At 67.6% G+C, this 114,943-nt stretch carries 94 protein-coding genes and 5 tRNA genes (1 of these 99 cut by a window edge); 57 read left to right on the top strand and 42 right to left on the bottom strand.

Annotated features, from left to right (window positions below):
* Together ACWPKK_RS27845 and ACWPKK_RS27840 are read right to left on the bottom strand one after the other, a co-directional pair.
* Positions 1 to 175: the beginning of a metal-dependent hydrolase gene (locus ACWPKK_RS27845; RefSeq protein ID WP_452010985.1), read on the bottom strand. The gene continues 440 nt to the left of window position 1, outside the view; only the first 175 of its 615 coding nucleotides appear in the window; it begins with the start codon at positions 173 to 175; the stop codon falls past the left edge of the window.
* A gap of 196 nt (positions 176 to 371) precedes the next feature.
* On the bottom strand, positions 372 to 959 hold the full coding sequence (locus ACWPKK_RS27840) for a DUF1003 domain-containing protein (RefSeq protein WP_452010982.1): 588 nt from the start codon (positions 957 to 959) through the stop codon (positions 372 to 374).
* Positions 960 to 1,129: 170 nt separating this feature from the next.
* On the opposite strand from ACWPKK_RS27840, the gene ACWPKK_RS27835 reads away from it, so the two are divergent.
* The 7 genes from ACWPKK_RS27835 to ACWPKK_RS27805 all read left to right on the top strand — a co-directional run bounded on the left by ACWPKK_RS27835 (position 1,130) and on the right by ACWPKK_RS27805 (position 7,798).
* Positions 1,130 to 1,429, top strand: coding sequence for a hypothetical protein (locus ACWPKK_RS27835; RefSeq protein ID WP_452010979.1), 300 nt, complete (start codon positions 1,130 to 1,132; stop codon positions 1,427 to 1,429).
* Positions 1,430 to 1,864: 435 nt separating this feature from the next.
* A complete protein-coding gene (locus ACWPKK_RS27830; protein WP_324869869.1) occupies positions 1,865 to 3,205 on the top strand; it encodes a glycosyltransferase family 87 protein in 1,341 nt (446 codons plus the stop codon).
* Positions 3,206 to 3,308: 103 nt separating this feature from the next.
* Positions 3,309 to 3,926: a hemerythrin domain-containing protein gene (locus tag ACWPKK_RS27825; RefSeq protein WP_452010975.1), complete on the top strand. Its 618-nt coding sequence runs from the start codon at positions 3,309 to 3,311 to the stop codon at positions 3,924 to 3,926.
* A 109-nt stretch (positions 3,927 to 4,035) separates the two neighbouring features.
* Positions 4,036 to 5,208: a zinc-dependent alcohol dehydrogenase gene (locus tag ACWPKK_RS27820; RefSeq protein ID WP_452010972.1), complete on the top strand. Its 1,173-nt coding sequence runs from the start codon at positions 4,036 to 4,038 to the stop codon at positions 5,206 to 5,208.
* A 9-nt stretch (positions 5,209 to 5,217) separates the two neighbouring features.
* Complete coding sequence (locus ACWPKK_RS27815) at positions 5,218 to 5,772, top strand: cyclase dehydrase (RefSeq protein WP_452010970.1); 555 nt, start codon at positions 5,218 to 5,220, stop codon at positions 5,770 to 5,772.
* A 5-nt stretch (positions 5,773 to 5,777) separates the two neighbouring features.
* Positions 5,778 to 7,298: a nitrilase-related carbon-nitrogen hydrolase gene (locus ACWPKK_RS27810; RefSeq protein WP_452010968.1), complete on the top strand. Its 1,521-nt coding sequence runs from the start codon at positions 5,778 to 5,780 to the stop codon at positions 7,296 to 7,298.
* The gene (locus ACWPKK_RS27805; RefSeq protein WP_452010965.1) at positions 7,295 to 7,798 is read left to right on the top strand and encodes a DprA-like winged helix domain-containing protein; all 504 of its coding nucleotides are present in this window, start codon (positions 7,295 to 7,297) and stop codon (positions 7,796 to 7,798) included. The genes ACWPKK_RS27810 and ACWPKK_RS27805 overlap by 4 nt, the downstream gene beginning before the upstream one ends.
* 25 nt (positions 7,799 to 7,823) lie before the next feature.
* On the opposite strand, the gene ACWPKK_RS27800 is transcribed toward ACWPKK_RS27805, so the two are convergent.
* Positions 7,824 to 8,243: a hypothetical protein gene (locus tag ACWPKK_RS27800; protein ID WP_324869875.1), complete on the bottom strand. Its 420-nt coding sequence runs from the start codon at positions 8,241 to 8,243 to the stop codon at positions 7,824 to 7,826.
* A 245-nt stretch (positions 8,244 to 8,488) separates the two neighbouring features.
* On the opposite strand from ACWPKK_RS27800, the gene ACWPKK_RS27795 reads away from it, so the two are divergent.
* Positions 8,489 to 9,595 carry a mechanosensitive ion channel family protein gene (locus tag ACWPKK_RS27795; RefSeq protein ID WP_452010962.1) on the top strand — a complete coding sequence of 369 codons (1,107 nt, stop codon included), beginning with the start codon at positions 8,489 to 8,491 and terminating at the stop codon, positions 9,593 to 9,595.
* A 22-nt stretch (positions 9,596 to 9,617) separates the two neighbouring features.
* Here ACWPKK_RS27795 and ACWPKK_RS27790 read toward each other — a convergent pair whose 3' ends face one another.
* Complete coding sequence (locus tag ACWPKK_RS27790) at positions 9,618 to 10,928, bottom strand: MFS transporter (protein WP_452010959.1); 1,311 nt, start codon at positions 10,926 to 10,928, stop codon at positions 9,618 to 9,620.
* A gap of 181 nt (positions 10,929 to 11,109) precedes the next feature.
* Between ACWPKK_RS27790 and cyoA the strand changes: the two genes are divergently transcribed.
* From cyoA to ACWPKK_RS27765, 5 genes are read left to right on the top strand one after another with little or no spacing between them, the layout of a single operon-like run.
* Positions 11,110 to 12,219: a ubiquinol oxidase subunit II gene (cyoA, locus tag ACWPKK_RS27785; protein WP_452010957.1), complete on the top strand. Its 1,110-nt coding sequence runs from the start codon at positions 11,110 to 11,112 to the stop codon at positions 12,217 to 12,219.
* Positions 12,220 to 12,233: 14 nt separating this feature from the next.
* Entirely contained in the window at positions 12,234 to 14,231 is a 1,998-nt protein-coding gene (gene cyoB, locus ACWPKK_RS27780; protein WP_149222553.1) for a cytochrome o ubiquinol oxidase subunit I, read from the top strand.
* 24 nt (positions 14,232 to 14,255) lie between these two features.
* Positions 14,256 to 14,894 (top strand): cytochrome o ubiquinol oxidase subunit III, encoded by a 639-nt coding sequence (cyoC, locus tag ACWPKK_RS27775; RefSeq protein WP_452011558.1) that lies wholly within the window; start codon positions 14,256 to 14,258, stop codon positions 14,892 to 14,894.
* Positions 14,891 to 15,319 carry a cytochrome o ubiquinol oxidase subunit IV gene (cyoD, locus tag ACWPKK_RS27770; RefSeq protein ID WP_452010955.1) on the top strand — a complete coding sequence of 143 codons (429 nt, stop codon included), beginning with the start codon at positions 14,891 to 14,893 and terminating at the stop codon, positions 15,317 to 15,319. Before cyoC ends, cyoD begins: the two co-directional genes overlap by 4 nt.
* Positions 15,316 to 16,086: an SURF1 family protein gene (locus ACWPKK_RS27765; protein WP_452010952.1), complete on the top strand. Its 771-nt coding sequence runs from the start codon at positions 15,316 to 15,318 to the stop codon at positions 16,084 to 16,086. Before cyoD ends, ACWPKK_RS27765 begins: the two co-directional genes overlap by 4 nt.
* An 8-nt stretch (positions 16,087 to 16,094) precedes the next feature.
* Here the strand turns inward: ACWPKK_RS27765 and ACWPKK_RS27760 are convergent, their stop codons facing one another.
* The 3 genes from ACWPKK_RS27760 to ACWPKK_RS27750 are packed head-to-tail and all read right to left on the bottom strand — an operon-like array spanning position 16,095 to position 17,950.
* The gene (locus ACWPKK_RS27760) at positions 16,095 to 16,433 is read right to left on the bottom strand and encodes a winged helix-turn-helix domain-containing protein (RefSeq protein WP_452010950.1); all 339 of its coding nucleotides are present in this window, start codon (positions 16,431 to 16,433) and stop codon (positions 16,095 to 16,097) included.
* An 11-nt stretch (positions 16,434 to 16,444) separates the two neighbouring features.
* Complete coding sequence (locus ACWPKK_RS27755) at positions 16,445 to 16,852, bottom strand: hypothetical protein (protein ID WP_452010947.1); 408 nt, start codon at positions 16,850 to 16,852, stop codon at positions 16,445 to 16,447.
* A 48-nt stretch (positions 16,853 to 16,900) separates the two neighbouring features.
* Positions 16,901 to 17,950 (bottom strand): hypothetical protein, encoded by a 1,050-nt coding sequence (locus tag ACWPKK_RS27750; RefSeq protein WP_452010945.1) that lies wholly within the window; start codon positions 17,948 to 17,950, stop codon positions 16,901 to 16,903.
* Positions 17,951 to 18,133: 183 nt separating this feature from the next.
* Between ACWPKK_RS27750 and ACWPKK_RS27745 the strand changes: the two genes are divergently transcribed.
* A complete protein-coding gene (locus ACWPKK_RS27745) occupies positions 18,134 to 19,441 on the top strand; it encodes an ATP-binding protein (RefSeq protein WP_452010943.1) in 1,308 nt (435 codons plus the stop codon).
* The gene (locus tag ACWPKK_RS27740; RefSeq protein WP_324869886.1) at positions 19,428 to 19,994 is read left to right on the top strand and encodes a response regulator transcription factor; all 567 of its coding nucleotides are present in this window, start codon (positions 19,428 to 19,430) and stop codon (positions 19,992 to 19,994) included. Before ACWPKK_RS27745 ends, ACWPKK_RS27740 begins: the two co-directional genes overlap by 14 nt.
* A gap of 70 nt (positions 19,995 to 20,064) precedes the next feature.
* Here the strand turns inward: ACWPKK_RS27740 and ACWPKK_RS27735 are convergent, their stop codons facing one another.
* Genes ACWPKK_RS27735 through ACWPKK_RS27705 form a run of 7 tightly spaced genes read right to left on the bottom strand, consistent with a single transcriptional unit; the run spans position 20,065 to position 28,005 of the window.
* Entirely contained in the window at positions 20,065 to 21,174 is a 1,110-nt protein-coding gene (locus tag ACWPKK_RS27735) for a CgeB family protein (protein WP_452010940.1), read from the bottom strand.
* Entirely contained in the window at positions 21,171 to 22,265 is a 1,095-nt protein-coding gene (locus ACWPKK_RS27730; protein WP_452010937.1) for a CgeB family protein, read from the bottom strand. Before ACWPKK_RS27730 ends, ACWPKK_RS27735 begins: the two co-directional genes overlap by 4 nt.
* The gene (locus tag ACWPKK_RS27725) at positions 22,262 to 23,386 is read right to left on the bottom strand and encodes a CgeB family protein (protein ID WP_452010934.1); all 1,125 of its coding nucleotides are present in this window, start codon (positions 23,384 to 23,386) and stop codon (positions 22,262 to 22,264) included. The genes ACWPKK_RS27730 and ACWPKK_RS27725 overlap by 4 nt, the downstream gene beginning before the upstream one ends.
* Entirely contained in the window at positions 23,383 to 24,534 is a 1,152-nt protein-coding gene (locus tag ACWPKK_RS27720) for a glycosyltransferase family 4 protein (RefSeq protein ID WP_452010931.1), read from the bottom strand. Before ACWPKK_RS27720 ends, ACWPKK_RS27725 begins: the two co-directional genes overlap by 4 nt.
* Positions 24,519 to 25,811, bottom strand: coding sequence for a TIGR04295 family B12-binding domain-containing radical SAM protein (locus tag ACWPKK_RS27715; protein ID WP_452010929.1), 1,293 nt, complete (start codon positions 25,809 to 25,811; stop codon positions 24,519 to 24,521). Before ACWPKK_RS27715 ends, ACWPKK_RS27720 begins: the two co-directional genes overlap by 16 nt.
* The gene (locus tag ACWPKK_RS27710) at positions 25,811 to 26,896 is read right to left on the bottom strand and encodes an SDR family NAD(P)-dependent oxidoreductase (protein ID WP_452010927.1); all 1,086 of its coding nucleotides are present in this window, start codon (positions 26,894 to 26,896) and stop codon (positions 25,811 to 25,813) included. Before ACWPKK_RS27710 ends, ACWPKK_RS27715 begins: the two co-directional genes overlap by 1 nt.
* Positions 26,893 to 28,005: an NAD-dependent epimerase/dehydratase family protein gene (locus ACWPKK_RS27705; RefSeq protein WP_452010924.1), complete on the bottom strand. Its 1,113-nt coding sequence runs from the start codon at positions 28,003 to 28,005 to the stop codon at positions 26,893 to 26,895. The genes ACWPKK_RS27710 and ACWPKK_RS27705 overlap by 4 nt, the downstream gene beginning before the upstream one ends.
* Before the next feature lie 324 nt (positions 28,006 to 28,329).
* Here ACWPKK_RS27705 and ACWPKK_RS27700 point away from each other — a divergent pair, with 324 nt between their 5' ends.
* From ACWPKK_RS27700 to ACWPKK_RS27675, 6 genes are all read left to right on the top strand, one after another.
* Complete coding sequence (locus tag ACWPKK_RS27700) at positions 28,330 to 29,436, top strand: inositol-3-phosphate synthase (RefSeq protein ID WP_452010922.1); 1,107 nt, start codon at positions 28,330 to 28,332, stop codon at positions 29,434 to 29,436.
* A gap of 8 nt (positions 29,437 to 29,444) precedes the next feature.
* The gene (locus tag ACWPKK_RS27695) at positions 29,445 to 30,053 is read left to right on the top strand and encodes a histidine phosphatase family protein (RefSeq protein WP_452010920.1); all 609 of its coding nucleotides are present in this window, start codon (positions 29,445 to 29,447) and stop codon (positions 30,051 to 30,053) included.
* A complete protein-coding gene (locus ACWPKK_RS27690; protein WP_452010917.1) occupies positions 30,050 to 30,835 on the top strand; it encodes a TIGR04290 family methyltransferase in 786 nt (261 codons plus the stop codon). The genes ACWPKK_RS27695 and ACWPKK_RS27690 overlap by 4 nt, the downstream gene beginning before the upstream one ends.
* A complete protein-coding gene (locus ACWPKK_RS27685; protein ID WP_452010914.1) occupies positions 30,832 to 31,761 on the top strand; it encodes a beta-xylosidase in 930 nt (309 codons plus the stop codon). Before ACWPKK_RS27690 ends, ACWPKK_RS27685 begins: the two co-directional genes overlap by 4 nt.
* Before the next feature lie 111 nt (positions 31,762 to 31,872).
* Complete coding sequence (locus ACWPKK_RS27680; protein WP_452010911.1) at positions 31,873 to 33,267, top strand: alginate export family protein; 1,395 nt, start codon at positions 31,873 to 31,875, stop codon at positions 33,265 to 33,267.
* Between the two features lie 83 nt (positions 33,268 to 33,350).
* Complete coding sequence (locus ACWPKK_RS27675) at positions 33,351 to 34,433, top strand: potassium channel family protein (RefSeq protein ID WP_452010909.1); 1,083 nt, start codon at positions 33,351 to 33,353, stop codon at positions 34,431 to 34,433.
* Between the two features lie 53 nt (positions 34,434 to 34,486).
* On the opposite strand, the gene ACWPKK_RS27670 is transcribed toward ACWPKK_RS27675, so the two are convergent.
* Both ACWPKK_RS27670 and ACWPKK_RS27665 read right to left on the bottom strand, forming a co-directional pair.
* Positions 34,487 to 36,964 (bottom strand): hybrid sensor histidine kinase/response regulator, encoded by a 2,478-nt coding sequence (locus ACWPKK_RS27670; protein ID WP_452010906.1) that lies wholly within the window; start codon positions 36,962 to 36,964, stop codon positions 34,487 to 34,489.
* A 327-nt stretch (positions 36,965 to 37,291) separates the two neighbouring features.
* Positions 37,292 to 38,371: a saccharopine dehydrogenase family protein gene (locus ACWPKK_RS27665; protein WP_452010904.1), complete on the bottom strand. Its 1,080-nt coding sequence runs from the start codon at positions 38,369 to 38,371 to the stop codon at positions 37,292 to 37,294.
* Positions 38,372 to 38,596: 225 nt separating this feature from the next.
* Between ACWPKK_RS27665 and ACWPKK_RS27660 the strand changes: the two genes are divergently transcribed.
* Positions 38,597 to 39,379, top strand: a complete 783-nt coding sequence (locus ACWPKK_RS27660) for a C40 family peptidase (protein WP_452010902.1) — start codon at positions 38,597 to 38,599, stop codon at positions 39,377 to 39,379.
* On the opposite strand, the gene cobA is transcribed toward ACWPKK_RS27660, so the two are convergent.
* The 4 genes from cobA to nirB form a co-directional block, all read right to left on the bottom strand.
* Positions 39,281 to 40,156, bottom strand: a complete 876-nt coding sequence (gene cobA, locus ACWPKK_RS27655) for a uroporphyrinogen-III C-methyltransferase (protein WP_452010901.1) — start codon at positions 40,154 to 40,156, stop codon at positions 39,281 to 39,283. The two genes, ACWPKK_RS27660 and cobA, sit on opposite strands and share 99 nt — an antisense overlap.
* Positions 40,157 to 40,250: 94 nt before the next feature.
* Positions 40,251 to 42,932 carry a molybdopterin-dependent oxidoreductase gene (locus ACWPKK_RS27650; protein ID WP_452010899.1) on the bottom strand — a complete coding sequence of 894 codons (2,682 nt, stop codon included), beginning with the start codon at positions 42,930 to 42,932 and terminating at the stop codon, positions 40,251 to 40,253.
* On the bottom strand, positions 42,925 to 43,317 hold the full coding sequence (nirD, locus tag ACWPKK_RS27645) for a nitrite reductase small subunit NirD (protein WP_452010896.1): 393 nt from the start codon (positions 43,315 to 43,317) through the stop codon (positions 42,925 to 42,927). Before nirD ends, ACWPKK_RS27650 begins: the two co-directional genes overlap by 8 nt.
* A gap of 6 nt (positions 43,318 to 43,323) precedes the next feature.
* Positions 43,324 to 45,831 carry a nitrite reductase large subunit NirB gene (gene nirB, locus ACWPKK_RS27640; RefSeq protein WP_452011555.1) on the bottom strand — a complete coding sequence of 836 codons (2,508 nt, stop codon included), beginning with the start codon at positions 45,829 to 45,831 and terminating at the stop codon, positions 43,324 to 43,326.
* A gap of 873 nt (positions 45,832 to 46,704) precedes the next feature.
* Between nirB and ACWPKK_RS27635 the strand changes: the two genes are divergently transcribed.
* The 5 genes from ACWPKK_RS27635 (at position 46,705) to ACWPKK_RS27615 (ending at position 53,281) form a co-directional block, all read left to right on the top strand.
* Positions 46,705 to 48,045 carry a CmpA/NrtA family ABC transporter substrate-binding protein gene (locus tag ACWPKK_RS27635; protein WP_452011552.1) on the top strand — a complete coding sequence of 447 codons (1,341 nt, stop codon included), beginning with the start codon at positions 46,705 to 46,707 and terminating at the stop codon, positions 48,043 to 48,045.
* Between the two features lie 161 nt (positions 48,046 to 48,206).
* On the top strand, positions 48,207 to 49,286 hold the full coding sequence (locus ACWPKK_RS27630; RefSeq protein ID WP_324869906.1) for an ABC transporter permease: 1,080 nt from the start codon (positions 48,207 to 48,209) through the stop codon (positions 49,284 to 49,286).
* A 27-nt stretch (positions 49,287 to 49,313) separates the two neighbouring features.
* A complete protein-coding gene (locus tag ACWPKK_RS27625; RefSeq protein WP_452010893.1) occupies positions 49,314 to 50,978 on the top strand; it encodes an ABC transporter ATP-binding protein in 1,665 nt (554 codons plus the stop codon).
* 101 nt (positions 50,979 to 51,079) lie between these two features.
* The gene (locus tag ACWPKK_RS27620) at positions 51,080 to 51,916 is read left to right on the top strand and encodes an aldo/keto reductase (RefSeq protein WP_452010891.1); all 837 of its coding nucleotides are present in this window, start codon (positions 51,080 to 51,082) and stop codon (positions 51,914 to 51,916) included.
* A gap of 246 nt (positions 51,917 to 52,162) precedes the next feature.
* Positions 52,163 to 53,281 (top strand): lysozyme inhibitor LprI family protein, encoded by a 1,119-nt coding sequence (locus ACWPKK_RS27615; RefSeq protein WP_452010888.1) that lies wholly within the window; start codon positions 52,163 to 52,165, stop codon positions 53,279 to 53,281.
* Positions 53,282 to 53,488: 207 nt separating this feature from the next.
* Here ACWPKK_RS27615 and ACWPKK_RS27610 read toward each other — a convergent pair.
* The 14 genes from ACWPKK_RS27610 to ACWPKK_RS27545 all read right to left on the bottom strand — a co-directional run bounded on the left by ACWPKK_RS27610 (position 53,489) and on the right by ACWPKK_RS27545 (position 65,496).
* Positions 53,489 to 53,563: transfer RNA gene (locus tag ACWPKK_RS27610), tRNA-Val, on the bottom strand.
* A 30-nt stretch (positions 53,564 to 53,593) separates the two neighbouring features.
* A tRNA-Gly gene (locus ACWPKK_RS27605) sits at positions 53,594 to 53,668 on the bottom strand.
* A 4-nt stretch (positions 53,669 to 53,672) separates the two neighbouring features.
* A tRNA-Asp gene (locus ACWPKK_RS27600) sits at positions 53,673 to 53,749 on the bottom strand.
* Between the two features lie 73 nt (positions 53,750 to 53,822).
* Positions 53,823 to 53,898, bottom strand: a tRNA-Ala gene (locus ACWPKK_RS27595).
* 38 nt (positions 53,899 to 53,936) lie between these two features.
* Positions 53,937 to 54,023, bottom strand: a tRNA-Leu gene (locus ACWPKK_RS27590).
* Between the two features lie 74 nt (positions 54,024 to 54,097).
* Positions 54,098 to 55,753, bottom strand: coding sequence for a phospholipase D-like domain-containing protein (locus tag ACWPKK_RS27585; RefSeq protein ID WP_452010886.1), 1,656 nt, complete (start codon positions 55,751 to 55,753; stop codon positions 54,098 to 54,100).
* A gap of 107 nt (positions 55,754 to 55,860) precedes the next feature.
* Positions 55,861 to 56,892 (bottom strand): aldose epimerase family protein, encoded by a 1,032-nt coding sequence (locus ACWPKK_RS27580; protein ID WP_452010883.1) that lies wholly within the window; start codon positions 56,890 to 56,892, stop codon positions 55,861 to 55,863.
* The gene (gene yjfF, locus ACWPKK_RS27575) at positions 56,892 to 57,866 is read right to left on the bottom strand and encodes a galactofuranose ABC transporter, permease protein YjfF (protein ID WP_452011550.1); all 975 of its coding nucleotides are present in this window, start codon (positions 57,864 to 57,866) and stop codon (positions 56,892 to 56,894) included. The genes ACWPKK_RS27580 and yjfF overlap by 1 nt, the downstream gene beginning before the upstream one ends.
* An 11-nt stretch (positions 57,867 to 57,877) precedes the next feature.
* Positions 57,878 to 58,921 carry an ABC transporter permease gene (locus ACWPKK_RS27570; protein WP_452010881.1) on the bottom strand — a complete coding sequence of 348 codons (1,044 nt, stop codon included), beginning with the start codon at positions 58,919 to 58,921 and terminating at the stop codon, positions 57,878 to 57,880.
* Positions 58,918 to 60,462, bottom strand: coding sequence for a galactofuranose ABC transporter, ATP-binding protein YtfR (ytfR, locus tag ACWPKK_RS27565; protein ID WP_452010878.1), 1,545 nt, complete (start codon positions 60,460 to 60,462; stop codon positions 58,918 to 58,920). The genes ACWPKK_RS27570 and ytfR overlap by 4 nt, the downstream gene beginning before the upstream one ends.
* A 182-nt stretch (positions 60,463 to 60,644) precedes the next feature.
* On the bottom strand, positions 60,645 to 61,613 hold the full coding sequence (gene ytfQ, locus ACWPKK_RS27560; RefSeq protein WP_149222518.1) for a galactofuranose ABC transporter, galactofuranose-binding protein YtfQ: 969 nt from the start codon (positions 61,611 to 61,613) through the stop codon (positions 60,645 to 60,647).
* Positions 61,614 to 61,928: 315 nt separating this feature from the next.
* Positions 61,929 to 63,509, bottom strand: a complete 1,581-nt coding sequence (locus tag ACWPKK_RS27555) for an aldehyde dehydrogenase (NADP(+)) (RefSeq protein ID WP_452010875.1) — start codon at positions 63,507 to 63,509, stop codon at positions 61,929 to 61,931.
* 143 nt (positions 63,510 to 63,652) lie between these two features.
* Entirely contained in the window at positions 63,653 to 64,579 is a 927-nt protein-coding gene (locus ACWPKK_RS27550; protein ID WP_452011548.1) for a dihydrodipicolinate synthase family protein, read from the bottom strand.
* A gap of 35 nt (positions 64,580 to 64,614) precedes the next feature.
* On the bottom strand, positions 64,615 to 65,496 hold the full coding sequence (locus ACWPKK_RS27545) for an SMP-30/gluconolactonase/LRE family protein (protein ID WP_452010872.1): 882 nt from the start codon (positions 65,494 to 65,496) through the stop codon (positions 64,615 to 64,617).
* A gap of 187 nt (positions 65,497 to 65,683) precedes the next feature.
* Here ACWPKK_RS27545 and ACWPKK_RS27540 point away from each other — a divergent pair, with 187 nt between their 5' ends.
* The 6 genes from ACWPKK_RS27540 to ACWPKK_RS27515 all read left to right on the top strand — a co-directional run bounded on the left by ACWPKK_RS27540 (position 65,684) and on the right by ACWPKK_RS27515 (position 73,643).
* Entirely contained in the window at positions 65,684 to 66,697 is a 1,014-nt protein-coding gene (locus ACWPKK_RS27540) for a LysR family transcriptional regulator (RefSeq protein ID WP_452010869.1), read from the top strand.
* 118 nt (positions 66,698 to 66,815) lie between these two features.
* Entirely contained in the window at positions 66,816 to 67,919 is a 1,104-nt protein-coding gene (gene chvE, locus ACWPKK_RS27535) for a multiple monosaccharide ABC transporter substrate-binding protein (protein ID WP_452010867.1), read from the top strand.
* Positions 67,920 to 68,003: 84 nt separating this feature from the next.
* Positions 68,004 to 69,578 carry a multiple monosaccharide ABC transporter ATP-binding protein gene (gene mmsA, locus ACWPKK_RS27530; protein ID WP_452010864.1) on the top strand — a complete coding sequence of 525 codons (1,575 nt, stop codon included), beginning with the start codon at positions 68,004 to 68,006 and terminating at the stop codon, positions 69,576 to 69,578.
* On the top strand, positions 69,575 to 70,774 hold the full coding sequence (gene mmsB / locus ACWPKK_RS27525) for a multiple monosaccharide ABC transporter permease (protein ID WP_310116379.1): 1,200 nt from the start codon (positions 69,575 to 69,577) through the stop codon (positions 70,772 to 70,774). The genes mmsA and mmsB overlap by 4 nt, the downstream gene beginning before the upstream one ends.
* Positions 70,775 to 70,802: 28 nt before the next feature.
* Positions 70,803 to 71,741, top strand: a complete 939-nt coding sequence (locus ACWPKK_RS27520; RefSeq protein WP_452010861.1) for a Gfo/Idh/MocA family protein — start codon at positions 70,803 to 70,805, stop codon at positions 71,739 to 71,741.
* 75 nt (positions 71,742 to 71,816) lie between these two features.
* Positions 71,817 to 73,643, top strand: coding sequence for an IlvD/Edd family dehydratase (locus ACWPKK_RS27515; protein WP_452010858.1), 1,827 nt, complete (start codon positions 71,817 to 71,819; stop codon positions 73,641 to 73,643).
* 57 nt (positions 73,644 to 73,700) lie between these two features.
* Here ACWPKK_RS27515 and ACWPKK_RS27510 read toward each other — a convergent pair whose 3' ends face one another.
* Positions 73,701 to 74,324 (bottom strand): TetR/AcrR family transcriptional regulator, encoded by a 624-nt coding sequence (locus ACWPKK_RS27510; protein WP_452010856.1) that lies wholly within the window; start codon positions 74,322 to 74,324, stop codon positions 73,701 to 73,703.
* Between the two features lie 142 nt (positions 74,325 to 74,466).
* On the opposite strand from ACWPKK_RS27510, the gene ACWPKK_RS27505 reads away from it, so the two are divergent.
* From ACWPKK_RS27505 to ACWPKK_RS27495, 3 genes are all read left to right on the top strand, one after another.
* A complete protein-coding gene (locus ACWPKK_RS27505; RefSeq protein ID WP_452010854.1) occupies positions 74,467 to 74,865 on the top strand; it encodes a RidA family protein in 399 nt (132 codons plus the stop codon).
* A 371-nt stretch (positions 74,866 to 75,236) separates the two neighbouring features.
* The gene (locus tag ACWPKK_RS27500) at positions 75,237 to 76,724 is read left to right on the top strand and encodes a ribonuclease J (protein WP_452010851.1); all 1,488 of its coding nucleotides are present in this window, start codon (positions 75,237 to 75,239) and stop codon (positions 76,722 to 76,724) included.
* A 137-nt stretch (positions 76,725 to 76,861) separates the two neighbouring features.
* On the top strand, positions 76,862 to 77,881 hold the full coding sequence (locus tag ACWPKK_RS27495; protein WP_452010849.1) for a purine-nucleoside phosphorylase: 1,020 nt from the start codon (positions 76,862 to 76,864) through the stop codon (positions 77,879 to 77,881).
* 217 nt (positions 77,882 to 78,098) lie between these two features.
* On the opposite strand, the gene ACWPKK_RS27490 is transcribed toward ACWPKK_RS27495, so the two are convergent.
* Entirely contained in the window at positions 78,099 to 81,242 is a 3,144-nt protein-coding gene (locus ACWPKK_RS27490) for an efflux RND transporter permease subunit (RefSeq protein WP_452010846.1), read from the bottom strand.
* 30 nt (positions 81,243 to 81,272) lie between these two features.
* Positions 81,273 to 82,469 carry an efflux RND transporter periplasmic adaptor subunit gene (locus ACWPKK_RS27485; RefSeq protein ID WP_452010844.1) on the bottom strand — a complete coding sequence of 399 codons (1,197 nt, stop codon included), beginning with the start codon at positions 82,467 to 82,469 and terminating at the stop codon, positions 81,273 to 81,275.
* A 184-nt stretch (positions 82,470 to 82,653) separates the two neighbouring features.
* On the opposite strand from ACWPKK_RS27485, the gene ACWPKK_RS27480 reads away from it, so the two are divergent.
* The 3 genes from ACWPKK_RS27480 to ACWPKK_RS27470 all read left to right on the top strand — a co-directional run bounded on the left by ACWPKK_RS27480 (position 82,654) and on the right by ACWPKK_RS27470 (position 85,118).
* Positions 82,654 to 83,352 (top strand): TetR/AcrR family transcriptional regulator, encoded by a 699-nt coding sequence (locus ACWPKK_RS27480; protein WP_452010842.1) that lies wholly within the window; start codon positions 82,654 to 82,656, stop codon positions 83,350 to 83,352.
* An 80-nt stretch (positions 83,353 to 83,432) separates the two neighbouring features.
* Positions 83,433 to 84,266 (top strand): universal stress protein, encoded by an 834-nt coding sequence (locus ACWPKK_RS27475; RefSeq protein ID WP_452010840.1) that lies wholly within the window; start codon positions 83,433 to 83,435, stop codon positions 84,264 to 84,266.
* A gap of 150 nt (positions 84,267 to 84,416) precedes the next feature.
* The gene (locus ACWPKK_RS27470) at positions 84,417 to 85,118 is read left to right on the top strand and encodes a TetR/AcrR family transcriptional regulator (protein WP_452010838.1); all 702 of its coding nucleotides are present in this window, start codon (positions 84,417 to 84,419) and stop codon (positions 85,116 to 85,118) included.
* A 13-nt stretch (positions 85,119 to 85,131) separates the two neighbouring features.
* On the opposite strand, the gene ACWPKK_RS27465 is transcribed toward ACWPKK_RS27470, so the two are convergent.
* Entirely contained in the window at positions 85,132 to 86,628 is a 1,497-nt protein-coding gene (locus ACWPKK_RS27465; RefSeq protein ID WP_452010835.1) for an MFS transporter, read from the bottom strand.
* A gap of 343 nt (positions 86,629 to 86,971) precedes the next feature.
* Here ACWPKK_RS27465 and ACWPKK_RS27460 point away from each other — a divergent pair, with 343 nt between their 5' ends.
* Genes ACWPKK_RS27460 through ACWPKK_RS27430 form a run of 7 tightly spaced genes read left to right on the top strand, consistent with a single transcriptional unit; the run spans position 86,972 to position 92,743 of the window.
* Positions 86,972 to 87,646, top strand: a complete 675-nt coding sequence (locus tag ACWPKK_RS27460) for an amino acid ABC transporter permease (protein WP_452010832.1) — start codon at positions 86,972 to 86,974, stop codon at positions 87,644 to 87,646.
* A 13-nt stretch (positions 87,647 to 87,659) separates the two neighbouring features.
* On the top strand, positions 87,660 to 88,313 hold the full coding sequence (locus ACWPKK_RS27455) for an amino acid ABC transporter permease (RefSeq protein WP_324864349.1): 654 nt from the start codon (positions 87,660 to 87,662) through the stop codon (positions 88,311 to 88,313).
* A 36-nt stretch (positions 88,314 to 88,349) separates the two neighbouring features.
* Positions 88,350 to 89,159 (top strand): transporter substrate-binding domain-containing protein, encoded by an 810-nt coding sequence (locus ACWPKK_RS27450; RefSeq protein WP_324864351.1) that lies wholly within the window; start codon positions 88,350 to 88,352, stop codon positions 89,157 to 89,159.
* 39 nt (positions 89,160 to 89,198) lie between these two features.
* Positions 89,199 to 89,963 (top strand): amino acid ABC transporter ATP-binding protein, encoded by a 765-nt coding sequence (locus ACWPKK_RS27445; protein ID WP_452010829.1) that lies wholly within the window; start codon positions 89,199 to 89,201, stop codon positions 89,961 to 89,963.
* A 30-nt stretch (positions 89,964 to 89,993) separates the two neighbouring features.
* Positions 89,994 to 90,932: a 2-hydroxyacid dehydrogenase gene (locus ACWPKK_RS27440; RefSeq protein ID WP_452010827.1), complete on the top strand. Its 939-nt coding sequence runs from the start codon at positions 89,994 to 89,996 to the stop codon at positions 90,930 to 90,932.
* Positions 90,933 to 90,944: 12 nt separating this feature from the next.
* Positions 90,945 to 92,009, top strand: a complete 1,065-nt coding sequence (locus ACWPKK_RS27435; protein WP_452010825.1) for a LacI family DNA-binding transcriptional regulator — start codon at positions 90,945 to 90,947, stop codon at positions 92,007 to 92,009.
* The gene (locus ACWPKK_RS27430) at positions 92,006 to 92,743 is read left to right on the top strand and encodes a 2-keto-4-pentenoate hydratase (protein ID WP_324864360.1); all 738 of its coding nucleotides are present in this window, start codon (positions 92,006 to 92,008) and stop codon (positions 92,741 to 92,743) included. Before ACWPKK_RS27435 ends, ACWPKK_RS27430 begins: the two co-directional genes overlap by 4 nt.
* Before the next feature lie 29 nt (positions 92,744 to 92,772).
* Here ACWPKK_RS27430 and soxR read toward each other — a convergent pair whose 3' ends face one another.
* Positions 92,773 to 93,228 (bottom strand): redox-sensitive transcriptional activator SoxR, encoded by a 456-nt coding sequence (gene soxR / locus ACWPKK_RS27425; protein ID WP_324864361.1) that lies wholly within the window; start codon positions 93,226 to 93,228, stop codon positions 92,773 to 92,775.
* A gap of 150 nt (positions 93,229 to 93,378) precedes the next feature.
* On the opposite strand from soxR, the gene ACWPKK_RS27420 reads away from it, so the two are divergent.
* Entirely contained in the window at positions 93,379 to 94,569 is a 1,191-nt protein-coding gene (locus ACWPKK_RS27420) for an HPP family protein (protein WP_452010822.1), read from the top strand.
* Positions 94,570 to 94,950: 381 nt separating this feature from the next.
* Here ACWPKK_RS27420 and ACWPKK_RS27415 read toward each other — a convergent pair whose 3' ends face one another.
* On the bottom strand, positions 94,951 to 95,880 hold the full coding sequence (locus ACWPKK_RS27415) for a replication protein RepA (RefSeq protein WP_063635994.1): 930 nt from the start codon (positions 95,878 to 95,880) through the stop codon (positions 94,951 to 94,953).
* A gap of 1,027 nt (positions 95,881 to 96,907) precedes the next feature.
* Here ACWPKK_RS27415 and ACWPKK_RS27410 point away from each other — a divergent pair.
* From ACWPKK_RS27410 to ACWPKK_RS27400, 3 genes are all read left to right on the top strand, one after another.
* Positions 96,908 to 97,846 carry a cation diffusion facilitator family transporter gene (locus ACWPKK_RS27410; protein WP_324864366.1) on the top strand — a complete coding sequence of 313 codons (939 nt, stop codon included), beginning with the start codon at positions 96,908 to 96,910 and terminating at the stop codon, positions 97,844 to 97,846.
* A gap of 114 nt (positions 97,847 to 97,960) precedes the next feature.
* Complete coding sequence (locus ACWPKK_RS27405) at positions 97,961 to 98,974, top strand: AAA family ATPase (protein WP_324864368.1); 1,014 nt, start codon at positions 97,961 to 97,963, stop codon at positions 98,972 to 98,974.
* A complete protein-coding gene (locus ACWPKK_RS27400) occupies positions 98,964 to 99,923 on the top strand; it encodes a ParB/RepB/Spo0J family partition protein (protein WP_452010818.1) in 960 nt (319 codons plus the stop codon). Before ACWPKK_RS27405 ends, ACWPKK_RS27400 begins: the two co-directional genes overlap by 11 nt.
* A gap of 4 nt (positions 99,924 to 99,927) precedes the next feature.
* Here the strand turns inward: ACWPKK_RS27400 and ACWPKK_RS27395 are convergent, their stop codons facing one another.
* Together ACWPKK_RS27395 and ACWPKK_RS27390 are read right to left on the bottom strand one after the other, a co-directional pair.
* Positions 99,928 to 101,037: an NAD(P)/FAD-dependent oxidoreductase gene (locus ACWPKK_RS27395; RefSeq protein ID WP_452010815.1), complete on the bottom strand. Its 1,110-nt coding sequence runs from the start codon at positions 101,035 to 101,037 to the stop codon at positions 99,928 to 99,930.
* Entirely contained in the window at positions 101,034 to 104,033 is a 3,000-nt protein-coding gene (locus tag ACWPKK_RS27390) for a LodA/GoxA family CTQ-dependent oxidase (RefSeq protein ID WP_452010813.1), read from the bottom strand. Before ACWPKK_RS27390 ends, ACWPKK_RS27395 begins: the two co-directional genes overlap by 4 nt.
* A gap of 373 nt (positions 104,034 to 104,406) precedes the next feature.
* Between ACWPKK_RS27390 and ACWPKK_RS27385 the strand changes: the two genes are divergently transcribed.
* The 7 genes from ACWPKK_RS27385 to ACWPKK_RS27355 all read left to right on the top strand — a co-directional run bounded on the left by ACWPKK_RS27385 (position 104,407) and on the right by ACWPKK_RS27355 (position 114,707).
* A complete protein-coding gene (locus ACWPKK_RS27385; RefSeq protein WP_452010811.1) occupies positions 104,407 to 105,927 on the top strand; it encodes a malonate--CoA ligase in 1,521 nt (506 codons plus the stop codon).
* Between the two features lie 133 nt (positions 105,928 to 106,060).
* Positions 106,061 to 106,870 (top strand): polysaccharide deacetylase family protein, encoded by an 810-nt coding sequence (locus tag ACWPKK_RS27380; protein ID WP_452010809.1) that lies wholly within the window; start codon positions 106,061 to 106,063, stop codon positions 106,868 to 106,870.
* A 128-nt stretch (positions 106,871 to 106,998) separates the two neighbouring features.
* On the top strand, positions 106,999 to 108,702 hold the full coding sequence (locus tag ACWPKK_RS27375; protein WP_310116349.1) for a sensor histidine kinase: 1,704 nt from the start codon (positions 106,999 to 107,001) through the stop codon (positions 108,700 to 108,702).
* A 40-nt stretch (positions 108,703 to 108,742) separates the two neighbouring features.
* Complete coding sequence (btsR, locus tag ACWPKK_RS27370) at positions 108,743 to 109,462, top strand: two-component system response regulator BtsR (RefSeq protein WP_452010807.1); 720 nt, start codon at positions 108,743 to 108,745, stop codon at positions 109,460 to 109,462.
* Positions 109,463 to 109,636: 174 nt separating this feature from the next.
* Positions 109,637 to 110,371 carry a TetR/AcrR family transcriptional regulator gene (locus ACWPKK_RS27365; RefSeq protein WP_324864384.1) on the top strand — a complete coding sequence of 245 codons (735 nt, stop codon included), beginning with the start codon at positions 109,637 to 109,639 and terminating at the stop codon, positions 110,369 to 110,371.
* A 6-nt stretch (positions 110,372 to 110,377) separates the two neighbouring features.
* The gene (locus tag ACWPKK_RS27360; RefSeq protein ID WP_452010804.1) at positions 110,378 to 111,619 is read left to right on the top strand and encodes an efflux RND transporter periplasmic adaptor subunit; all 1,242 of its coding nucleotides are present in this window, start codon (positions 110,378 to 110,380) and stop codon (positions 111,617 to 111,619) included.
* A gap of 10 nt (positions 111,620 to 111,629) precedes the next feature.
* Positions 111,630 to 114,707, top strand: coding sequence for a multidrug efflux RND transporter permease subunit (locus ACWPKK_RS27355; RefSeq protein WP_452010802.1), 3,078 nt, complete (start codon positions 111,630 to 111,632; stop codon positions 114,705 to 114,707).
* Positions 114,708 to 114,943: the final 236 nt, after the last annotated feature.

The raw sequence follows: 114,943 nt of genomic DNA, 5'->3' as shown, positions 1-114,943 counted from the left end.
TCGCCGTGGACAGCGGCTTCACCATCTGTCCCAGAGTCGATTTCGGATGATCGATGTCCGGCGCCAGCGCCCCCAGAATCGCCGCGCCGAAGGCGACCGGGTCGAAGGTCATCCCGTACCGGCTCGACAGGTAGAACCAGGTGGCGCCACCGACGATTATGTGAGAGGACGCCATCACCGTCGGTCACCGGGGGCCTTAAGCTGGTCTCTGTCGGGACGTGGTCTGCGCCAAGCCCGAAATGGGGGTAGCCTGACCTTAGGATATTCTTCGCCTCCAGAACAATATCGCATGCAGGACCGAGGGATTCCCTAAACGCATAACCTCCATGCGTTCGGCAACGGTGGGTTGCCGGATGGCGCCTCGCCGCCGTTCAACTCCGTTTGGCCTCCGCTTGGCTCGCCTCGATCTCGTCCAGCACGGCATCGGGGGCGACATCCTGCCGGATGACGTCCAGTTCCGCGTCGACCTCCGTCTTCACCCCCAGATGGTCGGCGATGGAGGAGACCAGAGTCACCAGCCGCGTCACCTCATGCTCGGCCAGCAGGCTGATCTGCAGGTCGAGGTCGGCACGCTTGTCCGACACCGAGGCCATGCGGTTCTGGCTGATGAGGACGAAGGTGGACAGGAAGATCGCCTCTACCGACGCGATCATCGCCAGCACGACGAAGGATGGGTCCCATGGCTTGACGATCGGGATCCAGCCCAGATTGATCAGAATCCAGCCGCCGAACAGCACCAGATGCAGGTAGACGAAGCGCATGCTGCCGGTGAAGCGGGTGATCCGGTCGGCGATGCGGTCCTGAAACGTGGCCTCCACCTCCTCCCGCTTGCGGCGGGCCTGAAGCGCCTGGATGTTGCGCTCCAGCACGGCACTGAGACCGGCAGTCTGCGGCGGCGGGTAAGTCGGTGGGCCGCCGCTGCGCCCGGCGCCGGCGGCGGTCTGCGAGAAATCTGCCATCGTTGGGTCTCCATACTCCGCGGCGGCCGTCCGGGCGCTGCCGCCCGTCGCCGCCAACCAACAACCGCGGCCCCTCGACGGCCGTTCCGACCCCTCCCCGTCCGACCGTGTCCGGAACTCCCGACCGGACGGCATGTTGGCCGAAGGGCGAACACCAATGGGAGGACAGCATGAACAAGGATCGGGATCAGGATCGCGACCGGCAGGTCTCCAATGCCGACAGCCCCAATCCGGGCGCACAGGGTGGCGGGCCGGTCACTCCCGGCCGGGCCGGCCAGGGCATGGGTGTCGGAACCGGCAGCGCGGACGACCTGCCGCACACTGTCGGCGGCGGACCGTCGACCACGGTCACCGTCGGCGAGGGCACCGGACAGCGCCGCGACCTGCCGGACCAGCACGCCGCCCCGCCGACCCCGAAGGACAACGCCGGCAAGCGTCCGCGCAACCGGGAGGAAGGCAAGCCGGGTTGACCGGCCTTCGATACCGGCGAGTGCTTCGGCGCACCCGTTCAGGCACTCGCCGGAACCGACCCTTGCCCGAGGTACCGGTCGAATGGCGGAACCGGAGATACCGCAGCAGACGAGTGGACGCTAAGTCGGATTTGGTCGAACCGTCACCGATGATGGCTCTGGCGCCCGGAAATGTTTCGTCCACACAATGGCATTAATCCTGCCTACAACCGGTGGGACATGTTCCAAAAGCCAGATTACTAACCTAGCCTTCCGCTCCGAACGTCGAGCGCTGCGAAGCGTCGACGAGCAGACGATCAAAGATCGGATGTGCCGGCCGTCTCGTCATCGGCCCCCGCCACCGTCGATCGTCAATAATAATCGGGATCGGGAGCGACGAGCATGGATGCTGGCGGGCAACAGGACTTTGGCAGGGCAAATGGCACGAATCGGCTGATGTCGGCAGTCGCAATCACGTCGGCATTCCTACTTCTCGTCATCGTACTGTTCGATATCGTTCTCAAGCCGTTTCTGGATTCCACCAGCCTGACCGAGTGTTCGATCTCCGATGTCCTCCAGTTGATTTTCGTCGGATCGCCAGCCCGGCTTCCCCTGGATTCCTGGGAACCGATGATGAAGGCCTTCGACTGGCTGCATCGGCATCTCGGCGAGAATGTCTATGAAGCGATCTTCTTCGTCGAACATGTGAAGTTCCAATATCCGCTGACCTCCCTTCTCCCGATGGAGGTGATGTCGTCGGTCGGCCTGCTGCACCTTCGGGTCTACATCTTGGTCAATCTCATCCTCACCTGCGCCACCGCGCTCGGCATGGGCGTTCTCATGCTGGAGCTGGCGGCTCGGCTGGGACTGTCCGGCCCGTCCGATACGCTGTCCGCGCGTCTGAAGCTGGCCAGCCTTGGCGTACTCGCGACGCTCGGCTTCTTCCCGGTGGCGAAGGCTTTCTCGGTCGGCCAAATCCAGGTCTGGCTGAACGCGGCGTTCGTCCTGTCGACGATCCTCTACTGCCGCAACCGCCGTTGGGCGGTCGGCATGCTGCTGGGCCTGTCGACGCTGATAAAGCCGCAGATGTCGCTGTTCCTGCTGTGGGCGCTGCTGCGCAAGGAGTGGCGGATCGCCGGGGGCTGGGCGGCCGTCGTGGCGGTCGGCACCGCGGTGACGGCAATGCTGTACGGGGTGAAGCCGATGCTGACCTATTTGGACGTCCTGTCCTTCATCGGCGCGCATGGCGAGGGATATTACTCCAACCAGACGCTGAACGGGCTTCTGAACCGGCTGCTCCACAACGGCAACAATGTGCAATGGCTGGGCGACGCCTTCGCCCCGCACCATCCGCTGGTCTATTGGGCAACCATGTCGTCCGGCCTGCTGTTCATCGGCTTCGGCCTGCTCTGGCGCCGGCACGACCACGGTGACGGCGGGATCCTGTCCTTCGCGATGGCCGGCATATGCTTCACGGTCGGATCGCCGGTCGCCTGGATCCATCATTTCGGCATTCTGCTGCCCGCCTTCGCCATCGCCTTCCTCGCCGTGGCCGGGACGGCGGCGGAAAGCCCACAGGCCGCGAACCGCAATTTCCAACTCCTTGGCGTCGCGTTCCTTCTCACCGCCGTCGACGCCTTCAAGCCCGCGAACGCCTTGGCGGACACGTCCTTCAACATCCTGCAATCCTACATGTTCTTCGGCACGCTGATCCTCATGACGGTGCTGTGGCGGGTGGCGGCACCGGTTCGCCAAAGCCGGCCGCTGTCCTTCCCTCAGGCGGCGTTGCCGGGCTGACGCGCGGCCCGCGCCGCCTGGCTCCCGGCCGCACACCGGAACGCCGGGGCTTCCACGCCTGTTGGTGGGCCAGATGACCCAACCGGCAGGAAGGAGCCCAGACATGCCACGCTACACGCCACGCTATCCGGAAGCAGGCCATTCCCATGAGGACGGCACGGGCTGGATGTCGGCCCGCGGGCTGGCGATGATGGCCGGCGGTGCGGCCCTGGCGCTGGTGGCGAGCCGGCTGCTGCCACCGGTGGTGGCGCAGCTCGCCGGATCGGCCCGCGCGTCTGCGGGCCGCGACGGTTTCGACGCGCTGATCGACGACCACCGCCACATTCAGGCGCTGCTGGTGGAGATGGTGCAGACGCCCATAGACGCGCCCGGCCGCCGCACCCAATTGCTGCTGCGCCTGAAGCGCCGGCTGGCCGCCCACGCCATGGCGGAGGAGGACGTCGTCTATCCCATGCTGCACGACCAGGCGCGGAAGGAGGAGGACGCCAAGCACCTCTACGGCGAGCATGCGGAGATGAAGATGCATCTCTTCACGCTGGAGCAGACGCCGAAGGACGATCCGCACTGGCTTGCCGTGGCGCTGGACCTGAAGCGCATCATCGACGGCCATATCCGGCAGGAGGAGGAGATCGACTTTCCCGCCCTGCGCAACAGCATGGACGAAAGCCAGACCGCCACCATGTCCGGCGGCGTCGCCCGCGAAAAGGCGCTGATCCTCTGATCCCGACGGGACTGCACGACTGCGGGCGGAACGCTCCGCCCGCCGGTCCTGTTGCTGAACCGACTTGATGAACGGCCCTGGATGAACGGCCAATATCGGGGAGAGATCGATGAGAGCACTGGTCTGGCACGGCGCCAACGACATCCGCTGCGACACGGTCCCGGATCCGGAGATCGAGCATCCGCGCGACGCCATCGTCAAGGTGACGACCTGCGCCATCTGCGGGTCCGACCTTCACCTGCATGACCACTTCATGCCGGGCATGGAAAAGGGCGACATCGTCGGCCATGAATTCATGGGCGAGGTGGTGGAGGTCGGGGCCGACGCCAAAAGCGCGCTGAAGGTCGGCGAGCGGGTGGTGGTGCCCTTCACCATCTGGTGCGGCGAGTGCGACCAGTGCAAACGCGGCAACTATTCGGTCTGCGAGCGCTCCAACCGCAACAAGGCGCTGGCCGACAAGCTGTTCGGCCACACCACCGCCGGCCTGTTCGGCTACACCCACCTGACCGGCGGCTATGCCGGCGGACAGGCCGAGTATGTGCGGGTGCCGATGGCCGACCGCACTCACATCAAGATCCCCAGCGGACTGACCGACGAGCAGGTTCTGTTCCTGGGCGACATCTTCCCCACCGGCTGGCAGGCCGCCGCCCAGTGCGACATCCAGCCGGACGACACGGTGGCGATCTGGGGCTGCGGCCCGGTCGGGCAGATGACGATCCGCAGCGCCATCCTGCTAGGCGCCAAGCAGGTGGTCGCCATCGACCGCGTGCCGGAACGGCTGGCGATGGCCAAGGCCGGCGGCGCCATCACCATCAATTTCGAGGAGGAGAGCGTCGTCGAGCGGCTGAACGAGCTGACCGGCGGCAAGGGTCCGGAGAAATGCATCGACGCCGTCGGCATGGAGGCGCACGCCACGGCCACGCTCGACAGCATGATGGACCGCGCCAAGCAGGCGTTGATGCTGGAATCGGACCGCGCCCATGTGCTGCGCGAGATGATCTATGTCTGCCGCCCGGCCGGCACGCTGTCGATCCCCGGCGTCTATGGCGGGCTGATCGACAAGATGCCCTTCGGCATGTCGATGAACAAGGGCCTGACCTGGCGCATGGGCCAGACCCACGTCAACCGTTGGACCGACGACCTGCTGAACCGCATCCAGGAAGGACAGATCGACCCGTCCTTCGTGATCACCCACACCGTTCCGCTCGATCAGGGCCCCGAGATGTACAAGACCTTCCGCGACAAGCGGGACGGCTGCATCAAGGTGGTCCTCAAGCCCTGAGGTGACGTCATGGCCTATTACAACCGCTCCTCGACCGGAGACAACCTCGCCCGCGGGCTCGGCTGGTTCAGCATCGGCCTCGGCGTCGCCGAACTGATGGCCGGCCGGACCATCGCCCGCTGGATGGGGATGGAGGACAAGACCAACCTGATCCGCGCCTATGGCGTGCGGGAGATCACCGCCGGCGTCGGCCTGCTGGCTCTCGGCGATCCCAAGCCCTGGATCTGGAGCCGCATCGCCGGCGACGCCGTCGACATGGCGACGCTCGCCGCCGGCATGCAGGACAACCCCCGCGCCGGCAACGCCCGCATCGCCTTCGGCGCGGTGGTGGCGGCGACGGCGCTGGACGTGGTCTGCGCCCAGAAGCTGCACCAGGAGGAGGCCTACTACCGCAGCCTGCCGGTGCCGGACTACAGCGACCGCAGCGGCTTCCCCCGTTCGGTCTCCGCAATGCGCGGCGCCGCCAGCGACGCCCCCATCGGCGAGGACATGCGGACGCCGAAGATCCTGCAGTTCCAGCCGGCCCAAAGCCAGACTGCCCAAACCCAGACGGCAAGCCCCTGACGCACATGCACCCTGCCGATCTGTTCATGGCGCTGTGGCGCTTGCTGGAGGAACGGCGCGACGAGGTCCGCGTCCTGGCCCAAGGGCTGGAGGCGGACCACGCGCGGGCCGGCCGGCTGGCCGGGGACGCGGCGGCGCAGTTGCGGAGGGGCGCCGCCGCTCTGGAGAGGTGGGTCGGGGACGGACTGGACCTCGACCGGGTTCTCGCGGCGGCGCAGGCCATCGACGGGTGGTTCGCGCCGCTGGCCTCCCGCTATGACGTCCGGGCGTCCGACGACTTGCTCCCCGCCGACCGGCTGGAGGCGCGCCGCCGCCTGAACCGCGACGGCCGCTTCAACGCCGATGCGGCGGAGGGCCAACTGATCCTGCGTCCCGGCCTGCTGGCGCGCGCCATGAACATCCGGGAGACGGCGCCGCCGGGCGCCGATCCCGACGCTTTCGACCCGGTCGACCTGTTCTCCACCCTGCTGGTCGTGCCGCCCGGCCTGACGATAGAGGCAGAGCGCGACGGCGACCCGGATCGCCGCATCGCCGTCGAATATCGCCGCATCGCCGCGGTGTCCGACCAGGACCCGGCCGACCCCGCCTGGACGCCGGTCATCGGCATCGTCCCGCTGGCCGAGGCGGAGGACGACCTCGCCATCCATCAGTTCCGCCGCGACGGCGAGGACTGGTACGACCCCACCCCACGCGACTTCAGCCGCCGCGCCGCCGACGCCATCGCCGGACTTGCGGAGCAGGGTGCCACCTTCGTGCTGTTCCCCGAGGTTTCGGTCAGGGCCGGCACGCTGGACGCGATCCGGCAAGCGCTGCGCACCCAGGCGGTGGACGGCCCGATCCGCTACGCCCTGGTCGGGGTTAAGGAGGAGGCGGAGGACGGTGGGCGGCCGCACAACCGGGCGCTGCTGCTCGACCGCTGCGGCACGGTGATCGGCAGCCAGACCAAGCTGCATTGCTGGGATTTGGACAGCAACCAGTGCCGCTCCTACGACCTGCGCGACCGCAACGGCCGGCTGCTGGACTGCGCGCGCGAGGACATCGAGACCGGCGACTGCTTCACCCTGTTCGAGCTGCCCGACCTCGGCCGGCTCGCCGTCGCCATCTGCGAAGATCTGGGGCGTTCGGAGCCCAGTGCCTGGATCGCGTCCGGCATGATGGTGGACTGGCTGGTCACCCCGGTGATGGACAGCGGCCTGACCACCGAGCGCTGGCAGGCGAAGGAAGGCGGGGCCTCGTCGCGCGCCGGCTATTGCCGGGTGATCGTCGCCAACAGCATGGCGCTGTCGCACCGCTTCAACCGCTACTGCCGCGCCAACGGCGAAGAGGACAAGATCATCGAAGAGTGCGGCGTCGCCCTGCTGTTCCAACCGCGGGCCAGCCAAGCCGGCGCTCCGCGCATCCGATGCGTGACCCTGCCGCTGGCCGACCCGTCCCCCGGCTATGTCTGCGCCGGCTGGACGCCCGGCCGCTGGCCCGCCCTGCCCGATCCCGAACCACCCGATCCCAAGGAGGAGAGCAGCGAATGAGCGTATTGGAGCCGGCGCTGCGATCGCTGACCGATGCGCTTCTGGAGGCCGTCCGGCGGCAGGACTGGGCCGTGGCGGACGCCGAACTGGAAACGCTGGCGCAGGCAGCCGTCGCCGCCGTGGTGGCGAACCGGACCGACGACCTCACCGCGCTCGCCCGGCTGGTCGCGCGCTGCCACACGGCTCTGTCGCTGGCCGAAGATCTGGGCGGCGAGGCGATGCACCGGCTGGGACAGTTGCGGGCGCTGGCGCTGACGATTGCCGCCGCCCGCGGCCGCACCCCGCCCCGTCCGGCCGATGCGCTCCACGTGCCTGGCACGCCGGCCGCCGCAATCCTCTCGGCGCTGGGCTCCGGTCCGCAGACCTGCCCCGCCCTGGTCGAGGCCACCGGCCTGTCGGCGGAGGAGGTGGGCAGCGCCCTGCCGGAGTTGCGCGCCACCGGCCTCGTCCATTCCTGGCCGGCGGGGCGGCTGACGGTCAACGCGCTTCGGTCCGGCTGACGGTCGGGCGTCAATCCACCTGTCCTCAATCCACCTGAAAGGTGTTCCGCAGTGTCCCGTCGGCATTGACCATCTGGTAGCGGCCGTCGGGCAGCCGGTAGATCTCCATGCATTGCTGGCGGGGATCCACGTCAAGCGTCAGGCAATACCGGTCGCCGGTGACGGTCCAGCGCCCGTATTCGTTGCCCTTGGCGCCGGAAATGACGATCGACCCGTCCTTGGAAAAGCGGTTCATGTAGGACTTGCCGCGCGGGTTGACGATGCTCAGCGTGTGGCCGCCCAGCAGCGTGGAGACCTCCGGCCCGGTCAGGCGCTGGGCGCCCGGCTTGCGGAAATCAGGCTCGATTCCGGCGCAGGCGGACAGGCCCGCCAGAACGGCCAGCGCGGCGATGGGCAGCCTCTTGCGCATCGGCGCCGGGGTGGTCGCGCGGGGAAGGACTTGCATCGGTCTGGTCGCCTTTTCCGGTTGTCTCACCCTGCAAGATTGGCGGCGGAGCCTCTTCCGGCAAGCACTGCCTCGTCCGGCCAGGGGGGTCCCTCCGACGCCCTATACCCGGCGGGTCGGTCGGCGTCCGGATGGGACGGCCCCCCGAACCAAATCCCGGCCGGCATGTTCTCAAGCCCGTAAGAACCGGGGGCGCCGCGCCCCCTCGCCTCATCGATCAGCAGAAACCGGATCAGCAGGAACCGATGGAATTTCCGATCTCCTCCACGGTCGCCGCCTTCCTGGCGCCGGTCGTCGCCGTGGCTGTCGCGATCGCCATTCACGAGGTGGTGTGGCGGGTGCTGCAACGGCTGTTCCGCCCGACCAACGCGCCGGTGCTGAGCCGGGTCGTCACGGCCGGCCGCACCGCCACCCGCTTCGCCGTGATCTTCGCAGCCCTTCTCGCCTCGGTGCCGGCGCTGCCGCTGCCGCCCGCCGCCATGGAGATGCTGGCGCGCGCCGTCGGCATCTGTTTCATCGGCGCGCTGGGCTGGTCCATCGCCGGTAAGGTCGGGGCGGTGTTCGACGCCTATCTCGGCCGCAGCGGCCCCAACGAACGCGGGTTCGAATGGCGGCGGCGGCGGACCAAGCTGACGGTGTTCCGGCGGCTGGCGCTGCTGACCGTCATGGCCCTGACCGTCGGCTTCATGCTGATGACCGTGCCGCTGGTGCGGACCATCGGCATCAGCCTGTTCGCCTCGGCCGGCGTCGCCGGCATCGTGCTGGGCATCGCCGCCCGGCCGACCATCGCCAACCTGATCGCCGGCATCCAGATCGCGCTGACCCAGCCGATCCGAATCGGCGACTCGGTGGTGGTCGAGGGCGAGTGGGGCAATGTCGACGAGATCACCTCCACCTATGTCGTCGTGCGCATCTGGGACGACCGGAGGCTGATCGTTCCGCTGGGGTATTTCCTGGAGAAGCCCTTCCAGAACTGGACCCGCGACGCGCCGAACATCCTGGGCTCGGTCATGCTGTATGTCGATTACTCGGTGCCGATCCCGGCGCTGCGCGACCATCTGCGCAAGGTGCTGGACAGCACCAGCCTTTGGGACAAGCGGGTGTGGAACCTGCAGGTCACCGACCTGAAGGAACACACGATGGAGCTTCGCGCCCTGGTCAGCGCGCCGGATGCCGGCACGGCCTGGGACCTGCGCTGCCTCGTGCGCGAGGAGATGATCCGCTTCCTGACGGAGCAGTATCCGGGATCGCTGCCGCGCGAAAGGCTGGATCTGGCGCGTCCCGCTTCGGGTGCCGCCGGCGAACGGCTGGCGCCCATGGAGGCCCGGGTGGGTGCCAACGGGCAGGCCTGAGCCCACCCGTTGGACACGAACGTCACGAGGACAGGGTCTTGTTGACCCGCAGCGCCACCAGCGTGCAGACCGCACCCGACAGCAGGTAGAGGCCGGACGCGACCAGCCCGAACTGGCTGGACAGGAACAGCGCGACGAAGGGCGCGAAGCCCGCTCCGAACAGCCAGGCCAGATCGGAGGTCATGGCCGAGCCGGTGTAGCGGTATTGCTGGCTGAAGCCGGACGCCACCGACCCCGAGGACTGGCCGAAGGACAGGCCGAGGATGACGAAGCCCACCACCATGAACACCGCCTCGCCCGTCTGCCCGGCGTCGAGCAGCAGCGGGGCGAAGCCGCTGAACACCGCGATGGCGGCGGCGCAGCTGCCCAGCAGGGTCCGCCGCCCGACCCGGTCGGCGATGTAGCCGGACGCGACGATGGCGGCGATGCCGAAGGCGGCGGCGATCACCTCGATCACCAGGAACGCCCCGGTCTCGTGCTGCGCGTTCAGGAAGATCCAGGACAGCGGGAAGACGGTGACCATGTGGAACAGGGCGAAGCTGGCCAGCGGCGCGAAGGCGCCGATGACCACGCGCTTGCCCTCCATCTGCAGCGTCTCCACCACCGGGGCCGGCTGCAGTTCGCGATTCGTGAACAGCCGCTCGAACTCCGGCGTCTGGACCAGACGAAGCCGGGCGAACAGCGCCACCACGTTGATGGCGAAGGCCACGAAGAAGGGATAGCGCCAGCCCCAGGCGAAGAAATCCTCCGCCGACAGGCTGTTGACCATGTAGGCGAACAGGCCGCTCGCCACGATCAGGCCGATGGGTGCGCCCAACTGCGGGATCATCGCATACCAGCCGCGCTTGTTCTGCGGTGCGTTCATCGCCAGGAGCGAAGCCAGCCCGTCCCAGGTGCCGCCCAGCGCCACGCCCTGCCCGACGCGGGACAGCGCCAGCAACCAGGCGGATGCAACGCCGATCGCCTCATATCCCGGCAGGAAGGCAAGCGCCACCGTCGACCCGCCCAACAGGAACAGGGCGATGGTCAGCTTCGCGCTGCGCCCGTAATTGTCGTCGATGGCCATGAAGATGAAGGTGCCGATCGGCCGCGCGACGAAGGCCAGCGCGAAGATGGCAAAAGACCAAAGGGTGCCCGTCAGCGGATCGACATAGGGAAACACCAGCTTCGGAAAGACGATCACGGAAGCAATGGCGTAAACGAAGAAGTCGAAAAACTCGGAGGTTCGGCCGATGATCACGCCGATGGCAATTTCTCCGGGATTCACCCCGTGATGCCGCGCGTTCACCAGCCTCGCATCCCGTTCGACCGCCGCAATCGATGAAGTCATCATGTCGGCCCCGGCTGCGTTATTTCGCTTGCGATGATCCGTAGATCATACAATATGTCACCGCACCAATCAGTGACCTGTCAAGCGCGCAGGAGTCGGGGCATTGGACAAATTGTCCAATGTCGCCGCTGGGGCATGGACGCTAGCTGTCTCCCCAAAGCAAACCTTTGATACAGGTCCTGCCTTGAGCCGTTATCGCGCAATCGCCCTGCTGCCAGTGATGGCGGCGTTGAGTGGCTGCAACCTGGTCGTGCTGAACCCGGCCGGCGACGTTGCCAGCCAGCAGGGAGACCTCGTGGTCATCTCCACCCTGCTGATGCTGCTGATCATCGTCCCGGTCATGGCGCTTACCGTGCTGTTCGCCTGGCGTTACCGTCAGTCGAATAACACAGCCCGCTACGAACCGGACTGGGACCATTCGACGCAGCTCGAACTGGTGATCTGGGCAGCCCCGCTGCTGATCATCATCTGCCTGGGGGCCATCACCTGGGTCACCACCCACAAGCTCGACCCCTACCGTCCGCTCGACCGCATCGCGGCCGACAAGCCGCTCCCGGCCGGCGTGAAGCCGCTGGACGTGCAGGTGGTGGCGCTCGACTGGAAATGGCTGTTCGTCTATCCCGAATACGGCATCGCGTCCGTGAACGAGATGGCGGCGCCGGTCGACCGTCCAATCCGCTTCAGCCTCACCTCCTCCACGGTGATGAACTCCTTCTACGTTCCGGCGCTGGCGGGCATGATCTACGCCATGCCGGGCATGGAGACGAAGCTCCACGCCGTGATCAACGAGCCGGGGACCTACAAGGGTTTCTCGTCCAACTACAGCGGCGCCGGCTTCTCGCACATGCGCTTCGCCTTCCACGGCCTGTCGAACCAGGATTTCGACGGCTGGGTGTCCAAGGTGAAGTCGGCGGGGGCCCCGCTCGACCGCAACGCCTACATCGCGCTTGAAAAGCCGAGCGAGGCCGTTCCGGTCCAGCATTTCGGCACCGTCGATCCGAAGCTGTTCAACGCCGTCGTGAACCTGTGCGTGCGTCCCGGCACCATGTGCATGAGCGACATGGCCGCCATCGACCGTGCGGGCGGGCTGAACGCCGGCGGCATGGCCGCGGCCAACGGGATCCTGCGGGCCAACACCCTGGCCGGCTTCCCGGACACGCAGCCGACCGGCCTGTGCACCGTCGCCGAGGCGGTCGAAGCCGCCGCAAACTCGGGCGCCGTGCAGCGCCCCACTGTCACGCCGATCAGCGCGTCCGCCTCCCAGGCCGGGCCGCAGCGGCTGGCCAATCCCTGATTGGGCACACCGGCATGCTTGAGACACTGACGACCTTCCTCTTCGGGCGCCTCAGCCTGGAGTCCTTCCCCTATCACGAGCCGATCCTGGTCGCGACCTTCTTCGCGGTCATGCTCGGCGGCATCGCGCTGGTGGCGGCCCTCAGCTACTTCAAGCTGTGGGGCTACCTGTGGAAAGAGTGGTTCACCACCGTCGACCACAAGCGCATCGGCATCATGTACATGATCCTGGGCCTGATCATGCTGCTGCGCGGCTTCGCCGACGCCATCATGATGCGCGCCCAGCAGGCCATCGCCTTCAATGGCAGCGAGGGCTACCTCAACGCCCACCACTACGATCAGGTCTTCACCGCCCACGGTGTGATCATGATCTTCTTCGTCGCCATGCCGCTGGTGACGGGGCTGATGAACTATGTCGTGCCGCTGCAGATCGGCGCACGCGACGTGTCCTTCCCGTTCCTGAACAATTTCAGCTTCTGGATGACCGTCGGCGGCGCCGTGCTGATCATGGCCTCGCTGTTCGTGGGCGAGTTCGCGCGCACCGGCTGGCTGGCCTATCCGCCGCTGTCGGGTCTGGAGGCCAGCCCGGACGTCGGCGTCGACTATTACATCTGGGCCTTGCAGGTGGCGGGCGTCGGAACGACGCTGTCGGGCATCAACCTGATCTGCACGATCGTGAAGATGCGCGCCCCCGGCATGACCATGATGAAGATGCCGGTCTTCACCTGGACCTCGCTCTGCACCAACGTCCTGATCGTCGCTTCCTTCCCGGTCCTGACCGCCGTGCTGGTCCTGCTGTCGCTGGACCGCTATGTCGGCACCCATTTCTTCACGAGCGACATGGGCGGCAACCCCATGATGTACGTGAACCTGATCTGGATCTGGGGCCACCCGGAAGTCTACATCCTGATCCTGCCCTGCTTCGGCATCTTCTCGGAGGTGACCTCCACCTTCTGCGGCAAGAAGCTGTTCGGCTACACCTCGATGGTCTACGCGACCGTCGTCATCACCATCCTGTCCTACCTGGTGTGGCTGCACCACTTCTTCACCATGGGTTCGGGCGCCAGCGTGAACTCGTTCTTCGGCATCACGACGATGATCATCTCGATCCCGACGGGTGCGAAGATCTTCAACTGGCTGTTCACCATGTACCGCGGCCGCATCCGGTTCGAGCTGCCGATGATGTGGACGATCGCCTTCATGCTGACCTTCGTGATCGGCGGCATGACCGGCGTGCTGCTGGCGGTTCCGCCGGCCGACTTCGTGCTGCACAACAGCCTGTTCCTGATCGCCCACTTCCACAACGTCATCATCGGCGGCGTGCTGTTCGGCCTGTTCGCCGGCATCTACTACTGGTGGCCCAAGGCTTTCGGCTTCCGCCTGGATCCGTTCTGGGGCAAGGTGTCCTTCTGGTTCTGGGTGATCGGCTTCTACGTCGCCTTCATGCCGCTCTACGTCCTGGGCCTGATGGGCGTCACCCGCCGCCTGCGCGTGTTCGAGGACCCGTCGCTGCAGATCTGGTTCCAGATCGCCGCCGTCGGCGCCGTCCTGATCGCCATCGGCATCGGTGCCTTCCTGGTCCAGATCGCCGTGAGCGTCCTGAAGCGCAACCAGTATGTCGACGTCACCGGCGATCCGTGGGACGGCCGCACCCTGGAATGGGCGACCTCCTCGCCGCCCCCGGGCTACAACTTCGCCTTCACGCCCGTGATCCACGACAATGACGCGTGGTGGGACATGAAGAAGCGCGGCTATGCCCGTCCGCTGGAAGGCTACCGCCCGATCCACATGCCCGCCAACACCGGCACCGGCGTGATCCTGGCCGGCATCAGCACCGCGCTCGGCTTCGCCCTGGTCTGGCACATCTGGTGGCTGGCGGCGCTGAGCTTCATCGGCCTGCTGGTGGTCGCCATCAGCCATACCTTCAACTACAACCGCGACTTCCACATCCCGGTGGAGGAGGTCGTGGCGACCGAGAACGAGCGGACCCGTCTGCTCGCGGGACAGGTGTAAAGCATGACGACGACCGTTGAAGCCATGCATGGCGGCCACGCGGGGCACGATGCCCCGCGCGACGCCACCCCGCCCGTCTTCTATGTAAGGGACGAGCACGCCCACGAAGCCGCCAGCACCGCGCTCGGCTTCTGGATCTACCTGATGAGCGACTGCCTCATCTTCGCGGTCCTGTTTGCGACCTACGGCGTGCTGGGCACCAGCTACGCCGCCGGTCCGACGCCGAAGGAGCTGTTCGACCTGCCGCTGGTGGCGCTGAACACGGCGATGCTGCTGTTCTCCTCCATCACCTACGGCTTCGCCATGCTGGCGATGGAGAAGGGCCGCACCGCCCAGACCCAGGGCTGGCTGGCGATCACCCTGCTGTTCGGTCTCGCCTTCCTCGGCATCGAGCTGTACGAGTTCGCGCACCTGATCCATGAGGGGGCCGGCCCCGGCCGCAGCGCCTTCCTGTCGGCCTTCTTCACGCTGGTCGGCACCCACGGGCTGCACGTCACCTTCGGCAGCGTGTGGCTGGTGACGCTGATGGTCCAGGTCGCCCGCCGCGGCCTGATCCCGGCCAACCGCCGGCGCCTGATGTGCCTCAGCATGTTCTGGCACTTCCTGGACGTCATCTGGATCGGCGTCTTCACCTATGTCTATCTGATGGGGATGCTGCGATGAGCACTCACGCGCACGGCGATCACCACGCCCATCAGGGCCATGGACATGGTGGGCATGGCGGCCACGGTCACGACGATCACGGCCACGTCGAAGGCGCCCACGGCACCTTCGGCAGCTACATGACCGGCTTCGTCCTGTCGGTGATCCTGACGGTCATCCCGTTCTGGCTGGTCATGACGGGCACGCTGGACAACACGACCACCACGGCCGTGATCCTGGGGCTGGCCGTGGTCCAGATCCTCGTCCACATGTTGTATTTCCTGCACATGAACGGCCGCGTCGAGGGCGGCTGGTCGATGCTGGCGATGATCTTCACGATCATCGTCGTGGTCATCATGTTCGCCGGTTCGCTGTGGGTCATGTACCACATGAACCACAACATGATGCCCGGCATGACCACCCCCGACATGAGCAAGATGCCGTGACCGGGCAGCCGTCCGCGCCCCACGCGGGCGGCACGGCCAGGAGGGCCCGCCCGGTCTGGGCGCTGGCCCTCTTCGGCCTTCTGTCGCTGGCCGGCATCGCCGGCCTGACCGCACTCGGGGTCTGGCAGCTCGAGCGTCGGGCCTGGAAGCTCGACCTGATCGAGCGGGTGGAGGGCAGAATCCACGCCTCCCCCGTGCCCGCTCCGGGGCCGGAGGCCTGGCCCACCGTCTCCGCCGCTGCCGACGAATACCGCAGGGTTTCCGTCACCGGCCGTTTCCTGCACGACCGCGAAGCGCTGGTCCAGGCGGTTTCCGACCTGGGCGGCGGGTTCTGGGTTCTGACGCCGCTGGTCACCGACCGCGGCTTCACCGTTCTGGTCAACCGCGGCTTCGTGCCCCCGGAAAAACGCGATCCCGCGACCCGCGCCGAGGGGCAGCCGCAGGGCACCGTGACCATCGCCGGCCTTCTGCGCGTCACCGAGCCGAAGGGCGGCTTCCTGCGCAGCAACGACCCGGCCGCCGGCCGCTGGTATTCCCGCGACATCGCCGCCATCGCCGCCGCCAAGGGGCTGGGCGACGCCGCGCCTTATTTCATCGATGCCGATTCCAGCCGCAATCCCGGCGGCTGGCCGGTCGGCGGGCTGACCGTGGTCAGCTTCCCCAACAGCCATCTCGGCTATGCGCTGACCTGGTTCGCGCTGGACCTGATGCTGATCGCCGCCGTCCTGTTCGTGATCCGCAGCGAATTGCGGCGCAGGCGGGCGTAACCCGTCCTCTACTGGGTGCGCGGCCTCAGAAACGGGGTTCCCCCCGGTGCCGAGGCCGCAACCTCGTCCAGCGGCAGCAGGCGCTGCAGGGCGGCGATGTAGCCATGCAGCGCTTCCCGACCGGCGGGGGTGAGAGCGTAGCTGGATTGCGGCCGCCCCTCCCCTGTGTCCTTGCGGACCGACACGTACCCCGCCCCGATCAGCTTCTTCAGATGCGAGTCGAGGTTGCCGTCCGACACCTCCAGCCGCTGCTTCAGCTCGGTGAAGGTCGCCTCGCCGGCACCGGCCAGAAAGGCGGCGACCTGCGTGCGCAGCGGTTGGTGCAGCAAAGGGTCGAGCGTATCCAAAGCAGTTCCGTTTAGGGTTTGAGGTCGAAGCGCGCCGACATCGTGCCGGGCGCCTTGCTGTCGGTCTCGCCCGGCAGCGTGATGGCGAATTCCCCGCCGACCGCACGGGTCGCGGACATCCAGCTCTTTCCGTCGAAGCTCAGCCAGTTCTTGTAGAGGTAGACGTCACGGTTGGTGGCGACCTCCATCCGTGCCAGGCCCGGCTTGGACAGCAGCGAACCGGAAACCGACGCCACCACCGGCAGCGGCGCCCCGGCCGGATAGAGCAGCACGTAATCGCCGCCGGCCGACGGTGCCTCACCATAGCGGACAACCGGGATTTTCGCCATCTCGTCGGCGCCCGGCGGAGGCATCAAGCCCGCGCAACCGGCAAGCGTCGCCGTGGCGGCCAGCAGGGCCGCAGTCAGAATCCGAGTCATGTCTTTCTCCTGAGGGTATGGAAGGGGAGAGGGAAGGGAAAGGGCCGGTCAGCGCTGCGGATCGGCCATGGAGTTGGCGTTCACGGGGGCACGGACCACCGGTCCGCGTTCCGGCGTGAGATCGCCCTCCAGCTTGGGGACATGGAGCCAGAGGCCGGCCGTGCCACGCATCCAGGGCTCGCCGTCGAAACGGGCGTCTCCGGTCGGTACGCCGTTCTCCAGCACCAGTTGCACCGGCTTGGAAAGGGTCAGGGGCAGAATGATGGCCGGATCGTTGCGGAAGATGTTGCCGTTCACGCGGATCTCCACCGGGACCGGCGTGCCCGCCGGCAGGGTGAGAATGTGACGCCCCACGGCACCCTCCCCCTTGCGGAAGGCGTCGAAGGTCAGGGCCGGCGCGTCCATCGGGGCGCCGAGATCGCCGTGGTGCCGCAAGGCGAGCGGCACGCCCAGCACCACCAGCATCCAGGCGGCGGATTGCGCCATGCGGTGCCAGGACGGCCGCGCCCGGCCGCGGTCGAGCATCAGCGCCAGAAGCGGCAGCCCCAACCCGAAAACGGACGCCGCGATCAGCCGGATGATGCCGTAATCAAGCCGGTAGACGAGGCTGGCGATGCCCGTGAGGATGGCGAGCACGCCGATCCACTCCAGCAACTCCTCGGAAAACAGGCCGTGCACGTAGAGGCCGAGGCCGATCAGCACCACCCAGGTTGCGCACACCATGTATCCGCCGCCGAAGAAGAAGGTGGCGAAGGTCATCAGGATGCCCAGCGCCACCAGCAGCCACCAGACCTTCAGCACCTGCCGGTGGATGAAGGACCACGCCTCGTCCCTATGCCGCTTGACTCGCCGCGTGAGCTGCCAGTCCAGCACGGCCACCCCGCCCAACGACAGGGTGAGCAGCAGCAGCCACGCCACGGCCTGCTGCGTCACGTCCGTAAACTGCGCCGGGGTCAGGATGCGGTCGCTGAGCAGAAGCAGCGCCGCCCCCGTCATCCCCCACAGGATCAGGGTATGCCGCTCGATCCGCAGATTGCGGTGCCCGGCCGAAAGCATGGAGTGAATGGCGTCGAGGCGCTGGGACAGGCTGTCGGACATCGGGATCCCGTTGGCTTTCCGGCGGTGTCACTCTGTGATGCAGAGTAACTATACTCTGAAACGCAGAGTGTCAACGGCCAAGCCCACGCCTGCGTCGATAAGGAGCAACGACTTTTGGCGTACCGGAAATAGCCCACAAAGCTCCCCTCCCGCCGGTAACTCTCTATATAAGTCGGTGGGCTGATGAACCGGGTGAGGAACAGGACGTCTTTCGTGCGCGACACCACCGACCGCAAAAACCTGTTCCTGCTCGTCCAGCTGCGTTGGCTCGCCGTCGTCGGGCAGATCGTGACGATCCTGATCGTCCATCTGCAGATGGGCATCCGGCTGCCGCTGATGCCGATGGCCTCGGTGATCCTCGTCCTGATCGCGCTGAACATCGCCAGCCTGATCCAGATCCGCCGCAGCGCCAGCGTTTCCAACACCCAGCTTTTCCTGGAGCTGCTGATCGACGTCTGGGCGCTGACCCTGCAGCTCTATCTCAGCGGTGGCGCCTCCAACCCCTTCATCTCGCTCTATCTTCTTCAGGTGGCGCTGGGTGCCGTGCTGCTGGAGGCATGGTCGGCCTGGGCGCTGGTGCTGGTGGCGACCGCCGGCTTCACCTGGCTGACGGGCACCTACCAGCCGCTTCTCCTGCCCCATGCCCATGAGGGCGAGCTGTTCAGCCTGCACATCCAGGGGATGTTCATCTGCTTCGTGCTGGCGGCGAGCCTGCTGGTCCCCTTCCTCACCCAGATCAACCGCAACCTGCGCGCCCGCGACGCCTATCTGGCGGAACTGCGCCAGCGCTCCATGGAAGAGGCGCACATCGTCCGCATGGGCCTGCTGGCGTCGGGCGCGGCGCACGAATTGGGCACGCCGCTCGCCACCCTGTCGGTGATCCTCAACGACTGGCGCCGCATGCCGTCGCTGATGTCCGATCCCGATCTGTCGGAGGAGGTGGCGGAGATGCAGAACCAGATCGACCGCTGCAAGGCCATCGTGTCGGGCATCCTGCTGTCGTCGGGCGAGGCGCGCGGCGAGGGCACGGTGCGCACCACGGTGAAAGGGTTCCTCGACGATCTGGTGCAGGACTGGCTGTCCAGCCGCTCCCCCGGCCGGTTCGAGTACGACAACACGGTCGGCCCGCAGGAGCGGATGATCGCCGACCTCGCCCTGAAGCAGGTCCTGTTCAACGTGCTGGACAACGCGCTGGAGGCGTCGCCGGGCTGGATCGGCGTCGCCGCCCTGCGGCAGGGCGACAATCTGGTGGTGGCGATCAACGATTCCGGTCCCGGCTTCGATCCCGCCATCCTGGAGGAGCTTGGCAAGCCCTACCGCTCCACCAAGATGCGGCCGGGCAGCGGGCTCGGCCTGTTCCTGGTGGTCAATGTGCTGCGCAAGCTGGGCGGCACCGTCTCGGCCAAGAACCGGGCCGGCGGCGGCGCCACCGTCACGCTGACCCTGCCGCTCGCCGCCTTGTCGCCGGGAGGCGCCGATGGAGACGACTGAGCAGGAGACGCCTGATTTGGAAGGCGGCGACCGCACCCTGCTGATCGTCGAGGACGACGCCGCCTTCGCCCGGGCGCTGCGCCGGTCCTTCGAACGCCGCGGCTACGAGGTGCATGCCTGCGCCGGGCTGGAGGAGATGCGGGAGCTTCTGCAGACGGTGGATCCCGACTACGCGGTGATCGACCTGAAGCTCGCCACCGGCTCCGGCCTGGAATGCGTGAAGGAGCTGCACGAGGCGGATGAGGAAACCCGCATCGTCGTGCTGACCGGCTTCGCCAGCATCGCCACCGCGGTGGAGGCGATCAAGCTTGGCGCCTGCCACTATCTGGCCAAGCCGTCCAACACCGACGACATCGAGGCGGCCTTCGACCGCACCGAAGGCGACACCTCCATCGCCCCCGCCGCCCGCACCACCTCGATCAAGAACCTGGAGTGGGAGCGCATCCACGAAACGCTGGTGGAGACCAACTTCAACATCTCGGAGACGGCGCGGCGATTGGGCATGCACCGCCGCACGCTGGCCCGCAAGCTGGAGAAGAAGCGGGTGCCGTGAGCTGTCGATCGTGCCCCCACCCTAACCCTCCCCCGCTTCGCAGGGGAGGGGACTGCCGCCGATTTCCCGCCTAAGCACCTGCCCCCTCCCCCGCCCAGCGGGGGAGGGTTGGGGTGGGGGCAAGCCCCCGCTCCATCGCCGCGACCAACTCCGTCTCCAGCGTCTCCGCCCGATGGGCCGCGGTGTGCGCCGCTAGGATCCGCCGCCGCGCCTGCTCGCCGATCTCGCCCTCTCCGGCCGGGCGGCGCAGCACGTCCAGCACCTCGTCGGCCGTCTCGGCCAGGATGATCTCCCGCCCCGGCTCCAGCAGCGTGTCGATGCCGTCCCAGATGTCGGAGATGATCGGGGTGGCGCAGGCCGCCGCCTCGAACAGGCGGACGCTGGGGCTGTAGCCGGCGCGGATCATGTCCTCGCGCGTCACGTTCAGGGTGAAGCGGCTCGCCGCATAGAAGGCAGGATGGTCGGCCGGCGGCACATGGTGCAGCCGCTCCACATTCGCCGGCCAGACGATGTCGTCGGGATATTGCGGCCCGGCGACCACGAAACGCAGCTCCGGCGCGCGGCGTGCCGGCTCCAGCAGCAGGCGGTCCAGCGTCGGCTGGCGGTCGATGCTGTAGGTGCCGAGATAGCTGAGGTCCCAGCGCTTTGGCACCGGCAGCGGCGCATAGGCCTCCGCATCCACCGAGCAGTAGAGCGCCCGCGCGGCAGGAGAGCCGTACTGCTCCATCAGCCGGTCGAGCGTCGGCCCGCCGGTGAAGGAGAAGTACACGTCGTAGCCGGGGATGACCTCCGGCGCGAGATACTCGTAATCGCCGCGCTCCAGCTTCGCCAGCGTCACCGGCGTGTCGATGTCGTAGAAGGCGACGACGCCGCGCGCCGTCTCCTGCGCCCAGCGTCCGACCGCGACACCTTCCGGCACGTAGGATCCCACCAGCACAGCGTCCGCCCCGGCGACGGCTGCGGTGAAGCGCTTCAGATCCTCAAGGTCGCTGTAGAAGGCCAGCTCGCACCAAGCCGGATTCGGCAGGTCGCGGTTGTTCGCGTACCAGGGAACATCCCGCTCCAGGAACAGGATCTCGTGCCCGCGCGCGGCGAAGGATTTCAGCAGCGCGCGGAAAGTGGTGGCGTGCCCGTTGCCCCAGGAGGAGGACAGGCTCAGGCCCAGGACGACCAGCTTCATGCCGCGCTCCGTTCCCGACGGGCGGCCAGCGCGCCGCGCAACAGCTGGTCCACCTCGACCGCCCGGCGGGCATAGGTGTGGCCGGCCAGGATGCGGCGGCGCGCCGCCTCGCCGATGGCGCGGGAGCGTTCCGGCGTCAGCGCGCGCAGATGCTCGGTCACGTCCTGCCCGTCGCGGGCCACCAGCACCTCCTCGTCGGGGGCCAGGAACAGCTCCACCCCCTCCCAGGCATCGGTGATCAGGCAGGCGCCGGCGCCTGCCGCCTCGAACACGCGGGTGGCGGGGGAGAAGCCGACCTCCGCCATGCTGTCGCGGGCGATGTTCAGCACCGCCTTGGCCGAGGTGTTGAAGGCGTTGTGGTCGGCGGTGCCGACATGGCCGATGTGGGTGACGTTGGCCGGCAGCCCCTTGGTCTCCCAGCCACTGCCGCCGATGATGTAGCGGGCATCCGGATTGCGCGCCGCCGGCTCCAGGAAGAAGCGCTCGACCCGCGCCTCGCGGTCGGGCAGCCGGTTGCCGAGGAAGTTCAGGTCGGCGCGGAAACGGTCCTGCGGCGGCACCGGATGGTGGGTGGACGGGTCCAGCGCGTTGTAGACCGGCCGGCAGACCGGCGCCCCCATCGCTTCATAGGCCGAGACCACCGGCGGCCCGCCGCCATAGGTCAGCACGAAGTCCAGCTCCGGCAGGCGTCGGCGCAGCACATGGTCGGGCGCCTGCCGCAGCTCCGCCAGCGTCGCCGGGGCGTCCACGTCCCAATAGATGCGCAACGCCTGCGGATTGGCGGCATCCATCACGCCGTCCAGCAGTTCGTCGTCGAAGACGCCGACTCCGTTGGCCTTCACCACCACGTCGGCCTTCACCGCTTCCGCGATCACCGCGCGGCAGGCTTCGGGCGTGGCGTCATAGACGACGACCTTGGCATAGTCCGGCGGCTCGATGTCGCGGTGCTTCTGTCGGTCGAAGGCGTCCGGCTCGTAGAAGGTGATGTCCCAGCCATGTTTGGCCAGTTCGCTCAGCATGCCGCGGTAATAGGTGGCCGCGCCGTTCCAGTAGGAGGACAGCAGGCTCGACCCGTAAAAGGCCATCTTCATCGGGCGGACTCCTCGAGAACCGGTTCTTTTTGATTGCCGCGCAGGCTGCCGACGATGGACAGCAGCTCATCGACGCGGTGGGCACAGGTATGGCGGGCGCGGATCGTCTCCAGCCCGTTGCGGACCAGTTCGGCTCGCAGCCCCTCGTCCTCGTCTATGGCGCGCAGGTGGCCGGCCATCTCCTCGCCGTCGCGGGCGAACAGGAAGTCGCGGCCGGGGCGGAACAGCCCCTCCGCATCGCTCCACGGGGCGCTGACCAGCGGGATGCCGCAGGCCAGCGCCTCGAACACGCGGATGGTCGGGATGCCGGGCAGCAGGTCGACGTAGAAGCGGCGCGGCACATGGACGGTGACGCGGTGGCGGGCGAAGATCTCCGGCGCCCGCGCGTTCGGCAGCCAGCCCTTATAGGCGATGCCGTAACGCTTCAGCGTCGCCAGGGCGTCCGCCGGGTAACGCACGCCGTAGATCTCCAGCGGCAGCCCGGCGGACTTGGCCGGCGCGAAAAGGAAGCGTTCGAGCTCCTCCGTCCGCTCGCCGTCGCCCCAATTGCCGATCCACACCGCGCCTTCTCGTTGCCCTTCTTCGGCCGGCGGATGGAACAGGCGGATATCGGCGGCCTCGTGCCAGACGAAGACACGGCCTTCCCAACCCCAGCGGCGATAGACGGCGGCGAGTGTCTCGCCGAAGGCCAGCACGCCGTCATAGCCGGACAGGTCGAAGGCGTTGATCGCCTTCGGGTCGCTGACCGCGCGGTGGTGGGTGTCGTGGAACAGCAGGGTAAAGCGCCCGCCACGCCTGCGGGCGTCGCCAACGGCAGCGACCAGCGCCGGGTCGTTCCATTCATGGACGACCACCAGATCGGCGCCATCGCAGGCGGCCTCGACATCGAAGCCCTTCGGCATGGTGCGCGAGGACAGGTCCGGATAGGCGCTGCGATAGGCGTCCAGCCCGGCCTCGCCATGGTCGGCCAGCAGGTTCTGCAGGCTCCAGGCGCCGTCGGGTTCCAGCACCCGCACGTCATGGCCGCGGGCGATCAGGTCGCGCAGCACCCCGCGCAGGAAATGGGCGTTGCCGTGGTTCCAGCAGGAAGCCAGCGAATGGGTGAAATAGACGATCCTCACGCGATCACCTCCGAACGCACCGGGTGCGTCACCGACCGATAGACGTCGAGCATCCCGGCGGTGAGCCGGTCCATGTCATAGCGGGCGGCGCGGCGGCGGGCGGCGGTGCCGAGCCGCCGGGCCTCCAGCGGGTCGTCGAGCAGCCGGCGCAGGGTCGCGGCCAGTGCCCTGGCATCGCCCGGATCGGCGAAGATGGCGGCGCCGTCCCATAACTCGCGGAAGCTGGCGATGTCCGACAGAACCAGCGCGCAGCCGGCCTGCGCCGCCTCCAGCACCGTCAGCCCGAACGGCTCGTACAATGGCAGGGAGGCGAAGACCGGCGCCCGCGCCATCCATCCGGCGACCGACGCGCCGTCCAGCCGCCCCAATGCCTTGGCATGGGTCAGCCCGACGCGGTGCCCGGTCGGGCTTTCCAGCGGTCCGGCGGCGAAGACCGGCACGTCCAGCAGCTTCGCCGCCGCGTCCAGCAGTTCGACGTTCTTGCCCGAATCCCACAGCCGTCCGGCGGTGAAGACGAAGCGTTCCCGCCCCATCGCGGCCCGCCGCGGTCCGGCCTTGCGGGCATAGCGCCCGTTGCGCACCACCACCGGCGGCGCCACGTCGTACAGCGCGGCAGTGGCATCGGCGAAGGCGGCGCTCGGCGCCACCAGCACGTCGCAGGCCTGATAGCCGCGGCGCAGCAGCTCCGTCCGCCAGCGGAAATCCTCCGGCATCTCGCCGCCGCGCACCGCCGCCCACCAACTGGCCATGCAGGAATGGCAGACGCCGACGACCGGCATGGTGAAGCCGGCGTCAGCGGCCAGCGCCGGACTGTTCAGATGCACCACATCGGGGCCGAGCCTTGCCGCGAGATCGCCGAGCGCCTCCGCCGTGCGGCGCACCGCGGCCTCATTGGGGGCGGTCCAGTCGAGCGGCAGACCGGTATCGATCAGCTCCAGCCCGTCCACCGCGGCGGCGGCGGCGACCTGATCGGGGTGGGGCGACGGCCCCAGCACCGCCAACGTCACCCGCGTCCCCTGTCCCGCCAACTCGCGGGCCAGATCGAGCGCATAGGTCCACACCCCGCCGACGCTGTCGGCCGTCATCAGCACATAGGGTGGTTCCGCGGGCGGCAATATTCTTTGGGCACTCGTCAGCGGCAGGAGCATGCCGCCTCCAGTTCCGTCAGCGGCAAAGGCTCGTCCTCCTGGATGTCGCTCAGGCGTTCGAACTGGGCAAGGTAATGCTCGTGCGCCCGCTCCCACGCCCGGTCGTCCGGCTCGCCCCACAGGCGACGGTAATCGGGCGAGGCCGGATAGGGGTAGAGCGGCACCGGGTCGTTGGCCCACACCCCGGCGGCCAGCAGCTTCTCGCGCCAGGCCTTGACCATGTCGGCATCGTCGCCGGCCACCGCGATCAGGTTGGCCTGGACGAAGGGCACGCTGCGCCGGGCATGGATCAGCCGGTCGGCCAGATCGTCGGTGCTCATCCGGCATTTCTTGTCGAGCGAGGCGCGGCCTTCCTCGGTCAGGCTTTCCACCCCGGCCTCGATCGACACGCAGCCGGCCGCCCCCAAGAGGTCGAGCATCTCCGGCTTCCACAAATCGATGCGCGTCTGCACGCCGAACTCGATCGGCCGTTCCACCAGCGCTTCCAGCAGGTCGCGCCGGGGCAGGAAGATCTCGTCGATGAAATAGACGTAGCGCACGCCGGCCGCGATCAGCCCGTCGATCTCCTCCAGGATGATGGCGGTGTCGCGGCGCCGGTACTGGTCGCGGAAATCGATCTTGGCGCAAAAGCTGCAGTTGTAGGGGCAGCCGCGCGACGCCTCCACCTCCGCCCCCGGCCCGACCGGTTCAGTGCCGTAACGGTGATGGTGGTGCGGGTGGCGCTGCAGCCACTCCACCGGCCAGGACAGCGCCGGCAGATCGGTGAAGCGCGCCGCATGCGGCCCGCCGGTCACCACCAGATCGCCGTCGCGGTAGAAGGCCAGCGCCGGTATGTCGTCCAGCACCAAACCGTCTGCCAGCTTGGCGACGATCTCCTCGCACTCCCCGCGCACCACCACATCGACGCCGAGCTTGCTCAGCGTCGGCGCCGGGGTGGTGGAGCCGTGCGGCCCGACCGCGACGGTACGCCCGCCGCGACCGTCCAGTGCCGCCAAGAACTCGTTCGGCACGCGCAGTTCCGGCTGGGCGCAGCGCCAGAACAGGTAGGTCGGCGCGGTGGTCAGCACGGTCATGTCGGCGGCGAAGGCGGCGACCCGCTCCGCCATCTCCGCGTTCGACAGGCCGTCCAGCGCGCCGTCCAGCAGCAGCACCTCGTGCCCGGCCTGCTCCAGCAGCGCCTTGCTGTATCCCAGCTCCAGCGGCAGATGCGCTTCGCGGCATCCGAAATAGATGCTGTGGTCGAAGCTCCAGGCCGGGTTGACCAGCGCAACCCTCATCAGGCGGCCTCCACCGACTGCGGTTCGGCAGGGGACGGCATGCCGCTTTTCTCCGCCCGCAGCCATTCGGCGAGCAGCGCCACGCCGCGCTTCCACTCCGTCGGCGCGGCCAGCCCCAGCGCGTCGCGGACCGCGCGGGTGTCCGACACGTAATAGCGCTGGTCGCCGGCCCGCCAGTCGCCGTAGCTGACCTCCACCTTGCGGCCCATCAGATATTCGATGTGCGCGATCAGCTGGCGCAGGCTGATGGCGTTGGCCGCCCCGCCGCCCAGGTTGAAGGCGCGGCCCTTCACCTGCTCAATCCGCTCCCAGGCGGAAACATAGGCCTGCACCGTGTCGGCGGCGAACAGCACGTCGCGCACCTGCCGGCCGTCGCCGTAGATGGTGATCGGCTCGCCGTTCAGCGCGCGGATCAGGAAATGGGCGACCCAGCCCTGATCCTCCGTCCCCATCTGGCGCGGGCCGTAGATGCAGCTCATCCGCAGCACGGCGGTCGGCAGGTCGAAGCTGCGGGCGTAATCCAGCACATACTGGTCCGCCGCGCCCTTCGAGCAGCCATAGGGGGTGTGGAAGTCGAGCGGCCGCGCCTCCGACACGCCATGCGCGCGGATCGCCGGATCGACCGGCGCATAGGCGTCATCCACCAACTCCAGAGGCACGTCGGCGAGGTCGCCATAGACCTTGTTGGTGCTGGCGAAGATCACCGGCGTGCGCTTGCCCTTATTTTGGCCGTGGCGGCGCACCGCCTCCAGCAGGGACAGGGTGCCGCGGATGTTCACCTCGAAATCGTCGACCGGGTCGACCATGCTGGTGGTCACCGCGACCTGGGCGGCCAGATGGAACACCGCCTTGGCGTCCTTGGCAGCATCGGCCAGCGCCTGTTCGTCGCGCAGGTCGGCTGTGACGGCGCTGATGCGCAACGGGTGACGGGATTGCAGCCAGCGCAGGTTCCGCTCCACCCCCGGACGGCGCAACGCGTCATAGATCAGCACGTCATGCCCGTCCGACGCCAGCCGGTCGGCAAGGTTCGATCCGATGAAGCCGGCGCCGCCGGTGATCAGAACCGGGTTCTTGGTGCCGCTCATGCCACCAGACCCCGCTCTTCCAGTTCGCGGCGGGCATCGGCGACGCGGTCCTGCGCCTCCTGCCGGGCGACCCATTCCGCCAGTTCGGCCAGACCATCGGAGAAATCCTCCTTCCGGTCATAGCCGAGCACGGTACGGGCCTTGGTCAGGTCGGGGATGTTGTGGCGGATGTCGCCGGCGCGCGCCTTGCCGGTGATCTCCGGCGACAGGTCGGCGCGGCCCATCGAGGCGGCCTGCATCAGCGCCACCTCCTCCACCGTGCGCTCCTCGCCGGAGCCGATGTTGAACACCTCGCCGTTGGCGGCCGGGTTGTCCAGCGCCAGCAGGAAGGCGCGGGCGACGTCGCGGACATGCACGAAGTCGCGGCGCTGCTGCCCGTCCTCGAAGATCATCGGGCGCTGGCCGTTGGCGATGCGCGAGGCGAAGATCGCCAGCACGCCGGTGTAGGGGTTCGACAGCGCCTGCCCCGGCCCATAGGCGTTCCACAGGCGAAGGGCCGAGCCCTCCATCCCGTACTGCGCGGTCAGCGTCAGGGTCAGCCGTTCCTGCACATATTTCCCGATGGCGTAGACCGACTTCAGCGCCGGGCGCTTGCTTTCCGGCGTGCGGACCGGCACCAGCGGCCGGCCCTGCTGGTCGAGCGGGTCCCAGGACCCATCGGGATTGCGGGCGCCGCGGACGACGTCCTCCATCAGCGTGCCGTCGGCGGTGCGGTACAGCCCCTCGCCATAGATGCTCATGGACGACGCGACGACGACGCGGCGAACCGGCTTGTCGATCAGGCGCTGGAACAGAACGGCGGTGCCGTAGTCGTTCACCGAGGTGTAGCGGTCGACCGCATACATGCTCTGGCCGACGCCGACTTCGGCGGCGAGGTGGATCACCGAATCAACGCCTTCCAGCGCACGGGCGACCATGTCGTCGTCACGCACGTCGCCGACCAGCAACTCCACATCGGCATCCAGTTCGTCGGGACGCTGCCGCGTCGGGTGCACCTGTTCGATCAGGCTGTCGAGCACCCGGACGCGGTCGCCGCGGGCAAGCAGGGCCTTGGCGACATGGCGGCCGATGAAGCCGGCTCCGCCAGTGACGAGAACGGTCTCTCCCACAAGTCCCTCCGAGGAATTTGATACGATTCTTGACGTTGACGTGCGGAAACAAGGGGCAGGGCCTTACGGCGATCGACACCGAAGGCCCCCCGCTCGTCCCCGCAAGTTGCCCAGGGCACCCTGTGCGGTTTTATTTCGGGACCGACTCGCAACTCCTTGGCTGAGTCACGACGGCCGCACTGTCGACGTTAACACCGCCGTTAAAAATTGCGCACCTCGTCCAAAAGGCGTGCCACCAACGACTGATCTTCCGATGATTCCTTTTCCTGTTTACAAATAACCATGCTCCGTGGAGCGCCGTGCATTTAAGGATGGGAGAGCTTCGTGACTGGGAAAAAGCTCCGGGTAGCAATCGCGGGCGTCGGAAATTGTGCATCATCTTTTGTACAAGGGATATGCTATTACGCTGGCGCCAAAGCCAATGAGCCGCCCCCGGGGCTTATGACTGTCGATCTTGGCGGCTATCACGTTGGAGACATCGAGATTTCTGCCGCCTTCGATGTTGCAGCCTCGAAAGTGGGGCTCGATGTCGGGGAGGCTATTTTCGCACCTCCTAATAATACTATTCGCTTTGCCAAACCGCCTCGTTTCGGTGTGCCGGTGGAACGCGGTCCGACGCTGGACGGCATCGGCAAATACCTGGCCGGCGACATCGCCGAATCGGAGCAACGGCCGGTGAACGTGGCGGAAACCCTGCGCCGCACCGGCACCGACATCCTGGTCTCCTATCTGCCGGTCGGATCGCAGCAGGCTACGGAATTCTATGCCGAACAGGCGCTGGAGGCCGGCTGCGCCTTCGTCAACTGCATCCCGGTCTTCATCGCCTCCAATCCCGTCTGGGCACGGCGCTTCGCCGAACGCGGCCTGCCGATCATCGGCGACGACATCAAGAGCCAGGTCGGCGCCACCATCGTCCACCGCATGCTGGCCAACCTGTTCCGCGAGCGCGGCGTGCGGCTGGACCGCACCTATCAGCTGAATTTCGGCGGCAACACCGACTTCAAGAACATGCTGGAGCGCGAGCGCCTGGAGTCGAAAAAGATTTCCAAAACCCAGGCCGTGACCAGCCAACTCGATGTGCCGCTCGACCCGGAAGACGTGCATGTCGGCCCCAGCGACCATGTGCCCTGGCTGACCGACCGCAAATGGGCGCATATTCGGCTGGAAGGCACAACCTTCGGCGGCGTTCCGCTGAATGTGGAGCTGAAGCTTGAGGTCTGGGACAGCCCCAACTCCGCCGGCATCGTCATCGACGCGGTGCGCTGCGCCAAGCTGGCGCTCGACCGCGGCATCGCCGGCCCGCTGGTCGGCCCGTCCAGCTACTTCATGAAGTCGCCGCCCGAACAGTTCACCGACCACGAGGCACGGGAACGCACGCTGCGCTTCATCGCCGGGGAACCTCTCGAGACCAAGCCGACCCGCCTGATGTGAGCGGCGGCATGGAGACCATCTTCATCCTGGTGCGCCACGGTTCGCACGACCGGCTGGGCTCGGTCCTGTGCGGCCGCATGGCCGGCGTGACGCTCAGCGCCCAGGGCCGGGCGGAGGCCGATTCGCTGGCCGACCGCCTGTCGTCACTGCGCCTGACCGCCGTGCTGTCCAGCCCGCTGGAGCGCGCCGTCGAGACCGCCACCCCGATCGCCGAGCGGCAGGGCTTGTCGCCGACCATCGAGCCGGCGCTGAACGAACTCGACCTCGGCGCCTGGAGCGGCAAGCGGTTCGAGGACCTGCACGGCGATCCCGCCTGGGACCTGTGGAACCGGGCACGCAGCCATACCCGCCCCACCCCCGGCGAGACTCCAGGTGAGTCGATGGCGGAGGCGCAGACCCGGATCGCAGCATTGCTCGACCGGCTGCGCCGCGCCCATCCCGGCGGCACGCTGGCGCTGGTCAGCCATGGCGACATCATCAAGGCGGCACTGGCCCACGCCATGGGGCTGCCGCTCGACTTCTACGGACGATTCGAAATCAGCCCGGCCTCCCGCAGCGTTGTGATCGCCGGCGATTGGGGGCTGAAGGTCCACAGCATCAACGAGGGTGCGGCATGACGAGCCTGACGGCCGACCAGATCCGCGAACGCGTCGCAGAACTCGGCGACTGGTTCCACAACATCGACCTCAACGGCGTGCGCACGGCACCCGACCATTTCCTGAACGACTACCCGAACGTGAAGTGGAAGCGCTTCGAGCATGCGGTGCCGAAGGATCTGACCGGCCGCACCGTTCTCGACATCGGCTGCAACGGCGGTTTCTACTCCATCGAGATGAAGCGCCGCGGTGCCGACCGGGTGGTCGCCATCGACTTCGACGACCGCTATCTGGCGCAGGCGAAATTCGCCGCCGAAGTGACCGGGCAGGACATCGAATTCCACAAGATGTCGGTCTACGACGTCGCCAAGCTCGGCGAGAGCTTCGACGTCGTGCTGTTCATGGGCGTGCTCTACCACCTGCGCCACCCGCTGCTGGCGCTGGACCTGATCCACGACCATGTCGCCAAGGACCTGATGATCTTCCAGTCGATGCAGCGCGGCTCGGCCGAGGTGGCGCCGGTGCGTGCCGACTACGACTTCTTCGAGCAGGATCACTTCGACGATCCCGGCTATCCGAAGCTGCACTTCATCGAACACGAATACGCCCGCGACTGGACCAACTGGTGGGCGCCCAACGCCGCCTGCGCCGAGGCGATGCTGCGCAGCGCCGGCTTCGCCATCGTCGAGCATCCGGAACGCGAGGTTTATGTCTGCCGCCGGGTCGACCGCCCGACAGAGGCGGGGGCGGTGTATCCGGCCCAGCCGAAAGAAGACGCCGTGAAGAAAGGGACCGAGGGATGATCGAAGCCGCCAAGATCTGGAACGAGCCGAACAACAAATCGCACTGGGATCCCAACCTCGACCCCGAATGGGACCTGTTCGCCCGCATGACAATCCTGGCCGGGCAGGCGATCCGGGCGGAGAATTCCACCATCACCCGCGTGCTGGGCGGCATGTCCCCCATCGATCCGTCCTTCGTCCGCCGGCTCGACGAGCGCGGCGTGCTGGAGGAGGTGGACGTGGTGGCGGTCCACGGCTTCCCGCTCGACTGGAATCTCTGGCAGATCCACGAGTGGCCGAACAAGATCGACGAGATCCGCGCCGTCACCAACAAGCCGATCTGGGTGACCGAGGCCGGCGTCTCCTCCTTCGGCGCCGAGGAGGTGCAGGCCTGGGGCGTCAAGCGCACCGCGGAGCTGCTGATCGGCAAGGTGCCGCGCATCCACTGGTACAGCTTGTACGACCTGCCCAGCCATTGGGAGGCCACAACCCGCCACAAGGAGGCGGAAGGGTCGTCCTACTACCGCCATTTCCACATGGGGCTGCTGCGCGCCGACGGCACCCCTAAGCCGGCGGTGGAGGCCTTCGCGCCCTATGCCGGGCAGATGGGCATCTGCCAGTGGTTCCACTATGAGGACCACCGGCTGGACGAGGCGGTGGGCTGGCTGAAGCGGCTGGGCGTGCGGCACCTGCGCACCGGCCTGTCCTGGGCCGACAGCTTCCGCCCCAACGCGCTGGACTGGTTCGACCGCCAGATGGAGGCGCTGGCCGATTTCGAGGTGACCGTCACCTTCTGCTTCACCCCCGAACACCGCGGCGTCGAACCCCACCACACCAGCCCGCCCCAGGTGGCGGAGGAATTCGCCGAGTTCTGCGCCGCGATGATCCGCCGCTACGGCACCACGCGGACGGCCGATTCTGCGGCGTCCATGGCGGCGGTGGGATAAACGCGCAAGCGCGGGTGCACAGAACCGTCAAAAGCGGTTCCGATGGAGCAATCACACCGCCGGGCATCTCCGTAGGATCGGTGCAGTCCAGCGCCACCACGGAGATGCCCCATGACGACCCGCCTTCGCGCGGCGGCGGTCGCCCTTTTGCTGTGGATCGGTCCGGCCCATGCCGCCGATCCGCCGCCACTGACCAACACCCGCTTCGACGAGGACTATCGCTACCTAATTTCGCCCCAGGCACGGTCCGGCGCCGCTTGGGAGCGGTTCAAAGCCATCCCGGTCACGTCGGACGGCTTCGCCTCGCTGTCCACCGGGCTGGAACTGCGCTTGCGCGGCGAGGCGGTCCGCAACAGCGGCTGGGGCCAGGACGATCCGCGCAACGACGCCTACGGGCTGTGGCGCGCCCTGCCCTATGCCGACCTGCGTGTCGGGGAGAGCGTCCGCCTGTTCGGCCAGTTGATCATGGCCGACGCGGTTGGCAAGCTGGACCCGCTCGCCCCGCCGGACGCCGACCGGATCGACCTGATGCAGGGCTTCGCCGACCTGAATGCAACGCTGGGCGAGGCCCGGGGCACGCTGCGCGTCGGCCGGCAGATGCTGGCCTATGGTTCGGAGCGGCTGATCTCCATCCGCTACGGTGCCAATGTCCCCCGATCCTTCGACGCGGTGAAGGGCGTCGTCACCGCCGGCCCCTGGCGGGTCGACGCCTTCCTCGGCCGCCCGATCCAACCGACGCCGGAGCTGTTCGACGACGGCCGCGACGCCCGCCGCACCGCCTGGGCGCTCTACGCCACGCGACCGCTCGATCTGGAGTGGACCGACAGCGCCGGGCTCGACGCCTATTACATCGGCTACCGCAACCGCCGCGCCGGCTTCGACGCGGGTGCTGCACGCGAACTGCGGCACACGGTCGGTCTGCTTGCCTTCGGCAAGGCCGCCGGCTGGGACTGGAACTGGGAAGCCATGGGCCAGTTCGGCCGCTTCGGCAGCGGGTCCATCCGGGCATGGTCGCTCGCCACCGACACCGGCTACCGCTTCACCACCCTGCCGCTGCAACCGCGCCTCGGCCTGAAGGCCAACATCGCCAGTGGCGACGACAATCCCCGCGACGACCGGCTGGAGACCTTCAATCCCCTGTTCCCGCGCGCCAAGTATTTCGGCGAACTGACGCCGGTCGGCCCCTACAACCTGATGAACCTGCACCCGTCGCTGGACCTCGCCTTGTCCGACGAATTCAGCCTGTCCGCCTCCGCCATCGCCTTTTGGCGGGAGAGCCTGGACGACGGCGTGTACGACCTGACCGGCGGCCTTCTGCGCTCCGGAACCGGATCGCGGGCACGCTATGTCGGCACCCAGGGCGAACTGGTGCTGTCCTACAGCTCCGGCCGCTCCTTCGAAGGGCTGATCTCCTACTCGGCATTCCGTCCCGGTCCCTTCCTGAAGGACAGCGGCCCGGCGAAGACCATCCATTTCGCAGGCATGGAAGCAGTGTTCAAATTCTAAAAAGCGGGAGCCCCGCACCCGGAATGCGGTCTGGCGCGTTCAGACTATCGAAGAACAACAAAACGGATCCGGACGGACGGCCGATGGACAAACCGGCGGAGCGGCGGCTTCAGGACAGGCGGCGGGCGAAGCCTTCCCTGCGCAAGGGGAAGCTGCTGCATGTCCGCTCCGGCCTGTCGGCGGAGAAGACGCTGCTGGTGCGCATCGGGATCGTCATCGTCCTGATCACGCTGGTCATCGCGGTGTTCTGGTTCGACCGCGACGGGCTGAAGGACCAGATCGACGGCAACATCAGTTTCCCCGACGTCCTCTACTTCGCCATGATCACGGTGACCACCGTCGGCTATGGCGACATCGTGCCGGTCAGCCACACCGCCCGCCTGATCGACGCCTTCGCCGTCACGCCGATCCGCATCTTCATCTGGTTCATCTTTCTCGGCACCGCCTACGAACTGGTGGTGCAGAGGATCGTGGAGGAATTCCGATTGAGCCGCATTCAGAAGCAGTTGCAGGGGCACATCGTGCTGTGCGGCTTCGGGCACAGCGGGTTCATCGCCGCACAGGAAACCGTCTCGAAGGGCCATCCCGCCGATCACATCGTCGTCATCGACGAATCGGAGGAGCGCATCCAACTGGCGGCCGAATGCGGCTTCATCGGCCTGCTCGGCGACGGCACCAGCGAGGACACGCTGACCAAGGCCTGCGTGGGCCGGGCGAAGGCGGTGATCGTCAGCACCGGGCGGGACGACACCACCGTCCTGGTGGTCCTGACCGTGCGCCACCTGTCCGCCGACACCAAGATCGTCGCAAGCATCAAGCAGGAGGAGAACATCAAGCTCGCCAATCTCAGCGGCGCCGACCTCGTGGTGTCGCCGCCCAAGATCGGCGGCTATCTGATGGCCGACGCGGTGGAGACGCGGCACGCCACCCCCTTCCTGTGCGACCTGATGTCGACCGGCGGGCAGATGGTGCTGAGCGAGCGGCGGGCGGAAGCGGACGAGGTCGGCAAAACCATGGCGGAGGTCTCCGCCGGCATGGTCGTCCAGGTCCACAGCCACGGCCGGGATATCCCCTTCACCGAGCGCAACCGCTACATCATCCAGGCGCAGGACACGCTGCTGATCATCAGCCCGCCGCAGTCCGGCGGCAAGGAGGCCCGGCCGTAGGCATCCGCAGCCGGGCTTCACCCGGATTTCACCCGGATTTCACCTGGGCGGCTTCACGCCCCACCGCGCCGGCCCGCCTGGGGGTCGGCGCCGAGGCGCACGGCCTGCCCCATCAGTTCGACGACGGCCGTGCGCAGGTCGGTCGCGGCAACGGGCTTGTGAAGAAGGCGGTATCCTCCCGCCTGGGCTTCGGCCAGCCGTTCCGGCGCCGTATCGCCCGTCACGATCGCCGCCGGGATCCGCCTGCCGAGCCGCGCATGCACCGCGCGGATCACATCCAGCCCGGTCTCGCCGTCGCGCAGCCGGTAGTCGGCAAGCAGGATGTCGGGCGGGTGGTCGTCCAGCACCCCGATCGCCTCGGCCCGGCAGGACCCGGTCAGCACCCGGTATCCCCAGGTCTCGATCATCGCCTGCATTCCGGTCCGGACCAATTCCTCGTCGTCGACCACAAGGACGACGCCGCTGCAGTCCTCCGGCGCAACAGCTTCGCTGCGGCCAGGAGAGGCGCCGCCGGCCTCGATCAGCGGCACCGTGACGGCGAAGGTCGATCCGCGCCCCGGAATCGACCGGACCTCCACCTCATGCCCCAGCAGGCGCGCCAGACGACGAACCACCGCAAGTCCCAGGCCCAGCCCCTTGTCGCGGTCGCGCTCGGGATTGCCGACCTGGAAGAACTCCTCGAACACCTCCTGCTGACGGTCCGGCGCGATGCCGATGCCGGTGTCGGCCACCTCGATACGCAACTGACCGTCGCGCCGCCGACACCCGACGAGCACCCCGCCCCGCTCGGTATAGCGCAGGGCATTCTCCACAAGATTGCGCAGAATGCGCTCCAGCAGCACCGGGTCGCTCTGCACCACCGTGCCGCAGCCGCTCGTCCGGAACCGCAGTCCCTGCTCCGCCGCGCGCAGGGTATATTCGTCGGCCAGGCGCTGGATGATGGGGGCGATCGGCATCGCCACCGGGTTGGCCGTCACCAGGCCGGCATCCAGCTTCGATACGTCGAGCAGCCCGTCGAGCAGCATGCGCAAGCCGTCCATCGACTGCTCCATGGAGCGCAGAATGCGCATCCCCGGAGTTCCTTCGACATGGCCCTGCAGCGCACCCATGAACAGGACCAGCGACTGGACGGGCTGGCGCAGGTCGTGGCTGGCCGAGGCAAGGAACTTGGACTTCGCCACATTCGCCCGCTCGGCTTCCGACTTGGCCGTCCGCAGCCTGTCCTCGAAGCGCTTGCGCTCGGTGATGTCGCGGGCGATGCCGACGACGCCGACGACATGCCCATCGGAGTCCCGCAGGGGTGCCTTAGTCGTCAGGCAGAAACGGATCTGCCCGCTTGTGCAGTCGAGGATCTCCTCCTCCAGCACCACGATCTCGCCGGTCTCGATCACCTGCCGGTCGACCGCCTCGATATGGGAAGCGAGCTTGGGCGGGTAGAAGTCCCGGTCGCGCGCGCCCAGCACCCGGTCGCGGCCGGCACCGAACAGGCGGCAGGTGGCATCGTTGACCACGAGGAACCGCCCGTCCGCCCCCTTCACGAACACCGGGTCGGTGATGCCCTCGATCAGCGTCCCCAGCAGCCTGTTGGTCTGCTGAAGAGTCTGCTCGATCATCCGGCGCTGGGTGATGTCGCGCATGATGCCGGTGAAGAAGCGCTGCTCGCCGTCCCACCATTCGGCGATCGCCAGTTCCAGCGGAAACTGCGTTCCGTCCCGCCGCCGTCCCTCCACCTCGCGCCCCGAACCGATGATCCGGGGAATCCCGGTTCGCAGGTAGTGGCCGATATACTCCTTGTGCCGTGACCGGTCGGGCTCCGGCATCAGTTCCGACACGTTGCGCCCGACCATGTCCTCGGCGGCGTAGCCGAAGATGCGCTCGGCGGCGGCATTGAAGGACTGCATCACGCCGGCTTCATCGATCACCACCATCGCGTCCACGGCGGTTTCCACCACGGCGCGATACCGGGTTTCAGCCCTTTCCGTGGCGGCACGGGCCTGCCGTTCCGCCTGCTCCGCCGCCTCGGCTGCGTGTTGCGCCGCGCGCATTTCCAATTCGTGCATGACGATGCGGGCGAATTCCGCCAGGTCGCTCTGCTCCTGCTCGCCGAAATCATGCCGCGGCTCATAGTCGATGAGGCAGAAGGTTCCCAGCAGCAGCCCCTCCGGCGTCCTCAGCGGCGCCCCGGCATAGAAGCGGATGAACGGCTCTCCGGTGACGAGGTCGTTATTGGCGAACCGCTCGTCCGCCATGGTGTCGTGCACCACCATCGGGCGGTCTTCGAGGATCGTGTAGGCGCAGAAGGACAGCCGGCGGGCGGTGTGCTGGACATGAAAGCCGTAGCGCGCCTTGAACCATTGGCGGCTTTCGTCGACCAGACTGACCAAGGCGGTCGGCACACGGAAGAAGCGGGCGGCAAGCCTGGTCAGCCGGTCGAAGACCGGGTCCGGCGGCGTGTCGAGGATGCAATATCCCTTCAGCCGGTCGATGCGGGCCGGCTCGTTGAGAGGCCATGGCGGCTCAACGAAGGTCACCGGCAGACCCGCGGGGCCAATGCCCAAAGGAATGACGCCTCACACCGCGGTTTGGACGTCCCAACGGCAACCGCATCAAGGGCTCTGCTGGCATCGGGATCGACGTGGCGCACGACCGCTCTCCATAGCCGGAACGACAGCTGCCACCCTGCATCGAGCGATGCAAAGGGATGGCGACATCGGCTACTGGACCAACAGAACGGCTCTCCACAATGTTCCTGTTGCTGACAATCTCTTATACTTACAGTCAGGGGCCGCCGTCCCCGTCGTCGCGGGAACGGCGGCCCGAACGGGCTCACACGGCGCCGATGCCGGCCAAGCCCCCCGTCAGCCCTTGTAATGCCGGCCAAAGCGGTTGTTGAGGAAGGCGTCCAGCGGCACCTGTTCCTGCCGGATGAAGCCGGCCTGCGGGATGGAACCCTCGCGCAGCAGGTCCAGCACGGCGCAGATGCCGGCGGCGGTGGTCACCTGGATGGCGCTCCAGGTGCGGCCGGCGATGGGCTTGCTGTAGATCTTGGTGGCGAAGGTCTCCTGCCGCAGCTCGCCCTCCTGCACGCCGGTGGCGGTCGCCAGCACCAGCACCACGTCCTGCAGGGTCAGCGGCACCGCGGTTTCCAGCACGTCCTTCAGCAGATGGCGCCGCTCGCCCAGCCGCAGGTCGCGGATCAGCAGGCGGACGATGTCGCGGTGGCCGGGATAGCGCACGGTCTTGTAATCGAGGTTCCGCACCTTGCCGGCCAGCGTCTCGCACAGCGAACCCAGTCCACCGGAGGTGTTGAACGCCTCGTAATCGACGCCGTCCAGCGCAAAGCGCTCGTCACCCTCCAGCGGCATCACCTCGTGCGGGCGGCCGTCGATGATGGCCTCGCACGGGTTGCAGTATTCGTTGATCAGCCCGTCGGTGCTCCAGGTCAGATTGTATTTCAGGGCGTTGGTCGGGTATTGCGGCAGGGCGCCGACCCGGAGGTGCAGGTTGTGCAGCTCGTCGAAGCGGCGGGCAAGGTCGTGCCCGACGATGGAGATGAAGCCCGGCGCCAGACCGCATTGCGGGATCAGCGCGGTGTTGGCGGTCTCCGCCAGCATCTTCACCTTGCGGGTGGCGGCGACATCCTCGGTCAGGTCCAGATAATGGGCACCGGCCGCGACGGCGGCGGTCGCAATGGCCGGGGTCAGCGTGAAGGGGCAGGCGCTCAAGACCGCATGCTGGCCTTCCATCGCGGCACGCAGAGAGACCGGATCCTCCACATCGACGCGCGTCACCCGCAGCCCGGCCCGTTCGGCCCGGTACAGCAGCGCCTCGTCCCGGTCGCCGACAGTGACGGCGAAATCGTCGGTCTCGGACAGCAGCGTGCCGATCATCGACCCGATCTTGCCCGCACCCAGAACCAGAACCTTCATCGTTGCCATGTCTCCCGCTCCTCTGTTCAGCCGTTTGTGTTTTGGCGATTGGCTCGCACACAAAAGGTGTCGGCGGATGTGGCCGGGCAGAACCGGGCAATGCGCCGGTCACGCTTGAGATTTCCGGCGGAATGACGGAAGTGCCGTTGAAATGACGGATGTGCTTTATCCCTCGCGCGGCATCGGCACCGGCGCTAAGGTCGCAGCCGGTTTCCCCAAGTCCGGCCCGCCGCCATGACCATGCGCCAACTGACCGCCCCGCACGCCGTCCTGCTGGAGGAGCCGCAACACGGCGTTCCCCAGACCAGCGAGTTGATCCGTGGAGAGCGCTTCCGCGTTCTGGAGGAGTGTGGCGGCTGGCTGCGGGCGGAGAACGCCTTCGACGGTCATGTCGGCTGGCTGCCGCCGGGCACCGCGCATCGGGAGCCGGTCGCTCCCACCCACCGCGTGCGGGCATTGCGCGCCGACCTGCATCCCGGACCGACGCACAAGGCGCCGCCGGTGGCGACGCTCAGCTTCGGGTCGCTGGTGACGCTCGACGGCCGGGTGGAGAATGGCTGGGTCGGCACCGACGACGGGCTGTGGCTGTTCGCGGGATGGCTGGAGCCGGTGGACTCGGCGCCTGCGGCCGACCACATCGCCACCGCCCTGCGCTTTCTGGAGACGCCCTATGTCTGGGGCGGGCGCAGCAGCTTCGGCATCGACTGCTCCGGGCTGGTGCTGACCGCCATGGCGGCGGCCGGCGTCGTCTCCCACCACAGCAGCGGCATGCAGCGCAAGGACGAGCGGCTGGGGGCGTGGGTGTCCGAAGATGGCCGTAATGTCATCTATCAGCGCGGCGACATCGTCTTCTTCCCCGGCCATGTCGGGCTAATGGTGGACGGGACGAACCTGCTGCATGCCACCGTCTTCACCATGTCAGTCGTGATCGAACCGCTGAGCGAGGTCGCCAAGCGCGCGGAGATCAACGGAGTCCGCCGTCCCCACCATTTCATTGACGGCATGACGCGGGCGTAGCGCCTCACCCACCAGCAGCAGGGTCGGCCCCTTGCCGGCGGCCACTCCCTGTTCCGCCATCTCGCCGAGCGTCGTCCAGTAGCGCCGCTCGTCGTGCCGGCAACCATTCTCCACCGCCAGAACCGGCGTTTTGGCCGGCAGCCCGGCCCCGGTCAACCCCTGACCGACCGCGCGGGCCTGCTCGCGGCCCATATAGATCGCCAGCGTGCCCTGCGGATCGGCCAGCCGCGCCCAATCGGGCTCGAACCGCTCGCCGTCGCGGCCATGGGCGGTGACGAAGGTGACGGCGCGCGACACCCCGCGCTTGGTCAGCGACAGCCCGGTCGAGGCGGCGCAACCGAGCGCCGCGGTGATGCCGGGGATGACGCGCACCGGAATGCCGAGGCTGTCGAGATGCTCAATCTCCTCGCCGGCGCGGCCGAACACCATCGGGTCGCCGCCCTTCAGGCGAACGACGCGCTTGCCACGCTGCGCATGGAAGGCGATCAGCGCGTTGATCTCCCCCTGCGGCAGCGAATGGCGGCCGGACCGCTTGCCGACACAGATGCGCTCCGCCCCAGGATGGGCGAGGTCGAGGATGCCGTCGCCGACCAGCGCGTCGTAGAGCACGACCTCGGCGGCGGCCAACGCCTTCACCGCCGCGACGGTGAGCAGGTCGGGGTCGCCGGGGCCGGCGCCGACGAGGGTGACGGTGCCGACACCGCCACTATCCCCCTCTCCCCCCCGGGGAGAGGGTCGGGGTGAGGGGGAAAACCTCTCCAAAAGACGAGCGAACACAGAGAATGCGGGGCGCAGCCAATCCCAAGAGGCTCCGCCACGCATCCCTCTCACCCCGACCCTCTCCCCGGGGGGGAGAGGGAGAGTCTGGCCATCACGCCACTTCGCGCTGATGAGCATGACGAAGCACCTCCTTGAGTTCAGGCACGCAGGAACCACAATTCGTGCCGGCCTTCAACGCCGCACCGATCTCCGCCACGCTGGTCAGCCGCCGGTCGCGGATGGCTCCGACCAGCCGGTTGATGCCGACGCTGAAGCAGGCGCAGACGACCCGCCCCTCGTCCGCGGCGGCGCCCGGCGCCCGTCCGGCCAGCAGCCCGGCCCGCGCGCTGTCGTCCAGCCCGTCCGCTTCCAGCAGACCGGCGAGCCAGCCGCGCGGCGGCAGGCGCCCGTCGGCGGCGACGAACAGGCAGGCGTCCAGCCGGTCGCCCTCCATCCAGGCCATGCGCAGGTTGCCGCGCGCCTCGTCACGGAACTCCACCACCGCCCCGGCAGGGTCGAGGCCGGGCAGCCAAGCTTCCACAGCCGGGATGGCTCCGATCCCCGCCATCTCCACCAGATGGCCGCCGGCCACCGCGCGGCTGGCCCAATAGCCGCCATGCCGAGGCTCCACCGGCTGGCGGGCCAGCAGGAAGGCGGTCCAGTCCGGCCGCCAGGGCTCCACCGTCGCCGGCATCCGCTTCAGGTCCGGCTGGCCGGAAAACGGGTCCACAGCCTCGTCGTCGATCAGCCGGCCGATGACGCAGCCGCCGGTGAAGCGGTCGGTCCAGTGCATCGGCAGGAAGATGGTGCCTTCGCTTTGGGCATCGGTGACATGGACGCGGGCCAGCGCTTCCCCTGCCGCCGTGGCGATGCGGGCCAGTCCGCCGTCGTTCAGCCCCCGCGCGACGGCGTCCGCCGGGTTGATGTCCAGCCGAGGCTCCGGCGCATGGGCGGACAGCCGCGCCGACAGGCCGGTGCGCGTCATGGTGTGCCACTGGTCGCGCAGCCGCCCCGTGTTCAGCAGCAAGGCGCCTTCCGACAGGCTCCGCGGCAGGGGCTTCGCCGTGATCGGCAGCATCCGGGCGCGTCCATCCGCGGTGAAGAAGCGGCCATCACCGAACAGCCGTTTCTGCGGCTCGCCCCCCGCCCGCCAAGGCCAGGGGAAGGGCGCCAGCGCGTCGTAACCGGCGTCATCCAGCCCGCTCAGCGCCCCGATGTCGAAGGCGCGCGTTCCGCCATTCTCGAAGTCCGACAGCGCCGCATGCTCGCGGAAAACCTCGGCAGCAGTCTCGTAGGGAAAGGCCCCGGCGAAGCCCATGCGCCGCGCGACCTGGGTCATGATCCACCAGTCGGCCCGCGCCTCTCCTGCCCCATCCCTGAAAGCCCGCTGGCGCGAGACGGTGCGGTCGGAGTTGGTGACGGTGCCGTCCTTCTCGCTCCAGCCCTTGGCCGGCAGGCGGATATGGGCGAAGCGGCCGGTGTCGGTGTCGCGGATGCAGTCGGAAACCACCACCGTCTCGCAGCGCTCCAGCGCCCGGCGGACCCGGCCGGCGTCGGGCATGCTGACGGCGGGGTTGGTCGCCATGATCCACACCGCCTTGACCGTCCCGGCCTCGATGGCGCGGAACAGGTCGACCGCCTTCAGCCCTGGCTTGTCCGCCATCCGCGGCGCGCTCCAGAAGCGGCCGACCCGGTCGACCTCTTCCGCCGTGAAGCCCATATGGGCAGCCAGCTGGTTCGCCAGCCCGCCGACCTCGCGCCCGCCCATGGCGTTCGGCTGCCCGGTGACGGAGAAGGGACCGCAGCCCGGCCGGCCGATGCGGCCGGTCAGGAAATGCACGTTCAGGATGGCGTTGACGGTGTCGCTGCCCTGGGACGACTGGTTGACCCCCTGGGAATAGACGGTCACCACCCGCCCGGTCGCCGCGAACTCGGAATAAAAGGCGGCGACCTCGGCCTCCTCCAACCCACAGCGACGGGCGACCGTCGCCACATCCCGCGCATCGGCGTGGGCAGCAGCCAGCGCGTCCTCCACCCCCTCGGCATGGGCGGCGGTGAAGCCGGCATCGCGATGGCCGTGCTCATCCAGATAGGCCAGCAGCCCGTTGAACAGCACCGCGTCGGTCCCGGCCTTCAGCGCCAGATGGCGGTCCGCGGAGTCCACGCAGTCGGTGCGGCGCGGATCGACCACGACGATGCGGGTTCCCCGCTCCGCCCGCGCCGCCAGCAGCCGCTGGTTCAGCACCGGATGGCACCAGGCGAGGTTCGACCCCACCAGCACCACCAGATCGGCGCTCTCGAAATCCTCGTAGGTCCCCGGCACCGCATCGGCGCCCAAGCCCCGCTTGTGCCCGACCACCGACGACGCCATGCACAGGCGCGAGTTGGTGTCGATGTTCGCCGAGCCGATGAAGCCCTTCATCAGCTTGTTGGCGACGTAGTAATCCTCGGTCAGCAGCTGGCCGGAGACATAGAAGGCGACCGAATCCGGCCCATGCCTGGTGATGGTGTCGGAAAAGCGCCGGGCCACCTCGTCCAGCGCCTCGTCCCACGACACGCGCCGGTTCCCGACCTCGGGATGGAGCAACCGCCCCTCCGGCACCAGCGTGTCGGCCAGCGCCGATCCCTTGGAGCAGAGCCGGCCCCGGTTCGCCGGGTGGTCGGCATCGCCGCGCACGGTGACGGCGCCATTCGCCTTCACCGTCGCGGTCACCCCGCACCCGACCCCGCAATAGGGACAGGTGGTCTTCACCTCCCGTTGTCCGCCGGAGGCAAGCTCCGCTCCGTCAAACATGGCCGCAGGCCTTGCGGCAGCCACCGCGCGACAGCTTGGCCTCGCCGAGCGCGATGGCGACGCTGCGCCCGTCCACCCGCACCGGAACATGGCCGGTGCGTCCCTCGTCGGGGGCGACGGCCTCGCCGGTCGCCAGCTCGATCACCCAGTTGTGCAGCGGGCAGGTGACGCGGCGGCCGTGGACGATGCCCTGGGACAGCGGCCCCCGCTTGTGCGGGCAGGCATCCTCCAGCGCGAAGACCTCGTCGGCCGCCGTGCGGAACAGGGCGATGTCGCCGTCGGGGGTGCGGACGACGCGCGACCCCAGCACGGGGATGTCGTCGACGGTGCCGACCAGGGTCCAGACCGTCTCAGCAGCGGCGTTTTCCATGATGATGCTGTCCATGATCGGTTATCCCACTTCGGCGAGCAGATTGAATTCGTGACGGTCGACGCCCTTGGCGGCGCGCTCCGCCCACGGGTCGTCCTGCGAGAAGGTCTGCGAGAACAGGAAGCGCGCGTTCAACGCCCGCCGCCGCTCCGGATCATCGACCAGCGCCGCCTTGATGTGGTCGAGGCCGACCCGCTCTACCCACGGCGCGGTGCGCTCCAGATAGCGGGCCTCCTCGCGGTAGAGCTGCATGAAGGCGCCGGTGTATTCCAGCACCTCCTCCTCGGTGGCGACACGGACCAGCAGGTCGCAGGCCCGGACATGCAGGCCGCCGTTGCCGCCGACATGCAGTTCATAGCCGCTGTCGATGCACACCACGCCCAGATCCTTGATGGTCGCCTCGGCGCAGTTGCGCGGGCAGCCGGACACCGCCAGCTTGACCTTGTGCGGGGTCCAGGTGCCCCAGGTCATGCGTTCCAGCTTCACGCCCAGCCCGGTCGAATCCTGCGTGCCGAAGCGGCACCACTCCGACCCGACGCAGGTCTTCACCGTGCGCAGCCCCTTGGCATAGGCATGGCCGGACACCATCCCGGCGGCGTTCAGATCGGCCCAGACCGCCGGCAGATCCTCCTTCTTCACGCCGAACAGGTCGATGCGCTGGCCGCCGGTGACCTTCACGGTGGGGATGGCGAACTTGTCCACCACGTCGGCGATGGCACGAAGTTCCGCCGCAGTCGTCAGGCCGCCCCACATGCGCGGCACGACCGAATAGGTGCCGTCCTTCTGGATGTTGGCGTGGGCACGCTCGTTGATGTAGCGCGACTGGTAGTCGTCCCGGTACTCGCCCGGCCACGCGCACAGCAAGTAGTAGTTCAGCGCCGGCCGGCAGGAGGCGCAGCCGTCGGGCGTCGTCCATTCCATTGCCTGGAACACGTCGGCCATGGTCTTCAGCCCACGGTCGACGATGGCCGCCCGCACCGCGTCATGGGTGTGGTGGGTGCATTTGCACATCGGCTTGACCTTGGGCGCCGCCGTGAAGCCGTCGCCCAGCGTCACCGCCAGCAACCGCTCCACCGTGCCGGCGCAGCCGCCGCAGGAGGCCGACGCCTTGGTGTGCGCCTTCACCTCGTCCAGGCTGGTCAGGCCCTTGTCGGTGATCGCCTTGACGATGGTGCCCTTGCAGACGCCGTTGCAGCCGCAGATTTCGGCACTGGCGGGCAATGCTGCGATGGCGGCGTTCGGGTCACCGGCGTCCGCACTCCCGAACCCCTGGCCGAAGATCATGGTGTCGCGTTCGGCCGACACGTCGGCGCCGTCCTTCAGAAGCGAGAAGTACCAGGCGCCGTCCTTGGTATCGCCATACAGCACGGCGCCCAGCAGCTTGCCGTCCTTCAGAACCAGCCGCTTGTAGACGCCGCGGGCGGCGTCGCGAAACACGATGTCCTCGGTCCCCGCCCCGCCCGAGAAGTCACCGGCGGAGAACACGTCGACGCCCGTCACCTTCAGCTTGGTCGAGGTGACGGAACCGGTGTAGGCGGCACCCTCCCCGCCCGCGAGGTCGTGGGCCAGCACCTTCGCCATTTCGAACAGCGGGGCGACGAGGCCCCAGGTGACGCCGCGATGCTCGACGCATTCGCCGACCGCGTAGATCGACGGGTCGCTGGTGCGCATCTGGTCGTCCACCCGGATGCCGCGCCCGCAGTCCAGCCCGGCCGCCTTGCCGAGCGCCATGTTGGGGCGGATGCCCACCGCCATGACGACGATGTCGGCCGGCAACTCGCGACCGTCCTTCAGCCGGACGGCACTGACCCACTCGTCGCCCACAATCTCGGCGGTATCGGCGCCGGTCAGCACCTCGATCCCGCGACGCTCCAACTCGCGCTGCAGCAGCATGCCGGCGGACGGGTCGAGCTGGCGCTCCATCAGCGTCGGCATCAGGTGGACGACGGTGACTTCCATCCCCTTGACTCGCAGGCCGTTGGCGGCCTCCAGCCCAAGAAGCCCGCCGCCGATCACCACGGCGCGGCCACCCTTCGCCGCCGCCGCCAGCATGGCGTCGACATCGGCCAGATCGCGGAAGCCAATGACGCCCGGCAGGGTCGATCCCGGCACCGGGATGATGAAGGGCATCGACCCGGTGGCGATCAGCAGCTTGTCATAGGGAACGACGCGGCCCGACTGCGAAACCACCGTCTTGGCTTCGCGGTCGATGCCCTCCACCGGTTCGCCGGTCAGCAGGGTGATGCCGTTGGCGTCGTACCACTCGCGGCTGTTCAGCACGATCTGGTCGAAGGTCTTCTCCCCCGCCAGCACCGGCGACAGCATGATGCGGTTGTAGTTCGGATGCGGCTCGGCCCCGAAGACGGTGACGTCAAAGCGGCCCGGCGCCTTGGCCAGCAGCTCTTCCACCGTCTTCATGCCGGCCATGCCGTTGCCGACCACCACCAGCCGCTCCCTGGCCGGGCCGGCACTGCGCAGCTCGGCCTCGTTAAGTTCGACGGCGGGCCCGTTGTTCGATGAGAGATGCATGTCCATGGCGCGTCTGCCTCGTCTATCGTGTCCGGCCTGCTGCAAAGTCAGGCACGGGGCCAAAAAGAAAGGCGTCCGAACGGGCCTGAGTCCCTGCCCCGCGAGTGACTCGCGAAGATGGGTGCAGACCTGTTCGGACGCCGTTGTCCGGGCGGTTCGTCGTCGAACCAGAGCCAATTCCGCGCGTCGTCGCACGGTTTCGGCGGGTGTCGCGGGCACTGGCGACGTTGCTGGCGCCCGCTGTTGTCTCGCCACTCCCTTTGCAATCCGCGTGCCAATCCCTTCGCAAGCGGACGGTCTCGAGAAAACTCCAGGGATTCCGCGGGGTCGCGCCCTGCTTCTCACCCGATACCTAGGTGCCTAATTTTGGATCATCCTTAGGTCTTGCACAAAGGATGACCATGCAGGCTTGTGTGCGCCGCAAAAATCGGCAGGCGGCGCGATGGTGGCGGCGGGCACCTCATACCTTCCGCCGGGTCATAGCCAACGGAATCAACCGCTCCGGCCCATTTTTCCGCAAAAGCCATCCTTTGGCATGAGGCTTGCGAAGAGGGAGGCCAGAGACGCGCCAACGACGGTGCGTGCATCCCAAGCGTCCAATGATGGGCCAGCCCGGCAGTGTTGCCGACCCCGGTATCGACAGGCCTTGTACCGAGGCTTTTCCGGTCGATCCCGCTGGACGCGTTCGACGGCCAAGGTGCTCCACCACCATCTGCCCGAAAAACAGCCAGTCCGGGACTTGCCCAGAAAAACGACACCGGTGTCGCACACCCGACCGCTGGTCCGGATTTCAGAGATGGAGCAACCGACGTGGCCCAGTCCTTCCGCACCACTTCCCGCCCCCTCCGCCACCTTCTCGCATCCGCTGCCGCAATCGTCGCCCTGACGGCAGGCGTCTCTGCCATCGCCGCTCCGCTCGACGTCGAGAAGGACCAGCTGAAGCTGGGCTTCATCAAGCTGACCGACATGGCGCCGCTCGCCATCGCCGCCGAAAAGGGCTTCTTCGAGGATGAAGGCCTGTCGGTGACACTGGAGCCGCAGGCGAACTGGAAGGTCCTGCTCGACCGCGTGATTTCCGGCGAACTGGACGGCGCCCACATGCTGGCCGGCCAGCCGCTGGGTGCCACCATCGGCTTCGGCACCAAGGCGCACATCGTCACCGCCTTCTCCATGGACCTGAACGGCAACGGCATCACGCTGTCGAACGACGTCTGGCAGAAGATGAAGGCCAATGTCCCGAAGGGTGCCGACGGCAAGCCGGGCCACCCGATCAAGGCCGACGCGCTGAAGCCGGTGATCGCCCAGTACAAGGCCGAGGGCAAGCCCTTCAACATGGGCATGGTCTTCCCGGTCTCGACCCACAATTACGAACTGCGCTACTGGCTGGCGTCGGGCGGAATCAACCCCGGCTTCTACAGCCCGACCGACGTGTCGGGCCAGATCGGGGCCGACGCGCTGCTGTCCGTCACCCCGCCGCCGCAGATGCCGGCGACGCTGGAGGCCGGCACGATCTATGGCTACAGCGTGGGCGAGCCGTGGAACCAGCAGGCGGTGATGAAGGGCATCGGCGTGCCGGTGATCACCGACACCGAGATCTGGAAGAACAACCCCGAGAAGGTGTTCGGCGTCACCGACGACTGGGCGAAGAAGAATCCCAAGACCCATCTGGCCGTCGTCAAGGCGCTGATCCGTGCCGCCCAGTGGCTGGACGAGAACAACAACGCCAACCGCGCCGAAGCGGTGAAGATCCTGGCCAAGCCCGAATATGTCGGCGCCGACGCCAAGGTGATCGCCAACTCGATGACCGGCACCTTCGAGTATGAGAAGGGCGACAAGCGCGACGTTCCCGACTTCAACGTCTTCTTCCGCTACAACGCGACCTACCCCTTCTATTCCGACGCCGTCTGGTACCTGACCCAGATGCGCCGCTGGGGCCAGATCGCCGAGGCCAAGCCCGATGCCTGGTACGACGAGACCGCCCGCAAGGTCTACAAGCCCGACGTCTATCTCCAGGCCGCCAAGCTGCTGGTCGAGGAAGGCAAGGTCAAGGAGGCCGACTTCCCGTGGAAGAGCGACGGCTACAAGCCGGTGGATAACGGCTTCATCGACGGCATCCCGTACGACGGCCGCAAGCCCAACGACTACCTCGCCAAGCAGCCCATCGGCCTGAAGGGCGACCAGAAGGTCGAGGGCGGTCAGGTGGTGGGGGGGTAAGCAGCATTGCCCCCACCTGCCCAATCCTCCCTCTCCCCCCCGGGGAGAGGGTCGGGGTGAGGGGGGAGGCACACGCCGAACTGATTTCGGCTGCGCCGAACCCCCTCATCCTAACCTTCTCCCCAGGGGGGAGAAGGGATCTTTCCAAGGGGAAGACTTCCATGACCAGCTTGACCGACACCGCCTCCGACCTCGCCCGCGCCCAGCGCAAGGCCCGCCGCACGCACACCCTGAACCGCATCGCCTCCGCCCTGAACACCGTCGGCCTCGGCTGGCTGGCGCCGCTGCTGCGGCTTGCCGCCGGCGAGAATCCGCGCCAGCAGGGCGTAGAGCTGTGGCGCCAGATGGGCATCCCGCTGACCGCCATCCTGCTGTTCCTCGCCGCCTGGGGCTGGGCCGCCCCACAGGTGCAGACCAGCCTCGGCGCCATCCCCGGCCCGGCCCAGGTGTGGGAGCAGGCAACCAACCTCTACGCCGACCACAAGGCCGAACGCGCCAAGGAAGCCGCCTTCTACGAGCGGCAAAGCAAGCGCAATGCCGAGCTTCTGGCGAAGGACCCGAAGGCGGAGGTGAAGACCCGCCCCTATGCCGGCAAGCCGACCTACATCGACCAGATCTTCACCAGCCTGAAGACGGTCTTCACCGGCTTCCTGCTCGGCGCCCTGGTGGCGGTGCCGCTGGGCGTGGCGAGCGGCCTGTCGCCGACCGTCAACGCCGCGATCAACCCGCTGATCCAGATCTTCAAGCCGGTGTCGCCGCTGGCCTGGCTGCCGCTGGTCACCATGGTCGTCAGCGCCACCGTGTCGGGCAGCGACCCGCTGTTCGAGAAGTCGTTCCTGACCTCCGCCATCACCGTCACGCTGTGCTCGCTGTGGCCGACCCTGATCAACACCGCGGTCGGCGTGTCCTCCATCGACCGCGACCTGATGAATGTCGGCAAGGTGCTGCAACTGTCCGGCCCCACCATGGTGCGCCGCCTCGTGCTTCCATCCGCCCTGCCCTACATCTTCACCGGGCTGCGGCTGTCGCTGGGCGTGGGCTGGATGGTGCTGATCGCCGCGGAGATGCTGGCCCAGAACCCCGGCCTCGGCAAGTTCGTCTGGGACGAGTTCCAGAACGGCTCCTCCAACTCGCTCGCCAAGATCATGGTGGCGGTCTTCACCATCGGCCTGATCGGCTTCCTGCTCGACCGCGTGATGCTGGCGCTCCAGTCCGCCGTCAGCCACAGCCCCGCCCGCTGACCCCTTCTGCACACGGAGACGACGACCATGGCGATCCTGGACCTGAAGGGCGTGTCGAAGTCCTACGGCGGCACCACGGTGTTGCGCGACATCGACCTGTCGATCGAAGACGGCGAGTTCGTCGCCATCGTCGGATTCTCCGGCTCCGGCAAGTCGACGCTGATCAACCTGATCGCCGGACTGGCGATGCCGGACGCCGGCGAGGTGCTCTATCGCGGCAAGCTGGTCACCGGCCCCGGCCCGGAGCGCGGCCTGGTCTTCCAATCCTATTCGCTGATGCCCTGGCTCAGCGTGAAGGAGAACGTCGCGCTAGCGGTCGACGCCGTCCACAAGGCGAAGGGCGGTGCGGAGCGCGGCGTCCTGACCCGCCGGGCGGTGGAGACGGTCGGGCTCGGCCACGCCACCGACCGCCGGCCGAAGGAGCTGTCGGGCGGCATGCGCCAGCGCGTCGGCTTCGCCCGTGCACTCGCCATGAGCCCGGAGATGCTGCTGCTGGACGAGCCGCTGTCGGCGCTCGACGCCCTGACCCGCGCCAAGCTGCAGGACGAGATCGAGGCGATCTGGCGCAAGGACCGCAAGACCGTCATCCTCATCACCAACGATGTGGACGAGGCGATCCTGCTGGCCGACCGCATCATCCCACTCACGCCCGGCCCGAAAGCCACGCTCGGCCCCGCCTTCACCGTCGACCTGCCCCGCCCGCGCGACCGCACCGCCGTCAACCATGACGAGGACTTCAAGCGCCTGCGCGCCGAGGTCACCGCATACCTGATGGAGGTCGGCGTCGCCCGCGGCACCGGCGGCGATGATGACCTGACTCTCCCCGACGTGAAGCCGATCACCGCCGCCCCGCCGCCCAAGGCCTATATCGAGGCGATGGGCGGGCGCGGGATGGAAGACCGCTATCTGGAATTCACCCGCCTGACCAAGACCTTCGCCACGCCGAAGGGGCCGCTGACCGTGGTGGACGGCTTCGACCTGAAGATGCGCAAGGGCGAGTTCGTCTCGCTGATCGGCCATTCCGGCTGCGGCAAGTCCACCGTGCTGTCGATGGTGGCGGGCCTTGCCGACGTGACCAGCGGCGGCATCGTGCTGGACGGCAAGGAGGTGGACGGCGCCGGCCCCGACCGCGCCGTGGTGTTCCAGGCCCCCAGCCTGTTCCCGTGGCTGACCGCCTATGAAAACGTCATGCTCGGCGTCGACCGCGTCTATCCCCATGCGAACAAGGGCGAGCGCGCCGACATCGCCCGCTATTATCTCGCCCGTGTGGGCTTGGGCGATTCCATGGACAAGAAGGCGGCGGAGCTGTCCAACGGCATGAAGCAGCGCGTCGGCATCGCCCGCGCCTTCGCCCTGTCGCCCAAGCTCCTGCTGCTCGACGAGCCCTTCGGCATGCTCGACAGCCTGACCCGCTGGGAGTTGCAGGAGGTGCTGATGGAGGTCTGGGCGCGCACCAAGGTCACCGCCGTCTGCGTCACCCACGACGTGGACGAGGCGCTGCTGCTGGCCGACCGGGTGGTGATGATGACCAACGGCCCGAACGCGAAGATCGGCCACATCCTGTCCGTCGACATCCCCCATCCGCGCACCCGTCAGGCCCTGCTGGAGCACCCGCGCTATTACGACTACCGCGAGGAGTTGCTGAACTTCCTGGAAGGCGGCCACGCCGGGGCGCCGAAGAAGGCGGCTTGAGGCGCTTCCATCTTCCGGAAATCCCACCGAATAGGCATTGGACAAGCTGGCCTCACGGGGCCAGCTTGTTGTTTTTCGGGATGACGGACGAGGGACCAGAGATGAAGCGCGTGACCCTGCCGGACGGCACCGACGTTCCGGCTCTCGGCCAGGGCACCTGGATGATGGCGGAAGGGCGCGGCGACCGCGCCGCCGAGATCGCTGCCATTCGGGCCGGCATCGACCACGGCATGACCCTGATCGACACTGCCGAGATGTACAGCGACGGCGCGTCGGAAGAACTGGTGGGCGAGGCGATTACCGGCAGGCGCGACGGCCTGTTCATCGTCACCAAGGTCCTGCCCAGCAACGCGTCCCGCATCGGCACGGTGAAGGCCTGCGAGCGCAGCCTGAAGCGGCTGGGGATCGACCGCATCGACCTCTACCTGCTGCACTGGCGCGGCGGCGTGCCTTTGGAGGAAACGGTGGAGGCGTTCGAACTGCTGCGCCAGTCCGGCAAGATCGCCCGCTGGGGCGTCTCCAACTTCGATGTCGACGATCTGGAGGAACTGGGGGAAGCCACCGACCTGCGCGGCTGCGCCGTCAATCAGGTGCTCTACAACCCCGAGCACCGCGGGATCGAGTACGACCTGCTGCCCTTCCAGCACACCGCGCGGATGCCGGTGATGGCCTATTCCCCCATCGGCCAGGGTGGCCGCCTGCTGCGCTCCCCGGCATTGCTGTCGGTGGCGAAGCGCCACAAAGCCACCCCGGCACAGGTGGCGCTGGCCTGGGCGCTGCGCCAGCAGGGCGTGATCGCGATCCCCAAGGCGGGATCCACGGCGCACGCCATCGAGAACGCCGAGGCCGTGAAGCTGACCCTGACAGGCGAGGACATCGCGGAGATCGACCGGGCCTTCCCGCCGCCGAAGCGCAAGCAACCGCTGGCGATGATTTGAGGAACGGATGGGCGGGGAGGATCGAAGCATCGGCGCTAGAATCCGCACGGCTTGTCGGAACCCACCCTCCGCACACGCCAGCCCGCCCAATTCCCTTCTAAAATCAATCTATAATGACTATTTCCCATACAGTAATATCTTTAGATTGAATAAATCATTGATACACATCTCTCGCTTTTATCAGCGGCGGCAGATGTATTAAGGTTCGCTCCCGATGGGCAAAAGCTGGCCGGGAGCTTTAAAACTATGAAAATAGCATCATGGCTTTTGAGTGCGTTTGTATTCATGGTGGCCGCTCCGGCCATGGCGCAGAACTATTCTCCCAGTTACGATTGCTCGTTGGTAACAGACGCGGTGGAGGTGTTCGTCTGCAACGACAGAGCCCTTGCGGCGCTGGATCGGGATTTAAGCAGATCTTACCATGGATACATCAACACCTTGCCTTCGCACCAAGCATCACTCCTGAAAAAGGGGGAGATCGCTTGGGTCAAGGACAGAAACAGTCGCTGCAAATCAGGCGAACGGTACGTCGATCGCCAATGCATCGAAGCCACCTATAGAGGGCGAATACATGCTCTCGATTCCCTTGCAAGTCTGACCTTTTCACCAGGTGCATGGGAAAAGGATGGGATGCGATGGGTGCAACTGGCCAGCCGCTCAACCGCGGAGGAAGCGATTGCAATCGCGTCCCTGCTGCGACAGCAGACGCCGCAGCATGGGCCCTACATCGTTCTCCTGGCGCTCAATGGTTGGTATGCCGTTGTATCTGGTCCCTTCCAAACGTCCGAGGCAAATTTCATTCTCGAAGACATCAAGGCATCGAACTCGAAAATTGCCGCAGAGGAACCTTACCTCAACAAAGGAGACCGATATGCGTTGAGAATGTACCACAGCGCTGACGAACTGCCGGGAAACATCGAAAGACCAATGAGACTGAGTGCACCTGCATCTTCTATATCCACGGCAGCAGTCTATAACTCTCCGTCCGGCAATCGGCGCGGCTGTTCTTCAAACGAAATCTTGAACAAGCAGGCAATCTGCTTTGTTGCTTTGGCAGGAGAGACGGCCTGCCAGCACTTGCTCGGAGAGAAATCTGAAGCTGGAGTGATCCTGACCAGCGTGGCGACGTCGGCACTCTGCAGCGCAGCATCCTCGGGACTGCAGAATGGAACGATCGATGCCGATGCGGTGCTCGGATCAATGGTCAAGGGAGGAATAGCTGGTGTCGGAAGCGCGATGATGCACGAGGACAACAACTTTCTGGTAAGGGCTGTAGGCGCTTTCATGAAATACAATGTCGTGCTCTACGAGTTCTCCGAAGCGATCGATTGCGCTCGGAACGTCGAGCGGCAGTGTCGGCAGTGACACGCAAAGCTCTGGGCCGCCCGCATGGACACGGCATCATCAGGCCCAGCGAGAACCATGCTCCGATCGACGACATCGGCAGGGTCGATGTGGCGGACTTCTGCGTGGAGAACCGCGGCCGATCTTCGGAAACCATCACGCGCCAAACGGTGGCGCCCCCCAAAATGGCGAAGGCCGCCAACCCGTTCCGGTTGGCGGCCTTCAGAATGGTGGTCCCGACTGGGATTGAACCAGTGACCCCTACGATGTCAACGTAGTGCTCTCCCGCTGAGCTACGAGACCACGGGAAACCAAAAACTGTCGCTCCAGTAATGGAGCGGGCGAAGGGATTCGAACCCTCGACCCCAACCTTGGCAAGGTTGTGCTCTACCCCTGAGCTACGCCCGCAAAGTGGCGCGAGTGACGGGACTTGAACCCGCGGCCTCCGGCGTGACAGGCCGGCGCTCTAACCAACTGAGCTACACCCGCGCTGAGGAGCGGCGCCTTTTACAAGACATCACCCCGATAGACAAGACCTAAACTCTACCCAAACCTTCAGAAGTGGTGGAGCCAAGGAGGATCGAACTCCTGACCTCTACAATGCCATTGTAGCGCTCTCCCAGCTGAGCTATGGCCCCACTATACTTCTGCTACCCTTCACCAACACTTGGAGTGTTGGTGCGCTTGGAGGGAGTCGAACCCCCACGGCTTTTCAGCCACTAGGACCTGAACCTAGCGCGTCTACCAGTTCCGCCACAAGCGCTTTCCCCGCACCGCGTTGTGCGCCGCGGGGAGCGCCTATGTAGCGGGATGGACCGTGGCCCGCAAGCACAGAATTCACTCTCCGCGAAAATTTTTCCCAAGCCCTTTCCGAACCCCTTTCCGGCCGGCCCAGACGGCAAGCCCGATCCCGATCGCGGCACCCGCGGCAACCCCGGCGGCGATGCGCAGCGTGGTGCGGTTCACGTCGCCGAACACCGTCGCGCCGCGCAGGATGATCTTCGCCATCGGCTCCGGCCGATCGGGATCGAGCAGCCGCTCGTCGACCAGGGCAACCTCCGCCTCGCTCAGCGGTTCCGGCTCCAGCGGCCGGAGCGACCGGCCGGCGGGGCGCATCAGCCGGTCGACGGTGGCGACCAGCGAGCCGCTCCCCTCCTCCGTCCGCTCGACCTCCTCCACCGCCACGCCCAGATGCTCCGCCATCAGCCGCGTGCGGACGGAGCGGATGGCGCGGCAGTTCTCCGACTCCTCCTGCCCATCGCCGGGCGGGCATTCGATGGCGAGGTCGCATTCGGTGTCCAGCCCCTGGGACCGGTTGTTGATGTTGGACGATCCCACCCGCAGGAAGCGGTCGTCCACCACCAGAACCTTGGCATGGACATAGATGCCCTGCCCGCCCTCCGTCACCGGGGCCAGGATGCGGAAGCGGCCGTGGGGGTCGGCGGCGCGCAGGCGCTGGACCAGCAGCGAGCGGGCGCTGCCCATCGCCTCCTCCTCCACCCAGCCGGGGGTGCGTTCCGGATTGACGACCACGACCTCCGGCCCGTCCGGCTCCGACAGACGGGCGGCGATGGCGGCGACGATCCGTTGCGAGGCGAAATACTGGCTTTCCAGATAGATGAACCGCCGTGCCGCGGCGATGGCGGCCAGATACAGCGCCTCGATCTCGCGCACGCCGCGCTTGCCGGTCTTCTGCCGGTCCTCATTATCAGCCATCGGGTCGGTGCGGGCGATGGCGACGGGGATGTCTCGGAAGTCGGGCTCCAGGTCCTCCGGCCAATGGGCCTCGGTCGGCGGCGGCGGGAGCAGCGCATCGCCGGTGGCCCGGCGCCAGCGCTCCCGCGCCAACTCGCCCAGCGCCCGCGCCGCCTCGCCGTCGACGGCGGTGGTCACGTCGTGGAAGGGGCCATAGGCTATGCCGCTGGGCCGTACGCGGCGGGAATCGTCGTCGCGATGCTCGGGGGTGTCCCAGCGGTCGGTGGTCATGTCGATGCCGCCGCAGAAGGCCAGCGCATCGTCGATGATGGCGATCTTCTGGTGATGGCAGGCGCCGGGCGGATGGGCGGAATCCAGGCGGAAGCGCAGGCGCCGGCTGCTCAACCAGTCCAGCAGGACCAGAGGCGTCCGGCCGCGGAACGGCATCTTCAGGACCGCCAAGTCCCATTTCAGCACATTGATGGTCAGTTCCGGCCGCGTCCGGACGATCCAGGACAGGAAGTCGCCCAGTTCGTTCGGCACGTCCGGAATCGGATCATCGGGTTCCAGCTTGATCCGAGTGTCGAAATCCCAGCCGATCAGCATCACCGTGTGGCGGGCGCCGAGGATCGCCGCTTTCAGCCGGGCGAAATAGGCGGCGGCGTCGATGATGACAGCCATCCGGTCCGCCTTCGCCACGCGCCAGCAGGTCCGGCCGGGCACCAGGATCGGTCCGGCCGGGATTTGGTCGGTCCGATAAACGGGACTTGGACGGGCGGCGTCCGGCGTCGCGGCCATGTCGACCTTTCCTTCCGGCATGGTGGGGTTGCGCAATGGCAGCAGCGGAACCGCTGCCGTGCCTTCGATGAACCCCGCAAACCGGTGGACGGTTCCCCGCTTTCCGCTCAGCCCGCCCGGAATCGCAGCTGCATGCGGTGCCGGTATGTCCCGCCGGGGTCCAGCCGCGCCGACGGGAAATGGCCGATGTTGGGGCTGCCGGGAAAACGCTGGCTTTCCAGCGCCAGCCCGGCGAAGCGGCAATAGCGCTGTCCGCCCTTTCCCACCACCTGCTCGCTGAGATAGCCGCCGGTGTAGACCTGCAGGCCCGGCTGGTCGGTCGCCAGTTCCATCCGCCGGCCCGATGCCGGGTGCTCCAGCACCGCCACCGGCCGCAGTTCCCCCGCCGGCCCCTCCAGGCACCAGTTGTGGTCGAAGCCGAAGCCGCCGACCGCCTCCAGCGCTTCTCCCAGCACCACGCGTTCGCGCAGGTCGAAGGGCGTGCCGTCCACCGGCCGCACCTCCCCCGTCGGGATCAGGTCGGCGCCGACCGGCGTGGTGAAGCCGCCGCGCACCGCCAGCCGGTGGTCGCGCAGGTCGCCGGAAGCATGCCCTCCAAGGTTCCAATAGCTATGATGGACGAGGTTGACGATGGTCGGCCGGTCGGTGGTCGCGGTCATTCGGATGTCCAGCACGCCGTCGTCGGTCAGCCGGTAGCGCGTCCTCGCCGTCAGCGTGCCGGGATAGCCCTGGTCGCCGTCCGGCGAGACAAGCGTGAAGGTGACGGCGTTCTCCGCCTCCTCCACCTTGGCGTCCCAGATGCGCCGGTCGAAGCCGTCCGGCCCGCCATGCAGCTGGTTCGGCGGCTCGTTGGCGCTCAATTCATGGCGCACGCCGTCCAGCGTGAAGGCCGCCCCGCCGATGCGGTTGCCGTAGCGCCCGCAGGTGGCGCCGAAATAGGCGTCGCTCGCCAAATAGTCGGCCACCCGGTCGAAGCCCAGAACCACGTCGGCCGTGTTTTCATCACGGCCGGGCACCGACATCCGCACCAGCCGTGCGCCATGGGCGATCACGGTCGCCTCCAGCCCGCCGGCGGAGAGGACGAAGCCCTCCACCGGACGGCCCTCGACGGTATCGAACAGGAAACTCCTGATGGGCATCATGCCTCCGCCGGTTCGCCGCTGCGGCCGGCCCAGACCGTCAGCAGGCCCTTCTGCAACAGGATGAACACGAACAGCAGCACGCCGATGGCGATCTTGGTCCACCAGCTGCTCAAGGTGCCGTCGAAGGTGATGTAGGTTTGGATCAGCCCCTGGATCAGCACGCCGACGAAGGTGCCGACGACATAGCCGTAGCCGCCGGTCAGCTGCGTGCCGCCGATCACCACGGCGGTGATGGTGTCCAGCTCCACCCCCGTCGCCGCCAGCGAATAGCCGGCACCAGTGTAGAGCGAGAAAACGATCCCCGCCAGCCCGGCCAGCAGCCCGGACAGGGCATAGACCGCCACCGTCGTCCGCCCCACCGGCACGCCCATCAGTTCCGCCGACTGCCGGTTGCCGCCCAGCGCGTAGAGGTTGGCGCCGAAGCGGGTCCAGTGCGCCAGCACCACCGCGGCGACCACCACCCCCAGCATCAGCAGCGCCGGCAGGCTCAGCTTCAGCCCGAAGTCGAAGCGCAGCGCCATGTCGTTCAGCTCGCCATAGAGCGGGTGGTTGATCGGCACCGAATCGGTGGTCAGGACGAAGCCCAGGCCGCGGGCGATGAACATGCCGGCCAGCGTGACGATGAAGGGCGGCATTTGGAAGACATGGATCACCCCACCCATCGCCGCCCCGAAGCCGCCGGCGACCACCAGCGCCACGGCGAAGGCAGGGACGGGGTGCCAGCCGCCATGTTCGATCAGCACGGCCAGCAGCACGGTGGTGAAGCCGATCACCGCCCCCACCGACAGGTCGATCCCGCCCGACAGGATGACGAAGGTCATGCCGACCGCGGTGATGCCGAGAAAGGCGTTGTCGGTCAGCAGGTTTGCCACCACCCGCCAGGAGGCGAAGTTGGGGAACTGCGCCGCGCAGATCAGGAATCCGACCACCAGCACCGCAGTGGTGACGATCAGGGGAAGGAAGCGCTGGATCGCTGCGTTGGTCATGGTTTTGCACCCCCGCTCGACGGCGCCACCGGCGGCTTGACCGTGCCCATCGGCCGCGCCCCCTTCGGGCGCGGCAGGAACAGGGTCAGCGTCGGCGATTGCAGCAGCAGGACGACCATCAGGACGCCCGCCTTGACGATCAGGTTGAATTCCGGCTTGAAGCCGCTCAGCAGGATGCCGGTGTTCATCGCCTGGATGATCAGCGCCCCCACCACCGACAGCACCAGCCCGAAGCGCCCGCCGAGCAGCGAGGTGCCGCCGACCACCACCGCCAGGATGGCGTCCAGCTCCAGCCACAGCCCGGCATTGTTGGCGTCGGCGCCGCGGATGTCGGCGGTGACGATCAGCCCGGCCACCGCCGCGCACAGCCCGCACCAGACATAGACGGCGACCAGAACCACCGGCGTGTTGACGCCAGCCCCGGCGCTGGACAGCCGGTTGATGCCGACCGCTTCGATCATCAGCCCCAGCGCCGTCGCCCGCACCAGCAGGGCCGTCACCGCCAGCAGCGCGATGGTGAGCACCACCGGCATCGGCACGGTCAGGAAGGACCCGCCGCCGATGAAGGCCAGCGCCGGGCTGGTGAAGGTGACGATCTGCCCTTCGGTGATCAGCTGGGCGATGCCGCGGCCGGCGACCATCAGGATCAGCGTGGCGATGATCGGCTGGATGCGCAGCACCGCCACCAAAAGCCCGTTCCACAGCCCGCACAGCAGGCCGGCGGCAAGCGACGCCGCCAGAACCGCCGGCAGGCTCCAGCCCGCCCCGGTCATGGTTGCGGCGACCGCGCCGGAAATCGCCATCACCGCACCGACCGACAGGTCGACACCGCGGGTGGCGATGACCATCGTCATGCCGATGGCGAGCAGCGCCACCGGGGCGCCGCGGTTCAGCACGTCGATCAGGCTGCCGAACAGCCGGCCGTCCTGCAGGCGGATGGCGAAGAAATCGGGAAACAGCAGCCAGTTGGCCAGCAGAACGGCGATCAGCGCGCCATATTGCGGCAGGTTGCGCGCCGGACCGGGAGCGGACAGCGTCATTGCAGCACCTCACCGCTTTTCGACTCCGACGCGATGGCGGCGACGATGCGCTCCACGCTGACCTCCCCTCCCCTCAGTTCCGCCACATGGCGGCGGTCGCGCAGCACGACGACGCGGCGGCTGTAGGCGACGATCTCCTCCAGTTCCGACGACACCACCAGCAGCGCCATGCCGTCGGCGCACAGCCGCTCGATCAGGCGGATGATCTCGGCATGCGCGCCGACGTCGATGCCCCGCGTCGGCTCGTCGAGGATCAGCAGGCGCGGCTCGGTCGCCAGCCAGCGCGCCAGCAGCGCTTTCTGCTGGTTGCCGCCCGACAACAATTGGATCGGCCGTTCGGCGTCCGGCGTGCGGATGTCGAGCAGGCGGATGAAGCGGTCGGCGATCTCCTCCTGCCGGCGGCGCGGGATCGGCTTCAGCCAGCCCTGCCGCGCCTGGAGCGCCAGGATGATGTTCTCGCGCACCGACAGCTCGCCGACGATGCCCTCCTTCTTGCGGTCCTCCGGACAGAAGCCGAAGCCGAGCCGCACGGCGTCGCGCGGCCCCTTCAGCCGCACCGCACGGCCGTCCACCGTTGCCTGGCCCCGGTCGGCGCGATCCATGCCGAAGACCAGCCGCACCGTCTCCGTCCGGCCGGAGCCCAGCAATCCCGCCAGCGCCACCACCTCGCCGGGGCGGATGTCGAGGTCGAAGGGCTCGACGCTGCGCGACTTGCCGAATCCCTTGAAACTGGCCAGCGGCGGGCGGTTGTCCACCTCCGCCGGGCCGAGGTCGATGCGGTGCGCCGCCGCCTCCAACTCCCGCCCCAGCATCATGGCGACGAGGTCGAGGCGCGGCAGGTCGGCCGTGCGCCGCTCGCCCACCAGCCGGCCGTTGCGCAGCACGGTGATGCTGTCGCAGACCTCATAGACCTGATCGAGGAAATGGGTGACGAAGACGATGCCGATCCCGCGCGACCGCAGGGTCCGCATCACCTTGAACAGCACCGCCACCTCCTGCGCGTCCAGGCTGGCGGTGGGCTCATCCAGGATCAGCACCTTGGCCGACATGTCCACCGCGCGGGCGATGGCGACGATCTGCTGCGTCGCCACCGAGAAGCGCCCGAGCGGCGCCGTCACGTCGATCGACAGGCCGTAGGGCATCAGAATGGCACGCGCCCGCCGCCGCATGGCGCCGCGGTCGACCAGCCCCCAGCGCATCGGCTGGCGCCCCAGGAACAGGTTCTCCGCCACCGACAGGTTCGGCAGCAGGTTCACCTCCTGATAGACGGTGCCGATGTGCAGGCGCTGCGCCTCCTCCACGCCGCGCGGCGCGATTTCCCGCCCCTCCAGCGCCACGGTGCCGCCGTCGCGCTGGTAGACGCCGGTCAGCGTCTTGATGAGGGTCGATTTGCCGGCGCCGTTCTCGCCCAGTAGCGCATGGATCTCGCCATGGCGCAGGGTGAAATCGACGCCGTCGAGCGCCTGGACACCGAGAAAGGCCTTCGACAGGCCGCGGATCGCCAGCAACGGCGCAGAGGGGGGAGCGGTGGACGCCGTCATGACGGACCTCGGCGGATGCGCAATGGAAGGTGTGAGGCGTATTCCCTCTCCCCCCTGGGGAGAGGGTTAGGGTGAGGGGGTGGCGCGGCGAGGATTCTCGAGAGTCCTACCTTGTGCATCCCCCTCACCCCGACCCTCTCCCCGGGGGGGAGAGGGGGATTTCTGCAAACCCCAACCCCCGATCAGTAGGCGTCCTTGCGGCGCTCGTACTCGGCCTTGGCGGTCTCGGGCGTGAACAGGGCCGATTCCGTCTGGATCCACTTCGGCGGCGCCTTGCCGTCCTTCTTGAAGGCGATCAGCGCGTCGTAGGCGGGACCCGCCATGTTCGGCGTCAGTTCCACCGTGGCGTTGGCCTCGCCCTCGGCCATCGCCTTGAAGATGTCCGGCACGCCGTCGATGGAGACGACCAGGATGTCCTTGCCCGGCTTCAGCCCGGCTTCCTTGATCGCCTGGATGGCGCCGACGGCCATGTCGTCGTTGTGGGCGTAGACGGCGCAGATGCCCTTGCCGCCGTTCTCTGCCTTGATGAAGCTCTCCATCACCTCCTTGCCCTTGGCGCGGGTGAAGTCGCCGGACTGGGTGCGGACGATCTTCATCCCCGGATTCTTGGCGACGATCTCGTCGAAGCCCTTCTTGCGGTTGATGGCGGGGGACGAGCCGACGGTGCCCTGCAGTTCCACCACCGCGCATTTGCCGCCGGTCTGCTTGGCCAGCCATTCGCCGGCCACCCGGCCCTCATGCACCGTGTCGGAGGTGACGGCGGTCATGTAGAGGCTGGGGTCCTTGGTCTCGATCTGGCGGTCGAGCAGAACCACCGGGATCTTCGCCTCCTTGGCTTCCTTCAGCACCGAATCCCAGCCGGTCGCCACCACCGGCGCGATGAAGATCGCGTCCACGCCCTGGGCGACGAAGGAGCGCACGGCCTTGATCTGGTTCTCCTGCTTCTGCTGGGCGTCGGAGATCTTCAGGTCGATGCCGCGCTTCTCGGCTTCCGCCTTGGCGGTCTTGGTCTCCGCCGCGCGCCAGCCCGATTCCGACCCGATCTGCGAGAAGCCGACCACCAGCTTCTTGTCGGCGGCCTGCACCGCGCCAAGCCCGATGAAGAGCGCCGCAGCGGCGGTGGCGGCGGAGATCACCCATTTCCTGGACATCTGTTTCACTCCCTGAGGTTTTATTGCCGTGCTTTTCTGATGGGGGCAGGCGGCGGAATGGCGCGCTGAAAGTTCGTGATCCCAGCCCGGTCAAATTTGTTCGCAATGCCCACTTTAAGTACGCAGAACCATAACTGTCCAATACGATTCTCGACCGATGCGATGCTGAAAAGGATATGTCCGGTCAAAAGAACGGCCGGGCAGCGCAAGGCCGCCCGGCCGCAAGGTGACCCCGGTCCATGAAAAACAACTTCATGAGAAACCGGGGCCGACGCACCCGAGGGAGAGCGCGCATATCGTCGACGGTCGGCTCGCCTATCCCCGTCCCAATTCGCCATCCACCCGCCGCCACAGCCCCAGCGGGTTGCCGTCGCGCACAGCCTGCGGCAGCAGGTCGGCCGGCAGATCCTGATAGCAGACCGGGCGCAGGAAACGGCGGATCGCCAGCGTGCCGACCGAGGTGCTGCGGGCGTCCGAGGTCGCCGGGAAGGGGCCGCTATGCACCATCGCGTGGCAGACCTCCACTCCCGTCGGCCAGCCGTTCGCCAGGATGCGGCCGGCCTTGCGCTCCAGCGTCGGGATCAGCGCCGCCACGGCGGCCTTGTCCTCCGCATCCATCTGCACCGTCGCGGTCAGCTGTCCTTCCAGACGTTCGGCAACCGCCTTCATCGCCGCGACATCCGGACAGCGGATCAGCAGGGAGGCCGCGCCGAACACCTCCTCCTGCAACTCCGTGTCGGCCAGGAAGGCGTCCGCCGTCGTGGTGAAGAAGGCCGCCTGCGCCTGGTTCGGCCCGCTGCAGGCCATGCCGCGCGCCAGAGTCGTCACCTCGCCGCTGCCGGCCAGCTTGGCGACTCCGGTGTCATAGGCAGCGTGGATGCCCGGCGTCAGCATGGTGGACGCCGCACTGCCGCCGATGGCCTCCACCGCCGCCGTGACGAAGCGGTCGAGATCCGGCCCCTCGACGCCCAGCAGGATGCCGGGATTGGTGCAGAACTGCCCCGCCCCCATGGTCAGCGAGGCGACGAAGCCCTTGCCCAGCGCCTCGGCGCGCGAGGCCAGCGCCGCCGGCATCAGGAAGACCGGGTTGATGCTGCTCATCTCGGCATAGACCGGGATCGGCTCCGGCCGCCTGGACGCCACCTCCATCAGCGCCAGCCCGCCGCGGCGCGAACCGGTGAAGCCGACCGCCTTGATGCGCGGATCGGCGACCAGCGCCGTGCCGATCTCGTTGCCGGTGCCGAACAGCAGGGAGAACACCCCATCGGGCAAGCCGCAGGAGGCAACCGCCGCGCGGATGGCGCGGCCGACCAGTTCCGACGTGCCGGGATGGGCGCCATGGCCCTTCACCACCACCGGACAGCCGGCGGCGAAGGCCGACGCGGTGTCGCCGCCGGCGACCGAGAAGGCGAGCGGGAAGTTCGAGGCGCCGAACACCGCCACCGGCCCCAGCGGGATGTGGCGCTGGCGGATGTCGGGGCGGGGCAGCGGCTTGCGGTCGGGCATGGCGGGGTCGATGCGGGCCTCGATCCAACTGCCTTCGCGCACCACCTGGGCGAACAGGCGCAGTTGCCCGACGGTACGGCCGCGCTCGCCCTCCAGCCGGGCACGCGGCAGACCGCTTTCCGCCATGGCGCGGGCGATCAGGTCGTCGCCAATATCGAGGATGTTCTGGGCGACGGCCTCCAGGAAGGTGGCGCGCTGCTCCAGCCCGGTCTCGCGGAAGGCGTCGAAGGCGGCCCAGGCCAGGGCGCAGGCGCGATCGACCTCCGCCGCGCCGCCGCCGCCGAAGGCGGGCTCCAGCGCCTCGCCGGTTGCGGGGTCGACGGCGCGGAACTCGCCCTCGCTGCCGCGGTGGGTCTTGGCGCCGATCAGCATCTCGCCGGTGATGGTCATGATGGGTCTCCTTGTTGGGCGGGGGTCGGCTGGCGATGCCCCCACCTAACCTCCCCCGCTGGGCGGGGGAGGGACTGCCGCCGCTCTCCTGCTCAAGCGCGTATCCCCTCCCCCGCCCAGCGGGGGAGGGTTAGGGTGGGGGTCTAACGCCCCCAGCGCAGCACCAGCGGATCGAGCCGCCGCGCCGCGTCCAGCAGTCCCTCGCGGCTGATCGGGTGAGGGCTGGACATCGGGTGGCGCATCGCGTCGGACCTGATGACGCCGCCCTCCTTCATCAGGATCTTGGCGGTGGCGATGCCGCACTGGCGGTTCTCGTGGTTGATCAGCGGCAGCCAGCGCCCATAGGCCGCCACCGCCGCCTCGCGGTCTCCCGCCAGATAGGGATCGATGATCTGCCGGATGCCGTCGGGATAGCCGCCGCCGGTCATCGCCCCCGTCGCCCCGGCGTCGAGGTCGGCCAGCAGCGTGATCGCCTCCTCGCCGTCCCATGGTCCTTCGATGGCGTCGCCGCCCAGTTCGATCAGCGTGCGCAGCTTGGCCGCCGCCTGCGGCACCTCGATCTTGAAATAGGAGACCTGCGCGATCTCCCGCGCCATCCGCGCCAGCAGGGGTGCGGACAGCGGGGTGCCGCTGACCGGCGCGTCCTGGATCATGATCGGGATGTCGATGGCGTCCGACACCCGCTGGAAGAACTCGACGATGCCGGCCTCCGGCACGCGGATGGTGGCGCCGTGGTAGGGCGGCATCACCATCACCATCGCGGCCCCCATATCCTGGGCGCGTCGGCTGCGCTCGGCGCAGGCGCGGGTGCTGAAATGGGTGGTGGTGACGATCACCGGCACCCGGCCGGCGACATGGGCCAGCATCGTCTCCATCAGCACCGCGCGCTCGTCGTCGGTCAGCACGAACTGCTCGGAGAAATTGGCGAGGATGCACAGGCCGGTGGAGCCGGCGTCGATCATGAAGTCGACGCAGCGCTTCTGGCCGTCGAGATCCAACTCCCCCGCTTCGGTGAAGATGGTGGGGACGACGGGGAAGACTCCGCGGTAAGGGCGGGCGCTGGACGGCATGGCGGTGGGGTCCTTCATCGAAATCGGATCGGCAGTCAGCGCGACGGGGAACCGAACCGTCCGGGCGGCAGGCCGCGGACGCCGGGGTCGCACTCGAACAGCGCCCCGGCCAGCGGCTCGTCGGGCCGGCCATGCGCCGCGGTGGTGACGAACAGCCGGTCGAGGTTCGGACCGGCGAAGACGCAGGAGGTGACGCGGGAGACCGGCAGGGCGATGGCGCGGTCCAGCCTGCCGTCGGGACGGAAGCGGCTGACGCGCGCACCATCCCAATGGGCGATCCACAGCCCGCCCTCGGCATCGCAGGTCATGCCGTCGGGAAAGCCGTCGGCCTCGGTGAAGCGGATGTGGACGCGCTTGCCGGACAGGCTGCCGTCGGCGCCGATGTCGAAGGCATGGACCGTCCGCGCCGCGCTGTCGGTGTGATAGATCGTCCGCCCGTCCGGCGACAGCGCCGGCCCGTTGGCGACGGTGTAGCCCTCATCGACCTTGGTGACGGCGCCGTCGGGATCGATGCGGTAGAAGCTGCCGGCCGGCGCCTCCTCCGCATCGTCCATGCTGCCGACCCACAGCCGGCCCTGGGCATCGGCCTTGCCGTCGTTCAGCCGGTTGCCCGGCCGGTCCGGCTCGATCCGCGCCAACTCCTCGGCGATTACCGCCTCGCCCGGCTCCAGCAGCAGGCGGACCACCCGGCGGGATCGCAGCCCGGCTATGAAGCCGTTGCCGTCGGCGCGCTCCACCAGCCAGCAGGCGGCGTCGTCAAGCTCCCACCCCGCCTGCGCCCCGTCGGACAGGCCGTGGCGCAGGATGCGGGAGCCGCGGATGTCGACGAAGTAAACGGCATCCTGCCGTGGGGACCAGAGCGGGCCCTCCCCCAGCAGCGCCCCGGCCTGCCAGACGCAACGCGCTTCCTGCGCCATGCCGCCTCACTCCCCCTCGCACCCTATGGCTGCCGTTGCCGCCAGCCATTTGAAAATTTGTTGACGACCCGAACGATAAGAGGCCTCTTGATAATCGTCCAATACGAAGATGGGCATCTGCGATATCAATTGTCATATACCGGCATCCCGCAACCCGGTGCCGGCGCCCGACCGGAGGCAACCACCCGTGACCCCCCAGCGCTTCCCCCCGAACTGGTTCCAGAAGGCCCGGCTGAAGCTGCGCCATCTCCAGCTGTTCGCGGCGCTCGACGAACACCGCAACCTGCACCGGGCCGCCGCCAGCCTGAACATGTCGCAGCCGGCGGCCTCCAAGCTGCTGGGCGACCTGGAGGAAACGCTGGGGATCGAGCTGTTCGACCGCCATGGCCGCGGGATCGAGCCGAACTGGTACGGCAGCCTGATGATCCGCCACGCCCGCATGATCCTCAGCGAGTTGCAGGAAACGGGGGAGGAGCTGAACGCGCTGCTGGCCGGGCACAGCGGCCGGGTGTCGGTCGGCACGGTGATGGCCCCGGCGGTGGAACTGGTGGTTCCCGTCATCAGCAGCCTGACCCGCGAGCATCCCAACCTGAAGATCGCCGTGGCGGTGGAGACCAGCGATGTGCTGGCCGAGCGGGTGCATCAGGGGGTGATGGATTTCGCCATCGGCCGCCTGCCAGGCCATTTCGACCCCACCGCCTTCGAGTATCAGGAGATCAGCAGCGAGGAGCTGTGCTTCATCTGCCGTGCGGGCAACCCGCTGCTGCAGCTCGGCCGCCCGCTGACCGCCGCCGACCTGTCCGATGCCACCTGGATCCTGCAGCCGGTCGGCACGCTGCTGCGCGACCGGGTGGAGGCGCTGTTCCGCGCCGAGGGCGCCCGGCTGCCGCACAAGGTGATCGAAAGCGCGTCGCCGGTCATCTCGATGGCGATGGTGGCGGAGACGGAGTCGATCACCGTCTTCGCCCGCGCGCTCGCCCAGGTGTTCACGCCCGGCGGCTGCTACACCATCATGCCTTTCCACAAGCGCTTCAGCGTGGAGCCTTACGGCATCTTCTGGCTGAAGGACCGGCCGCTGTCGCCGGGGGCCCGCACCGTTCTGTCGGCGGTGCGCGCGGCGTCGGAACGCAAGATGCGCCAGTTGGCGGAACCGTCATCCGATATCGAAATGCATATCGGATTGCCGAATAATCATATTTGACAGTTATGGGGAAACGGAGGATTGCTAGGGGCACAAACCATCGCGTCCCATGCCGTCCGCGACACCGAACGTGGGGGCTGCGAAGCGCGTGCCGTAGAAACGGGGAGGATTCCGGTCCATGTCGTCTCCTATGCGTTCTTCCTTCGGTTCAAAACTGGCTGGCAAACTTGGCGGCCTCACCATCGGCCTGCTGATCGCCACCGGCACCGCAGCCGCCCCGGCGATGGCGCAGGACAAGCCGACCATCGGCATCGCCATGCCGACCAAGTCGTCGGCGCGCTGGATCGACGACGGCAACAACATGGTCAAGTATTTCCAGGAAAAGGGATACAAGACCGACCTGCAATATGCCGAGGACGACATCCCCAACCAGCTCGCCCAGATCGAGAACATGGTCACCAAGAACGACAAGGTTCTGGTTATCGCCGCCATCGACGGGACGACGCTGACCGACGTGCTGCAGAAGGCGGCGGAACAGGGCGTGAAGGTCATCGCCTACGACCGCCTGATCCGCGGCTCGGCCAACGTTGATTACTATGCCACCTTCGACAACTTCCAGGTCGGCGTGCTCCAGGCCGCCTACATCGAGAAGGCTCTCGGCCTGAAGGAGGGCAAGGGTCCGTTCAACATCGAGCTGTTCGGCGGCTCCCCCGACGACAACAACGCCTATTTCTTCTACAACGGCGCCATGTCGGTGCTGCAGCCCTACATCGACAGCGGCAAGCTGAAGGTGCAGAGCGGGCAGATCGGCATGGACAAGGTGTCCACCCTGCGCTGGGACGGCGCCGCCGCCCAGTCCCGCATGGACAATCTGCTGAGCGCCTATTACGGCAACAAGACGCTGGACGCCGTGCTGTCGCCCTATGACGGCATCAGTATCGGCATCATCTCCTCGCTGAAGGGTGTCGGCTACGGCTCGCCCTCGCAGCCGATGCCGGTCGTCACCGGCCAGGACGCCGAAGTGCCGTCGGTGAAGTCGATCCTGGCGGGCGAGCAGCGCTCCACCGTCTTCAAGGACACCCGCGAACTGGCAAAGGTCACGGTGGGCATGGTCGACGACCTGCTGGCCGGCCGCACCCCGCAGGTCAACGACACCAAGACCTACGACAACGGCAAGAAGGTCGTCCCCTCCTATCTGCTGAAGCCGGTCAGCGTCGACTCCACGAACTGGAAGCAGGTCCTAGTCGACGGCGGCTACTACAAGGAATCGCAGATCAAGTGAGTGAGCGGCGCTGGAGCGGATGCCGCCCGGCATTCCGCTCCAGCGCTCCGCCGGACCATGCAGGCGGACGACCGGGGGTCATCCATGGACAGCATTCTTGAGATGCGCGGCATCACCAAGACGTTTCCGGGCGTCAAGGCGCTCGACGACGTCAACCTCTCGGTCCGCGAGGGGGAGATCCACGCGCTGATCGGCGAGAACGGCGCCGGCAAATCGACGCTAATGAAGGTGTTGAGCGGCGTCTATCCGCACGGGACCTATGACGGCGAGATCCGATTCCGCGGCCAGCCCGTCGCCTTCCGCGGCATCGCCGACAGCGAGAAGCTGGGCATCATCATCATCCACCAGGAACTGGCGCTGGTCCCGCTGTTGTCGATCACCGAGAACCTGTTCCTCGGCAACGAGCAGGCGAAACGGGGCGTCATCGACTGGATGGCCGCCACTGCGCGGGCGCGCGAACTCCTGCGCATGGTCGGGCTAACGGATTCGCCGGAGACGCTGATCACCGACATCGGCGTCGGCAAGCAGCAGCTGGTGGAGATCGCCAAGGCCCTGTCCAAGCAGGTCAAGCTGCTGATCCTGGACGAGCCGACAGCCAGCCTGAACGAAAGCGACAGCGACGCCCTGCTGGCCCTGCTGCTGCGCTTCAAGGAACAGGGCATCTCCTCCATCCTGATCTCACACAAGCTGAACGAGATTGCCAAGGTCGCCGACCGCGTCACCATCTTGCGCGACGGCACCACGGTGGAGACGCTGGACTGCCACCATGGCCCGATCAGCCAGGACCGCATCATCAAGGGCATGGTCGGCCGCGACCTTGCCGACCGCTATCCCCGTCGCGCCGGCAACCCCGGCGACATCCTGTTCGAGGTGAAGGGCTGGAGCGCCGACCACCCCATCCATCCCGGCCGCCGCGTGGTGAAGGACATCGACCTGCATGTCCGCCGGGGCGAGGTGGTGGGCATCGCCGGCCTGATGGGCGCCGGCCGCACCGAATTCGCCATGAGCCTGTTCGGCCGCTCCTACGGCCGCAACATCCGTGGCCAGGCCTTCCTCGGCGGGCGCGAGATCGACGTGTCCACCATCAGCAAAGCGATGGGCAACGGGCTGGCCTATGCCACCGAGGACCGCAAGCATTACGGCCTCGTGCTGGACAACGACATCCGCCACAACGTGACGCTGGCCAACCTGGACGGGGTCGCCAAGCGCGGCGTCATCCATCACGAGCGCGAGATCGAGGTCGCCAACGACTTCCGCCGCCGCCTGCGCATCCGCTGTTCCGACGTGTTCCAGCAGACGGTCAACCTGTCCGGCGGCAACCAGCAGAAGGTCGTGCTCAGCAAATGGCTGTTCGCCGACCCGCAGGTGCTGATCCTGGACGAGCCGACCCGCGGCATCGACGTCGGCGCCAAATATGAAATCTATACCATCGTCAACCAGCTGGTGGCCGAAGGCCGTGGCGTCATCCTGATCTCGTCGGAACTGCCCGAATTGCTGGGTGTCGCCGACCGCATCTACGTGATGAACGAAGGGGCGCTGGTCGCCGAGATGCTGGCGGCAGAAGCCAGCCAGGAAAAGATCATGCACGCCATCATGTCCTCGTCCGTGAAGGCTCCGGCGGTCACGCAGAGCATGGTTGCCCGGGAGCCCCTGCAATGAGCGCCGAATTGAACCTTCCGGCCGCCCCGCCGCGCCAGGCCTCCATGGCCAGGTTCCTGAAGAGCCACATGCGCGATTACGGCATGCTGATCTCGCTGCTGGCGATCGTGGCCTTCTTCCAGTACATGACCAACGGCACGCTGCTGCAGCCGTTGAACCTGACCAACCTCGTCCTGCAGAACAGCTACATCGTCATCATGGCGCTGGGCATGCTGCTGGTGATCGTCGCCGGGCACATCGATCTGTCGGTGGGCTCCATCGTCGGCTTCATCGGCGCGCTGGCCGCCATCCTGATGGTGCAGTTCCAGCTGCATTTCATCCCGACCGCCATCCTCTGCCTGCTGGCCGGCGCCGCCATCGGCGCGGCACAGGGGTACTGGGTCGCCTATTTCCGCATCCCGTCCTTCATCGTGACGCTGGCGGGCATGCTGGTCTTCCGCGGGCTCAGCCTCGCCCTGCTGGCCGGCCAGTCCGTCGGCCCCTTCCCCGTGGAGTTCCAGCGCCTCAGTTCCGGCTTCATCCCGGACGTCTTCGGCACGGCCGGCTTCCACACCACCACGCTCCTGCTGTGCCTGGTGACGCCGGCGATCATCATCGGCCTCAGCGTCGCCGCCCGCATCCGCCGCCACCGCTTCGCCATCGAACAGGAGCCGCTGCCGCTGTTCCTGCTGAAGAGCGCCGGCCTGTTCGCGGTGGTCGCCTATATCGGCATGCTGCTGGCCTCGTACAAAGGGCTGCCGAACGTCCTGATCATCATGGCGCTGCTGATCGGCATCTACGCCTTTGTCACCCGCGACACCACCATCGGCCGGCGCATCTACGCGCTGGGCGGCAACGAGAAGGCCGCCAAGCTGTCGGGCATCGACACCCGCCGCCTGTCCTTCTACACCTTCGTGAACATGGGCGTGCTGGCCGCGCTCGCCGGCCTGATCTTCGCCGCGCGGCTCAACACCGCCACGCCGAAGGCCGGCGTGTCGTTCGAGCTGGACGTGATCGCCGCCTGCTTCATCGGCGGCGCCTCGGCCTCCGGCGGTGTCGGCCGGGTGACCGGTGCGGTGATCGGCGCCTTCATCATGGGTGTGATGAACAACGGCATGTCGATCCTCGGCATCGGCATCGACTGGCAGCAGGTGATCAAGGGCCTGGTGCTGCTCGCCGCCGTCTGCTTCGACGTCTACAACAAGGGCAAGGCCTGAGGCTTTCCGCCCCGACCGGACAATCGCCATGACGCTCCCCACCCTCGGCCTCGTCGGTCTGGGAAAGATCGCCCGCGACCAGCATATCCCGGCCATTGCCGCCACCGGCCTGTTCGAACTGGCCGCCGTGGTCAGCCCGGACGGCGCCACCGCGGAAGACGTGCCGACCTTCCGCTCCCAGGCGGAGATGCTGGCGGCCCTGCCCGGCCTCGACGCCGTGGCGCTCTGCACCCCGCCCGCCGTCCGCCACGGCCTGACGGTCGAGGCGTTGCGCGCCGGCAAGCATGTGCTGATCGAGAAGCCTCCCGCCGCCACCCTGTCGGAGCTTCACGATCTGGTGGCGGAGGCCGAAGCCGCCCGCCGCACCCTGTTCACCGCCTGGCATTCGCAGTTCAACCCGGCGGTGGAGGAGACGCGTCGCCGGCTTGCCGACGCCAGCATCCGCAGCGTCGCCATCACCTGGAAGGAGGATGTGCGGCGCTGGCATCCGGGCCAGGACTGGATCTTCGCGGCCGGTGGTTTCGGCGTCTTCGACCCCGGCATCAACGCCCTGTCGATCCTGACCGACATCCTGCCGGCCCCGGTCTTCGTCCGCTCCGCCGACCTGCATGTGCCGGCCAACCGCGACACCCCCATCGCCGCGACGCTGGAGATGGGGGCCGCCCCCGGCTCCCGCATCGGCCGCGTCACCGCCGATTTCGACTTCCTCCAGCAGGGCGAGCAGACCTGGTCCATCGTGATCGAAACCGATGGCGGGCGCCTCGACCTCACCCATGGCGGCACCCGCCTGATGGTGGACGGCGCGCCGGCGACGGCCGAGCCGGACACCGAATACCAGCGCATCTATCGCCATTTCCACCGGTTGATCCTGGATGGCGCGAGCGACGTCGACGCCCGCCCGCTGTCCCTGGTCGCCGACGCCTGCATGGTCGGGCGCTGGCACCGCACCGACGCCTTCGACTGGTAACGCCGCCGCAGCGACGCACCCCCAACTCCGGCGCCGCCGATCCGGCCCGCGCCCCAACCTGAAACCGGTGTCGATATGACCGATACGAAGCCCCACTTCCCTCCCAACTCCTCCGATTCAGGGCGTCGGCTGCGGTCGCGCGCGTGGTTCGACAACCCCGCCAACCCCGACATGACCGCGCTCTACCTGGAGCGCTACCTGAACTTCGGCCTGACGCGGGAGGAACTGCAGTCCGGTGCGCCCATCATCGGCATCGCCCAGACCGGATCCGACCTCAGCCCCTGCAACCGCCACCATCTGGTTCTGGCCGAACGCCTGCGCGAGGGCATCCGCACCGCCGGCGGCATCGCCATCGAGTTCCCCGTCCACCCGATCCAGGAAACCGGCAAGCGGCCGACCGCCTCGATCGACCGCAACCTCGCCTATCTCGGCCTCGTCGAGGTTCTGCACGGCTATCCGCTGGACGGCGTGGTTCTGACCATCGGCTGCGACAAGACCACCCCGGCCTGCCTGATGGCGGCGGCGACCGTCAACATCCCGGCCATCGCGCTGTCGGTCGGCCCGATGCTGAACGGCTGGTTCCGCGGCGAGCGCACCGGGTCCGGCACCATCGTGTGGAAGGCCCGCCAGTTGATGGCGGCCGGCGAGATCGACTACCAGGGCTTCATCGAGCTGGTGGCCTCGTCCGCCCCCTCGACCGGCTACTGCAACACGATGGGCACCGCCTCCACCATGAATTCGCTGGCGGAGGTGCTGGGCATGCAGCTCCCCGGTTCCGCCGCCATCCCCGCCCCCTACCGCGAGCGCCAGCAGGCCGCCTACGAGACCGGCAAGCGCATTGTCGAGATGGTGCGCCAGGACATCAAGCCGTCGGACATCCTGACCCGCGACGCCTTCCTCAATGCCATCGTCGTCAACTCCGCCATCGGCGGCTCGACCAACGCGCCGATCCACATCAACGCCATCGCCAAGCACATCGGCGTGCCGCTGACCGTGGACGACTGGCAGACCCACGGGCTGGGCGTGCCGCTGCTGGTCAACCTCCAGCCGGCAGGCGAGTATCTGGGCGAGGACTTCCACCGCGCCGGCGGCGTGCCGGCGGTGGTGTCGCAGCTGATGCGCCAGGGCCTGATCCGCGAGGACGCGCCCAACGTCAATGGCCGGACCATCGGCGAGAACTGCCGCAACACCGAGATCCTCGACACCCGCGTCATCCACCCGATCGACGACCCGCTGAAGATCAACGCCGGCTTCGTCGTGCTGCGCGGCACCCTGTTCAACGCCGCCATCATGAAGACCAGCGTCATCTCCGACGAGTTCCGCGAGCGCTACCTGTCCAATCCGCAGGACCCCGAGGCGTTCGAGGGCAAGGTGGTGGTCTTCGACGGGCCGGAGGACTACCACCACCGCATCGACGACCCGTCGCTGGGCATCGACGCCTACACCATCCTGGTCATCCGCGGCACCGGCCCCATCGGCTATCCGGGTGCTGCGGAGGTGGTGAACATGCGGCCCCCCGCCGACCTGATCAAACAGGGCATCCATTCCCTGCCCTGCATCGGCGACGGGCGGCAATCGGGCACGTCGGGCTCCCCATCCATCCTCAACGCCTCGCCGGAGGCGGCGGCCGGCGGCAACCTCGGCCTGCTGCGCAGCGGCGACCGCGTGCGCATCGACCTGCGCCGCGGCAGCGCCGACATCCTGATCTCCGAAGCGGAGTTGGCCGACCGCAAGGCCACGCTGGAGGCCGCTGGAGGCTACCCCGCCCCGCCGTCGCAGACCCCGTGGCAGGAGATCCAGCGCGGCATCGTCGACCAGCTGGACGAGGGCATGGTCCTGAAGCCGGCGGTCAAGTACCAGCGCGTGGCGCAGACGATGGGGATCCCGCGCGACAATCATTGACGGCTGTAATGCCGGAACGCCCGCGGCAGCGTCGCGGGCTTCCAGGTTCAGCGCCGGTCACCGGCCGGGAACCGCCAGCAGCCCGCCGGCCAGGACCCTGAACGCCTCGACCGCCTTGGCCAGGATCTCCTGCGGCCGGTCGCTGGCCGCGACCCATAGCGCGGCGTTCAGCGCCGCCCCGTTCAAAAGCCGGGCAGCCGCTTCGGCATCCACCGGCTTGACGATGCCTTGCCCGATCAACCCCTTCACCGTCTCCTGCGTCGCCTGGAGGCAGCTGTTCTGGCTGGGCCACTGCGACGGATCACCGAGAACCGCCGGTCCGTCGAGCAGCACGATGCGTTGCACCTCGGGTTCCAGCGCCATTTCAATGTAGGCGATCCCCTCCGCCAGCAAGCCTTCCCAATCATTGGCGGCCCGGCTGCCGACCGCGCGTGCGCGCGTCGCCATCTCCCCGTCGATCTGGTCGACCACCGCCTGCAACAGCCCGCGCTTGTCGCCGAAATTGTGATAGAGCGCCCCACGCGTCAGCCCGGCCTCCGCTGTCAGCTCGTCCATCGAGGCGGCGGCATAGCCTTTTTCCGCGAAAGCCTTGCGCGCGGACGCGATCAGCTTGGCGCGGGTCTCCTCCATCATCTCGGCGCGCTTCTTCCCGGCCACGGCCATTCCTCCTGACATACGCATCGTATGTGAGTTGACATACGCGACGTATGTGTGCTGTCATTCACATACGAGGCGTATATCAAATTATGCCTCGACTGTGAAGCCCGACGGGGGCAGCTCGGCCCGAGATCGCCCACCTTTTCAGCAAGGAGGAAGAAAACCAATGGCTCAACGCGAGGCCATCGTTCCGAAGAGCCGGCACGCGCTCTATGAGAATCACCGCTACTCTGCGGCAATCCGCTCAGGCGACCTCCTGTTCGTCTCCGGACAGGTCGGCAGCCGCGCAGACGGTTCTCCGGAACCCGTCTTCGAGAAGCAGGTCCAACTGGCTTTCGAAAACCTCATCAACGTCCTCAAGGCCGCCGGCTGCACCCTCGACGACGTCGTGGACGTCACCACATTCCACACCGATCCGGCCAACCAGTTCGAAACCATCATGGCCGTGCGTGACAAGGTCATCGGCGGCCCGCCTTATCCCAACTGGACCGCGGTGGGAGTGACTTGGCTGGCCGGCTTCGATTTCGAAATCAAGGTCGTCGCCCGAATTCCCGAAGCCGCCTGAGCGGTTGGCGGTCCCCTGTCGCTCACCGACCGCTTCCGGGCGTCACGTCCCGGAAGCGGCCCGTCCGGCCCGCGCATCCCAGCGATGCCTCTCATTCCGTGTGACTTTTCACGACTGCCCTTGACGAGTGCGGCTCTTTGCCCACATAAGGCCTGACGAAATGCTCCAGGCTCGGACGGCAAGCCGCCCGAACCTCCCTCCCATCAACCTGATCCCAGCTGTCCGACGGCCGCCGCATGGCGCCTCCGGCCGGGTCCCTCCCACACCGAGATCCGCATCGACGAGCGATGCACGCCCGTCCGGCAGCGTCGAATGCCGGCTTATGTGAGACGTACGACAGAGGCATGACGTTTGATTCAAGGCGGCGCCGGATGGCGCCGAACAACCGCGCACGCAACCAACGTCCGCGTGATGACTTCGACGGCTCCCGCCCGACGGCCAACACGGTCCATGGCGGCGGCCCCACCGGCCCGGTTCCGGGCAAGGACGAGATCCTGTTCCTTCCGCTGGGCGGCTGTTCCCGCATCGGCATGAACATGGCGCTCTACGGCCACGCCGGAAAATGGCTGATCGTGGACGCCGGCGTCGCCTTCATGGGCGACGAGGCGCCGGGCATCGACAGCCTGATGGCCGATCCGACCTTCATCGAAGAGCGGATGCAGGACGTCGTCGGCCTCGTGGTGACCCACGCGCACGAGGACCATATCGGCGCGATCCACCATCTGTGGCCGCGGCTGCGCTGCCCGATCTATGCCAGCCCCTTCGCCTCGCACATCATCCGCGACCGGCTGAAGGAAAAGGGCGCGCATCGGGCCGCCAAGGTGCAGACCTTCGACATCGGCGACACGCTGACCATCGGTCCGTTCCGGATCGAGACCATCGCCGTCACCCATTCGATCCCCGAACCGATGTCGCTGGCGATCCGCACGGCGGCCGGCACGGTGCTGCACACCGGCGACTGGAAGTTCGATCCCGATCCGCTGATCGGCCGGACCACCGATGTCGCCGCGCTGAAGCGCCTTGGCGACGAGGGGCTGCTCGCCATGATGTGCGACAGCACCAACGCCGACGTGCCCGGTGCGACGGGATCGGAGGCCGACGCCCGCGCCGGCCTGATCGGCGCCTTCGCCAACCGTCCGGGCGCCATCGCGGTGACCGGCTTCGCTTCCAACGTCGCCCGCATGACCGCGGTGGCGGAAGCGGCGGCGGCGGTCGGGCGCAAGGTGGTGCTGGTCGGCCGCTCCATGCTGCGCATGGAAAAGGCGGCGCAGGCCTGCGGCTATCTCGACCATGTGCCGGACTTCATGGATGTCCGCGAGGCCTCCTGGACCCCGCGCGAGAACCTCGTGTTCCTGTGCACCGGCAGCCAGGGCGAGGAACGGGCGGCGCTCAGCCGTCTGGCCCGCAACGAGCACCGCGAGCTGTGGCTGGAAGAGGGCGACACCGTCATCTTCTCCGCCCGCACCATCCCCGGCAACGAGGAGGCGCTGGCCGAAATCCACGAGCATCTGCGTGGCATGGGCGTGGAGATCGTCACCCCGGCCGATGCGCCGGTCCACGTCTCCGGCCACCCAAAGCGCGACGACCTCGCCCGCATGTATGGGCTGGTCCGCCCGCGCTTCGCGGTTCCGGTCCACGGCACCATCGAGCATATGGAAGCCCACGCCCGCCTCGCCCGCGCCTGCGGCGTCGAGCGGGCCCTGGTTCCGGAGGATGGCGACATCCTGCGCATCGCCAAGGAAGGCACCCGCGTGATCGGCCGCATCGAGCCCAGGCGCCTCGCCAACACCGGCCGGGAGCTGATCCCCTGGGTGCCACCGGTGACGGTGGACGCGGAGGAAGAGCGCGTCGCGGCCTGACCGCCTGTCCAGTTTGGGAAAACGCCCTGCACCGCCCGGTGCGGGGCGTTTTCCGTTTCTATACGAACGAAAACGGACGGGCATGGCTCGGGCATTGCATACTTCCGTGCGTCTTTGTCCCACGGAGTGAAAGTTCGATGTCGTTACTCTCCTGCTGCCGCAGCGCCGCCCTGTCGGCCCTGCTCCTGTTCGGGCTGAACGGGTCTCTTCAGGCCGCCGAACCGGTCAAGGTCAAGGTGTTCGTCGGGTCGATGTTCGAGATCGGCAAGAACACCGGCGACCGGGCGGGCGAGTTCCAGCACTGGTACGATCGCTATTGGCAAACTGCCGAGCCGATCACGGTGAAGGGCGCGCTGAACCCGGTCTACTGCAACGCCGACGGCGTGTGCGGGTCGGTGCTGGGCATGGGCAAGGTCAGTTCCTCCGCCTCGATGCAGGCGATCGTGCTGAACCCGCAGCTCGACCTGTCGCAAGCCTATTTCCTGGTCACCGGCGTGGCCGGCACGCCGCCGTCGCGCGGCACCATCGGCGAGGTCAGCTGGGCGACCTGGGTGGTCGACTACGACCTGGGCCACCGCTGGGCGCCGGAGGAAGGCAAGCCGGGCGAGCCGACTTTCATGCCGCGCAAGGGCTATGAAGCGGTGCGCCTGTTCCCGATGAACCCGGCGCTGGTCTCCTGGGCGATGCGGCTGACCGCCGACACGCCGCTGAAGGACAGCGAGTCCGCCCGTGCCTATCGCAAGCGCTATCCGCAGGAAGCCGCGCAACGTGCTCCTTTCGTGGGCACCGGCACGCACATGACCGGCGACACCTTCTTCCACGGCCCCGGCATGTCGGAGCAGGCGCAGTACATCGCCAAGCTCTATGGCGCCGACGATTACGTCATCACCGAGATGGAGGCGGCGGCGATCACGCTGGTGATCAAGCGGCTGCAGGGCTCCGACCGGGTGATGAGCCTGCGCGGCGCCGTCAATTTCGACCAGGGCAACCCCAACGAGACCACCCTGCAGCACCTCGACCCCAAGCCGGGCGAAACCGCCGGCGGTTTCGCCGAGACGGTGGAGAATGTGGAACTGGTCGGCTCCCGCATGGTCGACCACATCGTCGGCCACTGGGAGCAGTGGAAGGACGGCGTCCCGGCGCTGCCGGCCCAATAAGACCTGAAACGTAGAGGCCGCGTCTCTTCCGACGCAACATGGCCCACAAGCCGCCCCCCTCCTTTCGTGGGACGTCCCACGATCGAAGGGAGGTAGGCGGATTGAACGGATGGGGCGGACCTGTTCCACGTTGTTCCATCCTGCCACCCAAACAAAAAGCGCCGGGCCCACGAGGGACCCGGCGCTTTCCATTGATCCGGCCGAACGGCCTGCCCGCTCAGTCCCCTGCCGCCGGCTGCGGCATGGAGTCGTGGCCAGGACGCCTGCGGACGAACAGGCGGTAGACCGCGACGAAGAAGACCGGCACGAACAGGATCGCCAGCACGGTGGCGGAGATCATGCCGCCCATCACGCCGACGCCGATGGCGTTCTGGCTCTCCGACCCCGCGCCGGTGGCGATCGCCAGCGGCAGCACGCCGAGGACGAAGGCCAGCGACGTCATGATGATCGGCCGCAGGCGCTGGCGGCAGGCCTTGATCGCCGCCTCCTTCAGCTCCATGCCCTCGTCGTAGAGCGACTTGGCGAACTCCACGATCAGGATGGCGTTCTTCGCCGACAGGCCGATGGTGGTCAGCAGGCCGACCTGGAAATAGACGTCGCTCGGCAGACCGCGCAGCGTCGCGGCGATGACCGCGCCGATGACGCCCAGCGGCACCACCATGATCACCGACACCGGCACCGACCAGCTCTCATAAAGCGCCGCAAGGCAGAGGAAGACGATGATCATCGACAGGGCGTAGAGCGCCGGGGCCTGCGACCCGCTGAGCCGTTCCTCGTAGGACAGGCCGGTCCACTCGTATCCGATCCCCTGCGGCAGCTTCTGCATCATCGCCTCCATCTCGGCCATCGCCTCGCCCGAGCTGATGCCCGGTGCGGCCGATCCCTGGATGTTCAGCGAGGAGGAGCCGTTGTAGCGCTCCAGCTTCGGCGAACCGAAGATCCATTGCGCCGTCGTGAAGGCGGAGAAGGGAACCATCTGGTTGCTGGAATTGCGCACGTACCAGCGGTCGATGTCGCTTGGCTGCATGCGGTAGGGCGCGTCGGCCTGCAGATAGACCTTCTTCACCCGGCCCTGGTCGATGAAGTCGTTGACGTAGGAGGAGCCCCAGGCCACCGACAGCGTCGTGTTGATGTCGCTGAGCGATAGGCCGAGCGCACTCGCCTTCTCGCGGTCGATGTCCAGCTTGAATTGCGGCGTGTCCTCCAGGCCGTTGGGACGGACGCCGACCAGCTTCGGGTTCTGCGCCGCCATGCCCAGCAACTGGTTGCGCGCCTGCATCAGCCGGTCATGGCCCAGCCCGCCGCGGTCGACGAGCTGCAGGTCGAAGCCGGTGGCATTGCCGAGGCCGGGGACCGACGGCGGCAGGAAGGCGAAGACCACAGCATCCTTAAGGCGCGACAGCGCCCCCATCGCCCGGCCGGCGATGGCCTGCGGCTTCTGCGACGGCTGGGTGCGCTCGCTCCAGTCCTTCAGCCGGACGAAGGCCATGCCGGCATTCTGGCCGCGGCCGGAGAAGTTGAAGCCGACGATGGTGAACAGGCCCTCGACGCTGTCCTTCTCCTTTTCCAGGAAATGGGTGGTGACGGCCTTGGCGGTCTCGGCCGTGCGCTCGGCGCTGGCGTTCGGCGGGGCCGACCACAGCACGAACAGCTGGCCGCGGTCCTCCGTCGGCAGGAAGGAGGACGGCATCTGCAAGAACAGGTAGCCCAGCCCGCCGAGGATCAGCAGATAGGCGATGAAATAGCGGCCCAGACGGTTCACCGCGCCGCGCACGCCGCGGACATAGACCCGGCTGCTGGCGTCGAAGCCGCGGTTGAACAGGCCGAAGAAGCCCCTCTTCGAATGGCCGTGGCCGACGGTCACAGGCTTCAGGATGGTGGCGCAGAGCGCCGGGGTCAGCACCAGGGCGACCACCACCGACAGCGCCATCGCCGACACGATGGTCAGCGAGAACTGGCGGTAGATGGCACCGGCCGACCCGCCGAAGAAGGCCATCGGCACGAACACCGCCGACAGCACCAGCGCGATGCCGACCAGCGCGCCGGTGATCTGGTCCATCGATTTGCGTGTCGCCTCGCGCGGGGGCAGCCCCTCCTCGCTCATCACGCGCTCGACATTCTCGACCACGACGATGGCGTCGTCCACCAGCAGGCCGATCGCCAGCACCATGCCGAACATCGTCAGCACGTTGACCGAGAAGCCGAAGGCCGACAGCACGCCGAAGGTGCCGAGCAGCACCACAGGCACAGCGATGGTCGGGATCAGCGTCGCGCGGAAGTTCTGCAGGAACAGGTACATCACGACGAAGACGAGGATGATGGCCTCGAACAGCGTCTTGATCACCTCATGGATCGACAGCTCGACGAAGGGCGTCGTGTCGTAGGGGTAGATGACCTCGATGCCCGCCGGGAAGAAGGGCTGCAGTTCCGCCACGCGCGCCTTGACCGCGGCGGCGGTGTCCAGCGCGTTGGCGCCGGTCGCCAGCTTGATGCCGACGCCCGCCGCCGGCTTGCCGTTGTAGGCGGCGCTGATCTCGTAGGTTTCGGATCCGATCTCGATCCGCGCCACGTCGCGCAGCCGCACCTGGGAACCGTCGGGATTCACGCGCAGCAGGATGGCGCCGAACTGCTCCGGCGTCTGCAGGCGCGACTGGGCGGTGATGGTGGCGTTGATCTGCTGGCCCGCGACGGCCGGCGCGCCGCCGAGCTGGCCGGCGGAGACCTGTGCGTTCTGGGTCTTGACCGCGTTGGAGACGTCGGTCGTGGTCAGCGCGAAGTTGTTCAGCGCATCGGGGTCGAGCCAGATGCGCATGGCATGCTGCGGGCCGAAGACGGTGACGTCGCCGACACCCTCCACGCGGCTCATGGTGTCCTGCAGGTTGGAGGTGACGTAGTCGGCAATGTCGCCCTGGCTGAGGCGCCCGTCGCTCGACACGAAACCGACCACCAGCAGGAAGTCGTTACCGGCCTTCGACACCTGCAGGCCGCGCTGCTGGACCTCCTGCGGCAGCAGGGGAACCGCCAGCTGCAGCTTGTTCTGCACCTGGACCTGGGCGATGTCGGGGTTGGCCTCCGGCTCGAAAGTCAGCGTGATGGTGACGTTGCCGGAGGAGTCGCTGTTGGAGGACATGTAGCGGAAATGGTCGAGCCCGGTCATCTTCTGTTCGATGACCTGGGTGACCGTGTCCTCCAGCGTCTTGGCCGAGGCGCCGGGATAGCTGGCTGTGATCGACACCGTCGGCGGCGCGATCTTCGGATATTGCTCGACGGGCAGCCGCAGGATCGCCAGGGCGCCCGCCATCATGATGACGATGGCGATGACCCAGGCGAAGACCGGCCGGTCGATGAAGAATTTTGACATGGGAGCGGTTCCTGGGGACGGTATCCTGGATCAGCGGGCCGATGCGGCCTTTTCAGGCAGCGCAGCGAGGGCATTCTGGGCCGGCACCGGCTTCACCTCGGCACCCGGCTTGACCTTCTGCAGGCCTTCGACGACAACCCGCTCGCCGGCGGCCAGCCCGTCCGACACCAGCCAGACATTGCCGACCGCGCGTTCGGTCTTGATCGTGCGCTGGGCCGCCTTGTTGTCGGCGCCCACCACCCAGACGCGGGCGCTGCCGTCCGGACCGCGGCTGACCGCCGCCTGGGGTACGGTGATCGCGTTCTCGGCGACACCCTGCTCCACGCGGGCGCGGACGAACAGGCCGGGCAGCAGGTCCTTGTTCGGGTTGGGGAAGACGGCGCGCAGCTGGACCGAACTGGTGCCGGCATCCACCGTCACGTCGGAGAACTGGAGTTCACCCTTCGCCGGATAGGGAGTGTCGTCGCCGTTGCTGTTCAGGAACAGCGTCACCGGGATCTTGCCGGGCTCCGCCGGGCGGATGCGGCCGGTCGCCATGTCCTCGCGCAGCTTCATCAGCTGCGAGGCGGTCTGCGTCACGTCGACATAGATCGGGTCGAACTGCTGGATGGTCGCCAGCGCCGTCGCCTGACTGGCCGTGACCAGCGCGCCTTCGGTGACCGCCGACTTGCCGATGCGGCCGGAGATCGGCGCGAACACCTTGGTGTAGTTGAGGTTGATGCTGGCAAGGTTGTAGGCGGCCTTGGCGGCGGCCACCTGCGCCTCGTTCTGCTTCAGCGTGGCCTGGACGTCGTCGAAGTCCTGCTTGCTGACCACGCTGTTCTTGACGAGGTCGCCGTAGCGTCCCGCCTTGTTGCGCGCGGCCTGCAGGTTGGCTTCCGCCTTCTGCACGTCGGCCTGGGCGCTCGCCAGCGATGCCTCGTAGGTGGCGGGGTCGATCTGGTAGAGCTGGTCGCCGGCCTTGACGTCGCTGCCCTCGCGGAACAGGCGCTTCAGCACGATGCCGCTGACCTGCGGGCGGATTTCAGCCACCCGGTAGGCGGCGGTGCGGCCCGGCAGCTCGGTCGTCACGGTCAGGCGCTGCGGCCCGATGGTGATGACCGACACCTCCGGCGGACCGCCGGCCTGGGGCTGGCCGGCCGCCTGCTTCTGCTGGTTGCAGCCGGCGAGCACCGCGATCAGCGCAGCCGCCGCGGCCAGCGTCATGAATGAGTTGGATCTGAACATCTCTTTCCTCGTCTCGGCGCCGCGCGTCTGCGGTCCCGTCTCCCTGCTACGGCCGGGCTTTGAGCCGGCCTTCGGTCCGGGCTGCGGGTGGACCGGCACATCCCCGTTGCTTAGTACTGTCTCATACAGTACACTGTACCAGACGATACATTCAGAATGCTGCAGCGCGCAAGGGGGTTCCGCAATGCCCGATACGGGGCTGGATGCAAGGGGGGTGGATAACGGCGCCGGAACGGTCACCCGCGGCCATGCGCGCTGCCGGGCCCTGCTGGATGCCGCGGCGGCACTGTTCGTCGAGAAGGGCTATGCCGGTACGTCGCTCAGCGATGTGCTGCGGCTCGCCGGCGGGTCGCGCACGACGCTCTATGCCCATTTCGGCGACAAGGACGGCCTGTTCCGCGCCATGATGGAGGAACATTGCGCCCGGGTGCTGGACGGCATGGCACCGGACGCCCTCACCTTGGATGCCCCCGCCGGCAGCGTTTCGGAGCAGGTTGTCGATCCGGAGGAGCGGCTGGTCCGCATCGCGCTGCATATCATGCATGCGCTGACGGAGCCGCAGACGACGGCGATCCTGCGCACGCTGATTTCGGAAGGCGCCCGCATTCCCGACCTCGTCGAGACCTTCGTCCGCGTCGGGCCGGAGCGTACGCGTGAGCGGATGGCCGGCTGCCTGCGCGAACTGGCCGAGGCAGGACGGATCCGCGTTGCCGACACCGATGCGGCGGCACAGGCCTTCTGCGGCATGGTGACCGGCAACCTCCTGATGGAGCGGCTGATCCTGCCCGACCGGCCGGTCGATATGCCGGCGGTGGAGGCGTATGTGCGCGCCTGCGTCCGCCTGTTCCTTCGCGGCGCCGCCCCGCCCCCGTCAGCCTCGTGACGGCACTCCGCCCCAACCAAGTTCCCGAACGAATTGCCAAGCAAGAGGCCCGTAGAATGCGCCCCGGAATCCCCCCTGGAATGCCGAAAGACATCGTCGTTTTCATTGAGGCGGACGAGGAGCGGGCCAGCCGGCTCGCCTATGCCGCCGCCCTGGCGCAAAGCTGGCAGGCGCACCTGATCGCCACCTTCGTCGTCAACCGGCTGGAACTGACCCCCGGCAGCGGCTTCGCCCGCGGCGGCGGGCTGGAAGCCATGCTGCGCCAGCATCATACCGCCACCCGCAACGCGGCGGCGGACGCGCGGACGCTGTTCGAGCGCATCGTCGCCGACACCGGCATCAGCGGCGAATGGCGCCTCTCCGACCATGAGGATGGCGAAGCGCTGATGCTCCACGCCCGCCATGCCAGCCTCGCCATCGTCGGCCCGCCGTTGCGGCCGACCCGGCCGGCGCGGATGCTCAGCCTGTCGGAGGATGTGATCTTCGCCTCCGGCCGCCCCACCCTGCTTCTGCCGGCAGGCTGGCCGTCGCACCGCATCGGCCGGCGCATCGTCGTCGGCTGGAACGGCAGCCGCGAGGCGGCGACCGCCATCGCGCTCGCCATGCCATTGTTGAGCGCGGCGGACATCGTGCATCTGGTCGTGGTGCCGGAAGCGCGCCCGAATGGCCTGCTCGGCGGCGATCCGGGAGCCGACATGTCCCGCCATCTGGCCCGCAACGGGGTAGAGGTGGTGCTGGAACAGCGCCCCGGCACCGATGCCGGCACCGTGCTGCTGGACCATGCGCGCACGGTGGATGCCGACCTGCTGGTGATGGGCGCCTATGGCCGGCCGCGGATCAGCGAGTTCGTCTTCGGCGGGACGACCCGGACGGTTCTGGCGAAGGCGAACACCCCGATCCTTTTGTCGCGATGACCTTGCCGGAGAAGGGGCCCCTGCGTCTTTTTTACAGCTCGCGCCGGTCCCCCTTCCCGGTGCAGACGTTCACCATTGGCGCACGCGCATTGGCGTGGAACGAATAATCAGACCGGACGCGGGCGCCGCCGCGCCGGAGGAAAGCGCACCATGACGAGCAGCAGCCACAAGGCCGAAGTCGCCGCCGGAGCCACTGCCGGACCGCCGGCGGCCGGACCCGCCACCTGCGGGCCGCGGGGATTGGCGCGCCGGCAGGCCATCCTGACCGCCGCCCGGCGGCTGTTCATCGAAAAAGGGTTCGAGAAGACGACGCTCAGCGACATCATCGCCGTGGCCGGCGGCTCCCGCGCCACGCTGTACGAGCATTTCGGCGACAAGGAAGGCCTGTTCCGCGCGATCATGGAGGAGGACAACGCCATGATCCTATCCGGCCTCGCCCCGGCCCAGGCCGACGACCGCGTCACGCCGGAGGCGGGGCTGACCGCCTTCGCCCTGCATCTGGTCAAGGCCCTGCTGAACGAGGAGACGACCGGTACGGTCCGCATCCTGATCTCCGAAGGCGACCGCGTGCCGGACATCGCCGAGGCCTTCTTCCGCATCGGCCCGGAAAACGCCATCCGCCGCCTTGCCGAATATCTGCAACGCCTGTCGGACAGCGGGACCTTGAAGATCGAGGATCCGGCCGTGGCCGCCCAGGCCTTCCTCGGCATGGTCACCGGTAACCTGCTGATACGCCGCCTGATCCTGCCGCAGAGCGCTCCGGCCATCCCCGACCTCGACCGCTATGTCCGGCAGGCGGTGCGGCTGTTTCTGAGCGGCGCCCGCGTGTCCGGAACCGCGACTCCAGGATGAGACGCGGCGGCGGTCAGATCGTCTCCGCCGCCTCCTCTCCCACCCCGCGGTCGCGGTTGGCCTTGGTCAGCGGTTCGGCGATCTCCTCCAGCCCCTTGCCTTCGGCATCGACGCCGTAGATCAGGGCGACCACGCCGCCGAACATCATCACCACCGACCCCAGAACATAGCCCCAGAACAGCGGGTCGCGCTCCGTTCCCTCCCCCACCAGCCAGCCGAACAGCAGCGGCCCGGTGGAGCCCACCACCTGGGCGACGGCGAAGAAGTAGGAGATGGCTTGCGCCCGGACCTCCAGCGGGAAGATTTCGCTGACCGTCAGGTAGGCCGACGACGCGCCCGCCGAGGCGAAGAAGAAGGACACGCACCAGAACACCGTGTGCGTGTCCGCCGTCAGCACCCCCTGCCGGAACAGGATGGCCGAGGCCAACAGAACGGTTCCCGCCAGCACATAGGTGCCGAAGATCATCCGCCGCCGCCCCACCGTATCGAACAGCGGCCCCAGCAGCAGCGGCCCGATCAGGTTGCCGGCGGCGAAGGGGAAGAAATAGAGCGCCGTCTGCGACGGGTCGAGGTGATAGAAATTTTGCAGGACCAGGGCATAGGTAAAGAAGATCGCGTTGTAGAGAAAGGACTGCGTGACCATCATCGTCACGCCGAGGAAGGTGCGTGACGGATATTGCCGGAAGAAGACGTCCACCAACTGGGCATAGGACACCGAGTCCTCGGGAATGATGGTCATCGCCCGCCGCGGATCGACCGGCGGCAACGTCTTTCCCTGGTCGCGAACGCTGGCCTCGATGCCGTCGACGATGCGCTCGGCCTCCTCCTCCATCCCATGGGTGACCATCCAGCGCGGGCTCTCCGGGATGAACCGGCGCAGATAGATGATGGCCAGCCCCAGGATCGGGCCGATGAAGAAGGCGATGCGCCAGCCGAGATCCTCCGGGACCAGGGAGTGGTCGAGAAGGAAGACGCTGCCGACGGCGCCGATCATCGCACCACCCCAATAGGTGCCGTTGATGGCGATATCGACACGGCCGCGGTAGCGGGCGGGAATCAGCTCGTCGATGGCGGAATTGATGGCGGCATATTCGCCGCCGATCCCCATCCCGGCGACGAAGCGCCAGAGATAGAGGAACCACGGCGTCCAGGCGAATCCGGCGATGCCGGAGGCGATCAGGTAGATGGCCAGTGTGGTGATGAACAGCCGCTTGCGCCCCCAGCGGTCGGTCAGCCGCCCGAAGACGAGTGCCCCGACCACCTGCCCCATGAGATAGATGGTGCCGGCAAGCCCGACCTCCGCGCTCGACATGCCCAGGCTTTCCTTGTAGCCGGAGGCCGAGATCAGCTGGATTTCGATTCCGTCCAGGATCCAGCTGACGCCCAGCCCTACCACGACCATCCAATGGAAGCGGGCCCAGGGCAACCGGTCCATCCGGGCGGGCACGAGGCTGCTCACCGCGGCATTCCGCGACACGGGGTCCGGAGCAGCACTTTGTCTGGCGGTCATGGCGGACGGCACTCCTCGTGCTGATGGATGGACCGGGTGAGGCGTTCCGGCTGCGGATGAAACGTCCCGTCGCAATGGAAGGTTTCGCCAGCGCTCCGCCCGAGCACCCGCCGAACATCTGGTACACGAATTGTCATGACTCTCCTCATTTTCCGTTGCGCATTTAGATCGATCCAATTAGCCTGTCCAAAGACTGAGGGCATCGGGACGATGGCTGCGAAGCCGCGAGAGCCCGGCATGACTTCCGGGTGCCGATCCCGGATGGACGCCCGACGGACAAAGGCGATCCGCGCGACGCCGGCCCCTGAAAAAGCCGGTGCGACGCGGGTGCGGAGGAACGCCCGTGACCTACGACTTTCAATTCGACGCGGTGTTCGCGTCGTGGGACATGCTGCTGGGCGGAGCCTGGCTGACGATCAAGCTGTCGTTCGGCGCCATGGCCATCGGGCTGGCGGTCGCCATCCTCTGCGCGCTGGGCAAGACCTCCGGTCCGAAACCGGTGCGCTGGCTGATCAACGCCTATATCGAAGTCATCCGCAACACGCCCTTCCTGGTCCAGATCTTCCTGATCTTCTTCGGGCTGCCGACCATCGGCCTCAGGCTGTCGCCGGACGTGGCGGCACTGATCGCGATGGTCGTCAATGTCGGGGCCTATGCCACCGAGATCATCCGCGCCGGCATCGAATCCATCCACAAGGGCCAGATCGAAGCCGGGTTGGCGCTGGGGCTGCGCCCGCTGCAGGTCTTCCGCTACATCGTGCTGAAGCCGGCGCTGCGCACGGTCTATCCGGCGCTGACCAGCCAATTCATCCTGCTGATGCTGAGCTCCAGCATCGTGTCCGCCATCTCCGCGGACGAGTTGACGTCGGTTGCCAACAATATCCAGTCACAAACCTTCCGCAGCTTCGAGATCTACATCGTCGTGACCGGCATCTACCTGGTGCTGGCGCTGATGTTCTCGGCCCTGTTCGCCGGCATCTACCGGCTGGCCTTCGCCTATTCCGTCGACCGGCGCTGAAGGAGGCCGCAAGATGATCCGCGCCTTCGGTTACAACGAGTTCCTGTTCCTGCTGAGCGCCGTGCAGTGGACGCTGCTGCTGTCGGCCATCGCCTTCATCGGCGGCGGCATCGTCGGCCTGTTCGTGGCGCTCGGCCGGACGTCGGACGTGAAGCCGCTGCGCTGGCTGGCGACCGGCTACATCCAGGTCTTCCAGGGCACGCCGCTGCTGATGCAGTTGTTCCTGGTCTTCTTCGGCGCCACCGTGATGGGCATCGACATGAGCCCGTGGGTGGCCGCCGCACTTGGCCTGACGCTGAACACCAGCGCCTTCCTGGGCGAGATCTGGCGCGGCTGCATCCAGTCGGTGCCCAGGGGCCAGTGGGAGGCGGCGTCGGCGCTCGGCCTGCGCTATCCCGGCCTGATGCGCTACGTGATCCTGCCGCAGGCGGTGAAGGTCGCGGTGCCGCCGACCGTCGGCTATCTGGTGCAGGTCATCAAGGGCACCTCGCTGGCCGCCATCATCGGCTTCGTCGAGCTGACCCGCGCCGGCCAGATCGTCAACAACGCCACCTTCCAGCCCTTCCTGGTCTTCGGCATCGTCGCCGCGATCTATTTCGCGCTGTGCTGGCCCCTGTCGCTGCTGAGCCAGAGGCTGGAAGCCCGCTACGCCGCGCCTTCTCGGTAAAACTCTAAAAAACATCCGCACTTGGAGGAAACAACCATGGCCTTCTCCGTCACCCGCCGCCTGATCGTCGCCGGCGCCCTGATGACCGCCGCAATCGGCCTCACCGCCACGGCGAACGCCCAGAGCGTCGAGGACATCAAGGGCAAGGGCAAGCTGACCGTCGGCATGCTGGTCGACTTCCCGCCCTTCGGCATCACCAGCGCCGACGGCAAGCCGGACGGCTACGACGCCGACGTGGCCAAGCTGATGGCCAAGCACATGGGCGTGCCGGTGGACATCGTGCCGGTCACTGGGCCGAACCGCATCCCCTACTTGCTGACCGGCAAGGTGGACGTGCTGGTCGCCTCCCTCGGCATCACACCGGAACGGGCCAAGCAGGTCGCCTTCTCCGATCCATATGCCGCCATCGAGATCGGGTTGCTCGCCCCGCAGAAATCGCCGATCGCCAAGGCCGAGGATCTGTCGGGCAAGAGCGCCGGCGTCGCCCGCGCCAGCACCCAGGACCAGTCGCTGACCGCGGTGGCGCCGAAGGATGCCCGCATCATGCGCTTCGACGACGACGCCAGCGCCGTGCAGGCCCTGCTGTCCGGTCAGGTCGATGCGCTGGGCGTCAGCAACGTGGTGGCGCAGCAGATCAAGACGATGGCGCCGCAGGCCAACTACGAAATGAAGTTCGTGCTGAAGAGCCAGGTACAGGGCGTCGCCATGCGCCAGGGCCAGGACAAGCTGCAGAGCTGGGTCAACGGCTTCCTCGACACGGTGAAGAAGAACGGGGAGCTGAACGCCATCCATCAGAAGTGGCTGGGCACCGACCTGCCGGCGGCGGTCACGTCCGGCAAGTCCTGAGCTTGAGACAACCGCATTTCCCCGGTGGAGGGTAAGACCATGGCAGTGGTGTCCGAACCGATGAGCGCGGATGTCGTCATCCGCATGGAAGGCGTCCAGAAATGGTACGATCACTTCCAAGTGCTGAAGGACATCGACCTGGAGGTCCACCGGGGCGAGCGGATCGTCATCTGCGGCCCGTCCGGGTCGGGGAAATCCACCCTGATCCGCTGCATCAACCAGCTGGAACGCCACCAGAAGGGCCGCATCACCGTCAACGGCGTCGAGCTTGGGCCGCATCACCGCCAGCTCGACACCGTGCGGCGGGAGGTCGGCATGGTGTTCCAGAGCTTTAACCTGTTCCCGCACCTGACGGTGCTGGAGAACTGCATGCTGGCGCCCTTGAAGGTTCGCGGCGTGACGAAGGACGAGGCGAGGGCCACCGCCATCCGCTATCTGGAGCGGGTGCGCATTCCTGAACAGGCCGACAAGTATCCCGGCCAGCTGTCGGGCGGCCAGCAGCAGCGCGTCGCCATCGCCCGGTCGCTGTGCATGAACCCGAAGGTGATGCTGTTCGACGAGCCGACCTCCGCGCTCGACCCCGAAATGGTCAAGGAGGTGCTGGACACCATGATCGGATTGGCGGAAGACGGCATGACCATGCTGTGCGTGACGCACGAGATGGGATTCGCCAAGTCGGTCGCCCACCGCGTGATCTTCATGGACCGCGGCGAGATCGTCGAGCAGAACACGCCGGAGGAGTTCTTCACCGCCCCGAAATCGGAGCGGACGCGGAGCTTCCTCGGCCAGATTCTGGCGCACTAAGGATCTTTCGTTCCACCAAGGACAGTCGTGATGAAGCCCGAAATCCTCCTCGTCGAACCCATGATGCCCGCCATCGAGCAGGCGCTCGACGCGGCCTACACCGTCCACCGCCTGTCCGCGGCCCCCGACCGCGACCGGCTGATCGCCGAGGTGGCCGACCGGGTGCGCGCCGTCGTCACCGGCGGCGGGACCGGCGTGAAGAACGCGGTGGTCGACGCCCTGCCGAAGCTTGGGATCGTCGCCATCAACGGCGTCGGCACCGATGCGGTCGATCTGGAGCATGCCCGCGGCCGCGGCGTGCGCGTCACCAACACGCCGGATGTGCTGACCGACGACGTGGCGGACCTTGCCATGGGGCTGCTGATCGCAACATCGCGCCGCATGGCGGTGGGCGACCGCTTCGTCCGGGCCGGGCAGTGGCCGACGGGCAAGCTGCCGCTCGCCCGCAAGGTCAGCGGCAAGCGGCTGGGCGTGCTGGGGCTGGGCCGCATCGGCGAGGCCATCGCCAAGCGCGCCGAGGCCTTCGGCATGACCGTCGCCTACACCAACCGCAAGCCGCGCGACGGCGTGTCCTACCGCTTCGTCGCCTCGCCGGTCGATCTGGCGCGCGAAAGCGACATCCTGGTGGTCGCGGCGTCGGCCGGGCCGGACTCGCGCAACATGGTGGGCCGCGACCTGCTGGACGCGCTGGGACCCGACGGCATCCTGGTCAACGTCGCCCGCGGCAGCGTGGTGGACGAGCCGGAACTGCTGGCGGCATTGACCGAAGGCCGGATCGGCGGGGCTGGGCTGGACGTCTTCGCCGACGAGCCCAACGTGCCGGAAGGCTTCTACGGCCTCGACAACGTCGTCCTGCAGCCGCATCAGGCCAGCGCCACGGTGGAGACGCGCACGGCGATGGGCCAGCTGGTGCTGGACAATCTGGAAGCCTTCTTCGCCGGCCGGCCGTTGCCGACCGCCGTGGTGTGAGGCTCCGCCATCGTGGCCCCGCCGCCGGATAGCAGCAAACCGGGGAACGACCGCATCACCCTGACGGAGGTCGCCGGCCATGCCGGGGTGTCGCGGTCGACGGTGTCGCTGGTGCTGCGCGGCAGCCCGCTGGTGGCGGCGGAAACGCGGGAGCGGGTCCAGGCCGCCATGGCGGCGCTGGGATACATCTACAACCGTGGCGCCGCCACCCTGCGCGCCGCCCGCACCCAGACCGTCGGGCTGCTGGTCTGCGAACTGAACAACCCCTTCTATGCCGAACTGACGGCGGGGGTGGACGATGTGCTGGACGCCGAAGGCTTCGTCGCCTTCATCGCCAACACCGCCGAGCAGCCCGAGCGGCAGGAGCGATTCCTGCAGCGGATGCGGGAACACAATGTCGACGGGGTGATCCTCTGCCCCGCCGCCGGAACGCAAGGCGAGCTTCTGGACCGGCTGGACCGCTGGCGGTTGCCCTGCGTGCAGGCCCTGCGCTTCGTCTCCGATCGGGGCCGCGACTATGCCGGGGTGGATTACCAGGCGGGCGTGGAGACGGTCGTCGACCATCTGGTCTCCCTCGGGCACAGCCGGATCGCCTTCGTCGGCGGCACGCTGGACCATTCCGCCTACGCGGCGCGTCATGCCGGTTTCACAGTGGCGATGCGGCGGCATGGGCTGGCGGACGATCTGGTCCTGCGCTGTCCGTTGACCCGGCGGTCGGGTGCTGAGGTGGCGGATGATCTGCTCAATCGGCCGCAGTCCCCCACCGCGGCGCTGTGCTACAACGACGTGGTGGCGCTGGGGCTGATGCTGGGGCTGGAGGCGCGCGGCCTCAGGGCCGGGCGCGATCTGGCCGTCACCGGCTTCGACGACGTGCCGGAGGCCGCACTCAGCCGCCCGGCGCTCACCACCGTCGCCACCTCCGCGAGGCAGATCGGGCAGGAAGCCGCCCGCCTGCTTCTGCGTCGCATCGCCGACCCGCAAGGCCCGCCCGAGCGGATCATCCTGCCGAGCCGGCTGGTCGTCCGCCAATCCTGCGGCGCCCCTACCCCTTCCATCCACCATAGAGACCTGTCATGACCGATACCGTCGAGGCCCTGATCGCGGCACGCGAGACCCGCAAGTGGCTGACCGGGCTGGACAGCCGCCCCGCCGACGAGGCGGAGGCCTACGCGATCCAGGACGCCGTCGCCCGCCGCCTGGGCCCCGTCACCGCCTGGAAGGTCGGCGCCGCCACGCCCGAGGCCGAGCCCTTCCGCGCGCCGATCAACGCCGCCACCGTGTTCGAGGGCACGGACCATCTGCCGGCCAACCTGTTCCAGGTCATCGGGGTGGAGGCGGAGATCGCCTACCGCTTCGGCCGCGACCTGCCGGCGCGCGAGCAGCCCTATACGCGCGACGAGGTCCTGGACGCCGTGGCGTCCGTCCATCCGGCCTGGGAGATCGTCGACACCCGCTACACCGGCTTCGGCAGCCAGGACAGGCTCAGCCACATGGCGGACCAGTTCAACCACGGCGCGCTGATCGTCGGCCCGGCCATCGCCGACTGGCGCGCCCTCGACCCGCTCAAGGAGTCGGTGACGCTGGAGGTCGACGGCGAGACCAAGGTGGATGTCGTCGGCGGCAACAGCGCCGGCGACCCGGTGCGGCTGCTGGTGTGGATGGCCAATGTCGGCGCCCGCAGCTTCGGCGGCCTGCATGCGGGCGAGGTGGTCACCACCGGCTCCTGCACCGGCACCGTCTTCGTCCAGCCGGGCAGCCGGTCGGTCGCCCGCTACGGCACCATGGGCACGCTCACGCTGAAGGTCGATTGAGCGCCTGAGGGGGTGCCGGGCCGCGATCCTCAGGACGGATCCAGCAGGCGCGGCCCGGCGCCGCCATCCCCCAGTTCGTCCCACGGGTTGCGCAGCGGGCAGTCGCGGATCGACAGGCAGCCGCAGCCGATGCAGCCGTCCAGATTGTCGCGCAGCTTCGTCAGCTTGGTGATGCGCTCGTCCAGTTCCTGCCGCCAGCGCTCCGACATGCGTTGCCAGTCGGCGGTGGTGGGGGTGCGGTCCTCCGGCAGGGCGTTCAGCGCGTCGGCGATGGAGGCGAGCGAGATGCCCAGCCGCTGCGCCACCTTGATCACCGCAACCCGCCGCAGCACGTCGCGGGTGAAGCGGCGCTGGTTGCCGGAATTGCGCCAGCTGCGGATCAGCCCCTGCGCCTCGTAAAAGTGGATGGTCGAGACCGCCACGCCGGACCGGCGCGCCACCTCGCCCACCGTCAGGTCCTTGTCATACTCCTCCGGCGACAGCATCCCGGCCCTCCCCTCTGCCGCAACCCTCCGTCCCGCCAGTGTGCAGCCATTTCCGCTTGACCTCAAGTTCTGTTGAGGTTTTAGCCTGCCCCGACTTTGCCGACCAAACGGGCAATGTGCCGATTGCGTAATCAGGGGGATGGGGACCGTATGACGAGGGGAAAGCTTGCCGCCCTGCGTGACCGTCTGGCGGGATGGGGTGAGTTCGTGTTCCGGCCGATCCTGCCGGGTGCCACGCTGCGCGACCGCCTGATCGCCTGCTGCGGCGCCCTGCTGGGCATCGCCGCGACCGGGCTGCTCTGCCGCAACATGCTGACCTACATGTCCAGCGCGCCGGTGCTGGTTGCGCCGATGGGAGCGTCGGCGGTGCTGCTGTTTGCCGTGCCGGCCAGCCCGCTGGCCCAGCCCTGGTCGATCGTCGGCGGCAACACGCTGTCGGCCGTCGTCGGGGTGCTGGTCGCCGCCGTCATCCCCGACCCGATGCTGGCCGGGGCCGCCGCGGTGGCGCTGGCCATCGCCACCATGTCGCTGACCCGCTGCCTCCACCCGCCGGGCGGGGCCGCCGCCCTGACCGCGGTGCTGGGCGGGCCGGCGGTGACGGAGATGGGGATCAAGTTCGCCTTCTTCCCCGTCGCGGTGAACTCCATCCTGCTGCTGACGGCCGGGCTGATGTTCCACCGGCTGTCCGGCCATCGCTATCCGCACAAGGCGGTCAACACCCACCGCACCAGCGATCCGCCGCCGCAGCTGCGCCCCGGCCTGACCCAGGGCGACGTGGACGTCGCGTTGCGCAGGCTGGCCGAGACGCTGGACGTCAGCCGCGAGGATCTCGGCGCGCTGCTGGTCAATGCCGAGCTTCATGCGCTGGAACGCCTGCATGCCGACATCAGCTGCCGGGACATCATGTCCCGCGACGTCGTCTCGGTCACGCTGGACACCCATCCTCAGGTGGCCCGCGCCCGCCTGCTGGAACATGGCTTCCGCACCCTGCCGGTGGTGGATGCCCAGAACGCCGTGGTCGGCATCGTCGGACACGAGCAGCTGTCGCATGGAGATATCGGCCGCAGCGGCGCCCGCGTCGCCAGCGTCATGGCCCCGGCGACGGTCGAACTGCCGGATACCCCCGTCTTCCGCCTGCTGGGCCGCCTGTCGGACGGGCGCACCCATGACGTGGTCATCGTCGACCAGAACCGCCGCGTCCTCGGCATGGTCACCCAGACCGACCTGCTGGTGGTGCTGGCCCGCACCGCGCTTGCCCGTGCTGTGCAGACCGGCATCGACGGGCTGAACGGGACGCTGCCGCGCAGCCCTGTGCGGGATGTTTCCGGCGGCCGGGCCTAGCGCTCCGCCTCCGCGCCGCTCCCCCTTCGCCTCCCCCGGGGCGGAGGGGGAGTGGAACATTTGAAACAGCATGAAACAGGAATTTGGACCTGTTTCACTGTTCAACTCGTGAGCGGGAGCGTCGTAGGGTGACGGGAATCGCAACGATGAAACCCGGCTGGCCACGCTCTCTCTCCCAAACTCCGCGACAGGTAATCGTTCCTATCACAAGACCGGACAGAGAGGTAAGCGTGGGGTCGAAATCCCCGGCTGCGGTTGGTCCGGGACGCGGTTGGCTGACTGTCGGCGTGCTGAACTCTGGTGACGGGTGTCCAGGAGGCTGAAGCGTCACCAGAGTTCAAGAGCGGGCACGCACCCCGTCACCAAAGTTCAGCCCTGCAATCAGGCGATGCGCGCCATCACACGCTCGTTGATCGGCGGGCGCGAGGGGTAAAGGATCAGCCCCTCGCCCGATTCCTCGACGCGGGCGTCGGGATAGGCGGCCATGGCGTATTTCAGATTCGGGATGAACTTAGTCTTGAACTGGCGGACTAGGGCGTAACCGGCGCCGAACTGGCCGTGCAAGGCCGCCCAGGTGATGGGAGTCGGCTTTTCCAGCGAATGCAGGCGGTAGGCGAGCCAGATATAGACGTCGAGCGCCATCGACTTGCCGCTGATCGCCTTCAGCGCCTCTTCCGCCACCGGAACCGGATGTTCGCGCAGGGCCTTGAAGAAGCTGTCGCTGAGCCGCACTGTCTCGGTGAACAGGGTTCCCTGGCGGTCGTCGGGCCGGCGCAGCTGGATGGCGTCGGCGACGATCGATTCCTTGCTCTGCCGCCGTCCGCCGTCGGCGTCGGTGAAGAAAGTGAGATGGCAGGCGGACAGGCGCGCCGCCTGATCCTCGACGTCGCGATAGGCCTTGCCGCAGATCGGGATGTCCATCCGCTTCAGCCAGTCATGCATGGAGCCGCCAAGCTCCACCTCCGGATTGCCGGTCTGGATGGCGCGGGTCTGGAGGTAGAGCAGGATCATCCGCGCCCGGCTGCCATAGGGCACGCCGATTCGGCGGGTGACGCCGTTGCGATCCTCGATCACGCCGGGCTGGATGACCAGCTTGACCTTGTGGCCCGGCCGTTCCCAATGCTGATCGTCGGGAAGCTGGCGGTGGGGCAGCGCCGTCTGGCAGAATCCGGCATAGGTGATGCCGAGCTTGCCGTTTTCCGCGGCCTGGACCGCGGCGGCGATGTCGATCAGCGGCCGTTCCTCGTCCGAAACGAGGGCCAGCGCACCGTCACGGCCGTGTGTCTCGATCAACCGATGAATGCTGCCCATGCCGCTCTCCTGTTCCTGGTCACCCGCTTTTGGCCTCCATGACCGTCCTGTGACCGCCGGATGACCGAACCTGCCAGATACAACACCCCGGATCGCGCCGAAGGCAATTTGAACCTTGGTGACGCAGGCTAATTGGAAGCTATTTGGAACCTGCTATTAGATTCGTCACCAAGGTTCAGGGGATAAGTCCGAGTCGCGTCACCACAGTTCAAGGATGGCGTCACCAGAGTTCATGGGGGAAACCGGTGCTCCTGTGGACGAATCGCAGCGCCGGGAGCCTTGCGGGTTTGAACCTTGGTGACGCCCGGGCAGACGAGTCGGTGTCGGTCGGGCCGGCCGAGACATGGTGGGCGTCACCAAAGTTCAAGGATTCCAGCAGGTAAAGGAACCGGCTTTGCGGGGGCGTGGCGGGGAGCCGGCGGATGGTCGGAAGCCCGTTCCTGCCTGTGTGTTTCTGATTTCCCGACGTGATGCGTCATTCCCGCGAAGGCGCAACGGAATGCACATATTTTCAGGCGTCGCTAAGTCTTTGGAGCAAAAGGAACTTTTCGTCATCCCCGCGAAGGCGGGGATCCAGAGTTGCCAGTGCAAGGGCGGACACAAGCCCGGATTCCCGCCTTCGCGGGAATGACGGCCGAGACGGCTTGTCCAAGGTGCGTGTGTTCCACGAAGGCTTGTCGGGAATGGGGCTTGCCCGGGTGGTTCGGCCTTCCGTCGTCGGGGCGTCACCAAAGTTCAAACGGCCGATCGAGTCGATTCCGGACCCTCGGCGTCACCAAAGTTCAAAGCGATAGGCCTCCGGCGTCACCAAAGTTCAGGAGTCATGCCGAGTCGGTCCGGATGGGAGCGTCACCAAAGTTCAAACTCCGGAGGCTCGCAACCCCGTCGGAAACCATCGGGGCGTCATCGGGGCGTCACCAAGGTTCAGGTGCTCCTGTTCCGCGGAACCGGGCGGCAACGGCGGAGTTGTTTGCCGACCAGGCTGAATTGAAGGCTGAATTGGCGAGGGAACATGGCGCAGGATGCGATGACCACTTCGGTGGGAGGGTCGGAGGCGGAGTCCGGCAAGGTGGTGGTCGCGGCCATCGCCGCCAATCTGGCGATCACCGTTACCAAATTCGTGGCGGCGTTCCTGACCGGCAGCTCGTCGATGCTGAGCGAAGCGGTCCATTCCCTGGTCGATAGCGGGAACGAGGCGCTGATGCTGGTCGGGCTGAAGCGGTCGCGGAAGCCGCCCGACGAGCGCCACCCCTTCGGCTACGCGCGCGAGCTGTATTTCTGGACCTTCGTCGTGGCGCTGGTGATCTTCGCCGGCGGGGCCGTGGTGTCCATCTATGAAGGGGTGGAGAAGATCCTGCACCCGCAACCGGTCGAGTCGCCCTGGATCAACTTCGTCGTGCTGGGCATCGCCGTGGTGATGGAGGGGGTCAGCTGGCTGGTGGCGCTGCGCGCCTTCAACGCCCGGCGCGGAAGGGCCGGCGTGTTCGAGACCGTCCGGGCCAGCAAGGACCCCACCATCTTCATGGTGCTGTTCGAGGACAGCGCCGCGCTGGTCGGCCTGATCATCGCCGCCGCCTGCCTGTCCGCCGACCTGCTGCTGGACCAACCGGTGTTCGACGGCATCGGGTCGGTGCTGATCGGACTGGTGCTGGCGGCCACCGCCGGCTTCCTGGCCTATGAGACGAAGAGCCTGCTGATCGGCGAATCGGCCCGTCCCGATTTGGTGCGCGGGGTGCGCGCCTTGCTGAGGGAGGAGCCCGCCATTGAGCGCGTCAACGAGGTCCTGACCACCCATCTCGGCCCCGAGGTGGTGATCGTCAATCTCAGCCTCGATTTGCGGGACGAGGTGAGCGCGGGCGAGGTGGAGAAGGCGCTGGCCCGCATCGACCGCAGGGTGAAGGAGCGCTTTCCCGAGATCCGCCGCGTCTTCACCGAACTGCGGGCGGGGCCGGCCCTGCCGGGGTGATTGTTGTGGCAACTCGCCGCGCCCTCCATTGACAAAGTTCCGGCAACTTGCTCAGACTCCGCCCACCGATGTGGCCGTCCACACCGGGACCGGAGTCGAGGGGGAATGACGGGAATGCTGTCGATTGGGGGCGACGAGATGCGCCAGCTGCGCGAGCGTCGCGGGGAGAACCAGACGCAGTTCGCCGAATGGCTGAACGCGCAGCTTGGCCGCAGCTACACCAAGGCGCGGATCAGCCGCTGGGAAAGCGGGGCGGAGCGGATCCCGCAGCAGCTGGTCGATTTCCTGACCCGCCACAAGGCGGACGAGCGTCCCCGCGCCGCAACCTATCTGGCGGTCGCCAACCAGAAGGGCGGCGTCGGCAAGACCGCGACCGCCGTCAACCTCGCCTATGCCCTGACGGAGGGTGGGGCGCGGGTGCTGCTGATCGACTGCGATTCGCAGAGCAACGCCACCGTCCATGTCGGCATCGGCAACGCCGCCATCGTCGCTTTGGAGCAGCAGCGCAAGACACTCTATTATGTGCTGCGCTCGGAAGAGCCGCTGACCTCGGTCATCATGCCGACGGCGGAGCGCGGGCTGGATTTGGCGCCCGCCGGGCTGTCGCTGGCCGACGCCGACGTGGAACTGGCGGCGGATTCCACCGGCGGGCTGATCCTGCGGGAGAAGCTGGACGAGGTGCGCCACGCCTATGATTTCGTGGTGATGGACTGTGCGCCGAACCTGGGGCTGGTGACCGCCAACGCGCTGTCGGCGGCGGAGCTGGTGGTGGTGCCGGTGCAGACGGAGGCGCTGGCCCTGCTGGGCGTCAAGCGGCTGGTCGACACCATCGGCCGCATCCGCCGCCGGGTGAACCCCGGCCTGCGCATCGCCGGCATCATTCCGACCATGTACAACGACCGGCTGACCCAGGACCGCGCCACGCTGCAGGAGCTGCACGAATCCTACGCCGATCAGGTGCCGGTCTTCGCGCCCATCCCGCGCGCCACCGTCTATGGCAAGGCGGCGGCGGCCGGCATGATCACGCTGGCCGGCGATCCGAAGGCGCCGGGGGCCGAGACCTTCCGCGAGGTGGCGCGCCAGATCCGCGCCTATGCCCAGAACCGGGAGTTGCCGCATGTCGCGTAAGTTCGAACGCAAGACCCGCGAGCTTCTGGGCGGCGCCAGCGAGCCGGGCGGCGTGGCGGGGGGCGCCATGACGGGCGGGCTGACGGTGGGCAGCGACCGGCTGTTCGGCACCTCGGCCGGCTTCCCGCATGTGGTGGAGCTGGACCTTGCCCGCGTCCACCGCAACCCCGACCAGCCGCGCCGCCATTTCGACGAGGCGGAACTGCGCAGCCTGGCGTCGTCCATCGAGCGGCACGGGCTGCAGAACCCGATCCTGGTCCGCCCGCTGCCCCAGGGCGAATATCTGCTGATCGGCGGCGAGCGCCGGGTGCGCGCACACGAGATGCTGGGCCGCAAGACGGTCTTCGCCATCCTGACCTCCGGCGATCCGGACGAGATCGGGCTGATCGACAATGTCCAGCGCGTCGACCTGAACGCGGTGGAGTATGCGGCGGCGCTGGCCCGGCTGATCGACAAGCACGGCTACACCCATGACGAACTGGCCGCCGTGGTCGGGCGCGACCGCACCGACGTGACCAAGCTGCTGGCGATTATGAGCCTGCCGGCGGAGATGCGGGAGGAGTATGCGACGGCCTTCGCCCATGTCTCGCGCTCCGTGATGATCGAGATCGCCGCCGCCCCGGCGGACCTGCGCGCCGGGCTGTGGCAGCGCGCCAAGGAGGGGGCGAGCGTCAAGGCGGTGCGGCAGGCCAAGCGCGAGCATGCCCAAGGGACTATTGCGGGCGCCGCTTCGGAAGCCACTCCGCCGGAGCCCGGCCCGAAGGAGGCGATGCGCTCCCTGCAGGCCAGCGTGAAGCGGATCATGCGCGATGTCGCCGTGGTGCGCGAGCAGCGCCGCTACCTCGACCCTGACAACCGCGACCGGCTGATGCGGCTGCGTGCGGAGATCGACGCGATCCTTGGCGGGGTGGATGGCGGGGCGGATGACGGGGTGGAAAGCGGGGCCTGACCGCTCAGGCCGCCAGCCGGCGGCTCCAGAACGGGCGGTCCCGCCAGCGGCGCTCCAGCCCGTACCAGGCGTGCAGATGGGCGTGGTAGGCGTCGCGGATCGGAGCCAGGCCGGCGGCATAGCCCGCCAGCGCCGCGGCATCGCCGGACAGATGGCGGTCGGCGGCCTCCGCCGCGGCGAGGCCGGTGTAGAGCGCGTTGAAGATGCCTTGGGACGACAGCGGGTCGAAGCCCAGTGCGGCGTCGCCGACCGCCAGCCAGTCCTCGCCCGAGGCGGGTGACAGCGTGCTGCTGTGGGCGGCGCAGAAGCCTCCCCTCCCCTCCCCCTCCGCTTCGAAGCCGCAGGCGCGCACCGAATCCGAAAGCACGGAGCAGCCGGACAGCCGGCGCAGCAGCGATGAGGTGTCGCGGGCATCCACCGCTGCGGGCAGGTCGGCGTCGGTGTGGAAGGCGACGACCCGGCGGCCCCCGGGCAGCGGCGCGCTATACCACCAGCCGTCCGGTTCCGCCTCGATCCAGGTCAGGCCGGACTGCCGGCCGGGGGCGTCAAAACCATGGACCCAGCCGCAGACCAGCCGGTCCGACACCATCCGCCGGGCGCCGAAGCGTTTCGCCAGCGGCGAACCGCGCCCGCCGGCATCGACCAGCAGGCGGGCGTGGACGGGAAGGCGGCGGCCGGCGGTCTCCACCTCCAGCAGCCAGCCCTGCCCCACCCTGTCCACCGACAGCATCTGGGCCGGGACCAGCAGGACGGCGCCGCGGGACGCCGCCGCCCGGCGCAGCCAGCTGTCGAAGCGGCCACGGTCGAGATGCCAGCCCGGCCCGTCGAGGTCGCGCAGGTTGTCGGCCTCGACCGGCTGCGGACCGCCCCAGACCGACCGGCCGCCATGGCAGGGGGAATGGCCTTCCGCCAGGAAGGCATCCCACAGCCCCATGTCGGCCAGCAGGCGGCGCGCCGCCGGGGCCAGCGATTCGCCGATGCGGAGGGCGGAGCCGTCCCGCCGGTCCAGCACCAGCACCCGGTGCAGCGGCGCGAGGTTGAGGGCGAAGGCGGCCCCGGCGGGGCCCGCCCCCACCACGACCACGTCCGCTTCGATCGCGCTTGTCCGGATCACCGCAGCCCGCGCGGGAAGCGGCGGACCTTGTCGATCCGGCTGAGATCGACCGGCTGGGTCGCCCGCAGCCCGGCACCGCCGCCCGACGGGGCCGGCGCCTTGGTGGACAGGGTGCGGTGGGCGGTGCGGACCGCCTTGGTGTCCACCGTGTCGTCCACGTCGGGGATGGGGATGTGCCGGTCCTCCACCTCGATCAGCGGCGGGAACAGCTTGGCGCCTTCCGGATCGGTCGGGCCGGGATTGACCTCGACCACGCCGAGATGGTCGAAGTGATGGATCATGTTGTTGATCTGGTCGGTGTAGCTGGTGCTGCCCAGAGGCGCCACCCAGGCGGCGCGGTTGGCGAAGGCGGCCAGACGCACCTGGGCCGGCTGCTCGGCATCCATCACGATCCGGTAGTTCTCGCGGGTCAGCACCTCGTTGGGCACGCGGGCCGGCCAGAAGGTGGGGACGTTGGGATCGTAGCCGGAGTCGTAGCCGGAGCGGCAGCTGCCGGTGTCGGTCTGCCACGGCACCGCCATCCAGCGGGTGATGCCGCCGGGAAGCTGGCCATAGAGCGGGCCGTTGGGGATGGTGACGGTGTCGCTGGACAGTATGGCGCCCATGCCCGGCTCCACCCAGCCCTTTGGCGCATGGGCGAAGCGGAACGGCTCCATATACATGGTGGAGGCGCGGACCGGCCACGTCATCTCGCAGCCGGGATGGAAGGCGTCGGCCAGGCAGAAATCCAGCGCTGCGCGGGTCAGCACCTCGCCCTGCTCGTCCAGCGGGACCTGATCGAACTCGGTGTAGACCGGGACCTTGCCCCAGTCGTCGTCGAAGTCGCCGGCGACCCATTGGTCGAGGAATTCCAACTGGGTCTTTGTCAGCGAGGTGTATTGGCGCGGCGTCTCGGCCGGCGGGATGCTCATCGCGTCGCCATAGACCCAGGGCCAGGGCATCGGCGACCAGCTGTCCACCGCGTCATGCCGGAAGGAGTTCTTCAGCACCCGCCGGGTTTCCTGGTTGGCGAGGCTGCGGTCGCCGAGCCGCGCGATCCATTCCGGCTTGGTGAAGTCGTTGGCGGAGTTCCAGCCGAACCCGGCGGCGAAGCCGGCATTGACCCATTGCAGCCCGGTCATCCGTTCGAACACCGGGTAGATGTCGTGGGTGAAGGACGGGCGGGCGGGCTTCGGCAGCGTGCCGGCCTGGATCGCCACGTCGCGCATCAGGTCCCACATGGTGCGCACCGACTTGCGCTGCGGCCCGTAGTTCGGCGGGGCGACGACGATCCAGGCGGGGGTGACCGGCAGTTCCATGCCGTTCAGCGTGACCACCGCATCGACCGGCCCGTCGGAGGTGTCGTCGTGCCAGCCCTCGTTGTTGCCGAAGGTGATCGCCTTGGTGCCGTTGTAGGACGAGGAGAAGCCGCGGCCGCCGGTGACCAGCAGGCGATGGTCGCCCTCCTCGCACCACATGCGGCCGAGATAGACCGGCTCGCCCTGGTGCATGAACTTGCCGGCGACCAGCTTGCGGCTCTGCTTGCCGTGGCCGGCGCGGATCTTGTGCTCGCCGGCATCCAGTACCAGCGCCTCGCGGTCGGTGACCGTCGGGTTGCGCAGCGTCGACGGATCGGCCGAGGCCGCTTCGGGAATGTCGAGCGCCAGCTGGAAGCCGTACCAGGCCGACTTCTTGTTGGCGAGATGGACCTTCCAGGTGATGTCGGCGCCGCTGTCGGCTGCGGTCAGCTCGCGGACGATCCGGCCCATGGCGTTGACGCCATAGATGCGGAAGCGCGCGGCTTGTGGCAGCAGCCGGCCTTCGGCGTCACGATAGGGGTTCCGCGCCGGATCGTCGCCGGCCATCAGCGGCTTCGGGTTGGGCACCTCGGGACCGACGACATACCCCTCCGGCGCGTTGCCGATGCGGGCGACACCGATCGGCGGGTAGATCACCGCCTTGACGATGCAGTCGTCCTTGGGGAGCGGCGGCGCTTCGCCGCGCGGCTGTGCCGGCTGTTCCAGCGGCTGGCCGTTGGCTTGATGGCGGACATCGGCGCCGTGGTTGTAGACGACCTTGCGCACCGCGGCGATGCTGCCCTGCGGCGCCTGCACCACCGGCGTGCGCCAGATGTTGAAGGCCAGTTCCTGCCCATAGTCGCCCTGGCCGCGGGCGCAGACATCCTGCTTCGGCAGGATCAGCGTCGCCACCGGCTGGTAGGGGTACTGGTCGGTCGGCCATTCCTCCGTCGCCTTGTCCAGCGGATAGCCGGCGCTTTTGGGAACCACCTGCACCATGAAGGTGAAGCGGTAGTCGTCCTCCAGCAGCCGGTTGGCGAGGTCGGTGGCGAGATAGTTCTTGTCGTCGGTCGGCACGTTGACCGCCGGATGCCCCGGCGGCGGCGCTTCCGGCACCAGCGAGTATTTGGCGTAATGGTCGGCGCCGAAATCGAAGGGCAGAATCGCCCAATATTGGGTGGTCAGCACGCTGCCGTCCACCTGCGCCGACATGGCGTTCAGGATGCCGTCGGTCTTCGGGTGCTTCTTGAGATATCCCGGATAATCCTTCAGGACCGTGCCGGCATAGGTGAACTCGCACATCTCCTCCGCGTTATCGACGAAGAAGACGGGAAAGTTCTGCATGATGAAGTCGGCGACGTCGCCCGTCTCGCCCAGCGCGTTGACTCCATCGACGCCCCAGACCTTCAGCCCGATGCCGAGCGTCGAGCCCAGATCGGGCGAGGTCGGGCCGGTGTCGCTGGAAAAGCGCACCCAGGCCGGCAGCTCGTCCCTGGCGAAGACGCCGACGCGCAAGGACTCCGGCCGGTTCGGGTCCATCACCAGCCGGCCATGGGCAGCGCCGTGGAGCTTGCGGAACACCGCGCGTTCCGCCGGCGTCTGGCCCAGCGCGATGCGCTTCATCTGGCCCATGGCGATGAACATCTCGTCCAGCCGCTGGGTGGCGTTGGTCGCGCAGTCGAAGCACGGGGGAATCGGGGAGGAATCTTTGGCCGTCATACGCTCCGTCTCCTGAATCGTCCGGCAGGGGCGCCGGGAAGGGTGGATACGCGGATGAAAAAGTTGTTTTGATGAATGGATTTTCCCGCAACGTGAGTCGTGCTTACGCGAGCACTCCAGGGGTTTCCACTGGAAACAATCAGGTGCTCACACATTTTTTCTGTATCGGAGAATGACGGGTGAGCGGCACCGGTTCGGTTGAGTGAAAGAACAGATGTTCTCCTCATTATCCGGAGGCGCCGATGTGGGGCGTCCCACAGTCATGCGTTGCGTGGGTGTGGCCTCTCTCCCCCCTCTCAGGGAGGAGAGGGGATTCCGCCTGCCCTGCGCCGGTGTATGATGGGCGATCCGTTCCGCAGGGGGCCGACCGAGAATGACCGACAACTTCTTCGACATCGCCGCCGCGCGCTTCCCCGCCGATGCCGACGCCCCGTTCATCGAGCTGGAGTCCGGACGACGCTACGGCTACCGCGACCTGATGGAGATCAGCGGACGCTATGCCCGGTTGCTGGTGGGGCTGGGTGTGGCCAAGGGCGACCGCGTGGCGGTGCAGGTGGAGAAGTCGGCGGAGGCGGTCTTCCTCTATCTCGCCTGCCTGCGCGCCGGGGCGGCCTATCTGCCGCTGAACACCGCCTATACCAAGGCCGAACTCGGCTATTTCCTGGACGATGCGGAGCCGAGGGTCTTCGTCTGCACGCCGGGCAATGCGGCGGCGCTGGCCGACACCGCGAAGGGCGCCGGGGTGGGGACCCTGCTGACGCTGGGGACCGATGGTGACGGCAGCCTTCCGGAGCGGGCGGCGGGGCTGGATGCGGACTTCGCGACGGTGCCTTGCGCGGCGGACGATCTGGCGGCGATCCTCTACACCTCCGGCACCACGGGGCGGTCGAAGGGGGCGATGATGAGCCACCGCAACCTGTCCTCGAACGCCACCACCCTGCACCGCATCTGGGGGTTCCGGCCGGACGACTTGCTGCTGCATGCCCTGCCAATCTTCCACACCCACGGGCTGTTCGTCGCCACCAACTGTGTGCTGATGAACGGCACCGGCATGCTGTTCCTGCCCAGGTTCGACGCCGACGCCGTTTTCCGCCTGCTGCCGCGGGCCACCGTGATGATGGGGGTGCCGACCTTCTACACCCGCCTGCTGGCCGACCCGCGCCTGACTCCGGAGGCGGCGGCCCATATGCGGCTGTTCATCAGCGGCTCCGCCCCGCTGCTGGCCGACACCCACCGGGAGTTCCGCGAGCGCACCGGCCACGCCATCCTGGAGCGCTATGGCATGACCGAGACCGGAATGCTCACCTCCAACCCGCTGGACGGCGACCGCATTCCCGGCACCGTCGGCTTCCCCCTGCCCGAGGTGTCGGTGCGGGTGGTGGACGAGAAGACGGGGGAGCCGGTCGCGGGTGGCGGGATCGGCGTGCTGGAGGTGAAGGGGCCGAACGTCTTTTCCGGCTATTGGCGCATGCCCGAGAAGACGGCGCAGGAGTTCCGCCCCGGCGGCTGGTTCATCACCGGCGATGTCGGGCGGATCGACGAACGCGGCTATGTCCACATCATCGGCCGTGCCAAGGATCTGGTGATCTCCGGCGGCTTCAACGTCTACCCCAAGGAGGTGGAGACGGTGATCGACGCCATCGACGGCGTGGTGGAGTCCGCGGTGATCGGCGTGCCCCATCTCGACTTCGGCGAGGCGGTGGTGGCGGTGGTGCTGCGCCGGGCGGACGCTGGGACTGTGGACGAGGCGGCGGTGATCCGCGCCTGCCGGGAGCAGCTCGCCAACTTCAAGGTGCCGAAGGCGGTTGCCTTCGTGGAGGAACTGCCGCGCAACGCCATGGGCAAGGTGCAGAAGAACCTGCTGCGGGAGACGTACAAGGGGCTGTTCGGCTGAGCGCGCGGCCTGGTCGCGCCTTCCAAAAATCGCTTGTCCATCATCGCCGCCGGGAGCAAAGCTCGCGCACCCAGCCCGCCCTACCCCTTTATAAGGTGTAGAGGGGCGCCGACCTTTCCCTGCGTGCCTTGCGATGATGACCCTTCTCCGCCGCGCCGTCCTTCTGCTGGGGCTGGTGGCGGCCTTGTCCGTCTCAGCCTTGCCCGTCTCGGCCGTGGCCGGGCAGCGCAGCTATGCCGCCACCCATGGCGCCGCTCCCTTCGTGACGGAGCATCTGATTCCGGGGTCCGACCTCGACCTCGAACAGGTCGATCTGACGCTGCCGGGGACCAATGTCGTGGCGCTGACCATCGACGACGGGCCGGACGCCAACGACCCGCGCATTCTCGACATCCTGCGGGCCCATGGGGCGAGGGCGACCTTCTTCTACATCGGCGCCAAGATCCCCGCCCACCAGGACATCGCCCGGCTCGTCGCCGCATCCGGCAACGAGGTCGGCAGCCACACCCAGGCCCACCCGATGACCACCGACCTGAAGCCGGCCCGGCGCGAATGGAACCTCGCGCAGGCGGAGGCGGCGCTGGCCTCCGTCGGCGTGCAGGCGGCATGGTTCCGGCCGCCCTACGGCGATGTCGACGATGCGCTGGCGGCGCTGGCGCGCAGGCATGGCATGGCGACGGTGCTTTGGACCGCCGACAGCCAGGATTGGAAGGACACCGGCCCCGACATCATCCGCCGCCGCGTGGTCGAGCGACTGGCGCCGGGAGCGGTCGTGCTGATGCACAGCACCAAGGCCGCTTCCGTCGCGGCGTTGCCGGCGATCCTGGAGGAGGGGGAGCGGCGGGGATACCGCTTCGTCACCATGACGGAATGGGAGGCGGCGATGCGGCAGGCTGTCACTCCGTCGTTGGCCCTGCTGCATCCGGCTCCGCGTCACCGATAGACGGGAGTTCGCCGGCCGGGAGGCGCGGGCAGAGATGCAAGGATGTCCCATCGGCGGGCATGGCATGCTGATGTAGGATGGCGGCGGAGCAGCGCCCGATGTCCGCGGCGGCTGCCGGGAATGCCGCCATGCCTGTCGAACCCTTCACCCTGATCCTCTCCCTGCTTCAGCAGATGTGCGTCTATCTGGTGATCGCCTATCTGCTGAGCCGGACGCCGCTGTTCCTGCCGCTGACCCATGTGACGGTGCGCTGGCCGCACAAGCTGGCCTGCTACGTGATCTTCTCGATCTTCTGCATCATGGGCACCTATTTCGGCCTGCACATCGACGACAGCATCGCCAACACCCGCGCCATCGGCGCGGTGCTGGGCGGCATCTTCGGCGGGCCGTCGGTGGGGCTGGCGGTCGGGCTGACCGGGGGCATGCACCGCTATTCTCTGGGCGGCATGTCGGCGGTGGCCTGCGCCATCTCCACCATGGCGGAGGGGCTGATCGGCGGGCTGGTCCATCGCCACATGGTGCGCCAGGGCCGAATCGAGCCGCTGTTCAACCCCTTGCGCGTCGGCGCCGTCACCTTCGTCGCCGAACTGGTGCAGATGCTGATCATCCTGGCGGTGGCGCGGCCCTTCGAGGCGGCGGTGCATCTGGTGGAGGTGGTGGCGGCGCCGATGATCGTCGCCAACACGCTGGGGGCGGCGCTGTTCATGCGCATCCTGCTGGAGCGCCGCGTCCTGGACGAGAAGCAGTCCAGCGCCTTTTCCGCCAAGGCGCTGAAGATCGCCGCGCGCTGCGACGGCGTGCTGCGCGGCGGCTTCAACAGCGAGAACAGCACCCGCGTCGCCCGCATCATCTATGAGGAGACCGGCGTCGGCGCCGTCGCCATCACCGACCGGGAAAAGCTGCTGGCCTTCATCGGCATCGGCGACGACCACCATCTGCCCGGCACGCCGATCAGCTCGCGCCAGACGCACCAGGCCATCGCCAACAACCAGGTGATCTATGCGGACGGCAACGAGGTGGCCTATCGCTGCTCGATCAGTCCGGCCTGCCGGCTGGGGGCGGCGCTGGTGATCCCGCTGGTGGGCGAGGATGGCGGGGTGATCGGCACCATCAAGCTGTACGAGCCGAAGACGAAGATCTTCTCCACCATCAACCGGACGCTGGGAGAGGGCGTGGCCCGGCTGCTGTCCAACCAGATCCTGGCCGGCCGCTACGAGCAGCAGAAGGCCCTGCTGGCCCAGTCGGAGATCAAGCTTCTGCATGCGCAGGTGAACCCGCATTTCCTGTTCAATGCGCTGAACACGATCTCCGCCGTCATCCGCAACGATCCGGAGCGGGCGCGCCAGCTGGTGCAGAACCTGTCGACCTTCTTCCGCAAGAACCTGAAGCGGCCCAGCGAGACGGCGACGCTGGCCGACGAGGTCGAGCATGTCAGCGCCTATCTGCAGATCGAGCTGGCGCGCTTCACCGGCCGGCTGGCGGTGGAGATCGACGTGCCGGACGACCTGCGCCATGCGGCGCTGCCGGCCTTCTCGCTCCAGCCGCTGGTGGAGAATGCGATCAAGCACGGCACGGCGCAGCTTCTCGGCGACGGCCATGTCCGGATCGCCGCGAAGCGGGAGGGCGGCGACCTTCTGCTGTCGGTGGAGGACAATGCCGGGCTTTACGAGGCCAAGCCGGGCGGCGACGGGTTGGGGATGACCATCGTCGACCGCCGCATCCGCAACCGCTACGGTGAGGCGTATGGCGTCTCGATCGCCTGCGATCCGGACGTCTTCACCCGCGTCACCCTGCGCCTGCCCCTCCCTGTCGAAGAGACCGTGCCCGCATGAAGGTCCACCGCCAGATGGCCCGTTCCTTTATGGTCTGCCCATGATGAATATCCTGATCGTCGACGACGAACCGTTGGCGCGGGAGGAACTGCGCCGGATGCTGGAGGAGGCCGCCGACATCCGCGTCGTCGGCGAATGCGCCAACGCCATCGAGGCGATCGGCGCCATCAACCGGCAGACCCCGGACGTGGTGTTCCTCGACATCCAGATGCCGCGGGTCAGCGGGCTGGAGATGCTGAGCATGCTCGACCCCGACCGCATGCCGCGGATCGTTTTCCTGACCGCCCATGACGAGTATGCCGTCAAGGCCTTCGAGGAGCATGCCTTCGACTACCTGCTGAAGCCGGCCGACCCGGCGCGGCTGGCGAAGACCCTGCAGCGCCTGCGCCGCCAGCATGCCCCGCAGGAGGTCGGCGTGCTACCGGGAGCGTCGGAACTGCGCCACATCCCCTGCACCGGGGTCAACCGCATCACCCTGATGAAGCTGGCGGACGTCGAGTATGTCGTCTCCCGCCCGGCCGGCGTCTATGTGGTGGGAGAGGACGGGCAGGAGCGCTTCACCGAACTGACGCTCCACACCATCCAGGAAAAGAGCCAGCTGTTCCGCTGCCACCGCCAGTTCCTGGTCAACCCGGAACGCATCCGTGAAATCCATTTCGTCGATGGCGGCCTGGCGGAGATCCTGACCACCGGCGGCCACACCGTGCCGGTCAGCCGCCGCTTCCTGGGGCCGCTGAAGGAACGGCTGGGGATGGGGTGAGGCTGCGGGGTGGCCTCGGAAGCCCTTCACCCCGCAAGGGGGAGAGGCTTCGTCAGCGAATAAGAACGACGCGCATCCGATGGACAAGCGCATCGGGCCGGTGTACAAACCGCCCGTCCGAGGTGAGTGTGTGCTCACTTCCCTAATATATCCAGTTTTGAAAGACCGCAGCCCATGGCTCCACGCCTGGACAGCCGCGCCCGGCGCCGCGCCATCGTCGATGCCGCCTTGCCGCTTTTCGCGCGCAAGGGCTTCGCCGCGACCACCACGAAGGAGATCGCGCAGGCCGCCGGTGTGTCCGAAGGCCTGATCTTCAAGCATTTCCCGTCCAAGGCCTCGCTCTACGAGGCGATCTTCCTCAGCTGCGTCGACGGCGACCCGGAATATGAGCGGCTGATCGCCCTGCCGCCGGGCACCGCGACGCTGGTGCAGATGATCCAGGGGCTGGTCGGCTATTTCGTGATGGAGGTTCCGGCCAACGCCAACGAACGGGCCCGCCAGCGCCTGTCGATCATCAGCCTGCTGGAAGACGGCGAGTTCATGCGGCAGGTCTATGAGGGAATCCGCAGCCGGTTCCTGCCCTGCTTCACCGCCTCCATCGAGGCCGCCATCGCCGACGGCGATCTGGTGCCCGGCCCGATCGATGCGGAGAGCGGGCTCTGGCTTGCCGAGCATCTCTGCGAGATGATGGCGACCGTCTGCCTGTCCGGCGGCACGGTGGTTCCCTACAGCTGCGGCCGTCCAGAGCTTGCACGGCGGACCGCATGGTTCATCCTGCGTGGACTAGGCTTGCGCGACGAGGCCATTGCCGAGCAGGAGCGCTGCGGACATCTGGTCTTCGTGCCTCCCCCACCGCCGCCGGAAGGCGGACCAAGAAATGACGAATCCACACCCGAGAGAGCGGAGTAGCCGATCGTGACCCTGGATCATTCGCCAAAGACCGAGACGTCGTTCGGGCATCCGGCGTCGGAGCCGGGCCACGGCGCGCCGCCGTCCCCGCCGCGCCCGCCGCGCAAGCCCGTCACCCGCGGGCGGCTGACCGTGCGCATCATCATCATGCTGGTGGTGCTGGGGCTGCTGGGGGCGGCGCTGTACGGTTTCAACACCTTCCGCGCCAAGGCCATCGCCGACTTCTTCGCCAACAACAAGCCGCCGCCCACCCCGGTGGCGCTGGCGGAGGCGACGGTGCAGACGGTGCCGAAATACATGTCCGCCATCGGCACGCTGCAGGCGGCGCGTCAGGTGACGGTGGCGCCCGAGGTCGCGGGCCGGGTGGACCGCATCCCCTTCGAATCGGGTGCCCGCGTCAAGGCCGGCGATCCGCTGGTGCAGTTGAACGACGCCACGGAGCAGGCCGACCTGCTGGCCCAGCGCGCCCAGGCGCGGCTGGCGGAGCTGAACCTGGAACGCTACCGCGACCTGCGCCGCAGCCAGGCCACGCCCCAGAGCAACGTCGACCAGTACCAGGCGCAGCTCGATGAGATCAACGCCAACATGAAGCGCACGAGCGCCCTGATCGGCCAGAAGCTGATCAAGGCGCCGTTCGATGGCGACCTGGGCATCCGGCAGGTGAATGTCGGCGATTACGTCAATCCCGGCGCCACCATCGTCACGCTGACCGACCTGTCGCAGCTCTACATCAACTTCACCCTGCCGGAGCAGGCCTTCCCCAAGCTGTCGGTCGGCCAGGACGTGCTGATCAACGTCGACGCCCTGCCCGGCCGCGATTTCGGGGCGAAGATCACCACCATCGAACCGCAGGTCAGCGCCGATACCCGCGCGGTCAAGGTGCAGGCGACCATGGACAACCGCGAGCGCCTGCTGCGGCCGGGCATGTTCGCCAATGTCCGCGTCGTCCTGCCGCCGCAGCCCAACACCCTGACCGTGCCGGAAACCGCGGTGGACTACACCGTCTACGGCGATTCCGTGTTCGTGGCGTCGTCGCAGAAGACCCCGGACGGCAAGGAGCAGCTGGTGGTGGAGCGCAAGGCGGTGAAGACCGGCGACCGTCTGGCCAGCCGGGTGGAGATCCGCAGCGGGCTGAACCCCGGCGACCGCGTCGTGGTGTCGGGCCAGCTGAAGCTCGCCAACGGAGCCGCCGTCGTCCCGGCCGAGAACAACCCGCTGACCCCGCCGCAGTCCCTGCCGCAGAACTGAGGCCGCCGCCATGGGCAATTTCACCGACATCTTCATCCGCCGGCCCATCCTGTCCGTCGTGGTCAGCCTGCTGATCCTGCTGGTCGGGGCCCGCGCGATGCTGGAGCTGCCGATCCGGCAGTATCCGCAGTTGCAGAACACGGTCATCACCGTGACCACAAGCTATCCCGGCGCCTCGCCCGAACTGATGCAGGGCTTTATCGCCACGCCGATCGAACAGGCGGTGTCCTCGGCCGAGGGGCTGGACTACCTGACCTCCTCCTCTACCCAGGGGCAGAGCGTCGTCACCGCCTATGTCCGGCTGAACTTCGATCCCAACGTCGCGATGACCGACGTGATGGCGAAGGTCAACCAGGTCAAATATCAGCTCCCGCGCGAGGCCAACGACCCGGTCATCCTGAAATCGACCGGCGAGACGACCTCGATCCTCTATATGGGCTTCTCCAGCCCCGACCTGTCGGGGGCGGCGATCTCCGACTATCTGACCCGCGTGGTGCAGCCGGTGCTGTCCACGGTGGATGGCGTGGCGCGCGCCCAGATCCTGGGCGGCCAGACCTTTGCCATGCGCCTGTGGCTGGACCCGGTGAAGATGGCGGCGCGCGGCATCTCGCCCGCCGACGTGTCGGCCGCGGTCACGGCCAACAACTACCAGTCGGCGCCCGGCCAGACCAAGGGCGTCTTCGTCATCTCCAACGTCACCGCCAACACCGGCCTGACCGACGTCGAGCAGTTCCGCGACATGGTGGTGAAGGCCAAGGACGGGGCGCTGGTGCGCATGCGCGACATCGCCACGGTCGAACTCAGCTCCCGCAGCTTCGACGCCAGCGTGGCGATGAACGGGCAGCAGGCGATCTTCATCGGCGTCGACGCCACCCCCACCGGCAACCCTCTGAACATCGTCGCCGACATCCGCAAGATGGAGCCGGACCTGCGGCGCAACCTGCCGCCGGACATGAAGATGGAGATCGTCTATGACAGCACGCGCTTCATCCAGGCCTCCATCGACGAGGTGGTGAAGACGCTGCTCGAGGCGGTCGCCATCGTCATCGTCGTCATCTTCCTGTTCCTGGGCTCCTTCCGGTCGGTGCTGATCCCGATCGTCACCATTCCGCTGTCCATCATCGGCGCCGCCAGCTTCATGCTGGCGATGGGATTCTCGCTGAACCTGCTGACGCTGCTGGCGATGGTGCTCGCCATCGGCCTCGTGGTGGACGACGCCATCGTGGTGGTGGAGAACATCCACCGGCATATCGAGCACGGAAAATCGGCGGTCGCCGCATCGCTGATCGGTGCGCGTGAGATCGTCGGGCCGGTCGTCTCCATGACCATCACCCTGGCTGCGGTCTATGCGCCCATCGGCCTGCTTGGCGGCCTGACCGGCGCGCTGTTCCGCGAGTTCGCCTTCACGCTGGCCGCGGCGGTGATCGTGTCGGGCGTCGTGGCACTGACGTTGTCGCCGATGATGTGCTCCGTCATCCTCAAGGAGGGCGGGTCCCAGGGCCGTTTCGCCGCCTTCCTCGACCGACAGTTCGAGAAGCTGGCGGACTGGTACGAGCGGCGGCTGCACGGCACGCTGGATTATCGGGCGGCCACGCTGCTGTTCGCGGTCGGCATCCTGGCCAGCGTCGGCTACCTGTTCGCCAACACCATGTCGGAACTGGCGCCGGAAGAGGACCAGGGCATCCTGTTCGGCATCTCCAAGGCGCCGCAATACGCCAACCTCGACTATATCGACAGCTTCGGGAAGCAGATCGACGAGACCTTCGCCAGCTTCCCCGAGACCGACACCCGCTTCGTCCTGACCGGCATGCCCACCCTGAACCAGGGCTTCGCCGGCATGATCCTGAAGCCGTGGGACGAGCGCGAGCGGTCGGCCAAGGAACTGCAGCCGCTGGCCCAGGCGGAGCTGAGCAAGGTGACGGGCATCAACGTGTTCCTGGTGTCGCCCCCTGCCCTGCCCGGTTCTACCGGCGGCCTGCCGGTCCAGATGGTGATCTCCAGCCCCGGCGATTACCGGACGATCTACGACGCCATCGAGCGGATCAAGGACGCCGCCACCAAGAGCGGCATGTTCATCATCACCGACAGCGACCTGCAATATGACAGCCCGGTCGTCCGGCTGAAGATCGACCGCGCCAAGGCGGCCGACCTCGGCCTGACCATGCAGTCGGTGTCGAGCACGCTGTCGGTGCTGGTCGGCGGCAACTACGTCAACCGCTTCAACCTGAACGGCCGCTCCTACGAGGTCATTCCGCAGGTGCCGCGGGCCGACCGCCTGACGCCGAAATCGCTGACCGGCTACTACGTCACCTCAGGTTCCGGCGCCCAGATCCCGCTGTCCACCGTGGTGTCGGTGGAAACGGCGGTGGAGCCCAACGCGCTGAACAAGTACAACCAGCTGCCGTCGGCCACCTTCTCCGCCGTGCCGATGCCGGGCGTCTCCATGGGCCAGGTCGTCGACTTCCTGGAGGAGCAGGCGCGCATCAACCTGCCGGCCGGCTTCAACCACGCCTATTTGTCGGAATCGCGGCAGTTCGTGACGGAGGGCAGCCAGCTGATGGTCACCTTCGCCTTCGCGCTGGTCGTCATCTATCTGGTGCTGGCGGCGCAGTTCGAATCGCTGCGCGACCCGCTGGTGATCCTGGTGTCGGTGCCGATGTCGATCTGCGGCGCGCTGCTGCCGCTGTTCTTCGGCCTCGCCACCATGAACATCTACACCCAGGTGGGTTTGGTGACGCTGATCGGCCTGATCTCCAAGCACGGCATCCTGCTGGTGGAATTCGCCCGCGAGATGCAGCTGAACGAGGGCGTGGACCGCCGTACCGCGATCGAGCACGCGGCCCGCGTCCGCCTGCGCCCGATCCTGATGACCACCGCGGCGATGGTGGTCGGCCTGCTTCCGCTGCTGACCGCGGCGGGTGCCGGTGCCGCCAGCCGTTTCTCCATCGGCCTCGTCATCGTGGCCGGCATGCTGATCGGCACGCTGTTCACGCTGTTCGTCCTGCCGGCGGTCTACACCCTGCTGGCCAAGGACCACTATGCCGCCTCGCGCTCCACCCGTTCGGAGGAGCTGCGCAGCATGACCTGACGCGCCGTCGGTTTTCAGTGCTGGCAAACGAAAGGCCTCTCCCCGACCGGGAGGGGCCTTTTTCCTTATGCCGTCCAGTTGAGCCGGAGCGCGTAAACAGCCTGACGGAAGCTATGTAGAAGATCATCAGCGAATATCTGCAAGCATCGTAAGGGGTAATTCTAAGACTGTTGCGAAAATGACTGTCTATTCTGTTTAATAAACTTTCGGATGTATTTGCCATTGATCTCAGGAAT

The organism is Azospirillum largimobile, assembly GCF_977007025.2.
This window is presented reverse-complemented; position numbering and strand designations above follow the sequence as displayed.

Excerpts from the sequence above, each read along its gene's own strand:
- ACWPKK_RS27790 (WP_452010959.1), bottom strand. The coding sequence starts at position 10,928 with ATGATGACTTCATCGATTGCGGCGGTCGAACGGGATGCGAGGCTGGTG.
- ACWPKK_RS27710 (WP_452010927.1), bottom strand. The coding sequence starts at position 26,896 with ATGAGCGGCACCAAGAACCCGGTTCTGATCACCGGCGGCGCCGGCTTC.
- ACWPKK_RS27740 (WP_324869886.1), top strand. The coding sequence starts at position 19,428 with ATGGAGACGACTGAGCAGGAGACGCCTGATTTGGAAGGCGGCGACCGC.
- ACWPKK_RS27755 (WP_452010947.1), bottom strand. The coding sequence starts at position 16,852 with ATGACTCGGATTCTGACTGCGGCCCTGCTGGCCGCCACGGCGACGCTT.
- ACWPKK_RS27795 (WP_452010962.1), top strand. The coding sequence starts at position 8,489 with ATGGAATTTCCGATCTCCTCCACGGTCGCCGCCTTCCTGGCGCCGGTC.
- ACWPKK_RS27415 (WP_063635994.1), bottom strand. The coding sequence starts at position 95,880 with ATGGGCAGCATTCATCGGTTGATCGAGACACACGGCCGTGACGGTGCG.
- ACWPKK_RS27455 (WP_324864349.1), top strand. The coding sequence starts at position 87,660 with ATGATCCGCGCCTTCGGTTACAACGAGTTCCTGTTCCTGCTGAGCGCC.
- ACWPKK_RS27520 (WP_452010861.1), top strand. The coding sequence starts at position 70,803 with ATGACGCTCCCCACCCTCGGCCTCGTCGGTCTGGGAAAGATCGCCCGC.
- ACWPKK_RS27510 (WP_452010856.1), bottom strand. The coding sequence starts at position 74,324 with ATGCGTATGTCAGGAGGAATGGCCGTGGCCGGGAAGAAGCGCGCCGAG.
- ACWPKK_RS27470 (WP_452010838.1), top strand. The coding sequence starts at position 84,417 with ATGACGAGCAGCAGCCACAAGGCCGAAGTCGCCGCCGGAGCCACTGCC.
- ACWPKK_RS27450 (WP_324864351.1), top strand. The coding sequence starts at position 88,350 with ATGGCCTTCTCCGTCACCCGCCGCCTGATCGTCGCCGGCGCCCTGATG.
- ACWPKK_RS27730 (WP_452010937.1), bottom strand. The coding sequence starts at position 22,265 with ATGAAGATGGCCTTTTACGGGTCGAGCCTGCTGTCCTCCTACTGGAAC.
- ACWPKK_RS27820 (WP_452010972.1), top strand. The coding sequence starts at position 4,036 with ATGAGAGCACTGGTCTGGCACGGCGCCAACGACATCCGCTGCGACACG.
- ACWPKK_RS27675 (WP_452010909.1), top strand. The coding sequence starts at position 33,351 with ATGGACAAACCGGCGGAGCGGCGGCTTCAGGACAGGCGGCGGGCGAAG.
- ACWPKK_RS27650 (WP_452010899.1), bottom strand. The coding sequence starts at position 42,932 with ATGTTTGACGGAGCGGAGCTTGCCTCCGGCGGACAACGGGAGGTGAAG.
- ACWPKK_RS27685 (WP_452010914.1), top strand. The coding sequence starts at position 30,832 with ATGATCGAAGCCGCCAAGATCTGGAACGAGCCGAACAACAAATCGCAC.
- ACWPKK_RS27495 (WP_452010849.1), top strand. The coding sequence starts at position 76,862 with ATGTCGTTACTCTCCTGCTGCCGCAGCGCCGCCCTGTCGGCCCTGCTC.
- ACWPKK_RS27545 (WP_452010872.1), bottom strand. The coding sequence starts at position 65,496 with ATGGCGCAGGAAGCGCGTTGCGTCTGGCAGGCCGGGGCGCTGCTGGGG.
- ACWPKK_RS27825 (WP_452010975.1), top strand. The coding sequence starts at position 3,309 with ATGCCACGCTACACGCCACGCTATCCGGAAGCAGGCCATTCCCATGAG.
- ACWPKK_RS27380 (WP_452010809.1), top strand. The coding sequence starts at position 106,061 with ATGATGACCCTTCTCCGCCGCGCCGTCCTTCTGCTGGGGCTGGTGGCG.
- ACWPKK_RS27840 (WP_452010982.1), bottom strand. The coding sequence starts at position 959 with ATGGCAGATTTCTCGCAGACCGCCGCCGGCGCCGGGCGCAGCGGCGGC.
- ACWPKK_RS27615 (WP_452010888.1), top strand. The coding sequence starts at position 52,163 with ATGAAAATAGCATCATGGCTTTTGAGTGCGTTTGTATTCATGGTGGCC.
- ACWPKK_RS27365 (WP_324864384.1), top strand. The coding sequence starts at position 109,637 with ATGGCTCCACGCCTGGACAGCCGCGCCCGGCGCCGCGCCATCGTCGAT.
- cyoC (WP_452011558.1), top strand. The coding sequence starts at position 14,256 with ATGCATGGCGGCCACGCGGGGCACGATGCCCCGCGCGACGCCACCCCG.
- ACWPKK_RS27500 (WP_452010851.1), top strand. The coding sequence starts at position 75,237 with ATGGCGCCGAACAACCGCGCACGCAACCAACGTCCGCGTGATGACTTC.
- ACWPKK_RS27385 (WP_452010811.1), top strand. The coding sequence starts at position 104,407 with ATGACCGACAACTTCTTCGACATCGCCGCCGCGCGCTTCCCCGCCGAT.
- ACWPKK_RS27815 (WP_452010970.1), top strand. The coding sequence starts at position 5,218 with ATGGCCTATTACAACCGCTCCTCGACCGGAGACAACCTCGCCCGCGGG.
- ACWPKK_RS27445 (WP_452010829.1), top strand. The coding sequence starts at position 89,199 with ATGGCAGTGGTGTCCGAACCGATGAGCGCGGATGTCGTCATCCGCATG.
- ACWPKK_RS27630 (WP_324869906.1), top strand. The coding sequence starts at position 48,207 with ATGACCAGCTTGACCGACACCGCCTCCGACCTCGCCCGCGCCCAGCGC.
- chvE (WP_452010867.1), top strand. The coding sequence starts at position 66,816 with ATGTCGTCTCCTATGCGTTCTTCCTTCGGTTCAAAACTGGCTGGCAAA.
- ACWPKK_RS27800 (WP_324869875.1), bottom strand. The coding sequence starts at position 8,243 with ATGCAAGTCCTTCCCCGCGCGACCACCCCGGCGCCGATGCGCAAGAGG.
- ACWPKK_RS27620 (WP_452010891.1), top strand. The coding sequence starts at position 51,080 with ATGAAGCGCGTGACCCTGCCGGACGGCACCGACGTTCCGGCTCTCGGC.
- cyoD (WP_452010955.1), top strand. The coding sequence starts at position 14,891 with ATGAGCACTCACGCGCACGGCGATCACCACGCCCATCAGGGCCATGGA.
- soxR (WP_324864361.1), bottom strand. The coding sequence starts at position 93,228 with ATGCTGTCGCCGGAGGAGTATGACAAGGACCTGACGGTGGGCGAGGTG.
- nirD (WP_452010896.1), bottom strand. The coding sequence starts at position 43,317 with ATGGACAGCATCATCATGGAAAACGCCGCTGCTGAGACGGTCTGGACC.
- mmsA (WP_452010864.1), top strand. The coding sequence starts at position 68,004 with ATGGACAGCATTCTTGAGATGCGCGGCATCACCAAGACGTTTCCGGGC.
- ACWPKK_RS27625 (WP_452010893.1), top strand. The coding sequence starts at position 49,314 with ATGGCGATCCTGGACCTGAAGGGCGTGTCGAAGTCCTACGGCGGCACC.
- ytfQ (WP_149222518.1), bottom strand. The coding sequence starts at position 61,613 with ATGTCCAGGAAATGGGTGATCTCCGCCGCCACCGCCGCTGCGGCGCTC.
- ACWPKK_RS27430 (WP_324864360.1), top strand. The coding sequence starts at position 92,006 with ATGACCGATACCGTCGAGGCCCTGATCGCGGCACGCGAGACCCGCAAG.
- ACWPKK_RS27660 (WP_452010902.1), top strand. The coding sequence starts at position 38,597 with ATGACCATGCGCCAACTGACCGCCCCGCACGCCGTCCTGCTGGAGGAG.
- ACWPKK_RS27390 (WP_452010813.1), bottom strand. The coding sequence starts at position 104,033 with ATGACGGCCAAAGATTCCTCCCCGATTCCCCCGTGCTTCGACTGCGCG.
- ACWPKK_RS27400 (WP_452010818.1), top strand. The coding sequence starts at position 98,964 with ATGTCGCGTAAGTTCGAACGCAAGACCCGCGAGCTTCTGGGCGGCGCC.
- ACWPKK_RS27570 (WP_452010881.1), bottom strand. The coding sequence starts at position 58,921 with ATGACGCTGTCCGCTCCCGGTCCGGCGCGCAACCTGCCGCAATATGGC.
- ACWPKK_RS27715 (WP_452010929.1), bottom strand. The coding sequence starts at position 25,811 with ATGAGGGTTGCGCTGGTCAACCCGGCCTGGAGCTTCGACCACAGCATC.
- ACWPKK_RS27585 (WP_452010886.1), bottom strand. The coding sequence starts at position 55,753 with ATGGCCGCGACGCCGGACGCCGCCCGTCCAAGTCCCGTTTATCGGACC.
- ytfR (WP_452010878.1), bottom strand. The coding sequence starts at position 60,462 with ATGACGGCGTCCACCGCTCCCCCCTCTGCGCCGTTGCTGGCGATCCGC.
- ACWPKK_RS27665 (WP_452010904.1), bottom strand. The coding sequence starts at position 38,371 with ATGGCAACGATGAAGGTTCTGGTTCTGGGTGCGGGCAAGATCGGGTCG.
- ACWPKK_RS27720 (WP_452010931.1), bottom strand. The coding sequence starts at position 24,534 with ATGCTCCTGCCGCTGACGAGTGCCCAAAGAATATTGCCGCCCGCGGAA.
- ACWPKK_RS27810 (WP_452010968.1), top strand. The coding sequence starts at position 5,778 with ATGCACCCTGCCGATCTGTTCATGGCGCTGTGGCGCTTGCTGGAGGAA.
- ACWPKK_RS27680 (WP_452010911.1), top strand. The coding sequence starts at position 31,873 with ATGACGACCCGCCTTCGCGCGGCGGCGGTCGCCCTTTTGCTGTGGATC.
- ACWPKK_RS27440 (WP_452010827.1), top strand. The coding sequence starts at position 89,994 with ATGAAGCCCGAAATCCTCCTCGTCGAACCCATGATGCCCGCCATCGAG.
- ACWPKK_RS27690 (WP_452010917.1), top strand. The coding sequence starts at position 30,050 with ATGACGAGCCTGACGGCCGACCAGATCCGCGAACGCGTCGCAGAACTC.
- ACWPKK_RS27355 (WP_452010802.1), top strand. The coding sequence starts at position 111,630 with ATGGGCAATTTCACCGACATCTTCATCCGCCGGCCCATCCTGTCCGTC.
- ACWPKK_RS27835 (WP_452010979.1), top strand. The coding sequence starts at position 1,130 with ATGAACAAGGATCGGGATCAGGATCGCGACCGGCAGGTCTCCAATGCC.
- ACWPKK_RS27480 (WP_452010842.1), top strand. The coding sequence starts at position 82,654 with ATGCCCGATACGGGGCTGGATGCAAGGGGGGTGGATAACGGCGCCGGA.
- ACWPKK_RS27735 (WP_452010940.1), bottom strand. The coding sequence starts at position 21,174 with ATGAAGCTGGTCGTCCTGGGCCTGAGCCTGTCCTCCTCCTGGGGCAAC.
- ACWPKK_RS27550 (WP_452011548.1), bottom strand. The coding sequence starts at position 64,579 with ATGCCGTCCAGCGCCCGCCCTTACCGCGGAGTCTTCCCCGTCGTCCCC.
- ACWPKK_RS27830 (WP_324869869.1), top strand. The coding sequence starts at position 1,865 with ATGTCGGCAGTCGCAATCACGTCGGCATTCCTACTTCTCGTCATCGTA.
- ACWPKK_RS27475 (WP_452010840.1), top strand. The coding sequence starts at position 83,433 with ATGCCGAAAGACATCGTCGTTTTCATTGAGGCGGACGAGGAGCGGGCC.
- ACWPKK_RS27375 (WP_310116349.1), top strand. The coding sequence starts at position 106,999 with ATGCCTGTCGAACCCTTCACCCTGATCCTCTCCCTGCTTCAGCAGATG.
- mmsB (WP_310116379.1), top strand. The coding sequence starts at position 69,575 with ATGAGCGCCGAATTGAACCTTCCGGCCGCCCCGCCGCGCCAGGCCTCC.
- ACWPKK_RS27485 (WP_452010844.1), bottom strand. The coding sequence starts at position 82,469 with ATGTTCAGATCCAACTCATTCATGACGCTGGCCGCGGCGGCTGCGCTG.
- ACWPKK_RS27695 (WP_452010920.1), top strand. The coding sequence starts at position 29,445 with ATGGAGACCATCTTCATCCTGGTGCGCCACGGTTCGCACGACCGGCTG.
- nirB (WP_452011555.1), bottom strand. The coding sequence starts at position 45,831 with ATGCATCTCTCATCGAACAACGGGCCCGCCGTCGAACTTAACGAGGCC.
- ACWPKK_RS27745 (WP_452010943.1), top strand. The coding sequence starts at position 18,134 with ATGAACCGGGTGAGGAACAGGACGTCTTTCGTGCGCGACACCACCGAC.
- ACWPKK_RS27750 (WP_452010945.1), bottom strand. The coding sequence starts at position 17,950 with ATGTCCGACAGCCTGTCCCAGCGCCTCGACGCCATTCACTCCATGCTT.
- ACWPKK_RS27405 (WP_324864368.1), top strand. The coding sequence starts at position 97,961 with ATGCTGTCGATTGGGGGCGACGAGATGCGCCAGCTGCGCGAGCGTCGC.
- btsR (WP_452010807.1), top strand. The coding sequence starts at position 108,743 with ATGATGAATATCCTGATCGTCGACGACGAACCGTTGGCGCGGGAGGAA.
- ACWPKK_RS27410 (WP_324864366.1), top strand. The coding sequence starts at position 96,908 with ATGACCACTTCGGTGGGAGGGTCGGAGGCGGAGTCCGGCAAGGTGGTG.
- ACWPKK_RS27805 (WP_452010965.1), top strand. The coding sequence starts at position 7,295 with ATGAGCGTATTGGAGCCGGCGCTGCGATCGCTGACCGATGCGCTTCTG.
- ACWPKK_RS27555 (WP_452010875.1), bottom strand. The coding sequence starts at position 63,509 with ATGACCATCACCGGCGAGATGCTGATCGGCGCCAAGACCCACCGCGGC.
- ACWPKK_RS27490 (WP_452010846.1), bottom strand. The coding sequence starts at position 81,242 with ATGTCAAAATTCTTCATCGACCGGCCGGTCTTCGCCTGGGTCATCGCC.
- ACWPKK_RS27580 (WP_452010883.1), bottom strand. The coding sequence starts at position 56,892 with ATGCCCATCAGGAGTTTCCTGTTCGATACCGTCGAGGGCCGTCCGGTG.
- ACWPKK_RS27465 (WP_452010835.1), bottom strand. The coding sequence starts at position 86,628 with ATGACCGCCAGACAAAGTGCTGCTCCGGACCCCGTGTCGCGGAATGCC.
- ACWPKK_RS27515 (WP_452010858.1), top strand. The coding sequence starts at position 71,817 with ATGACCGATACGAAGCCCCACTTCCCTCCCAACTCCTCCGATTCAGGG.
- cyoB (WP_149222553.1), top strand. The coding sequence starts at position 12,234 with ATGCTTGAGACACTGACGACCTTCCTCTTCGGGCGCCTCAGCCTGGAG.
- ACWPKK_RS27505 (WP_452010854.1), top strand. The coding sequence starts at position 74,467 with ATGGCTCAACGCGAGGCCATCGTTCCGAAGAGCCGGCACGCGCTCTAT.
- ACWPKK_RS27420 (WP_452010822.1), top strand. The coding sequence starts at position 93,379 with ATGACGAGGGGAAAGCTTGCCGCCCTGCGTGACCGTCTGGCGGGATGG.